The 113,351-nt window shown below is 73.4% G+C and carries 106 protein-coding genes and 2 pseudogenes (2 of these 108 running past the window's edge); 41 read left to right on the top strand and 67 right to left on the bottom strand.

The window, feature by feature from the left end; genetic code table 11:
* The 4 genes in view from ACTMTB_RS02470 to ACTMTB_RS02455 are tightly spaced (at most 29 nt apart) and all read left to right on the top strand, a layout consistent with a single transcriptional unit that may run on beyond the window.
* Positions 1–96, top strand: partial view of a hypothetical protein gene (locus ACTMTB_RS02470; RefSeq protein ID WP_441142286.1) — the final stretch only. 399 nt of this gene lie to the left of the window's left edge; 96 of the gene's 495 nt are visible here — the last part of the coding sequence; its start codon lies beyond the left edge, outside the window; it ends in the stop codon at positions 94–96.
* Entirely contained in the window at positions 89–706 is a 618-nt protein-coding gene (locus ACTMTB_RS02465; RefSeq protein WP_350797929.1) for a hypothetical protein, read from the top strand. The genes ACTMTB_RS02470 and ACTMTB_RS02465 overlap by 8 nt, the downstream gene beginning before the upstream one ends.
* Positions 703–1,323 carry a hypothetical protein gene (locus tag ACTMTB_RS02460; protein WP_441142285.1) on the top strand — a complete coding sequence of 207 codons (621 nt, stop codon included), beginning with the start codon at positions 703–705 and terminating at the stop codon, positions 1,321–1,323. The genes ACTMTB_RS02465 and ACTMTB_RS02460 overlap by 4 nt, the downstream gene beginning before the upstream one ends.
* Positions 1,324–1,352: 29 nt before the next feature.
* Positions 1,353–1,868 (top strand): SUKH-4 family immunity protein, encoded by a 516-nt coding sequence (locus tag ACTMTB_RS02455; RefSeq protein ID WP_358000267.1) that lies wholly within the window; start codon positions 1,353–1,355, stop codon positions 1,866–1,868.
* Here ACTMTB_RS02455 and ACTMTB_RS02450 read toward each other — a convergent pair.
* From ACTMTB_RS02450 to ACTMTB_RS02425, 6 genes are all read right to left on the bottom strand, one after another.
* Positions 1,852–2,700, bottom strand: coding sequence for a squalene--hopene cyclase (locus tag ACTMTB_RS02450; RefSeq protein WP_441142284.1), 849 nt, complete (start codon positions 2,698–2,700; stop codon positions 1,852–1,854). The genes ACTMTB_RS02455 and ACTMTB_RS02450 overlap by 17 nt on opposite strands.
* 85 nt (positions 2,701–2,785) lie before the next feature.
* A complete protein-coding gene (gene moeZ, locus ACTMTB_RS02445; RefSeq protein ID WP_358000654.1) occupies positions 2,786–4,036 on the bottom strand; it encodes an adenylyltransferase/sulfurtransferase MoeZ in 1,251 nt (416 codons plus the stop codon).
* 41 nt (positions 4,037–4,077) lie between these two features.
* Positions 4,078–4,923: a DUF3152 domain-containing protein gene (locus ACTMTB_RS02440; RefSeq protein WP_441142283.1), complete on the bottom strand. Its 846-nt coding sequence runs from the start codon at positions 4,921–4,923 to the stop codon at positions 4,078–4,080.
* An 83-nt stretch (positions 4,924–5,006) separates the two neighbouring features.
* Complete coding sequence (locus tag ACTMTB_RS02435) at positions 5,007–5,885, bottom strand: DUF3152 domain-containing protein (RefSeq protein WP_441142282.1); 879 nt, start codon at positions 5,883–5,885, stop codon at positions 5,007–5,009.
* A 5-nt stretch (positions 5,886–5,890) separates the two neighbouring features.
* Positions 5,891–6,865, bottom strand: a complete 975-nt coding sequence (locus ACTMTB_RS02430; RefSeq protein ID WP_441142281.1) for an alpha/beta fold hydrolase — start codon at positions 6,863–6,865, stop codon at positions 5,891–5,893.
* Positions 6,866–6,911: 46 nt separating this feature from the next.
* Positions 6,912–10,139 (bottom strand): hypothetical protein, encoded by a 3,228-nt coding sequence (locus tag ACTMTB_RS02425; protein WP_441142280.1) that lies wholly within the window; start codon positions 10,137–10,139, stop codon positions 6,912–6,914.
* Between the two features lie 150 nt (positions 10,140–10,289).
* Here ACTMTB_RS02425 and ACTMTB_RS02420 point away from each other — a divergent pair, with 150 nt between their 5' ends.
* Both ACTMTB_RS02420 and ACTMTB_RS02415 read left to right on the top strand, forming a co-directional pair.
* Positions 10,290–10,928, top strand: a complete 639-nt coding sequence (locus tag ACTMTB_RS02420; RefSeq protein WP_280837012.1) for a TetR/AcrR family transcriptional regulator — start codon at positions 10,290–10,292, stop codon at positions 10,926–10,928.
* Positions 10,929–10,993: 65 nt separating this feature from the next.
* Complete coding sequence (locus ACTMTB_RS02415) at positions 10,994–11,221, top strand: DUF3107 domain-containing protein (RefSeq protein WP_334449574.1); 228 nt, start codon at positions 10,994–10,996, stop codon at positions 11,219–11,221.
* A gap of 57 nt (positions 11,222–11,278) precedes the next feature.
* On the opposite strand, the gene ACTMTB_RS02410 is transcribed toward ACTMTB_RS02415, so the two are convergent.
* Positions 11,279–11,926 (bottom strand): ferritin-like fold-containing protein, encoded by a 648-nt coding sequence (locus ACTMTB_RS02410; protein ID WP_441142279.1) that lies wholly within the window; start codon positions 11,924–11,926, stop codon positions 11,279–11,281.
* A 291-nt stretch (positions 11,927–12,217) separates the two neighbouring features.
* On the opposite strand from ACTMTB_RS02410, the gene ACTMTB_RS02405 reads away from it, so the two are divergent.
* Positions 12,218–13,897, top strand: a complete 1,680-nt coding sequence (locus ACTMTB_RS02405; protein ID WP_441142278.1) for a DEAD/DEAH box helicase — start codon at positions 12,218–12,220, stop codon at positions 13,895–13,897.
* 250 nt (positions 13,898–14,147) lie between these two features.
* Positions 14,148–15,305, top strand: a complete 1,158-nt coding sequence (locus ACTMTB_RS02400; protein WP_441142277.1) for a class I SAM-dependent methyltransferase — start codon at positions 14,148–14,150, stop codon at positions 15,303–15,305.
* Positions 15,306–15,359: 54 nt separating this feature from the next.
* On the opposite strand, the gene ACTMTB_RS02395 is transcribed toward ACTMTB_RS02400, so the two are convergent.
* Positions 15,360–15,800, bottom strand: coding sequence for a hypothetical protein (locus ACTMTB_RS02395; protein WP_441142276.1), 441 nt, complete (start codon positions 15,798–15,800; stop codon positions 15,360–15,362).
* Positions 15,801–16,058: 258 nt separating this feature from the next.
* Here ACTMTB_RS02395 and ACTMTB_RS02390 point away from each other — a divergent pair, with 258 nt between their 5' ends.
* Positions 16,059–16,475 carry a helix-turn-helix domain-containing protein gene (locus ACTMTB_RS02390; RefSeq protein ID WP_154941761.1) on the top strand — a complete coding sequence of 139 codons (417 nt, stop codon included), beginning with the start codon at positions 16,059–16,061 and terminating at the stop codon, positions 16,473–16,475.
* Positions 16,476–16,506: 31 nt separating this feature from the next.
* On the opposite strand, the gene ACTMTB_RS02385 is transcribed toward ACTMTB_RS02390, so the two are convergent.
* The 10 genes from ACTMTB_RS02385 to ACTMTB_RS02340 form a co-directional block, all read right to left on the bottom strand.
* Positions 16,507–17,679: a hypothetical protein gene (locus ACTMTB_RS02385; protein WP_441142275.1), complete on the bottom strand. Its 1,173-nt coding sequence runs from the start codon at positions 17,677–17,679 to the stop codon at positions 16,507–16,509.
* Positions 17,672–17,899 carry a heavy-metal-associated domain-containing protein gene (locus ACTMTB_RS02380; protein WP_154941760.1) on the bottom strand — a complete coding sequence of 76 codons (228 nt, stop codon included), beginning with the start codon at positions 17,897–17,899 and terminating at the stop codon, positions 17,672–17,674. Before ACTMTB_RS02380 ends, ACTMTB_RS02385 begins: the two co-directional genes overlap by 8 nt.
* A 167-nt stretch (positions 17,900–18,066) precedes the next feature.
* Positions 18,067–20,187, bottom strand: a complete 2,121-nt coding sequence (locus tag ACTMTB_RS02375; RefSeq protein ID WP_441142274.1) for a DEAD/DEAH box helicase — start codon at positions 20,185–20,187, stop codon at positions 18,067–18,069.
* A 173-nt stretch (positions 20,188–20,360) separates the two neighbouring features.
* Positions 20,361–21,485 (bottom strand): branched-chain amino acid ABC transporter permease, encoded by a 1,125-nt coding sequence (locus tag ACTMTB_RS02370; RefSeq protein ID WP_357618148.1) that lies wholly within the window; start codon positions 21,483–21,485, stop codon positions 20,361–20,363.
* Positions 21,482–22,372, bottom strand: a complete 891-nt coding sequence (locus ACTMTB_RS02365) for a branched-chain amino acid ABC transporter permease (protein WP_441142273.1) — start codon at positions 22,370–22,372, stop codon at positions 21,482–21,484. Before ACTMTB_RS02365 ends, ACTMTB_RS02370 begins: the two co-directional genes overlap by 4 nt.
* A complete protein-coding gene (locus ACTMTB_RS02360; RefSeq protein WP_441142272.1) occupies positions 22,369–23,097 on the bottom strand; it encodes an ABC transporter ATP-binding protein in 729 nt (242 codons plus the stop codon). The genes ACTMTB_RS02365 and ACTMTB_RS02360 overlap by 4 nt, the downstream gene beginning before the upstream one ends.
* Positions 23,094–23,837, bottom strand: a complete 744-nt coding sequence (locus ACTMTB_RS02355; protein WP_088960181.1) for an ABC transporter ATP-binding protein — start codon at positions 23,835–23,837, stop codon at positions 23,094–23,096. Before ACTMTB_RS02355 ends, ACTMTB_RS02360 begins: the two co-directional genes overlap by 4 nt.
* A 3-nt stretch (positions 23,838–23,840) precedes the next feature.
* Positions 23,841–25,046 (bottom strand): substrate-binding domain-containing protein, encoded by a 1,206-nt coding sequence (locus ACTMTB_RS02350; protein ID WP_441142271.1) that lies wholly within the window; start codon positions 25,044–25,046, stop codon positions 23,841–23,843.
* Positions 25,047–25,301: 255 nt separating this feature from the next.
* Positions 25,302–25,595 (bottom strand): hypothetical protein, encoded by a 294-nt coding sequence (locus ACTMTB_RS02345; RefSeq protein WP_280837025.1) that lies wholly within the window; start codon positions 25,593–25,595, stop codon positions 25,302–25,304.
* A complete protein-coding gene (locus ACTMTB_RS02340) occupies positions 25,592–25,894 on the bottom strand; it encodes a DivIVA domain-containing protein (RefSeq protein WP_441142270.1) in 303 nt (100 codons plus the stop codon). The genes ACTMTB_RS02345 and ACTMTB_RS02340 overlap by 4 nt, the downstream gene beginning before the upstream one ends.
* 310 nt (positions 25,895–26,204) lie before the next feature.
* On the opposite strand from ACTMTB_RS02340, the gene ACTMTB_RS02335 reads away from it, so the two are divergent.
* A complete protein-coding gene (locus tag ACTMTB_RS02335; protein ID WP_334571240.1) occupies positions 26,205–26,435 on the top strand; it encodes a GntR family transcriptional regulator in 231 nt (76 codons plus the stop codon).
* 436 nt (positions 26,436–26,871) lie between these two features.
* Here ACTMTB_RS02335 and ACTMTB_RS02330 read toward each other — a convergent pair whose 3' ends face one another.
* Positions 26,872–28,008 (bottom strand): glycerophosphodiester phosphodiesterase, encoded by a 1,137-nt coding sequence (locus ACTMTB_RS02330; protein ID WP_441142269.1) that lies wholly within the window; start codon positions 28,006–28,008, stop codon positions 26,872–26,874.
* A 143-nt stretch (positions 28,009–28,151) separates the two neighbouring features.
* Here ACTMTB_RS02330 and ACTMTB_RS02325 point away from each other — a divergent pair, with 143 nt between their 5' ends.
* On the top strand, positions 28,152–29,486 hold the full coding sequence (locus ACTMTB_RS02325) for a TrkH family potassium uptake protein (protein ID WP_441142268.1): 1,335 nt from the start codon (positions 28,152–28,154) through the stop codon (positions 29,484–29,486).
* Positions 29,476–30,141 carry a potassium channel family protein gene (locus ACTMTB_RS02320; RefSeq protein ID WP_441142267.1) on the top strand — a complete coding sequence of 222 codons (666 nt, stop codon included), beginning with the start codon at positions 29,476–29,478 and terminating at the stop codon, positions 30,139–30,141. The genes ACTMTB_RS02325 and ACTMTB_RS02320 overlap by 11 nt, the downstream gene beginning before the upstream one ends.
* A 39-nt stretch (positions 30,142–30,180) precedes the next feature.
* Here ACTMTB_RS02320 and ACTMTB_RS02315 read toward each other — a convergent pair whose 3' ends face one another.
* The 7 genes from ACTMTB_RS02315 to ACTMTB_RS02285 form a co-directional block, all read right to left on the bottom strand.
* The gene (locus tag ACTMTB_RS02315; protein ID WP_441142266.1) at positions 30,181–31,827 is read right to left on the bottom strand and encodes a serine/threonine-protein kinase; all 1,647 of its coding nucleotides are present in this window, start codon (positions 31,825–31,827) and stop codon (positions 30,181–30,183) included.
* Positions 31,828–31,898: 71 nt separating this feature from the next.
* Positions 31,899–33,452, bottom strand: coding sequence for a fused MFS/spermidine synthase (locus tag ACTMTB_RS02310; RefSeq protein WP_441142265.1), 1,554 nt, complete (start codon positions 33,450–33,452; stop codon positions 31,899–31,901).
* Between the two features lie 36 nt (positions 33,453–33,488).
* Positions 33,489–34,502, bottom strand: a complete 1,014-nt coding sequence (locus ACTMTB_RS02305) for a coiled-coil domain-containing protein (protein ID WP_441142264.1) — start codon at positions 34,500–34,502, stop codon at positions 33,489–33,491.
* Positions 34,503–34,894: 392 nt separating this feature from the next.
* Positions 34,895–35,704, bottom strand: a complete 810-nt coding sequence (locus tag ACTMTB_RS02300; protein ID WP_441142263.1) for an inositol monophosphatase family protein — start codon at positions 35,702–35,704, stop codon at positions 34,895–34,897.
* On the bottom strand, positions 35,697–36,149 hold the full coding sequence (locus ACTMTB_RS02295; RefSeq protein WP_441142262.1) for a response regulator: 453 nt from the start codon (positions 36,147–36,149) through the stop codon (positions 35,697–35,699). The genes ACTMTB_RS02300 and ACTMTB_RS02295 overlap by 8 nt, the downstream gene beginning before the upstream one ends.
* Positions 36,146–37,927, bottom strand: coding sequence for a sensor histidine kinase (locus ACTMTB_RS02290; RefSeq protein WP_441142261.1), 1,782 nt, complete (start codon positions 37,925–37,927; stop codon positions 36,146–36,148). The genes ACTMTB_RS02295 and ACTMTB_RS02290 overlap by 4 nt, the downstream gene beginning before the upstream one ends.
* A complete protein-coding gene (locus ACTMTB_RS02285) occupies positions 37,924–39,141 on the bottom strand; it encodes a PP2C family protein-serine/threonine phosphatase (RefSeq protein ID WP_441142260.1) in 1,218 nt (405 codons plus the stop codon). Before ACTMTB_RS02285 ends, ACTMTB_RS02290 begins: the two co-directional genes overlap by 4 nt.
* Positions 39,142–39,411: 270 nt before the next feature.
* Here ACTMTB_RS02285 and ACTMTB_RS02280 point away from each other — a divergent pair, with 270 nt between their 5' ends.
* Positions 39,412–41,838 carry a M28 family peptidase gene (locus ACTMTB_RS02280; protein WP_441142259.1) on the top strand — a complete coding sequence of 809 codons (2,427 nt, stop codon included), beginning with the start codon at positions 39,412–39,414 and terminating at the stop codon, positions 41,836–41,838.
* An 83-nt stretch (positions 41,839–41,921) separates the two neighbouring features.
* Here ACTMTB_RS02280 and ACTMTB_RS02275 read toward each other — a convergent pair whose 3' ends face one another.
* Positions 41,922–43,085, bottom strand: a complete 1,164-nt coding sequence (locus ACTMTB_RS02275) for a PP2C family protein-serine/threonine phosphatase (RefSeq protein ID WP_441142258.1) — start codon at positions 43,083–43,085, stop codon at positions 41,922–41,924.
* Positions 43,086–43,168: 83 nt separating this feature from the next.
* Complete coding sequence (locus tag ACTMTB_RS02270) at positions 43,169–43,975, bottom strand: alpha/beta fold hydrolase (RefSeq protein WP_441142257.1); 807 nt, start codon at positions 43,973–43,975, stop codon at positions 43,169–43,171.
* A 379-nt stretch (positions 43,976–44,354) separates the two neighbouring features.
* Between ACTMTB_RS02270 and ACTMTB_RS02265 the strand changes: the two genes are divergently transcribed.
* Positions 44,355–45,686 (top strand): low temperature requirement protein A, encoded by a 1,332-nt coding sequence (locus ACTMTB_RS02265; protein ID WP_441142256.1) that lies wholly within the window; start codon positions 44,355–44,357, stop codon positions 45,684–45,686.
* A gap of 132 nt (positions 45,687–45,818) precedes the next feature.
* Here the strand turns inward: ACTMTB_RS02265 and ACTMTB_RS02260 are convergent, their stop codons facing one another.
* Positions 45,819–45,965 carry a hypothetical protein gene (locus ACTMTB_RS02260; protein WP_441142255.1) on the bottom strand — a complete coding sequence of 49 codons (147 nt, stop codon included), beginning with the start codon at positions 45,963–45,965 and terminating at the stop codon, positions 45,819–45,821.
* A complete protein-coding gene (locus ACTMTB_RS02255) occupies positions 45,962–46,225 on the bottom strand; it encodes a hypothetical protein (protein ID WP_441142254.1) in 264 nt (87 codons plus the stop codon). Before ACTMTB_RS02255 ends, ACTMTB_RS02260 begins: the two co-directional genes overlap by 4 nt.
* A 207-nt stretch (positions 46,226–46,432) precedes the next feature.
* Between ACTMTB_RS02255 and ACTMTB_RS02250 the strand changes: the two genes are divergently transcribed.
* The gene (locus ACTMTB_RS02250; RefSeq protein ID WP_441142253.1) at positions 46,433–47,767 is read left to right on the top strand and encodes a low temperature requirement protein A; all 1,335 of its coding nucleotides are present in this window, start codon (positions 46,433–46,435) and stop codon (positions 47,765–47,767) included.
* Positions 47,768–48,016: 249 nt separating this feature from the next.
* On the opposite strand, the gene ACTMTB_RS02245 is transcribed toward ACTMTB_RS02250, so the two are convergent.
* A complete protein-coding gene (locus ACTMTB_RS02245; protein WP_441142252.1) occupies positions 48,017–48,403 on the bottom strand; it encodes a hypothetical protein in 387 nt (128 codons plus the stop codon).
* A 200-nt stretch (positions 48,404–48,603) separates the two neighbouring features.
* Between ACTMTB_RS02245 and ACTMTB_RS02240 the strand changes: the two genes are divergently transcribed.
* On the top strand, positions 48,604–49,080 hold the full coding sequence (locus ACTMTB_RS02240; protein WP_441142251.1) for a hypothetical protein: 477 nt from the start codon (positions 48,604–48,606) through the stop codon (positions 49,078–49,080).
* Between the two features lie 453 nt (positions 49,081–49,533).
* Here ACTMTB_RS02240 and ACTMTB_RS02235 read toward each other — a convergent pair whose 3' ends face one another.
* The 3 genes from ACTMTB_RS02235 to ACTMTB_RS02225 all read right to left on the bottom strand — a co-directional run bounded on the left by ACTMTB_RS02235 (position 49,534) and on the right by ACTMTB_RS02225 (position 51,126).
* Positions 49,534–49,788 (bottom strand): Smr/MutS family protein, encoded by a 255-nt coding sequence (locus tag ACTMTB_RS02235; protein ID WP_030329768.1) that lies wholly within the window; start codon positions 49,786–49,788, stop codon positions 49,534–49,536.
* A 110-nt stretch (positions 49,789–49,898) separates the two neighbouring features.
* Positions 49,899–50,267, bottom strand: a complete 369-nt coding sequence (locus ACTMTB_RS02230; protein ID WP_280839389.1) for a tetratricopeptide repeat protein — start codon at positions 50,265–50,267, stop codon at positions 49,899–49,901.
* A gap of 88 nt (positions 50,268–50,355) precedes the next feature.
* Positions 50,356–51,126: an ROK family protein gene (locus tag ACTMTB_RS02225; protein ID WP_441142250.1), complete on the bottom strand. Its 771-nt coding sequence runs from the start codon at positions 51,124–51,126 to the stop codon at positions 50,356–50,358.
* 88 nt (positions 51,127–51,214) lie between these two features.
* Between ACTMTB_RS02225 and ACTMTB_RS02220 the strand changes: the two genes are divergently transcribed.
* The 3 genes from ACTMTB_RS02220 to ACTMTB_RS02210 are packed head-to-tail and all read left to right on the top strand — an operon-like array spanning position 51,215 to position 53,992.
* A complete protein-coding gene (locus tag ACTMTB_RS02220; RefSeq protein ID WP_441142249.1) occupies positions 51,215–52,852 on the top strand; it encodes an ABC-F family ATP-binding cassette domain-containing protein in 1,638 nt (545 codons plus the stop codon).
* Between the two features lie 38 nt (positions 52,853–52,890).
* Positions 52,891–53,208: a hypothetical protein gene (locus tag ACTMTB_RS02215; RefSeq protein ID WP_441142248.1), complete on the top strand. Its 318-nt coding sequence runs from the start codon at positions 52,891–52,893 to the stop codon at positions 53,206–53,208.
* A gap of 58 nt (positions 53,209–53,266) precedes the next feature.
* A complete protein-coding gene (locus ACTMTB_RS02210) occupies positions 53,267–53,992 on the top strand; it encodes a methyltransferase domain-containing protein (RefSeq protein WP_441142247.1) in 726 nt (241 codons plus the stop codon).
* 102 nt (positions 53,993–54,094) lie between these two features.
* Here the strand turns inward: ACTMTB_RS02210 and ACTMTB_RS02205 are convergent, their stop codons facing one another.
* A complete protein-coding gene (locus tag ACTMTB_RS02205; RefSeq protein ID WP_280839394.1) occupies positions 54,095–55,102 on the bottom strand; it encodes a LacI family DNA-binding transcriptional regulator in 1,008 nt (335 codons plus the stop codon).
* 141 nt (positions 55,103–55,243) lie between these two features.
* Here ACTMTB_RS02205 and arfA point away from each other — a divergent pair, with 141 nt between their 5' ends.
* The 7 genes from arfA (at position 55,244) to ACTMTB_RS02170 (ending at position 63,749) form a co-directional block, all read left to right on the top strand.
* Positions 55,244–56,755 carry an arabinosylfuranosidase ArfA gene (arfA, locus tag ACTMTB_RS02200; RefSeq protein ID WP_441142246.1) on the top strand — a complete coding sequence of 504 codons (1,512 nt, stop codon included), beginning with the start codon at positions 55,244–55,246 and terminating at the stop codon, positions 56,753–56,755.
* Positions 56,756–56,795: 40 nt separating this feature from the next.
* A complete protein-coding gene (locus ACTMTB_RS02195) occupies positions 56,796–58,124 on the top strand; it encodes an ABC transporter substrate-binding protein (protein WP_441142245.1) in 1,329 nt (442 codons plus the stop codon).
* A gap of 6 nt (positions 58,125–58,130) precedes the next feature.
* Positions 58,131–59,093 (top strand): carbohydrate ABC transporter permease, encoded by a 963-nt coding sequence (locus ACTMTB_RS02190; RefSeq protein WP_441142244.1) that lies wholly within the window; start codon positions 58,131–58,133, stop codon positions 59,091–59,093.
* Between the two features lie 10 nt (positions 59,094–59,103).
* Entirely contained in the window at positions 59,104–59,928 is an 825-nt protein-coding gene (locus ACTMTB_RS02185; protein WP_441142243.1) for a carbohydrate ABC transporter permease, read from the top strand.
* Positions 59,925–60,947, top strand: coding sequence for a glycoside hydrolase family 43 protein (locus ACTMTB_RS02180; protein ID WP_441142242.1), 1,023 nt, complete (start codon positions 59,925–59,927; stop codon positions 60,945–60,947). The genes ACTMTB_RS02185 and ACTMTB_RS02180 overlap by 4 nt, the downstream gene beginning before the upstream one ends.
* A 422-nt stretch (positions 60,948–61,369) precedes the next feature.
* Entirely contained in the window at positions 61,370–63,034 is a 1,665-nt protein-coding gene (locus ACTMTB_RS02175) for a glycoside hydrolase family 10 protein (RefSeq protein WP_441142241.1), read from the top strand.
* A gap of 175 nt (positions 63,035–63,209) precedes the next feature.
* Positions 63,210–63,749: a phospholipase gene (locus ACTMTB_RS02170; protein ID WP_441142240.1), complete on the top strand. Its 540-nt coding sequence runs from the start codon at positions 63,210–63,212 to the stop codon at positions 63,747–63,749.
* Positions 63,750–63,801: 52 nt separating this feature from the next.
* On the opposite strand, the gene ACTMTB_RS02165 is transcribed toward ACTMTB_RS02170, so the two are convergent.
* Positions 63,802–66,633: an ATP-binding protein gene (locus ACTMTB_RS02165; protein WP_441142239.1), complete on the bottom strand. Its 2,832-nt coding sequence runs from the start codon at positions 66,631–66,633 to the stop codon at positions 63,802–63,804.
* A 151-nt stretch (positions 66,634–66,784) separates the two neighbouring features.
* Positions 66,785–67,006 (bottom strand): FmdB family zinc ribbon protein, encoded by a 222-nt coding sequence (locus ACTMTB_RS02160; RefSeq protein ID WP_154941724.1) that lies wholly within the window; start codon positions 67,004–67,006, stop codon positions 66,785–66,787.
* A gap of 38 nt (positions 67,007–67,044) precedes the next feature.
* On the opposite strand from ACTMTB_RS02160, the gene ACTMTB_RS02155 reads away from it, so the two are divergent.
* From ACTMTB_RS02155 to ACTMTB_RS02145, 3 genes are all read left to right on the top strand, one after another.
* Entirely contained in the window at positions 67,045–68,610 is a 1,566-nt protein-coding gene (locus ACTMTB_RS02155) for a lytic murein transglycosylase (RefSeq protein ID WP_441142238.1), read from the top strand.
* Positions 68,611–68,682: 72 nt separating this feature from the next.
* Positions 68,683–69,699 carry a GNAT family N-acetyltransferase gene (locus ACTMTB_RS02150; RefSeq protein ID WP_441142615.1) on the top strand — a complete coding sequence of 339 codons (1,017 nt, stop codon included), beginning with the start codon at positions 68,683–68,685 and terminating at the stop codon, positions 69,697–69,699.
* A 97-nt stretch (positions 69,700–69,796) separates the two neighbouring features.
* Positions 69,797–73,069 (top strand): lamin tail domain-containing protein, encoded by a 3,273-nt coding sequence (locus tag ACTMTB_RS02145; RefSeq protein ID WP_441142237.1) that lies wholly within the window; start codon positions 69,797–69,799, stop codon positions 73,067–73,069.
* A gap of 55 nt (positions 73,070–73,124) precedes the next feature.
* On the opposite strand, the gene ACTMTB_RS02140 is transcribed toward ACTMTB_RS02145, so the two are convergent.
* The 6 genes from ACTMTB_RS02140 to ACTMTB_RS02115 all read right to left on the bottom strand — a co-directional run bounded on the left by ACTMTB_RS02140 (position 73,125) and on the right by ACTMTB_RS02115 (position 79,896).
* On the bottom strand, positions 73,125–73,715 hold the full coding sequence (locus ACTMTB_RS02140; RefSeq protein WP_441142236.1) for a helix-turn-helix transcriptional regulator: 591 nt from the start codon (positions 73,713–73,715) through the stop codon (positions 73,125–73,127).
* 505 nt (positions 73,716–74,220) lie between these two features.
* Positions 74,221–75,204, bottom strand: coding sequence for a porphobilinogen synthase (hemB, locus tag ACTMTB_RS02135; protein ID WP_280839407.1), 984 nt, complete (start codon positions 75,202–75,204; stop codon positions 74,221–74,223).
* Positions 75,205–75,216: 12 nt separating this feature from the next.
* Positions 75,217–76,797, bottom strand: coding sequence for a uroporphyrinogen-III synthase (locus ACTMTB_RS02130; RefSeq protein WP_441142235.1), 1,581 nt, complete (start codon positions 76,795–76,797; stop codon positions 75,217–75,219).
* The gene (gene hemC / locus ACTMTB_RS02125; RefSeq protein WP_441142234.1) at positions 76,794–77,762 is read right to left on the bottom strand and encodes a hydroxymethylbilane synthase; all 969 of its coding nucleotides are present in this window, start codon (positions 77,760–77,762) and stop codon (positions 76,794–76,796) included. The genes ACTMTB_RS02130 and hemC overlap by 4 nt, the downstream gene beginning before the upstream one ends.
* The gene (locus ACTMTB_RS02120) at positions 77,759–79,129 is read right to left on the bottom strand and encodes a glutamyl-tRNA reductase (protein WP_441142233.1); all 1,371 of its coding nucleotides are present in this window, start codon (positions 79,127–79,129) and stop codon (positions 77,759–77,761) included. The genes hemC and ACTMTB_RS02120 overlap by 4 nt, the downstream gene beginning before the upstream one ends.
* The gene (locus ACTMTB_RS02115) at positions 79,126–79,896 is read right to left on the bottom strand and encodes a redox-sensing transcriptional repressor Rex (RefSeq protein ID WP_441142232.1); all 771 of its coding nucleotides are present in this window, start codon (positions 79,894–79,896) and stop codon (positions 79,126–79,128) included. The genes ACTMTB_RS02120 and ACTMTB_RS02115 overlap by 4 nt, the downstream gene beginning before the upstream one ends.
* Before the next feature lie 433 nt (positions 79,897–80,329).
* On the opposite strand from ACTMTB_RS02115, the gene ACTMTB_RS02110 reads away from it, so the two are divergent.
* Both ACTMTB_RS02110 and ACTMTB_RS02105 read left to right on the top strand, forming a co-directional pair.
* Positions 80,330–81,616, top strand: a complete 1,287-nt coding sequence (locus ACTMTB_RS02110) for a sensor histidine kinase (protein WP_441142231.1) — start codon at positions 80,330–80,332, stop codon at positions 81,614–81,616.
* 36 nt (positions 81,617–81,652) lie between these two features.
* Positions 81,653–82,306, top strand: coding sequence for a response regulator (locus ACTMTB_RS02105; RefSeq protein WP_088960141.1), 654 nt, complete (start codon positions 81,653–81,655; stop codon positions 82,304–82,306).
* Positions 82,307–82,329: 23 nt separating this feature from the next.
* On the opposite strand, the gene ACTMTB_RS02100 is transcribed toward ACTMTB_RS02105, so the two are convergent.
* Genes ACTMTB_RS02100 through ACTMTB_RS02090 form a run of 3 tightly spaced genes read right to left on the bottom strand, consistent with a single transcriptional unit; the run spans position 82,330 to position 84,859 of the window.
* Positions 82,330–82,980 carry an HAD family hydrolase gene (locus ACTMTB_RS02100; RefSeq protein WP_441142230.1) on the bottom strand — a complete coding sequence of 217 codons (651 nt, stop codon included), beginning with the start codon at positions 82,978–82,980 and terminating at the stop codon, positions 82,330–82,332.
* A gap of 21 nt (positions 82,981–83,001) precedes the next feature.
* A complete protein-coding gene (locus tag ACTMTB_RS02095) occupies positions 83,002–83,256 on the bottom strand; it encodes a glutaredoxin family protein (protein WP_088960139.1) in 255 nt (84 codons plus the stop codon).
* A complete protein-coding gene (locus ACTMTB_RS02090) occupies positions 83,246–84,859 on the bottom strand; it encodes an AMP-binding protein (RefSeq protein WP_441142229.1) in 1,614 nt (537 codons plus the stop codon). Before ACTMTB_RS02090 ends, ACTMTB_RS02095 begins: the two co-directional genes overlap by 11 nt.
* A gap of 469 nt (positions 84,860–85,328) precedes the next feature.
* Here ACTMTB_RS02090 and ACTMTB_RS02085 point away from each other — a divergent pair, with 469 nt between their 5' ends.
* From ACTMTB_RS02085 to ACTMTB_RS02075, 3 genes are all read left to right on the top strand, one after another.
* On the top strand, positions 85,329–86,261 hold the full coding sequence (locus ACTMTB_RS02085) for an ECF subfamily RNA polymerase sigma factor, BldN family (protein ID WP_441142228.1): 933 nt from the start codon (positions 85,329–85,331) through the stop codon (positions 86,259–86,261).
* 232 nt (positions 86,262–86,493) lie between these two features.
* Entirely contained in the window at positions 86,494–87,366 is an 873-nt protein-coding gene (locus ACTMTB_RS02080; RefSeq protein WP_441142227.1) for a DUF5667 domain-containing protein, read from the top strand.
* A 104-nt stretch (positions 87,367–87,470) separates the two neighbouring features.
* Entirely contained in the window at positions 87,471–88,346 is an 876-nt protein-coding gene (locus ACTMTB_RS02075; protein WP_441142226.1) for an HAD family hydrolase, read from the top strand.
* A 114-nt stretch (positions 88,347–88,460) separates the two neighbouring features.
* On the opposite strand, the gene ACTMTB_RS02070 is transcribed toward ACTMTB_RS02075, so the two are convergent.
* The 11 genes and pseudogenes from ACTMTB_RS02070 to ACTMTB_RS02020 all read right to left on the bottom strand — a co-directional run bounded on the left by ACTMTB_RS02070 (position 88,461) and on the right by ACTMTB_RS02020 (position 99,118).
* The gene (locus ACTMTB_RS02070) at positions 88,461–89,348 is read right to left on the bottom strand and encodes a lysophospholipid acyltransferase family protein (RefSeq protein WP_441142613.1); all 888 of its coding nucleotides are present in this window, start codon (positions 89,346–89,348) and stop codon (positions 88,461–88,463) included.
* Between the two features lie 302 nt (positions 89,349–89,650).
* Positions 89,651–90,724, bottom strand: a complete 1,074-nt coding sequence (locus tag ACTMTB_RS02065) for an NAD-dependent epimerase/dehydratase family protein (RefSeq protein ID WP_334571303.1) — start codon at positions 90,722–90,724, stop codon at positions 89,651–89,653.
* A 120-nt stretch (positions 90,725–90,844) separates the two neighbouring features.
* The gene (locus ACTMTB_RS02060) at positions 90,845–90,946 is read right to left on the bottom strand and encodes a 30S ribosomal protein bS22 (protein WP_007465623.1); all 102 of its coding nucleotides are present in this window, start codon (positions 90,944–90,946) and stop codon (positions 90,845–90,847) included.
* Positions 90,947–91,165: 219 nt separating this feature from the next.
* Positions 91,166–91,375: a helix-turn-helix domain-containing protein gene (locus ACTMTB_RS02055; RefSeq protein WP_088960133.1), complete on the bottom strand. Its 210-nt coding sequence runs from the start codon at positions 91,373–91,375 to the stop codon at positions 91,166–91,168.
* Between the two features lie 256 nt (positions 91,376–91,631).
* Entirely contained in the window at positions 91,632–92,816 is a 1,185-nt protein-coding gene (locus ACTMTB_RS02050) for an ABC transporter permease (RefSeq protein WP_350799861.1), read from the bottom strand.
* Between the two features lie 203 nt (positions 92,817–93,019).
* A pseudogene (locus tag ACTMTB_RS02045) lies at positions 93,020–93,856 on the bottom strand (ABC transporter ATP-binding protein); the annotation flags it as partial.
* A gap of 31 nt (positions 93,857–93,887) precedes the next feature.
* Positions 93,888–95,231, bottom strand: coding sequence for an efflux RND transporter periplasmic adaptor subunit (locus ACTMTB_RS02040; protein WP_441142611.1), 1,344 nt, complete (start codon positions 95,229–95,231; stop codon positions 93,888–93,890).
* A gap of 129 nt (positions 95,232–95,360) precedes the next feature.
* The gene (locus ACTMTB_RS02035; protein WP_441142225.1) at positions 95,361–96,845 is read right to left on the bottom strand and encodes a hypothetical protein; all 1,485 of its coding nucleotides are present in this window, start codon (positions 96,843–96,845) and stop codon (positions 95,361–95,363) included.
* A 587-nt stretch (positions 96,846–97,432) separates the two neighbouring features.
* Positions 97,433–97,768 (bottom strand): YrdB family protein, encoded by a 336-nt coding sequence (locus ACTMTB_RS02030; RefSeq protein ID WP_441142224.1) that lies wholly within the window; start codon positions 97,766–97,768, stop codon positions 97,433–97,435.
* Positions 97,768–98,334 (bottom strand): TetR/AcrR family transcriptional regulator, encoded by a 567-nt coding sequence (locus ACTMTB_RS02025; RefSeq protein ID WP_441142223.1) that lies wholly within the window; start codon positions 98,332–98,334, stop codon positions 97,768–97,770. The genes ACTMTB_RS02030 and ACTMTB_RS02025 overlap by 1 nt, the downstream gene beginning before the upstream one ends.
* Positions 98,327–99,118 carry an alpha/beta fold hydrolase gene (locus tag ACTMTB_RS02020; RefSeq protein WP_441142222.1) on the bottom strand — a complete coding sequence of 264 codons (792 nt, stop codon included), beginning with the start codon at positions 99,116–99,118 and terminating at the stop codon, positions 98,327–98,329. The genes ACTMTB_RS02025 and ACTMTB_RS02020 overlap by 8 nt, the downstream gene beginning before the upstream one ends.
* A 78-nt stretch (positions 99,119–99,196) precedes the next feature.
* Between ACTMTB_RS02020 and ACTMTB_RS02015 the strand changes: the two are divergent.
* Positions 99,197–99,331: pseudogene (locus ACTMTB_RS02015) on the top strand (VOC family protein); the annotation flags it as partial.
* Position 99,332: 1 nt separating this feature from the next.
* On the opposite strand, the gene ACTMTB_RS02010 reads toward ACTMTB_RS02015, so the two are convergent.
* Positions 99,333–100,253 carry a proline dehydrogenase family protein gene (locus tag ACTMTB_RS02010; RefSeq protein WP_441142221.1) on the bottom strand — a complete coding sequence of 307 codons (921 nt, stop codon included), beginning with the start codon at positions 100,251–100,253 and terminating at the stop codon, positions 99,333–99,335.
* Positions 100,254–100,393: 140 nt separating this feature from the next.
* Between ACTMTB_RS02010 and ACTMTB_RS02005 the strand changes: the two genes are divergently transcribed.
* The 3 genes from ACTMTB_RS02005 to ACTMTB_RS01995 are packed head-to-tail and all read left to right on the top strand — an operon-like array spanning position 100,394 to position 102,435.
* Complete coding sequence (locus ACTMTB_RS02005) at positions 100,394–100,669, top strand: hypothetical protein (protein WP_441142220.1); 276 nt, start codon at positions 100,394–100,396, stop codon at positions 100,667–100,669.
* Between the two features lies 1 nt (position 100,670).
* Entirely contained in the window at positions 100,671–101,837 is a 1,167-nt protein-coding gene (locus tag ACTMTB_RS02000; RefSeq protein ID WP_280839427.1) for a glutathionylspermidine synthase family protein, read from the top strand.
* A gap of 19 nt (positions 101,838–101,856) precedes the next feature.
* Positions 101,857–102,435, top strand: a complete 579-nt coding sequence (locus ACTMTB_RS01995; RefSeq protein WP_357909693.1) for a CGNR zinc finger domain-containing protein — start codon at positions 101,857–101,859, stop codon at positions 102,433–102,435.
* 156 nt (positions 102,436–102,591) lie between these two features.
* Here the strand turns inward: ACTMTB_RS01995 and ACTMTB_RS01990 are convergent, their stop codons facing one another.
* Together ACTMTB_RS01990 and ACTMTB_RS01985 are read right to left on the bottom strand one after the other, a co-directional pair.
* Complete coding sequence (locus tag ACTMTB_RS01990) at positions 102,592–103,398, bottom strand: sugar phosphate isomerase/epimerase family protein (RefSeq protein WP_238450594.1); 807 nt, start codon at positions 103,396–103,398, stop codon at positions 102,592–102,594.
* A 76-nt stretch (positions 103,399–103,474) separates the two neighbouring features.
* Positions 103,475–104,419 (bottom strand): Ppx/GppA phosphatase family protein, encoded by a 945-nt coding sequence (locus tag ACTMTB_RS01985; protein ID WP_441142219.1) that lies wholly within the window; start codon positions 104,417–104,419, stop codon positions 103,475–103,477.
* A 74-nt stretch (positions 104,420–104,493) separates the two neighbouring features.
* On the opposite strand from ACTMTB_RS01985, the gene ACTMTB_RS01980 reads away from it, so the two are divergent.
* Positions 104,494–105,303, top strand: coding sequence for a hypothetical protein (locus ACTMTB_RS01980; protein ID WP_441142218.1), 810 nt, complete (start codon positions 104,494–104,496; stop codon positions 105,301–105,303).
* Between the two features lie 9 nt (positions 105,304–105,312).
* Here the strand turns inward: ACTMTB_RS01980 and rraA are convergent, their stop codons facing one another.
* Genes rraA through ACTMTB_RS01950 form a run of 6 tightly spaced genes read right to left on the bottom strand, consistent with a single transcriptional unit; the run spans position 105,313 to position 110,674 of the window.
* A complete protein-coding gene (rraA, locus tag ACTMTB_RS01975; RefSeq protein ID WP_441142217.1) occupies positions 105,313–105,795 on the bottom strand; it encodes a ribonuclease E activity regulator RraA in 483 nt (160 codons plus the stop codon).
* Positions 105,789–106,982, bottom strand: a complete 1,194-nt coding sequence (locus ACTMTB_RS01970; RefSeq protein ID WP_441142216.1) for an MFS transporter — start codon at positions 106,980–106,982, stop codon at positions 105,789–105,791. The genes rraA and ACTMTB_RS01970 overlap by 7 nt, the downstream gene beginning before the upstream one ends.
* Positions 106,983–107,032: 50 nt before the next feature.
* A complete protein-coding gene (locus tag ACTMTB_RS01965) occupies positions 107,033–107,425 on the bottom strand; it encodes a universal stress protein (RefSeq protein WP_210773628.1) in 393 nt (130 codons plus the stop codon).
* Positions 107,422–108,924 (bottom strand): tripartite tricarboxylate transporter permease, encoded by a 1,503-nt coding sequence (locus ACTMTB_RS01960; protein WP_441142215.1) that lies wholly within the window; start codon positions 108,922–108,924, stop codon positions 107,422–107,424. The genes ACTMTB_RS01965 and ACTMTB_RS01960 overlap by 4 nt, the downstream gene beginning before the upstream one ends.
* Positions 108,924–109,661, bottom strand: a complete 738-nt coding sequence (locus ACTMTB_RS01955; protein WP_441142214.1) for a tripartite tricarboxylate transporter TctB family protein — start codon at positions 109,659–109,661, stop codon at positions 108,924–108,926. The genes ACTMTB_RS01960 and ACTMTB_RS01955 overlap by 1 nt, the downstream gene beginning before the upstream one ends.
* A 5-nt stretch (positions 109,662–109,666) precedes the next feature.
* Positions 109,667–110,674: a Bug family tripartite tricarboxylate transporter substrate binding protein gene (locus tag ACTMTB_RS01950; RefSeq protein ID WP_441142213.1), complete on the bottom strand. Its 1,008-nt coding sequence runs from the start codon at positions 110,672–110,674 to the stop codon at positions 109,667–109,669.
* Positions 110,675–110,773: 99 nt separating this feature from the next.
* On the opposite strand from ACTMTB_RS01950, the gene ACTMTB_RS01945 reads away from it, so the two are divergent.
* Positions 110,774–112,468, top strand: coding sequence for an ATP-binding protein (locus tag ACTMTB_RS01945; RefSeq protein ID WP_441142212.1), 1,695 nt, complete (start codon positions 110,774–110,776; stop codon positions 112,466–112,468).
* On the top strand, positions 112,465–113,139 hold the full coding sequence (locus ACTMTB_RS01940) for a response regulator (protein ID WP_170285406.1): 675 nt from the start codon (positions 112,465–112,467) through the stop codon (positions 113,137–113,139). Before ACTMTB_RS01945 ends, ACTMTB_RS01940 begins: the two co-directional genes overlap by 4 nt.
* Before the next feature lie 4 nt (positions 113,140–113,143).
* Here ACTMTB_RS01940 and ACTMTB_RS01935 read toward each other — a convergent pair whose 3' ends face one another.
* Positions 113,144–113,351 carry the end of a response regulator transcription factor gene (locus ACTMTB_RS01935; protein ID WP_154941669.1) on the bottom strand. 476 nt of this gene lie beyond the right edge of the window, so only the last 208 of its 684 coding nucleotides appear in the window; its start codon lies off the right edge, out of view; the stop codon is at positions 113,144–113,146.

Genomic DNA, 113,351 nt, shown 5'->3' with positions numbered 1-113,351 from the left:
GCCTCCCTGCTGGAGATCCCGATCTTCAAGATGATCACCGGGATGATCGTCGACCAGCTGATCGGGCTGGCGGTGGACACGGTGCTCAATGGCTAGGAAGCGGACCAGCCCGCCCCGCCAGGCGCAGGCCAAGGGGGCTCGGATCGTCTCGGCGTACCTGGAGAACGCCGACGTGTTCCGCACCGCCAAGGCCGCCGGCACGAAGGTCGACGGGCCGGCCGTGCTGGTGCTGAAGAACCGTCCGGACTTCGACAAGCGGGACTTCGACCGCAAGGCGGGCGACCTGCGCCGGCTCGGCCAGGAGGGGCGGCTGAAGAAGGCGAAGCCGGACCGGGACAGCAACAAGGTCTACGACCCCCAGCAGCAGAAGAGCCGCACCCGCACCAACATCTACCGGGACCGGATGATCCGGGACCTCACCAAGGACGGCCGCCTCAAGGCGGACATGGGCACCCCGGAGACCAACAAGTACCTGGCCAACAAGACCGTGGTGGACCGGCTCTTCGCCGGCAAGGGGCCGATCACCGAGCGCGGCCAGGGCTACGACCCGGACCACATCCACGAGCTGCAAATGGACGGAACGGACACGTACGATAATCTCAGGCCGATGGACGCCTGGACCAACCGCGAACTCGGCAGGGAGATCTCCTTGGCGCTACGGGACGTCCCCGAGGGCACCCCGATCATCGTGCGGGTCATCGAGTGAGCGACCCCGACGTCCCCGCCGGCCTGGACCGGATCCGGGAGAAGCTCGCGCTGCTGCGGCGGCTGGAGGCCGAGCAGGGCTTCGGGGTGGTCATCGGCGAGCCGGCCCCGCTGGAGCCGCTGCCCGCGCTGCCCGGCGTGGCCGAGGTCTACCGCCTCTTCGGCCGGCTGGAGGGCGACAACTTCCGGTTCACGCCGCCGGAGGAGATCCTCAGCCCGGCGGCCTGGGCGGCCCGCACGGTGAACGAGAACGACCCGATGGGCAGTCCGCTGCCGGTCGGCCACGAGGTGGACAGCATCCCGCCCGGCCTGCGCGGCGACATCAAAGGCGGCGCTCCGATCTACCTGGACACCGAGGACCTCGACGTCTACTGGATGGAGCCGGACGCCTACGTCTTTCTCTACGAGCACCCGGACACCGAACCGGAGCTGACCGTCATCGCCCCGGACGTCGTCACGTTCTTCGACGAACACGTGCTCGGCCCCGGCTACCCGGCGCTCGTCGGGACCGTGCTCGGTCCGGGCGTGGCCGAGCGGCGGCTGCGCAAGGGGCCGCACACCGGCGAGTACGCCGACAACTGGCGACGCCTGCTGATCGCCGCCGGCCTGTCCTCCTGAATCCCCCGTCGACCCGCGGAAGGACCGTCATGGCAGCTGATCCCCGGTTCACGGCACTGTGGAGCGAGGACGAGCTCATCCCGTACCCGCGCGAGGCGTGGCTGGAGGGTGGGTTCAGCCCCGACCTGCTCCCCGCCGGTGATGAAATCCCGCTCGACGTGGCGGTCGTCTACACCGCCTTCCTCGAAGGCGACATCGAGCTGTACGACACCATCCAGCTCAGCACCGAGGACGGTTCGCTGGACGTCCGGCTGATCGTGGTGGGCGCGGTCGCCGACAACCCCGACCTGCTCTACGTGCTGGACCCGCGCAACGGCGAGATCCTCCAGTTCGACCTGGACCAGCAGGACATCCAGGGCGTCAACAGCAGCTTCCGTACCTTCGTCGAGTTCCTCTACCAGTTCGCGCTCTTCGTCGAGGCGGACGAGGGCAAGGCGGGCCGGGCCGAGCGGGCCGAGACGCTGCGGATGGTGCTGGAGAGCATCGACCCGGCCGCGTTCACCCCGGACGGCTGGTGGCCGCTGGTGATCAGCCAGTTGAAGTGACCGTCCGGCAGGCCCGGATCGCCCGCAGGGTGGTGTGCACGTCGAACTGGTGACCGTCGTCGCTGTCCCAGCCGCCGTCGCTGCGCTGGGTCTCGGCGAGCCGGCGGCGGGCCGAGACCAGCAGCCACTGCTCCTCGCCCACCTCGACCCGACGCAGCGTCGCGGCCAGCCAGGCGACGTCGGCCGGGGACATCTTCGGGATCCGCTCGGCCAGCACCGCCTGGATCCGCGCCGACTCGTAGTACATCTCCTGCCGGTGCAGCACGGCGGCGCTCAGCCAGCCGGCGGGCAGGAAGGACGGCCAGCCGCCGTCCGGGGCGAGCTGCGCGGCGACCGTGTGCGCCGCCGCCTGCACCACCCCGGCGTACGCGCCGCCGACGCGGTGGTCGAGCGGGCCGGCGGCGCGGGCGTCCAGGCCGGCCACGGTCAGCCAGAACCCGGCGTTGGCGGTGAGGTAGAACCGGGCCTCCGGATCGCCCGGCCGGGCCCACTCGGGGGCGAGGCCGGCCAGCGAGGGGTCCTCGTCCCAGCCGCCGTCGGGCAGTTGGCGGGCGGCGAGCCAGTCCAGCGCGTGCCGGGCCGCCGGGCGGCCGAGGGCGCCGAGGTCGTCCAGCTCGGCGAGGCGGAAGCAGGTCGCGTCGACGGAGCCGACGGCACCGTCCAGGACGGCCGGCCAGCCCCCGTCGGGCGTCTGCCCGGCCTCGGCGGCGTCGAGCAGCTCGACCGGCACCGGCGCGCCGGTGCGCAGCCGGGAGAGCCGCGCGCGGTCCACCGCGTCCCCGTGCGCCACGACGAAGCCGATAGCGGCGTCCATGTCCACCACGGCGGTCACGCTACCTGCGCAAAGGGGATCGCGCCTCGGGGAATCGGCCGAGGCCGGGGCGGGTGAGTGGCCCGCCGCCGGCCCCGGCCGTCGCTCAGTACGCGGGCAGCGAGGGATCGATCTGCTTGATCCAGGAGAGCACACCACCCTGGACGTGCACCGCGTCGCGGAACCCGGCCGCCTTGAGGGCGGCGAGCGCCTCGGCGGAGCGGACGCCGGACTTGCAGTGCAGCACGATCTGCCGGTCCTGCGGCAGCGTCGCCAGCGCCTCGCCGGAGATGATGTCGCCCTTGGGGATCAGCGTGGCGCCGGGGATGCGGACGATCTCGTACTCGGCGGGCTCGCGGACGTCGACCAGGAAGATGTCCTTGCCGGCGTCCTGCCACTCCTTGAGCTCCAGCGCGGTGATGGTGGCGTCGATGACCGCCTCCTGCGCCTCCTCGGAGACCGCGCCGCAGAAGTCCTCGTAGTCCTCCAGCAGGTCGGTGACCGTCGGGTTCTCGCCGCAGAGCACGCAGTTCGGGTCCTTGCGAACCTTGATCTTGCGGTACGACATCTCCAGGGCGTCGTAGACCATCAGCCGGCCGACCAGCGGCTCGCCGATGCCGGTGAGCAGCTTGATCGCCTCGTTGACCTGGATCGAACCGATCGACGCGCAGAGCACGCCGAGCACGCCGCCCTCGGCGCAGGACGGGACCATGCCGGGCGGCGGGGGCTCCGGGTAGAGGCAGCGGTAGCAGGGGCCGTGCTCGGCCCAGAACACCGACGCCTGGCCGTCGAAGCGGTAGATCGAGCCCCAGACGTACGGCTTGCCGAGCAGCACCGCCGCGTCGTTGACCATGTAGCGGGTCGCGAAGTTGTCGGTGCCGTCGACGATCAGGTCGTACTCGGCGAAGATCTCGCGGACGTTCTCCCGGTCCAGCGCGGTGTTGTGGATCCGCACGTTCACCAGCGGATTGATCTCGCGGATCGACGCCGCGGCGGACTCCGCCTTCGGGCGGCCGACGTCGGAGACGCCGTGGATGACCTGCCGCTGGAGGTTGGACTCGTCGACGGTGTCGAAGTCGATGATGCCGAGCGTGCCGACGCCGGCCGCGGCGAGGTACAGCAGGGCGGGTGAGCCGAGACCGCCGGCGCCGACACACAGCACCCGGGCGTTCTTCAGCCGCTTCTGTCCCGCGACCCCGACGTCCGGGATGATCAGGTGGCGCGAGTAGCGGCGGATCTCGTCAACGGTCAGCTCGGCGGCGGGCTCGACGAGCGGGGGCAGCGACACGGTGGACTCCCCGGGATCGGCTGGTGGCGAACCGCGCCATTGTCGCTCGCCGGGGGTCCGGTCGGCCATGAGCAGTGACACGTGGCCCGACATTCGGGAGCGGGAATAACTCAGGCACCGGGGACGAGCGCGCCCTCATGGCGCACCCCGTCGACGTACGGCCAGGCGTTGGCGACGCAGCCGTCCAGGCCGTACGTCTGCTGCTGCATGACCGGGGCCGGCGCGCCGGGGCCGGGGCAGGCCTGGTGCTCCTCGCCCAGTTCGTGGCCGATCTCGTGGTTGACCACGTACGTCCGGTAGACGGCCAGCGGGGCACCGTAGTCGGGCACCGCGTCCATCCAGCGGGCCAGGTTGATGATCACCTGACCGGGCAGCCGGCAGGAGGTGTACCCCTCGGTCATCAACCCGCCCTCGGCGCACATCCGCTCGGAGGTGGCCGGGCTGGCCAGGTAGACGGTGAAGTCGGCGGCGGCGGCCTCGGGCACCCGCTGCACCCGCAGTTCGCCCGAGGCGATCCAGCTGCGCCGGTCGGCGAGCGCCTCGTCCACGGTGTCGGCGAAGAGGTCGACGTCCTGCCCGGTGCCCTCCTCGACCGCCACCCGGTAGCGGCGCAGCGGGCCGTCGTACCCGCGCACCGGCGAGCGGCCGTCGGCGGCGGCGAAGCGACCGGAGCCGCTGGTCGGGTACGCGGCGGGCGCGGCGTCCTCGCTGGCGCCGAACCCGTGTGGCCGCGACAGCCCGGCGGACGCGGGGACGGACGGCCCGTCGTCGGCCCGGACGAGGGCGACGCCGGCCACGGTCGCGCCGAGCGCCACCAGGCCGAGCAGGGCGGCACGCCGCCGGCGGCGGCGCATCCGGACCAGCGCGGGTCGGGTGTCGCCAGCGGGTCGGGCGGGGGCGGCCTGGTCGGCCGGTTCCGGTTCGCCACCCTCGGCGAGCGGGGAGAACGGGGTCACCCGATCAGCATGCCAGACTAATCGGGCATATCAGCGCTTTTCCGGTCGGCAACGTGAGTATGTTTCAGATAGCGCGGCGGGGCTCAGACCGGACGGCCGGTGTACGGCCGCCCGTCGAGGTACGGCCACGGGTTGGCGGTGCAGCCGTCCAGGAAGAGCGACTGCTGCTGCATCACCGGCGCCGGCCGGCCCGGCCCCGGGCAGCGCTCGTGGCGGTGCCCCAACTGGTGGCCCACCTCGTGGTTGACCACGTAGGTGCGGTAGAGCGACAGCGGCACACCGGCCCGCACGAAGTGCGGCACCGAGGTCCGCCACCGGTCCAGGTTGATGATCACCTTCCCCGACGCCCGGCACGACGTGTACGGCCGGCCGCCCACCCGGATGTCCACTCCCCCGGCCCGGCACATCAGCCCCGCCGTGTTCGCCGTGGCCAGGTAGATCGTGAAGTCGTACGCCTCGCCCGCCGGCACCCGGCGCAGCCGCAGCCGCCCGCTGTCCACCCAGCTCCCGGGCCCGGCCAGCGCCGCCTGCGCCTCCTCGGAGAAGGCGTGCACGTCCTCACCGGAGCCGTTCTCCACCGCCACCCGGTACCGCTGCACCGGGCCACCCCGCCCCAGCACCGGACCGGCCCGGTCGTCGTACCCGAAACTGCCCCGCCCGGCGGACGGCACCGGGCCCGCGAGCTGGAGCAGCGGGGCCGGGCTGGTCGCGGACGGGCTCGGGGTGACCACCGGCAACGGCGACGGGGTGAGCGGCGCGGCGGTCGGCCGAGGGGCGGGCGTCCCGGCGGCGAGCGTCTCGGCGACGGCCCCGGGACGGCCGGCGGAGAGCGCCCCGCCCGCACCGACCACCACCGCGAGCATGGCCAGCAGCAGGACCGTCCAGCGACGGCCTCCGACGGGCGCGCGGCGGCCACGGGGGGTCGCACGCGCGCGGTGACCGTGGGGGAGGAACTCGGGCATCCGGGTCATCCTGCCATGTCGGAGCGCCTCCCGGCCTCCTCCGTTTCGGCGAGCAGGTGCAGCACCGCCCGCGCCACCGTGCGCGGCACCTCCACCTGCGCGACGTGGCCGACCCCTTCGAGCATCATCAGCCGGCTGTCCGGGATCGCCCGGGCCGCCTGCGGCGCCACCCGCACGTCCACCAGCTTGTCCTGCAGGCCGCCTACCACCAGCGTCGGGGCCTGCACGGACGCGGCGATCCGCCACATCGACCCCGCCCCCGGCAGGTACGAGCGCAGGAAGCTGGAGACCAGGCCGCGGAACGTCCGGACGTACGCGGCGGCGTAGTGCGCGGCCTCGTAGCGCACCCGGATCTCCTCCAGCGCCTCCTGCCGGCGCTGCTCGCTGAGCCGGCTCAGGTCGGCGAAGCACGCCTCCAGCACCTGCTGGGCCATCACCTCCGGGGCGAGCTGGGCCAACCGCCAGGCCGCCAGCCGCTCCCCGCGCGGGATGGCCAGCAGCGGCAGCATCCGCCCCTGCAACGAGCGGCGGAAGTCCAGGAACGGCAGCGCCGGGGAGACCAGCGTGAGGGTACGCACCAGCTCCGGCCGCAGCCCCGCCACGTGCACCGCGATCGCCCCGCCGAGGGAGTTGCCGAACAGGTGCACCGGCCCCCGGTCGGAGTGCTCGATCCAACGGACCACCCGCTCGGCGAAGGCCGGGATCGTGTAGCGCCGCCCCGGCTCGCTGCGCCCGAACCCGGGCAGGTCGATGGCCTGCCCGTCGAGCCGGTGGGCGAGCAGGCCGGCCAGGTCCGTCCAGTTCTGCGACGAGCCGCCCAGCCCGTGCACGTACAGCGCCGGCTCCGCGTCCGCACTCGTGGCCGGGGTGTCCCGGACGTAGGTGACCGTGCCGTCGAGGCGTACCTCCCGGCCCGGCCAGGGCGGCGGAACGTGGTGCGGGGGCAGCAGATGCTCGGGCCAGAGGGCGGCTCGCTTCATGCCTCCCAGTGTGCCCAGCACGACCTGCCGGCGAACACCGAGCCGCTCAGGCCAGCAACGCCTCCAGGCGCCGGTTGACGGCGGCCAGCGTCGCGCGGACCACCGCCTGCCGGGGGTCACCGGCGACCAGCGCGGAGCCGGCGAGCTGCTCGACCCAGCCGTCGCAGACCAGCAGGACCACCACCGTGGCCACCTCGCAGTTGCCGAACGGCACCACCGCGGCGTGCTCGACGAAGCACCGCCCGCGCTCGGCCGTGCCGTCGGCGCCCCGCAGCAGCTGGTCCACCGCCGCCGCGGCGGCGACCGCGCAGAGCCGCAGGACGTACCCGTCCACGGCCGGCCCGCTGGAGTGCCCGGCCGCCTGCTCGCCGCCGGCGAGCAGGCGTACCTCGACGGTGGCGTCGAGACCGAAGGTGCTCACCTGGACATGGTCGATCACCACCCGGGGCCCCGGCGCGCCGCCGGTGTCCAGCGGTCGGGAGGGGGCGCTCTCCGTCGTGGTCAGCTGCCCGCCGGAGTACGAGGTGCCGAGCGTGACCGGGCTGCCGGTGGCCGGCGGCGCGGAGGCCGAGCTCGCCTCCTCCACACTGGCCCGGCCCCGGTGCGCGGAGACCTGCCGGCGCCGGCGCGGCACCCCCTCGACCGTGCCCGGGTAGTCCTCCACCCGGCCGGGCGCGGGGGCCGCGGTGGCCGCCTCGGCCGCCGGGCGGGCCCCGGGCGGCTGGTCGGCGACGCCGCGCCCGGTGCCGGCGGGTGCGCGACCCTCACCCGACGGATCGGCCGAACGGGACCGCCTCGACGGGCCGGCCCCGGGCTCCTGCCGGCGCAGGTCGCCGGGGCGGGACTCCGCGTCGCGCGGCCGGGCCGGCGCCTCGCCGGGGCGCGGCTCGGGGGCACGGGTCTCGGGCGCGCGGGTCTCGGCGGAGCGGCGCCGCAACGGCGCCGGGGCGGGCGTCGTGCCGGGCAGGTTCTGCGGGGCCGCGGCCAGCCCCATCCGCTCCTGGAGCAGTCGGGCCACCATCCGGCTCACCTCGGCCGGGTCGGCCCCGTCGGCGAGGTCCAGCCGCAGGCTGTGCGCGCCGGCCGGGGTACGGCGCAACGCGGCGTCGCGCACGCCGGCCACCTCCCGCACGGCGTCGAGGATGGCGTTGACGTCGAAGCCCTCCGGCCGCTCCCGCAGCGGGGCGGGCTCGTCGTCGCGGCGCAGGTGGGTGGCGATGCGGGCGAGTTCGGGGGTCTCGGCGGGTGGCTCCACGGCTGGCGGCTCCGGCACAACGGGCACGTCCGGCTCGGCGGGGACGCGCTGCGGCAGCACCACCGCGCCGGGCTCCGGCGTCCCGTCCTCCACGGCCGGCTCGGCCGGAGGCGCCGGATCGGGTGCGGAGCGGCGGGCCGCGTAAGGGGGTGCGCTCGTCGGAGCGGGCGCGGAGGAGGGGCGGTCCAGGCGGCGTGGCCCGCTAGTGGCGGGATCCGGCGAGGCGCCGGGACCGGTGGGGGTCGGCGGGTGGCCGGGAAGCTCCGCCGGGGCGCTGGCGGTCTCCGCCGGCACGGACCGGAGCCGGAACGGCCGGTCGACCCGGTCGGTGGTCGGACTGCTGTCGGCGGCCGGCGCCCGGGCGGGGGCGGGGGGCGCGCTGTAGGGGGCGGCCGCGCCGGCCGGAGGAGCGCTCCGGGGCGCGGCGGCCGGCGGGGCGCTCCAGGGCGCGGCGGCCGGAGCCTCGGCCGGCGGCGCGGGGGTGGGCGTCGAGCCGTAGGACCCGGTGCTCGGTGCGGTCCGGTAGGAGCCGCTGGGCTCCGGCCGGCTGTACCACCCCGTGCCCGGCGCCGATCCGAATGACCCGGCGGCCGAGCCGGAGGGCTCGGTGCTCGGTGCCGAACCGTACGACCCGGCTGACGGCGCCGAACCGTAGGAACCGCTGGCCGGCGACGCACCGTAGGCCGTACCCGCCGGACGTTCGCCGTATGGCGCGGCGGCGGGCGGGGCACTGGCGGGCGCGGCCGCGGGCGGCGCGCTGGCGGGGGCGACGACCGGGGGCGCGCTGGCGGGCGCGGCGGCCGGCGGGGCGCTGCGGGGGGCGGCGGAGGGCGGCGCGGTGGCGGATCGGGAATCCGCCCATCCGGCGGCTGCGTCCACGGCGGACCGATCCGGGGCCGGCCGGTCGGTCGACGGTTCCCGTTCGGCCCGGGCCTCCCGCTCGGCGCGGGTCGGCTCGTACGGCCGGGGCTCCTCGGACCGCACCGGCTCGTAGGGGCGGGCGGGCTCGGCCCGGACCGGCTCGTACGGCCGCGCCGGCTCGGCGCGCACCGGCTCGTACGGCCGGTCGGGCTCGGCCGACCACTCCGGGGTCCGGTCGGACCGGGACCGGCGGCTCGTCGGCGGCTCGTCCTCGCGGGCCCACGGCGGCGCCCAGCCGCCGCCCCAGCTCGGCCGGTTCCAGCTCGGGCCGGACCAGTCCGGTTCGTCGGCGGGCCGGTGACCGGCGTAGGGCTGCTCGGCGTGCGGGTCCGGCTCGCCGCGCCCGGCGGCCGCCTCGTCGCCGCCGCGGGCCCCGGTCGACTCGTCGGCGGAGCCGGGGTGGGGACGGTCGGCCCGGGCGCGGGACACGTCGGGCGGGAACTGGTCGGCCTCGGCCCGGTCGGGCTGTCCCCGGTCCGGCCGGGGCGCGTGGAAACCCGGGGGGACCTCGAAGCCGGAGGCGGCGGTGCCGACCGGCGGGACCTGCACGGCCGGTGGCGCGGACGTGGGCAGGCCCCCGTCCGCCCAGCGGCTGAGTCGCGGCGGCTCCTCGGAGGAGTGCCGCGCGGCGGCGTCCGGGTCGGCCGATCCGGACTGCTGCTCGGGCGGGGGTGCCGGCCGCTGCGCCGGTACGACCAGTCGATCGCCGTCGGCGTCCCGCCGCAGGTCGGCGCCGAAGCGGGGGGCGTCGGCGGGCGGGGCGCTCACCGGGGAAGGTCGGCCGCGCGGCTCCTCGCCGGGGTGGCCGACGCCGTTGAGGTGGGCGCGTCCGTTACGCGGCGCGGGGTCGAGCTCGGGGTCGGTCAGCGGCGCCGGCAGGTCGCCGTGGCGCGGGGAGGAGGCGTCCCAGCCGGTTGCCGGGTCGGGCCGGTGCCAGGGGGCGACGGTGTCCCGGTACGCGGGGGCGTCGGCCCCGCCGGACCACCCGGTCGCCGGGGGTGCCCACCCGCTGACGGAACGGGCCAGGTCGTCCTGCTGACCCGTCCCGTCACCGTGCTCTCCCGGGGTGGCGGCACCGGGTTGCCCTGTTTCACTCACCGCGCGCTCCTTGGTCGCCCCCGCTGAGGCTACCGTGTGGTGACAGTGGCGATAAGTTACAGCGGCGGGCCAATTCCGGGACCGGGGAACATGCCCCAGACCGGTACGGGGTAAAAGTGCCGGCTCGTACGAAGAAACTCGGAGGTTCCCATGACCGCTGTGGGGAACGGTGCGCAGACCGCCGGCCGGCCCACCAGGCTGCCCCGCTCGGCGCGACGTAAGCAGCTGCTCGCGGCGGCGCAGGAGGTGTTCGTCGCGCAGGGTTACCACGCCGCCGCGATGGACGACATCGCCGAGCGGGCGGGGGTCTCCAAGCCGGTGCTCTACCAGCACTTTCCCGGCAAGATGGAGCTCTACCTGGCGCTGCTCGACACGCACTGTGACGCGATGGTCGCCAAGGTGCACGACGCGATGAGCGGTACCAGCGACAACAAGGAGCGGGTCCAGGCCTCCGTCCGCGCCTACTTCGACTTCGTCGATCACGAGAGCGAGGCGTTCCGTCTCGTCTTCGAGTCGGACCTGCGCAACGACCCGGCGGTGCGGCAGCGCGTCGAGCGGGTGGAGCAGGGCGCCATCGCGGCGATCACCGACACCATCATCTCGGACACCGGCGTCAGCCGGGCGCACGCCGAACTGCTCGCCTCCGGTCTGGTCGGGGCCGCCGAGACCGCCGCCCAGTTCTGGCTGGCCGGCGGTCGCCAGGTGCCCAAGGCGGAGGCGGAGGCGCTGGTCGCGGCGCTGTCCTGGCGTGGGATCGCGAGCTTCCCGCTGCAAGGTGAGTCAGCCTGAACATCCGGCCCCGAGATCGGATAGCCTTCCCATCGGCGGCTCTTTCGCCCACCTGAGGAGGCACAGTGGAGGTCAAGATCGGCGTGCAGTACGCGCCGCGCGAGCTGGTTCTGGAGAGCGCGCAGTCGCCGGCCGAGATCGAGCAGATCGTGACCGACGCCTTCGGCAAGGACGAGGGGACGCTGTCCCTGACCGACGAGAAGGGCCGGCGGGTCATCGTGCCGGTCAGCAAGGTCGCCTACGTCGAGATCGCCGAGGCGTCCCCGCGGGCGGTCGGGTTCACCGTCCGCTGATCCGGTCCGGCCACCGCGGCGGGTGCGCCCGCCGCGGGCCGGGCCCGACCGGGCGGATCAGTTGTTCAGCCCGACGGCGGCCATCCGGGCGGTGTGGTTGGCGGTGAGCCGGCGGAACGTCGCCTGCACGTCCCTGCCGTCCCGCGCGATCAGCGCGGTCAGCGCGCCCCGGTCCGCCGCCGCGACCCGGCCCGCCTGGGACAGCGCCTCACCCACCAGGCGCCGCGCCCACATGGAGAGCCGGTTCGCCACCCGGGGGTCGGTCTCGATCGCGGCCCGGATCTCGGCGGCGGCGAAGTCGGCGTACCGGGATTCGTGCAGCACGTCGCGCACCAGCCGCCGGTACGGCTCGTCCAGCCGGTCGGCGATCTCGCCGAGGAAGTCGTCGGTGATGGCGTCCCCGACGTACGCCTTCGTCACCGCCTCCAGCCAGTCCTTCGGTTCGGTGGAGTCGTGGTACGCCTGCAAGGGCTCCACGTACGGGGCCATCACGTCGTCAGGCGTCGCCCCGAGGGCGGTGAGCCAGTCCGAAAGGCGCCGGTAGTTGCCGATCTCTACGGCGGCCATCTCGCTCAGCGCGGCCCGGCGGCGCAGGTCGGGGGCGAGCCGGGCGTCGGCGGCCATCCGGTCGAAGGCGAGCAGTTCGCCGTAGGCGACCAGGCCGAGCAGGTCGACCACGGCCTCGGGTGTTGTCGGGGCGGACACGAGCGCAGGGTACCGCCCAAACCGCCACACCGAGCCCCCGGGACAGTGGCACAGGTCACAATTCGCACCCCCGGAGGAGACCCGGCCACCGCGCTCCGGGACGTGCGCAGGGCCGCTCGGGTAGTATGGAGCAGTTGCCGCGGGCGCCGATCTGATCGAAGTCCTGCCTGCGGCGCGCGTGCGGCCCGGTCCGGCTCGGCGAATCCGCCGCCGACCGCGTGGCCCGCGCCATACCGAACGCGCCCTGAGGACAAGACGGGGCGCACCACGAGAGGGCACCCCCAGATCCAGATGAGCGAACAGATTCTCGAAGAGCTGGGTGGCCACGAACTGGCCCCCACCGCCCCGGTCCGTCCGGAGGCTCCCACCTTCGCCGCGCTCGGTGCGCGGCCCGAGACCGTCGAGGCCCTGGCCGCGGCGGGCATCACCCGCGCCTTCGCGATCCAGGAGTACGCGATCCCGATCGCGCTGCGCGGCACCGACATGATCGGCCAGGCGCCGACCGGCACCGGCAAGACCCTCGGCTTCGGCGTACCGCTGCTGGAGCGGGTTTTCGCGCCGGGCGAGGGCAGCGACGGCGTGCCGCAGGCACTGGTCGTCGTCCCCACCCGCGAGCTGGGCATCCAGGTCGCCAAGGACCTCGCCGCCGCGGGCCGGACCCGGGGCATCCGGGTGCTGCCGATCTACGGCGGCGTGGCGTACGAGCCGCAGATCGACGCGCTGCGCAAGGGCGTGGAGATCCTGGTCGGCACGCCCGGCCGGCTGATGGACCTGCAGAAGCAGAAGCACCTGCGGCTCGACCGGGTGCGCGCGCTGGTCCTCGACGAGGCCGACCGGATGCTCGACCTGGGCTTCCTCGACGATGTCGAGAAGATCCTGGCGATGCTGCCGGAGGACCGGCAGACCATGCTCTTCTCGGCGACCATGCCGGATCCGATCGTCACGCTCTCCCGGCGCTTCCTGCGCCGTCCGATGACGATCCACGCCGGGCACACCGCCGAGACCGGCCCGTCGCCGCAGACCCAGCAGCTGGCCTACCGCACCCACTCGATGAACAAGGTCGAGATCGTGGCCCGGATCCTGCAGGCCGAGGGGCGCGGACTGACCATGATCTTCACCCGTACCAAGCGGGCCGCCGACCGGGTGGCCGAGGACCTCGACTTCCGCGGCTTCGCCGTGGCCGCCGTCCACGGCGACCTCGGCCAGGGCGCCCGTGAGCGGGCGCTGCGGGCGTTCCGGGCCGGGAAGATCGACACTCTGGTCGCCACCGACGTGGCGGCCCGGGGCATCGACGTCAGTGGCGTCACCCACGTCATCAACTACGACTGCCCCGAGGACCAGGACACCTACACCCACCGGATCGGTCGTACCGGCCGGGCCGGGGCCACGGGCGTCGCGGTGACCTTCGTCGACTGGGACGACATGCCCCGCTGGCGGATCATCGACAAGACGCTCGGCCTGGACATGCCGGAGCCGCCGGAGACGTACCACACCTCTCCGCACCTCTACACCGACCTCGGCATCTCCACCGAGATCACCGGCACCCTGCCGACCGCCGAGCGGACCCGCGCCGGGCTCTCCGCGGAGGTCGAGGAGGACCTGGGCGGCCGGCCGCGGCGCGGCGAGAGCGGCAGGGGCTCCCGGCGCGGCGACAGCCGTGGTGAGAGCCGGGGCGAGAGCCGGGGCCGGGGCGAGCGCCGACGCGGCGGTCACTCCGACGCCGGCACGCCGGACGCCGACGCGCCGGCCGACGCCGCCGCCGAGGAAGGCACCCGCACCCCCCGCCGCCGGCGTCGCCGCCGGGCCGGTGAGGCGGTCGCGGGCGAGTCGACCGCGGCGGTCGCCACCGACGCCGGCTCCCCGGAGCCGGCCGTGGCCGCCGCCGAGGGCGAGTCGTCGAAGCCGCGCCGTCGCCGGCGCCGCCGTGGCGGCTCCGGTGCCGGTACCCCGGCCGAGGCGATCGCCGACTGACCGCTGCGACACCCGACGTCCCCCGCACCGTTCACCGGTCCGGGGGACGTCCCTTTTCCGGTGCGGGCTCTCGGCCTTCTTGGGGCTCCTGACGTCGACCGCAGCGTTGCCGTCGAGGCAGCAGAGCAAAGGGTGCTCCAGTGTCGGTCGACGCGCCGGGGACCGGGGTCCGGCGCGGTGGACGAGCGACGCACGGCACCATGCGGTGGCCTGCCGACGGGCGGCCCGGACCAGGAAGGAAGATGGTGGAATGCCGGAACCGTTGGACGCCGCCCTGACCGAGGTCCGGGCCCTGCTGCTCGACCCCGCGTTGACCCGCGCGGTCGCCGCCGGTCGCCGCCGTGGGCAGCGCCCCTCGGTGGTCCGCGCCGAGCTGCGCCCGGTCGCGCTCAAGGCCGGCCCCCGGTTGCAGATCTCCACCTCCGACGGCGCCCGGCCGTACACCCGCAACGTGGCTCCGGGGGCGGAGGCCGGCGCGGCGGTCGACGCGCTGCTGGCCGAGCCGTTCGGCAACTGGCACGTGGAGACCGCTGACGCCACGCTCCAGCTCCGGGTGACCAAGTCCGGCGAGGCGCAGGTGCACCGGGCCGCGGCGAGCCGCCCGGAGGCCGAGCCGGGTGGTCACGACCGCGCCAAGGAGTACCTGCTCGACCCGGGCGACCCGATCTTCGCCGCGATCGGCGGTTCGGCCGCCAAGCGCCGCCAGGTCGACGCGTTCCTGCGCGCGCTCGCCGCCACGCTCCCCGACGAGCTGACCGGCCCGCTGCGGGTGGTGGACCTGGGCTGCGGCAACGCGTACCTGACCTTCGCCGCGCACCGCTACCTGACCCAGCGGGGCCTCGACGTCGAGCTGGTCGGCGTGGACGTCCGCGAGGACCAGCGGCGGCGCAACACCGAGCTGGCCGAGCGGCTCGGCTGGGCCGACCGGGTCTCCTTCGTGGCCGGCACCATCGCCGACGCGGTGGTCGAGCCCGCGCCCGACCTGGTGCTGGCGCTGCACGCCTGCGACACCGCCACCGACGAGGCGCTGGCCCGCGCGGTGCGCTGGGACGCCCGCTGGGTGCTCGCCGCCCCGTGCTGCCACCACGACATCGCCGCGCAGCTACGCGCGCACCCGGCTCCCGCGCCGTACGAGCTGCTGACCCGGCAGGGCATTCTGCGGGAACGCTTCGCCGACGTGCTCACCGACTCGCTGCGCGCCGGCCTGCTCCGGCTGCACGGCTACCGGGCCGAGGTGGTGGAGTTCGTCGACTCCCGGCACACCCCGCGCAACCTGCTGATCCGGGCCCGCCGTACCGGCACCGCGCCGACGCAGGCGCAGCGGGCCGAGTACCAGGACCTGGTCGACCAGTGGCGGATCACCCCGCGCCTGGAGACGCTACTGACCGAGGCCGGCCCGACAGCCTGAGACCGGGCTGGCCCGAACACCCGTCCGACCGCCCGAGGTCGGCGGCGGCGCGGGTCAGCGACGGCGATCGCCGCCCCGGTTCCGCCCCGACCGCTCGCCCCCCGGGGCCCGGTCGAACACCGAGGTCCGGTCCCGCGACGATCGCTCGTCCTCGCTCGATGCCGTGGGGAACGGGACGACCTTGCCCGACGTCTCGGCGTTGCCGGCCGCGGCGAAGGCGTTCCAGGAGATGTCGACCAGCAGCCGCTTCAACTCGGCGTGCCGGACGGCGGCGCTGTGCTGCAACGCCAGCCGGATGCCCAGCACCACGCCGACCAGGGTGGTGGTGATCGCGCCGGTGGCGGCCAGCACGTGCACGCCGGTGGCGTCGTCGCCGGTCAGCACCAGCACCAGCAGCCAGATCCAGAAGCCGAGGGCGAACACGCCGGCCTTGGCCACGAAGAACATACTGACCGCACCCGGGCGGTGCGGCACCGGAAGGACGGGGTCGGCCATGCTGCTCCTCATCGGTGCGCCGGACTCGTCAGCGCCACGTCGCTGGTGGCGCCGGCGCGTCGAGCTTAGTTGATATCTGACTATCGACGCTGGACACAGGACCGGCACAAATGCCGGGACGCGACCCCCACCGACGCCGAAGTCCGGTCGGCGGGACCCTCGGGGTCGATCGGTCGACTGCTCCGACGCCTTGTCGTACTACCCTGGGAGGGGCGCACCGAATCTGGGCTCCGGCCGGGAAGGGAAGACCCCGCAGGAATGGGTTCCGCAGAGGTATCACCGCAGATGGCCTTCGCACGCTTCGTGCGACGTGCCATCGACGACGCCCGCGACGAGCGGGGTTGGACGGTGAGCGACCTGGCGGCGCACACCGGGGTCGGCCGCTCCACCGTCTTCCGCTGGCTCGCCGGCGACTGGCAGGACTATCCCGAGCTGGCCAAGGTGCGCGGGTTCTGCGCCGCCCTCGACCTGCCCGTCGCGGCGGCGTTCCGGGCGCTCGGGCTGCCCGACGCCGGTCCCGCGCCGCGCCGCCGGGTCGACGACTCCCCCGTCGAGGCGGACGTGCGAGTCATCCTGGAGCGGCTGGCCGACCCGACCGTGCCGGCCGAGGAGAAGCACCACATCCGCGACCTGCTCCGCTACCTGGCCCGCCGCCCGGTCCGCCGAGCCGGCTGAGCGACCGGCCACCCGGCCGCCGTCGTCGTCGTCAGGGCACGGTGACGGTGAACTCGGCGGTGCGCACCACGCCGGCCACCTGGAAGTCCAGGTACATCCGGTAGCGGCCCGGCCCGGGGGCGGTCACCCAGAAGGTGACCGGGTCGCCCGCGGGCGTCGCCACCGGGTGCACGTGCAGGTAGCCCAGGTCCCCCTCGCGGAGGGCGACCAGGTGGCCGTACGCGCCGAGGTAGCGTTCCAGCGCGGCGGGGGCGCCACCGGCGCTGACGGTGAAGCGCAGCGGGAGGGCCTTGCCGACCGCCGGCGTGCCCTCGTACCCGACGGTGAAGCCGTCAACGGTCGTGGTGGTGGCCGGGGCGGGCAGCGGCCGAGGGGCGTAACCGCCGGGCGCGACCAGGTCCACCCCGAGGGTCGCCGCCGTCTGCCGGCCGTCGTCGGCGACCGCGGTGAAGTCGGCGTACGCCCGCCAGACGCCCGGCTGCCCGAGGGTCAGCGGTACGGACCAGGTGCCGTCGGGCGCCATCGTCGGGTGCAGGTGCTGGTAGCCGCTGAGGTCCCGGCGCACCACGACCAGGTGCATCGGCTTGTCGTGCACGACGGCGAACCGGGTGACCGGCCGGCGCCGCTCGTCGCGTACCTGGAAGCGGAACTCGCCGGCCCGGCCGACGCCGAACTCCACGGCCGACGGGGTGAGCGTGTAGCCGCCGGAGCTGACCGAGAGACCGCCCGCGCCGCTGTCGGCGGCCTGGTCGGTGCCGGCGCCGTGGTCGTGCGCGCCGGTGCCGGGGGCGTGGGTGTGGTCGGCGGTGGTCGCGGCGGCGCTCGTCGCCGAGGGCGTGCCCGGGCCGGGGTTGGCCCGGCCGAGGCCGAAGCCGAGCAGCACCGCGAGCACCAGCCCGCCGACGGTCAGCGCCAGCCGCAGGGTGCTCCGGTCCGCCCCCACCGGCGGCCCGCCGACCGCACCGGTCGGGAGTGCGTCGATCAGCTCAGCCCGCTCGTCGTCGGCCGGACGCACTCCGAACACCGGTGGACCCGCGTCGCCCACCGGGTGCGCGTCGGCCGGGCCGGACCGCCCGCCCTCGACCGGCTGCCCGTCGCGCACCGGCGGAAGCGCGTCGGCCGCCGGCTGGGCGTCGGTCACCCCGGAGCGCTCGCCGCCGGCGGACTCGGGCGGGACCGGCGGGGTGGGCGGGTGCTCAGGCACCGCCCACGGCCAGTTCGTACCCCGCCTCGTCCACGGCGGCCCGGACCGACGCCTCGGACAGCGGCGCGGTGCTGGTCACCGTCGCGGTACCGGCGGCCAGGTCGACCCGCACCTCGTCGACGCCGGGCAGCGCGGACAGCTCCTCGGTGACCGCGCGCACGCAGTGCTCGCAGGTCATCCCGGTGACGGCATAGGTGTGCGTGACGGTTCCCTCGGCCATGCGCCCACGGTACCGCCGACCCGGCTGCCGTCCGCCGTCCGGACGCCCAGCGTGGCGACGGTCGCAATCCATCCGAGCTGGGAACTTTCCGCCCGCACCCGCCGACGACCAGCGGGAACCGCGGCGACTGGGTGCGCCGGGTCGACCTGGCCGACCGCGGGGGCCCCTCAGCCGGCGACGGCGAGGGCGAGGGGGAGCACGCCCGGGGCACCGGCCCGGCGCAGCAGCCCGGCCACCATGGTCAGCGTCCAGCCGGAGTCGACCAGGTCGTCCACCAGCAGCACCGGCCCGTCCAGTCCGCCCAGCGCGTCGGCCAGCTCGTCCGGCACGGCGAACGCCCCGTGCAGCGCGCGTACCCGCTGGGCGCTGTTGCCGCGCGGCCCGCCGGCCCCGGCGGTGCCGGTCGGGACCACCTGGCCGAGCAGCGGCAGCCGGCCCACCGCGGCGATCCGCTCGGCCAGCGAGCCGACCAGCGCGGGGTGCGTGCGGGACCCGACGGCGACCACGGCGGCCGGGCGGCGCGGCCACGGGTCGTCACCGTGCGCCCACGCCTTGAGCACCTCCACCACCGCCGCCGCCACGTCGTCGGGGACCGGGCCGTCCGCCGCCTCCGGGCCGACCAGGCCGCGCAGCCGCCCACCCCAACCCAGGTCCGACAGGCGTCCCACGGCCCGCCCGGGCAGCGCCTGCTCGCCGGGGGGAATCCGCCCCTTGAGGGGTACGCCGACCGCGTCCAACCCGGTCGGCCAGAGCTTCTTCGGCGGGATCTCCACGCCGGGGCGGCCGAGGAAGGTCTGCGCGGCGGTCAACGCGGCGTCGGAGACCTCCGGCGTGAACAGGGGCGCGGCGCAGCGGTCACACCGCCCGCAGTCGCCCGCGCCGGCGTCGTCCAGGCACTCCCGCAGGTAGCGCATCCGGCAGCCGGAGGTGGTCACGTACTCCCGCATGGCCTGCTGCTCGGCGGTGCGCGCCTGGGCGACGCGGCGCAACCGGGCCTCGTCGTAGACCCAGGGCTCGCCGGTGGCCAGCCAGCCGCCGCGGACCCGGCGGACCGCGCCGTCCACGTCGAGCACCTTGAGCATCAGCTCCAGCCGGGCCCGGCGCAGGTCGACCATCGGTTCGAGGGCCTGGGTGGAGAGCGGCCGGTCGGTGTGCAGCGCGCCGAGCACCGCCCGGACCTGCTCCTCGGGCGGGAAGGCGAGCGAGGCGAAGTAGCGCCAGATGGCCGCGTCCTCGACACCCGGCAGCAGCAGCACCTCGGCGTGCTCCACGGCCCGGCCGGCCCGGCCGACCTGCTGGTAGTAGGCGATCGGCGAGGGCGGCGCGCCGAGGTGCACCACGAACCCGAGGTCCGGCTTGTCGAAGCCCATGCCCAGCGCGGAGGTGGCGACCAGCGCCTTGATCTTGTTGTCCAGCAGATCCTGCTCGGCGGCCCGCCGGTCGGCGTCGTCGGCCTGCCCGGTGTAGGAGGCCACCGACCAGCCGCGGGAGCGGAGGAACTCGGCCGTCTCCCCCGCCGCCGCCACGGTCAGGGTGTAGATGATCCCGGAGCCGGGGAGCCGGTCCAGGTGGTCGGCGAGCCAGGCCAGCCGGTGCGCCGGGCTGGGCAGGTCCAGGACGCCCAGCCGCAGCGACTCGCGGTCGAGGGTGCCGCGCAGCACCAGGGCGTCGCCCAGTTGCTCGGCGACGTCGGCGGTGACCCGCTCGTTGGCCGTGGCGGTGGTGGCGAGGACCGGGGTGCGCTCCGGCAGATTGCCGAGGAAGGTACGCAGCCGGCGGTAGTCGGGCCGGAAGTCGTGCCCCCAGTCGGAGACGCAGTGCGCCTCGTCCACCACCAGCAGCCCGGTGGTGGCGGCCAGCTTCGGCAGCACGGTGTCCCGGAAGTCCGGGTTGTTGAGCCGTTCCGGGCTGATCAGCAGCACGTCCACCGCGCCGGCGTGGATCTCGGCGGTGATCTCGTCCCACTCGTCCAGGTTGGCGGAGTTGATGGTGCGGGCCCGGATGCCCGCCCGGGCCGCCGACTCCACCTGGTTGCGCATCAGCGCCAGCAGCGGCGAGACGATCACGGTCGGCCCGTGCTCGCCGTGCTCCCGCAGCAGGGCGGTGGCCACGAAGTAGACCGCCGACTTGCCCCAGCCGGTGCGCTGGACGCACAGCACCCGGCGCCGGTCCACCACCAGCGCCTCGATCGCCCGCCACTGGTCCTCGCGGAGCCGGGCGTGCTCGCCGGCCAGCCGGCGCAGCACCGCCTCGGCCCGCTCCCGTACCGCCGCCCGATCCTGGCTCATCCGGCATTTCTACCAGGTGCCCGACCCACCCTCACTGGTCAGCGCTGCTGGGCGGCGGCCCGTCTGGCGGCAGGGAACCCCGTTGATCATGAAGTTATCGCCACCGCGCCCGGCGCGTCGCGGCAATAACTTCATGATCAACGGGGTCGAGACGGGGTCGAGACGGGGTGGGGTTAGTGGGGGCGGCGGGGGGTTAGGGCGGTGCGGAGGGGGGTTAGGCGGGAGGTGAGGCTGGCCAGGCCGCCGGGGAAGAAGTAGACGGCCAGGATGAAGACGGTGCCGAGGACGAACAGCGGCTGGCTCAGCGGGCGGCTGAGGACGGCCGGGAGGCTCTCCACGGCGTCGCTGGTGCCGAAGGCGGTGAGGCGGTGGTCCAGGTACATGTAGAGGATGCCGCCGAGCACCGGGCCCCAGCGGGTGCCGGGGCCGCCGAGCACCACCATCACCAGCAGCGACAGGGTCAGCTCCGACGAGGTGATGTGCGGCGAGGCGCCGCCGACGATCAGGCAGTAGACCACCCCGCCGCTCGCGGCGAGGCCGCCGGCCAGGGTGAACGCCACCAGCTTGAACCGGTACGGGTCGAGCCCGAGCACCCCGATCCGCCGCTCGTCGTCGCGCAGCCCGGCCAGCACCCGCCCGGTGGGCGAGCCGGAGACCCGGTGCACCACCAGGACCACCACCGCCAGGTACGCCAGCGCCAGCCAGTACAGGTTGACCGTGTTGGTCACCCCGACCAGGGCCGGCGGCAGCCCGGACACGTCCAGCGGCAGCCCCTCCTCACCACCGGTCCACCCGCCGAAGTCCCGGGCCACCAGGATCGCGCCGACCTGGGCGAAGGCGAGCGTCACCATGGCGAAGGCGATTCCGACGGTGCGCAGCGCGACCGCGCCGAGCAGCGCGGCCAGGGTCGTCGCCCCGGTGACGGCGAGCAGCGCCGCCTGCCACAGCGGCAGGCCGGCCCGGGTGACGAGGATGTCCGTGCCGTACACGCCGGCGGCGAAGTAGAGCGCGTGCCCGAACGAGAGCATCCCGGTACGGCCGAACAGCAGGTCGTAGCCGGCCGCCAGCCCGCCGAAGACCAGGCAGACGGCGAGCAGTTGCAGGGTGCCCGGCGAGTTCAGCGGCCCCTCGAAGATCCCCGGCAGGCTGACCGTCGAGTACGGCAGGATCGCCGCCACCGCCAGCGCCGCCAGCGGCAGCCACGGCCGTACGCCGTGCCAGCGGCGGCGTCCCGGAGTCAGCTCGTCGGGCACCGCCGCGGGCGGAGCCGGGACCTCGGGACTCTTGACCTCGGTCATGCCGTTGCCACCTTTCCGGCGAAGCCCTGCGGACGCAGCAGCAGCACCACGGCGAGCAGCCCGACCACGCAGATGTCGCCCAGTCCGGACTCGCCGTAGTAGTTGACGAACTGTTGCAGCAGCCCCACCGCGACCGCGGCGTACGCGGACCCGACCACCGAGCCCATCCCGCCGATCACCACCACGATGAACGCAAAGATCAGCAGCGAGCCGCCCTGACCGGGCGAGACGGTGCCGAAGTAGACGCTGCCGAGCGCGCCGGCCAGCGCGGCGGCGGCCCCGCCGATCGCGAAGACCAGGGTGAACGCCTTGCGGACGTCGATGCCGAGCGCGGTCACCATCTCCCGGTTCTCCACCCCGGCCCGGATCACCAGGCCGTAGCGGGTCCAGCGGAGGAAGGCGAGCAGCGCGCCGAGCACCAGCACCGCGGCGACGATCAGCAGCAGCCCGCCGTTGGGCACGTTCGCGCCGAAGATCGAGGTCACCTGACGGGTCCACTCGGGGCGCGGGAACGGGCGCGCGTCGGCGCCCCAGGTCGCCTGGAGCAGCGCCACCCCGGCCAGCGACAGGCCGACGGTGACCAGCACCTGCTCGATGGTCCGCGAGTAGAGCGGCCGGATCAGCACCAGTTCCACCAGCACCGCGACGAGGGCACCGGCGAGCACCCCGAAGACGACGGCCACCACGAAGCCGAACCCGTCGGAGCCGGCGCCGGGCAGGTTGCCCGCGGCCCACCAGGTCGCGTACGCGCCGACGCCGAGGAAGAGCCCGTGCGCGAAGTTGAGCACGTCGGCCAGGCCGAAGACCAGGGAGAGCCCGGAGGCCACCAGGAAGTAGAGCGCCGCCAGGCCGAGCCCGGTCAGCGCCAGCAGGATCACCGTGGTCACGAGTGCACCTCCGCCGAGCCGACCCCGAGCAGCGACTTGGTCAGTCCGGTCTCCAGCAGCAGTTCCTGGGCGTTGCCGGCCCAGGCCACCTTGCCGGCGGCGAGCACCACCGCGTCGCGGGCGAGCCGCCGGACCACGGCCAGGTTCTGCTCGACCAGCAGCACCGGCACGGACTCGGCCACCCGTTCCAGCACCTCGGCCACCTCGGTCACCACCTTCGGCGCCAACCCCTTGGTCGGCTCGTCGACCAGCAGCAGCCGGTTGTCGTTGAGCAGCACCCGGCCGATGGCGAGCATCTGCTGCTGCCCGCCGGAGAGCGAGCCGGCCCGTTGCCGTCCGCGCCGGTCCAGCTCCGGGAAGAGCGCGAAGACCTTGTCGTACGCGGGGGTGGTGCCCCGCCGCTCGGCCAGCCGCAGGTTCTCTGCGACGGTGAGGCCGGCGAAGACGCAGCGGTCCTCCGGCACGTAGCCGAGACCACCGCGGACCAGCCGGTGGGTGGGGCGGGCGAGCAGGCTCTGCGCGCCCATCCGGATGGCGCCCCGGACCTCGCCGCCCGGCGGCGTAAGGCCGACGATCGCGCGCAGCGTGGTGGTCTTGCCAACGCCGTTGCGCCCGAGCAGCACGGTGACGCCGGTCGGCGCGACCGTGAACGACACGCCCTGGAGGATGTGCAGCCCGGCGATCCGCACGGACAGGTCCTCCACACTGAGAACGGGCTCCGTCATAGCGACTCCCCCAGGTACGCCTCCTGGACGGTGGCGTTGGCCATCACCGTGTCCGGGGTGTCGCAGGCCAGCAGCGCGCCGTGGTGCATCACGGCGATCCGGTCGGCGAGTTCCAGGATCACGTCCATGTGGTGTTCGACCATCAGCACCGCCCGGCCGCTGTCGCCGGTCAGCGACTTGATCACCGCGACCAGCTCGGGCACGTCCTCGGCGCTGACGCCGGCCATCGGCTCGTCCAGCAGCATCACCCGGGGCTCCCCGGCGAGCAGCAGGGCGATCTCCAGCTTGCGCTTCTCGCCGTGGGCGAGGGTGCCGGCGAGCGCCGCGCCCCGGTGGTGCAGGCCGACGCGGTCGAGCGCCGCGTCGGCGGCGGCGGCCACCTCCCGGTCGGCCGCCGCCCGCCGCCACAGCTTCATCGAGCCCCCGCGGTACGCCTGCACCGCGAGCCGGACGTTCTCCCGGACGGTGAGCGAGCCGAAGACCGAGGACGCCTGGAAGGTGCGTCCCAGCCCGAGGCGGGCCCGCCGGTGCGGGGGGAGGGCGGTGACGTCCTCCCCGTCCAGCAGGATCCGACCCTCGGTGGGCCGGCGCAGGCCGGTGATCAGGTTGAACAGGGAGGTCTTGCCGGCGCCGTTCGGCCCGATCACGCCCAGGAACTCCCCGGGCGCCAGGTCGAGGTAGACGCTGTCGACGATGGCGACCTCTCCGATCCGCCAGGTCAGACCGCGGGTGGCGAGCACGGTTCAGCCCTTCATCTGGGTGACCGGCGGCGCGGTCTCGTCACCGGTCAGGCTCTTCTGGGCGGCGGCGGTGAACGCGGTGCCGCTGCCGGAGAGCTTGGCCTGGTACATCGGCTGGAGCAGCGCGTGGTCACCGGCGCGGATGGTCATCGACCCCTTCACCCCGTCGAACGTCCAGCCTTCGAGGGCCTTGACCATCTTCTCGACGTCGTCGCCACCCTCCTGCGCGGCGCGGACGACCATCTGCGCGGCGGCGAAGCCGTCCGGATGGAACAGGTCGATGGTCCCGCCGGGGATCTTCGCCTTGGCGGCCTTCGACGCCTCGGTGTCGCTGGCCCCGTCGAAGTAGTGCGACAGGAAGGAGATCTTGCTGCCGGCGGCGCCGAAGGTCGGCCAGGAGGCGCGGATGTCCAGGCCGGTGACGACCGTGGTCGAGCTCAACACGCCCTGCTGGTCGAGGGTCTGCCACATGGCCGGGGCGGTGGTGCCGGCCCAGGCGACGAAGAGCAGGTCCGGCTTGGCGGCCTTGATCTGGCTGGCGAACGGGGTGAACTCGGTGGCGCTGGCGGGGGCGCGGACGCTGCTGACGCTGGCCCCGGCCCCGCCGATGACGGCCTTCACGGCGGCCTCGTTGGCGTCGCCGAAGGCACCGTCCTGTGCGAAGACGACGACCTTCTTGCCGGCCGGGTCGCCGATGAACGACTTGGCCGTCACCACGTCCTGGTACGACTGCCGGCCGGAGCGGAACGTGTACTTGTTCGCGCCGGTGATCGCGTCGGTGGCGGCCGGGCCGGAGATGAACAGCACCTTGTTCTGGGCGGCGATCGGGGCGACCTGGAGCGCGACGCCGGACGCGGTGGAACCGGCGATGATCTTCGTACCCTTGCCGATCAGGTCCTTGGCGGCGGAGACCGCCTTGGCCGGGTCGCCGGCGTCGTCGACCTCGGTGAGCTCGATCTTGCGGTCACCGACCTTGCCGGTGCCCTTGGTGGCGTAGTCGAGGCCGGCCTTGAACCCCTCGATGTACTGCTTGCCGTAGCTGGCCAGCGCACCCGACTGGGAGTACACCAGGCCGACCTTGACCGGGGCGGCGGAGTCACCGCCACCCGAGGCGGTGTCCTGCGGGCTGCCGCAGGCCGTGGCGGCGAGCGCCGCGGCCATCATCGTGGCGGCGGAGAGGAACGCCCGCCGCGTGTGCCGGACCGTCATCGCGACTCCAGGTGAGGACAGGAAGCATGTTGTCGGCTCACGCTAGAAGTGACGTCACCCACGGGCTATGTGGCCCCGGCACACAAGTGATACGGACGGGGTGGCCGACCGTAACAATCGCCGGGCGGGTGAAGGTTACATCCCGCTTCGCGGTGGCTTGTACCGCCACCACCCGGCCCGCCCCTGTGTCGCGTCCCGCCATCGCCCCCGGCATCTCCGGCCGTTTCTCAGCCCACCGGTGGAACACCACGGGTGTCACCGCGGTCGTTCGGCACCCATGGTGTTCCACTCGCCAGTCGGCCGGAGTGGCGCGTTGCAGGCGCCGTCGTGGTCGGCCGGGCGCGGGCAGCGTCGGCCGCCGTCGAGCAACCGGTCGCAGAAGACCCAGTGGCGTACGCCCTGCGCGTCCTCGGCCGACACGGTGGTGCCACCGCCGTCCACTTCGGGCAGGAACCCGAGCGCCCGGGTGATCGCACGGGCGAGGCGCAGCGCCGCGGGCAGGTCGGCGGCGACCACTGGCAGGTGTACGACGAACCGCGCCGGACTCACCACCGCGCACCCGGGGTGAACCGGGACTGCCAACTCCGCAACGCCCGCTTGATCCGGACGTTCTCCTCCGTGGTCAGCGCCAGGTCCCGCCGAGCGTTGGCCAGCTCAGCGGCGACCCGATGGAGGAACGCGTGCACCTCGATCGGGTCGAGTCCGCGTCGTACCTGATGGAACTGCTGCTCGCGGATCTGTCCCGCGGTCAGCGGCCGGCACGACTCCGAGCGGTACCAGCCGGCGTTCGGCGGACGGTGCGGGTGGCGCCGCGGGGCGCGGCGGAACAGGGAGAGCACGTTGCGCATGAGCCACCTTCCGGTCGTCGCGTCATCGCGTCATCGCGGGTCGTCGCACTGGAAGGCGGCCCGGTCCGCCGATAGGGGACGCGGACCGGGCCGCCGGCCCCGCGACCGCAGCCCTCCTCGGCGGTACGACCCCGGAGCCAACCTTGGGTGTCCGCCCCCAGGGTTTGCCGAACCAACCGGAGCCGGACACCGAGCAACTTACGCCACTAAGTGGCGCGAGTCTAGCTCCCCGTGTCGGCGCGCCAACTTATTGCAGATGCTGGTGTAGGTCCGGCATGATCGGAGACGCCGAACCAACCGGAGTCTCACCATGCCCACAGCACAGCCCGAATTCCGGCGCATCGTCGACGACATCGCCGGGAAGATCAAGAACGGCGAACTCAAGCCGGGAGACAAGCTGCCGTCGACCAGCAAGCTCGCCGAGATGTACGGCGTCAGCAACAACACGGCCTACCGCGCGCTCGTCATCCTTCACGACCGCGAACTCATCATCGGCCAGCAGGGGCGCGGCACCTACGTGGCCGAGCGCCCAGCAAGCTAGCAGTTCAGGCGCTTTGGAACTGATGTCGTAGCCGACTCAGCCGGCGGGGCACTCCGCACCATCCCGCAAGATCGTGCTCATTCGCCTGGTAGTGGGCCGCTGCGGCCGAGCGACATCTACTTCTGACGTGGAGCGCAATCTCCGCCCGTCGCGGCACCCACCCCGACAGGGCTGATTCGTTCACGTCATCAGCTCTAAAGGGCCGCATGACACCACCCCACTCCCGACAGCGGCTGCGGCTCGGCCCAGGTCAACAGGCTCCGCTCGGAGCGCCCGGCCCACTCGGCTGCGTACCGCCGCCGACGAGAAGGGGGTGCCCGGCCGGACCGGACACCCCCTTTCCGCGTACCCGACGGGGAACCTTCGCCACCGCGAGCCTGGCCGGTGGGCGCGGCTCGCGGTGGCGCGGCGGTCGGGGTGGGGCAGCGAGCTGCGGTCAGCGCTCGGCGAGGCCGGCGCGGGCGGCGACCGCGGTGTCGGGCTGGTCGGCGAAGACGCCGTCCAGGCCGAGGCCGTAGAAGAGTTCGTACTCGGCGGTGATGTCGCCGCGGGCGTTCGGGTCGGCGCCGATCCGGAAGTCGGCCGGGAGGAACTGGTTCTCGGCGCGGAAGGTCCAGGCGTGCACCACCAGGCGCTCCCGGTGCGCGTCCCGGACGACAGTGGTCGGCGCGCGCAGCTTGCCGGTGGCGTCGCGGGGCACGATCAGGTTCTTGTTCAGGCCGACACCGTCGGCGTAGTCGGCGATCCACGCCAGCCCCGCCGGGGTGGCCAGGTCGGCGTAGGTGCGGGCGTCGCCGGCGGCGGTGAAGTCGTACGGGCGACCGGCGGCGTCCAGGAGCTGCACCAGCGGCACGTCGATCATCGCGTCCAGCTTGCGCAGGTTGGCGGTTTCGAAGGACTGGACGAAGACCGGGTCGTGCCGGTGGGTCAGCTTGTTCTTCCGCAGGACCGCGACCAGCGGCTCCTCCAGCGGCAGCCCGATGGCGGCGAAGTAGCTGGGGTGCTTGGTCTCCGGGTAGACGCCGACGGTGCGGCCCCGCTGGCGGCTCTCGGTGCGGGCCAGGTCGATGACCTCCTGGAACGTCGGCACCTCGAACCGGCCGTCGAAGGCGGTGTTCGCCACCCGGACCTGCGGCAGCCGCTCCTTGGCGCGCAGGGTCTTCAGCTCGGCGAGGGTGAAGTCCTCGGTGAACCAGCCGGTGACCGCGACCCCGTCGATGGTCTTGGTGGCCTTGCGTCCGGCGAACTCCGGCCGGGTCGACACGTCGGTCGTACCCGAGATCTCGTTCTCGTGCCGGGCGACCAGCACGCCGTCCTTCGTCGAGACCAGGTCCGGTTCGATGTAGTCGGCGCCCATCCGGATCGCCAGCCGGTAGGCCTCCAGGGTGTGCTCGGGGCGGTAGCCGCTCGCCCCGCGGTGGGCGATCACGATGGGCCGGTGGCTGGCCCGGTCCCGGCCGGCCTGGTCCGCGCGGTCGGCGTCGTCCTCGCGGGCCGACGCCGAGCCGGGGACCGCAACGGCCACCGCGAGCAGGGCGGCGGCCAGGCCGAAGGCGGAAAGGGTACGTCGCAACGCCGTCTCCTGTCGTCGATTGGTCGCCGCCCAGCAGACCGGTCCGGGCTGACCGCCAGTTGGTCGGCGGCTGACCGGCCGGTGAACCCTGCGGGATACGCCATTCACCGACCCGGAGATGCCCGGAACCGGAAGATTGTCTGGTGCGCCGGTTCCTTCGTCACCCCGTCCGGCTGGTGCCGTTCGGCTTCCTGGTGGCGATCGCGATCGGCACCGGCCTGCTGATGCTGCCCTGGGCGACCAGCGAGGAGCGCTACACCCCGCTGGTCACGGCGCTGTTCACCGCGACCTCCGCCGTGTCGGTCACCGGCATGGCCGTCAACGACACCCCGAACTACTGGAACGGGTTCGGGCTGGCGATGATCACCGTGCTCACCCAGATCGGCGGCCTGGGCATCCTCACCGGCGCGGCCCTGGTCAGCCTCGCGGTGTCCCGGCAGCTCGGGCTGCGCAACCGGCTGCTGGTGGCGGCCGAGACGGCCGAGTACGGCGTCGGCGACGTCGGTTGGCTGCTGGCGCGCATCGCCACCACGGTGGTGGTCACCGAGGCGCTGATGACCCTGGTCGTCAGCGGGCGGCTCTGGCTGGCCTACGGCTACCCGCCCGGCCGGGCGCTCTGGTCCGGCACCTTCCATTCGATCCAGGCCTTCAACAACGGCGGGTTCACGCTCTACTCCGACGGCCTGCTCGCCTTCTCCCGGGACCCCTGGGTGGCGCTGCCGCTGGGAATCGGCGCGATCATCGGTGGCCTCGGCTTTCCCGCCCTGTTCGAGGCGGCCCGGCGCTGGCGCCGCCCCGCCCGCTGGTCGGTCGCCACCAAGCTGACCATCTGGGGCAGCGTGGTGCTGGTGGCGGGCGGCTTCCTCGCCCTGCTGCTCGCCGAGTGGGGCAACCCCCGCACCATCGGCACGTACGACGCGCCCGGCAAGGTGCTCGCCGCGTTCACGCAGATCGCCCTCAGCCGCACCGGCGGCTTCGACGTGATCAACATCGAGTGGTTGAGCGAGGAGAGTTATCCCCTGCTCATCGCCCTGATGTTCATCGGCGGTGGCAGCGCCAGCACCGCCGGCGGCATCAAGGTCTCCACGTTCTTCCTGCTCGCCTTCGTGATCTGGGCGGAGTTGCGCGGCGAGCCCGATGTCGTGGTGGGCCGGCGGCGGGTGGTCGGTTCGAGCCAGCGGCAGGCGCTCACCGTGGCGCTGCTCAGCGTGGCGCTGGTGGTCATCGGCACGGTCGGACTGATCCTGATCACCGAAGGGGTCCGGTTCAACGAATCGCTCTTCGAGGTGACCTCGGCCTTCAGCACCACCGGCCTGTCGGTGGGGCTCACCCCGAACCTGCCCGAGCAGGGCCAGTACCTGCTGACCGTCCTGATGTACATCGGCCGGGTCGGGCCACTCACCCTCGGCTCGGCGATCGCGTTGAACACCCGGCGCCGGCTGTACCACTACCCGAAGGAGCAACCCATTGTCGGCTAGAGGAACGAGCGACGGCGCCATCGCCGTGATCGGGCTGGGCCGGTTCGGCTGCCACCTGGCCGGCGCGCTGACCCGGCTGGGCCACGAGGTGCTCGCCGTCGACCGGGACTCGGATCAGGTCCAGCGCTGGGCGCCGTACCTGGAACGGGTGGTGCAGGCGGACGCGACCGAGGAGGACGCGCTGCGCCAGCTGGGCCTGGCCGACTTCCGGCGGGTGGTGGTCGCGATCGGCGTGTCGCTGGAGGCGAGCGTGCTCACCGTCGTGGCGCTGACCGAGGTCGGCGTGCCGCAGATCTGGGCCCGGGCCACCTCGGACAAGCACGCGAGGATCCTCGCCTCGGTCGGTGCCCACCACGTGATCTTCCCCGAGGCGGAGACCGGGGAACGGGTGGCGCACCTGATCGTCAGCCGGATGCTCGACTTCATCGAGTTCGGCGACGACTTCGCCATCGCCAAGGTGCCGGTGCCGCCGTCGCTGGTCGGCCGGTCGCTGCGCGACCTGACCCCCGAGCGCTACGGCGTGCTGGTGGTCGGCGCGAAGCTCCCCGAGGAACGCTTCCGGTACGCCACCGCGGACACCGTGCTCAGCAAGGGCACCGTGCTGATCGTCGAAGGGACGATCGCTCAGGTGCAGCAATTCGCCAACCTCGGCTGACCGGTCACTTCCCCTTGCTCTTGCCCCCCTTCGTCGTCGCTACCGGCCGCCTTTTCCCTTGCTGTCACCCGACCCCTTGCCCTTGCCGGAGGTGCCGGACTTCGCCTTCGACGTGCCGGACCCACCGCTGCCCGAGGACTTGACCGTGGTCTTCGCCGGCGGCTTCTTCGTCGTCGCCTTCGGCGGCGCCTTCGTGGTCGGCGCGGTGGTCGGCGCGGTGGTCGGCATCGCCCCGGCCACCCCGGAGACCCGTACGCCGCAGGCGTTCTCACCGAGCTTGAACTCCAGCGGCAACGGGTTGCCGCCGGCGTACCGGCCGGACAGGGCGATCTTCTCGGAGGCCCCCGGCGCCAACGACTCCCGACCAGCGGCCGGGCCCACCCGGACCGTCCGGCCCTCCTGCCGCACGGTCGGGCCGGGCGCGGTGAGCGTCTGCTGGCCGGGGAAGGCGAAGCTCATCGTCCAGTCCCGCAGCTCGCGGGTACCGGTGTTGGTGAGGGTGAGCTGGGCGGCGAAGTCCTTGCCGGAGTCGCTGCGCAGCGCGTACTCGACCTCGCAGGGGCTCGGCTGCTCCAGGCCCATCCGCGCCTCGGTGGGCTGGTCGACGCCACCGCTGGCCGGGGTCTTCGAGGTCATCCCCCACATCGCCGCGGTGACCGCGACCAGGCCGGCGGCGGCCACCCCGGCCTCCACCCGACGCCGCCGGGTCGCCGCCCGGCGGCTGCGGGTCCGACCGGAGAAGGGCAGCGCGTCGGTGTCGGTCGACCAGGGCAGGATCGTGGTGCCGGCGCTGGCCAGCAGCGCCGGGTCGAGCGTGCCGGGCGCCGGGGAGACCGGCACGGCCGCGATCATCCCGGCCGCCTCGGCCAGGGTACGGGCCAGCTCGGCGGTGGTCGGCCGGTCCTCCGGCCGCTTGGCCAGGCAGCGGTGCGCCAGCTCGGCCACCTCGGCGGGCAGCCCCGGCACCTCCGGCATCGGCTCCGGGTCGTTGTACATGTGCGCGCGCAGCATCTCGGTGGTGGTGCTGGCCTCCCACGGCAGCCGACCGGTCAGCATCCGGTAGAGCAGCAGCCCGACGGCGTACACGTCGGTGGCCGGCGAGACCTGGCCGTTGTCCAGCCGCTCCGGCGCCAGGTAGGCGGGGGTGCCCAGCAGGGTGCCGTCCGGGCCCTTCTCGCTCTCCCCCACCAGCGCGGAGATGCCGAAGTCGACGACCTTCACCCCGTTCGGGGTCAGCATGACGTTGCCGGGGGTGACGTCCCGGTGGACCACGCCCCGGGCGTGCGCGGTGGCCAGCGCCGAGGTGACCTCGGCGGCGATGGTGACCGCCTCGCGCCAGGCCAACTTCCCGTCCCGGCCGAGCCGCACGGTCAGCGGGGCGCCGTCGACCAGCTCCATCACGACGTACGGCACGGTCAGGCCGACCTGCTCGGACTCGCCGTAGTCGTACACGTTGGTGATGTTGGGGTGGCAGAGCCGCGCGGCGGCCTGGGCCTCGACCCGGATCCGGTGCCGGAAGGCCCTGTCGCTGGCCAGCCGGGAAGCGAGCACCTTCACCGCGACCTGTCGACCCAGCACCTCGTCGTAGCCACGCCACACCACTGACATGCCGCCGGCGCCGAGCTGCTCGATCAACCGGTACCGCTCACCCAGCAGCTGCGCGCCGTTCCGGATTCCACCACCCATGGTCGGACGTGTTGCCCGGGAACGATCCCGCTACACCTCGCTGGTCGTAATCGGTCAGCGGATTCACCCGATCAGGCTGTCGCGAGCAGTTGGTCCACCGGCGCGTAGTCGTCGGTCAGGACCAGCGCGTCGTCGACGAAGGCGGCCAGCTCCCCGCCGGCCAGCAGGTCCGGCACCGGGTCGAGGCGGCCCAGCCGCTGGGTGAGCGCGTCCACCGGCAGCGGCGCGTCCGAGGCGACGATGAGGAAGTTGGAACCCTGCTGACCGGCGATCGCGGCGGCCGGGGCGACCAGCGCGACGTGCCGGAACTCGGCGGCGACCGTGGCCAGCTCGCTGCGGATGAAGCGGCCCGGCGGATAGTCGATGACGTTCTGGACGTACATCCCGCCGGGCCGGAGCACCCGGCGGACCTCGGCGGCCATCTCCCGGGTCGCCAGGTGCCAGGGCACCACCAGATGGCCGAAGGCGTCCCCGACCACGAAGTCGCGGCTGTCGGTGGGCTCGCCGCCGACCAGCATCCGGGCGTCACCCACCACCGCGCGCAGCCCCGGCCCCGGCCGTACGCCCAGCAGCCGCCGGTCCAGCTCGACCAGCTCACCGTCGATCTCGAAGACCACGTTGTCGGTGCCGGGCCGGGTGGCGCTCAGGTAGCGCGGCATGGTGAAGCCGCCCCCGCCCAGGTGCAGCGCGTCCAGCCGCCGCCCCGCCGGCGCAACCACGTCCGCCGCCGCGCCGATCCACCGCGTGTACGCGTACTCCAGGTAGGTGGGGTCGGCCAGGTCCACGTACGAGTGCTCGGCGGAGTTGAGGTAGAGCACCCGCCCACTGGCGCGGGACGGGTCGTCGGCCACCCGCGCGCAGTGGTACGCCGTCTCCACGTCGCACGGGTTCGGGGCGACCGCGCTGAGCCCCGCCCCGAGCAGTCCGAGCACCGCGAGGGTGGCCTTGGTCCGGGCCGCGCCGGGCAGCCCGCCGCCCTCCTGCCGGCGCAGGTGAAACCCGAGCGCGAGGCCGGTGACCCCGAGCAGCACCGCCAGTGCGATCAGGATGACCGTGCTGGGCAGCGCCGCCACCAGCACGAAGCCGGTGACCAGGGTGGCGGTGATGCCGCCCAGCGTGCCGATGCCGGAGAGCCGCCCGACCACCTGCCCGGTGCGGCGCAGGTCGGCCAGTTGGAGCTTCACCACCAGCGGGGTGACCGCCGCGAGCAGGGCCGCCGGGACGAAGACCGCGAGCGCGGTGAGCAGCAGGATGGCGCTGGCCGCGCCGCCGCGCAGCACCTCACCGGCGTACCGGACCACCGGCAGGGTGACCGCCGTGGCGATGCCGGCCAGCACCAGCGCCGGGGCCAGCAGGCCGCGTGGGTCCCGCCGGTCGGCCAGCCAACCGCCCGTCCACGCCCCGTACGCGATGGCGGCCAGCGCGATGCCGATCACCGAGCTGGTGACCTGGAGGGTCACCCCGACGTACGGGCCCACCAGGCGGAGCGAGACCGTCTCCAGCACCAGCACGGCACCGCTGGAGAGGAAGACCAGGAACGCGGCGAGCCCGTTGGGCAGCGCGCGGGCGGTGACCGGCGCGCCGGGTGCCGGGTTGACCACGACGTCGGACGATGAGCTGCTCACCGTCGCGATGGTACGCAGCGTTCCTGGCGCTCCGGGTCAGTACATCGAAAGATGAACATGGTTTGTGTGGTCGGCGGCCGGGCTGCCGGAGCCGCTGTACGACCGCCAACCCGTGTTCGGCATCCAGATCTGCCGGTACCAGATCACGTAGAGCACGCCGAGCCGGCTGGCGTTGTTCTTGAAGTAGTTGGCCAGGCTGTCGCCGTACGCCTTGTCCCCGCCGGTGGCCGTGCGGTCCTCGAACCCGCCGGTGGCGGCGGCGAAGTCGCAGGCCCGCCCCTTCGGGTGCTCACCGCCGCCGCCGCTGCGGAAGCAGGAGACGTACCGCTTGTACCCGGCGGCCTGGGCCTGCCGCAGGGCGTGCAGGGTGCGCGGGGTGATGCAGCCGTCGGTGGTCGGGTCGTTGGCCGAGCAGGACTCCGACGGCCAGGACCCGTCCGAGTCGCGCGGCGCCGGACTCGCCGACCGCGAGCTGCCGCTGAAGCCGGAACTCGTGCCGGAGCTGACCGTGGCGAGCGCCCGCTCGGCGTCCCGCTTCCGCTTGGCCAGCGCGGCGAGCTGCTTCTGCTGCTCGCGCACCTCGTTGTCGATGGCCGCCTTGGCCTGCGCGGCGGCCTGCTTGGCCTCGGTCAGCTCGCGCAGCCGCTTGGCGTCCCGCTGGCCCATCACGTCCAGTTCGGCGGCGCGTTGCAGCAGCGCCTGCGGGCTGGCGCTGTTGAGCAGCGCCGAGGCGGTGCTCAACCGACCCAGCCGGTACGACTGCGCGGCGACCTCGCCGACCTGGGCGTTCAGCCCGACCAGCCGCCCCTCGACCGTCCTCAGCTCGCCGGTCAGGGCGGCCTGGCGACGCTTGGAGTTGTCCAGCTTCGCCTTGGCCTCGATGTGGCCCTTGGCGGCGGCCTCCAACGCCTCACGGAGCTTGGTGGTGCCACCCTCGTTCGGCTCCGCGGCGGCCGGCGCGACGCCGGCGCCGAGCAGCAGCGCCACGACGGCGAGCAGCACGATCAGCGGCCGGCGGGCAGCCGGCCTGGTGAGGCTGGTCCTCGGCACGACAGTGTCCTTCCTCGGCCGCCAGGGGGACGGCGGCGCGGCGGCGGCCCCGCCGGGCTCCGAAAGGACGGGCCTGCGGGCGGCGACCGCCGGACACGATACCGGACCCAGGCCGGTTGACCAGGCCCGCGACCGCCGAGGGCATAGATCGTCGACGCAGCGTCCCGACGTGGTCGCGCAGCGCCGCGACAGCCCGGCCGACCTCGTCCGCACCGGCGTGATCCACTCCGTTCGCGGCGAGTCGCGGCATCCAGCAGCCCTGACAGCCCGACACGCCGCAAACCGCGCGCCTCCGTCCGAGGGATCGGCGTGATCCACTCCGATTGCGGCGTGTCGCGGCATCCAGCAGCCCCGACACGCCGACACGCCGCAAAGCGCGTCGGAGGGGTGGGTCAGCCGCCGAGGAGGGCGTTGCGGACCTCGTGCCAGGTCCGCTCGTCGGCCGCGACCAGCAGCCCCTTGTCGTCGTCGGCCGGGTGGTACTCGGCGCCGTCGAACCGGCGGGCCACCCCGCCGGCTTCCCGCACCAGCAGCACCCCGGGGGCGTGGTCCCAGGGCAGGGTCCGCCAGAAGAGCACGAACTGCTGGTCGCCGGTGAGCAGGTCGAGGTACTCCCGCCCGGCGCAGTGCTGCCCGACGAGCAGTTCGCCGATCCGCGCCCCGCCCGCCTCAGCGGTCCGCCGGGTCTCCGGCGGCAGGAACCGGGTCATCGCGGTGCCGCGCAACGCGCCGAGCGGCGGTACGCCGTCGGCGGTGCGCACCGGCCGGCCGTCGAGCAGGGTGCCCTCCCCGGCGACGGCCACCGCCAGCGTCTCCGCGAGCGGGTCGAGCACCCAGGCGGCGGCCAGCTCGCCGTCGGTGAGCAGCGCGACCATCAGCGCGAACGGGCGGCGGCCGGCGGCGAAGTTGCCGGTGCCGTCGACCGGGTCGACCACCCAGACGTCGCCGTCGCCGCGCAGGTGGCGCAGCAGGGACGGATCGTCGGCGACCGCCTCCTCGCCGACGACGACCGAACCGGGCCGCAGCCGGCGCAGCGCGGCGGAGATCTTCTCCTCCGCCCGCCGGTCGGCCACCGTGACCAGGTCACCGGGGGCCTTCTCGGCGACGTCGGCGTCGTCCAGCCGGCGGAACAGGGGCAGGACGACCTCGGCCGCGGTCTCCCGCAGCAGCTCGCCGACGTCGTCCCGCAGCCGGTCAGCCACGCGGCGGGAGCTTGACCACGCTGACGAAGAACTCGTCGATCTGCCGGACCACCGAGATGAAGCGCTCGAAGTCGACCGGCTTGGTCACGTAGGCGTTGGCGTGCAGCTGGTAGCTGCGCAGGATGTCCTCGTCGGCCTGGGAGGTGGTGAGCACCACGACCGGGATGCGGCGGAGCTGCTCGTCCTCCTTGATCTCCTCCAGCACCTCGCGGCCGTCCCGGCGGGGCAGGTTCAGGTCGAGCAGGATCAGGTCCGGCGCGATCGCGTCGCCGTACTGGCCCTCGCGGCGCAGGTAGGCCAGCGCCTCGGCGCCGTCGGAGACAACGGTGAGCCGGTTGCGCAGCTTGTGCTCCTCGAACGCCTCCTGGGTCATCAACACGTCACCCGGGTCGTCCTCGACCAGCAGGACCTCGATTGGGCTCTTGCCGTCCGCTGGCGCGGTCATCTCACCGTCTCCTTCATGCCACCCGTTGTACCGTGCTCCGGCGCCGCCTCGGGCGCGTCTGCGCCCGCCGGGCCGTCCGGCTGCCGGCCCACGGTCGGCGCGGAGGTCTCCGGCTCACCGTCGGCGTCGGCGTCGGCCGCCAGGGCCGGGTCGTCCCCGGCCGGTTCCGCGCCGGCCGGCTCCTCGCCGGTGACCGCCTCGGCCTCCGCCGCCGCCCGGGCCGCCTCGACGTCCTCGGGCAGCGCCGGCAGGGTGAAGCGGATCGCGGTGCCCTCGTCGGTGTCGGTGTCCACCCAGACCCGGCCACCGTGGTACTCCACGATCTTCTTGACGATCGCCAGGCCGATGCCGGTGCCGGGGTACGCGTCCTTGGCGTGCAGCCGCTGGAAGATCACGAAGATCTTGTCGGCGAACTCCGGCTCGATCCCGATGCCGTTGTCCTGGCAGGTGATCTCCCACTCGTCGTCGACGAGCCGGGCGGAGACGTGCACCTTCGGCGTGACGTCCGGGCGGCGGAACTTGATCGAGTTGCTGACGAGGTTGGCCAGCAGGTTGGTCAGCAGCGGTTCCTCGCCGCGGATCACCGGCATCTCGTCCCAGGTCAGCTCGGCGTCGGCGTACTGGCGGGCGGCCTCGGTCTGCCCGGCCACGTCGCCCATCACCTTGTCGAGGTCGACCTCGGTGAAGCCGGTGGTGAGCCGGCCGATCCGGGAGAAGGCCAGCAGGTCGTTGATCAGGCGCTGCATCCGCTGCGCGCCGTCGACGGCGAAGGCGATGTACTGGTCGGCCCGCTCGTCGAGCTGGCCGGCATAGCGGCGCTGGAGCAGCTGGCAGAAGCTCGCCACCTTGCGCAGCGGCTCCTGGAGGTCGTGCGAGGCCACGTACGCGAACTGCTCCAGGTCGCGGTTGGAGCGGGTCAGCTCCTCGGCCTGCTTCTGCAGCTGGCTGTTGACCCACTCGATGCTCTCGCGCGCCTCGCGCACCTCGGCGAGTTCCCGGGCGATCTTCTGCCGCATCGCGTCCACGTCGCCGGCGAGCTGTTGGAACTCCGGCGGGCCGGACCCGGCGATGCGGTGCTGGTAGTCGCCCTCGGCGACCTCCCGTATCTGCTCGGCCAGCCCGGTCAGCGGCTTGATCACCATCCGGTCCAGCGACAGCAGCAGCACCGAGCCGGCCACCGCCACCACCACCGCCGCGACGATCAGCAGGACCACCAGGATGTTGCTGCTCTGGTAGACCTTGTCCGCCGTGCGCTGCCGCTCGTCGAGGATCTCGGCCTGGAGCACGCCGGCCGAGGCGCGGATCTGCTCGAACTGCTGCCGTGCCTGGTCGGTGATGAGCGCCTGGGCGGCCGCCGTGCCGTCCCGCTCGGTCGTGGTGATCACCGGCTGGGCGACGGCGCTGCGCCAGTCGGCCGCCTGCTGCTCCACCACCGCCAACGCCCGCTGGATATCCGGATAGTCACCGATCAGCGCGTTCATCTTGCTGACGGTCTCCCGCTCCTGCCGGAGGCCGCTGTCGTACGGGGCGAGGTCGGCGCGGTCGGCGCTGACCGCGTACCCCCGGACGGCGGTCTCCTGGTCGAGCAGGGCGTTGAGCAGTTCCTGGCCCTGCACCCGCAGCGGGCCGGTCTTCACCAGCACCGCGTCCATGTTCTGCCGGGTCTTGGTGGCCAGCGCGGCCTCGGCCGCGGCGAGCCCGAGCAGCAGCACCACGACCACGGTGAGCAGCAGGCTCACCCGGCGGCGCAGCGTCCACTCGGGGCGGTACGAGTTCACCGGCCACCGCCGCGGGTGACCAGCAGCATGGCGACGTCGTCGGCGAGCGGACCACCGTTGATCTGCTCGGCCCGGCCGACCAGCCAGGCCGGCAGCTCGGCCAGCGGCACCGCCTGGTTGGCCGGCTCCTCCAGCAGGCCAACCAGCCCCGGCACGTCCAACCGGTCGTCGCCGTCGCCCACCCGTCCCTCGATCAGGCCGTCGGTGTACATCAACAGGGACCAGTCATCGGTGTCGAACTCCAGGTCGAACGCTACGGGTCGGCGAGGTCGTACCCCGAGGAGCAGGCCACCACGCGCCGGGACCGGCGCGACCTTGCCTCCGGAGAGCAGCAGCGGCGGCGGGTGCCCGGCCAGCCGGACGGTGGCCCGGTTGCCGGCCAGGTCCAGCCGGACCGTGGCGACGGTGGCGAAGATCTCCTGAAGGCGGCGCTCGCTCATCAGCACCTGTTCCAGGGCGGGCAGCACGTCGTCGTCGGCGACCCCGGCCAGGATCAGCGCCCGCCAGGCGACCCGCAGCTCGACGCCGAGCGCAGCCTCGTCCACACCGTGCCCGCAGACGTCGCCGACGATCAGGTCGACCCGGTCGGGCCGGGTCTGCACCACGTCGAAGAAGTCCCCGCCGATCAGGGCGGCGTGCCGGCCGGGACGGTAGAAGGTGTGCACCGACACCTCGTCGGTGCTCATCAGCGGCTGGGGCAGCAGGCCGCGCTCCAGGCGGGCGGACTCGGCCTGACGCAGCTCGACCTCGCGCAGCCGCCGGGCGTTCTCGTCGGCCCGCTTGCGTTCCACCGCGTAGCGCAGCGCGCGGGTCAGCAGGACGCCGTCGACCTGCCCCTTGACCAGGTAGTCCTGGGCGCCCTCGGCGACCGCGACGATGCCCAGGTGCTCGTCGGAACGGCCGGTCAGCACGCAGACCGCCGCGCCGCTGGACATCTCCAGCACCTTGCGCAGGCCGTCCAGGCCCTGGGCGTCGGGCAGCCCGAGGTCGAGCAGCACGCAGTCGACGCCGGCCACCCGCTGCCGGGCCTCGCTGAGGCTGGTGGCGACCAGCAGGTCGATCATCGAGTTGGTCTCGGCGAGCAGCTCACTCACCAGGAAGGCGTCGCCCTCGTCGTCCTCGACCAGCAGAACCCGCAGCCGCTCGCCGGGCGGCAGGTTGGGGTTCCGCCCGAGGCCCCCCTGCGGGTACGGCGCCACGGAGGGACCGGCCATGCCGGGCCCCCGGTGCGGCCGGGTCACCGCCGCGAGACGCGGGAGTTCGCTGGTGATGTCGGGCTCCTTCCGAGTGCCCCGCTGATCCTGTATTAGACAACGGTCGCACACAACATGGCCGTGTCGGCACGGGCGTACCCGGGCAAGGCCGTCACACGGACAGCGGTCGGGCGGGAAGGAGCGTTACGGGAGGCCCCGGGGTGTCGCGGCTCACCCCCGGCGCGGTGCAGGATGATCCTCACCCTTCGCCCCACCCCCGAGGAGCCCGCCGTGGGCGCACCCGCAGTTCCCGCCGCCGAGGAGTCCGCCGGGCGTACCCCCGTGGTCCGCGCCGCCGACCGGGCGCTCGCCCGGCCGCGCCGTAGGGCGCTCGCCGCCGTCGCCGCGCTGGTCGCGCTGCTCGCGGTCGGTGCCGCCGTCCTGGTCGACCTGCGCACGCCGGCGCCGCGTCCGGCGGACGCGCCGGCCGGCGAGTTCAGTGCCGCCCGGGCGTACCGGACGGTGCAGACCGTCGCGGCCCGCCCGCACGTCGCCGGCAGCCCGGCCAACGATCAGGTACGCGAGCACCTGGTCGGCGCGCTGCGCGGCCTCGGGCTGGAGACCGAGGTGCAGGACACCGTCGCTGACGAGGCGGGGCAGCTCAGCGGGGCCGCGGGCGGCGCCACCCTGGCCCGGGTACGCAACGTGGTGGCCCGGCTGCCCGGGACCGCCTCCACCGGACGGGTCTTCCTGGTGGCGCACTACGACTCGGTGCAGTCCGGGCCGGGCGGCAACGACGACGGGGCCGGGACCTCGACCATCCTGGAGGTCGCCCGGGCGCTGACCAACGGTCCCCGCCCGCGCAACGACATCGTCTTCGTGCTCACCGATGCCGAGGAGGCGTGCCTGTGCGGGGCGCAGGCGTTCGCGTCGAGCCACCCGCTGGCCGCGGACGGCGGGGTGGTGCTCAACCTGGAGGCGCGGGGCGCCACCGGTCCGGTGATCATGTTCGAGACCTCCCGGAACAACGCGCGGCTGGTCGACGTCTTCGGTCGCGCCGCCCCGCACCCGGTGGGCACCTCGTTCGCGGTGGAGATCTACCGGGCGCTGCCGAACGACACCGACTTCACCGCGTTCCTGGACGCCGACTTCGTCGGGTTGAACTCGGCGTACATCGACGGGGGCGCGATCTACCACACCCCGCTGGACACCCCGGCGGCGATGGACCGGGGCAGCCTCCAGCAGCACGGGGACAACGCCCTCGGGCTGGCCCGGGAGTTCGGCCGTGCCGACCTGACGGGCCTGCGCTCCGGCCACGACGCCACCTACTTCCCGGTCCCCGGCGGGCTGGTCCGCTACCCCGGCTGGCTGACCTGGCCGCTGGCCGCGCTGGCCGTGGCGGCGGTGCTGGCGCTGGCCTGGCTGGCCCGGCGACGGGGGCGGGTGACCACCGGCCGACTCGCCGCCGGCTTCGGGCTGACCCTGGTGCCCATCGTCGTGGCGCCGCTCGCCGCCCAGCTGCTCTGGGCCGCGATCACCGCGCTGCGTCCCGGCTACGCCGAGCTGCTCGACCCGTACCGGCCGACCTGGTACCGGCTGGCCGTGGTGGCGCTCGCCGCCGCGATCCTCGCCGCCTGGTACGCGCTGACCCGTCGCTGGGCCGGCCCGGCCGCGCTGGCGATCGGCGCGCTGGGCTGGCTGGCCCTGCTCGGGGTGCTGCTGGCCGCGCTGGTGCCCGGCGGGGCGTACCTGGCCACCCTGCCGGCCCTGGCCGGCGCGGCTGCCGGCCTGGTCGCCCTGGTCACCCGGATCGACGGTCCGTGGCCGGTGCTGGCGGTGACCCTGGCCGGCGCGGTCGCCGTGGTGATCCTGCTGCCGACGGTGGTGCTGCTCTTCCCGGCGCTGGGCATGGCGATGGGCGGGGTCGCGGCGCTCTTCGCGGTGCTGCTCGGCCTGGCCGCACTGCCGGTGGTGGATCTGCTGCACCCGGCCGCCGGCGGCCAGCGCGGGATGGTCGCGCTGCGCGCCCGCCGGCTGGGCGCGCTGCCGGCCGTCGCCGCCGGGCTCGCGGCGGTGGTGCTCGCCGGGGTCGGGCTGCGGGTGGACCGCTTCGACGCCGCGCATCCGGCGCCCACCCACCTGATGTACGCCCTGGACGCCGGCACCGGCCAGGCCCGGTGGCTCAGCCACGAGGAGGACCCGCAGCCCTGGACCGACGGCTACGTGGACGGGTCGGCGAAGGTCGAGGACTTCCCCGGTCTCGGTGACGGCGAGCTGCGCGCCGGGCCCGCCCCGGCGGCGAACCTGCCGGCACCGAAGCTGGAGGTCCTGGCCGACACCACCGTCGGCCGGCAGCGCACCCTGCGCCTGCGCCTGGTGCCCCAGCGGCCGGTCCGGCTGGCCACGTTGCATGTGGAGACCGCCGGGACGGGCGGCACGGGCATCGAGGCGGCGACGGTGGCCGGCCGGCCGGTGAAGATCGACAAGCGGCAGCCGGACGGCCGCTGGTGGGGCATCGTGTTCCACGCGCCACCGCCGGAGGGGATCGAGGTCACCCTCACCCTGGAGCCGCGCGGCGGCCAGGTGCTGCTGCGGGCGATGGACGCCAGCGACGGCCTCGACGGGCTGCCGGGCTTCCGGCCCCGCCCGGCGGACGTGGGCGTGGTCGGCTCGCACAGCTCGGAGATGCTGGCGGTGGCCCGCACGTATCCGTTGTAGCGGACGGGGCGGGGGCCGGGTGTGTCGGTCGGGCCCTGTGGAACTGATGTCACGAACGATTCAGGCAGCGCGCCGAGTCGCCGTCATCGTGGGGCGCTGATGGCCATGACGGCGGTGTCGTCGGTGAGCCCGGCGCCGAAGGTACCGAGCAGATCGGTGACCGCGGCGACGGCGTCGGCGGCGTTGGTGGGGGCGAGATCGGCGGCGAATCGGGCGAGGGCTGCGGTTCCGTAACGGCCGTCGGGGGTCCCGCTGCTGCCGGTACGGGCCTCGGTGAGTCCGTCGCTGTAGAGGAGCAACGTGTCGCCGGGGTTCGCTACGACGGTGGTGTTGGTGTATTGGGAGGTCGGGAAGGCCCCCACGATGCGGCCCTTCGTGCATTGGTAGTTGGCGGAACCGTCAGCCCGTAGCAGCAGTGGTTCGGGGTGTCCACCGCTGGCGATGACCGCGGTGAACCCGCCGACGGCCGGTGTGGGAGTGAGGATGCCGTAGACGACGGTGCAGTAGCGCGCGTCCTCGCGGTATTCCTGCCAGAGCACGGTGTTGAGGTTGTGCAGCGCGGCGGCGGGGTCGGGGGTGTAGACGGTTGCGGCCCGCAACGTGTAGCGGGCCAGAGCGGTGACGGCGGCCGCTTCGACGCCTTTGCCGCTGACGTCGCCGAGAAAGAATCCCCAGCGGCCGTCGGCGAGGGGGAACAGGTCGTAGAAGTCGCCGCCGACCTCGTCGGTGGAGGCCATCCGGTAGTACGCGGCGCTCTCCAGTCCGGGCGGGGTTTGCAGCACGGCGGGGAGCAGACTTCGTTGCAGTTTGCCGACGAGCTGCCGTAGCCGTTGGTCCTCGCGCTCCGCGGCTCTGCGGGCGTCGAGGAGCTCTCGTTCGTAGCTGCGACGTTCGCTGGCATCGAAGACGGCCGTGCGGATGAGTTGGGGTTGGCCTTCGCTGCCGGCCTTGACGACGGAGGTGACGAGGACCGGCATGCGGGAGCCGTCCTTGGTGCGAAGGTCCAGGGCGATGCCGCGGATCTCGCCCTGCATGGCCAGCATGGGTGCGAAGTGGGTTTCGTGATAGATGCGGCCCCCGCCGGTGAGCAGGTCGCTGAAGCGGCGCCGGCCGACGAGTTCCTCGCGGGTGTAGCCGAGCCATGCCAGCAGGGTGCTGTTGATCTTCGCAATGGTGCCGTCCAGGAGGGTGGACAGGTTCCCGCAGGGCGCATTCTCGTACAGGTCTTCGAGGTTGTCCTCGAGCAACGAAGGAAACCCCGCCTCGCTCGGCCGGGCGCTCCCGTCATCGCTCGGACCTTGGCCGGAAGGATCACGCCCGGCAGCGGCGGTCATCGGTAAGCGGCCCTGATGAACGACGTGATCGCTGCGGTCGTGGCCTCCGGCGCGCTCAACTGGGGGCAGTGCCCGGTCGCGTCCAGGGTGACCAGCCGACTTCCGGCGATCTGCGCGTGCACGAACGCGCCGACCTCAGGCGGCGCGATGGCGTCCTGGGCGCATTGCAGGATCAGGGTGGGCACCTTCACGGCGGCGAGGTCGGCACGGTTGTCGGACAGGAACGTGGCGCGGGCGAACACCTGCGCCATCGCGGGGTCCGTTCGGCAGAAACTTGCCGTCAACTCTTCACCCAGCTCCGGCCGCTCCGGATTGCCCATGATCAGGGGGGCCATGCTCGACGACCAGCCGAGGTAGTTGCTGTCGAGCGACTCGAGCAACTCGTCGATGTCATCGTGGGTGAAACCGCCTCGGTAGTCTCCGTCATCGATGTAGCACGGCGACGGGGTGACCAGGACGAGTGCGGAAAAAAGGTCCGGTTCGCGGTTTGCCGCGAGGACTCCGATGCTCGAACTGACCGAGTGTCCGACGAAGATCGGCTGCTGGAGGTCCAGATCCTGGCAGATGCTCAGCACGTCATCGGCGTAGCCGTCCAGGGAGGCGTACCGGTCGGCGTCCCAGGCCGCCGGGTCGGCCTTGCCCGATCCGACGTGATCGAACAGCACCACCTGGGCCCATTGTCCGATTTCGGCAGTAACGTGGCGCCACATGTGCTGGTCGCAGCCGAAGCCGTGCGCGAGCACGACGGTGGGACCGCCCTCGCGACCGGCCAACCTCACGTTGTTGCGGTTCCGCACACGCATTCACCTATCCTCCATCACCCGCACCGTGGGACCAAGTGCCCGCTCACCTGGGCAAACGCATTCGGGACGAGGGGGTCCAAGCGTCGGCGAGACGGCGACCGAGGACGTTCGGCGCCCACCGGAGCCCGGGGACGATCCGGGCCGGAGGCGTAGTCGATCAAAGCGGACAACCGCGCCCCTGACCTGCTGCTACGCCCGGCATGGATGGTCAACGACGTCACTGCTGGCTCCCGTTCGACCGCCTGGAAACAGCATGGTCTTGAACCAGGCGCGCCGCCGGGCTGAGGCTCGGCCGCCGACTGTTCGGCTCACGCGGTATCCGCCTCGGGCTGACGTGAATCACGCCCGGGCAGGGCACGCGCGCTGCAAGACTCGCTCAGTGGGTGGCTACCGGTGGTGGGAGCGGATGGGACCCGCCGTCGCGGTGGCCCCTGGCACCCGCGTGGACCGGTTTGAGGTCTTCTTCGACCTGGTCTTCGTCTTTTCGTTCTTCATCATCACCCGGGCCACCGCGGTGGACATCACCGGCGACAGCCTGCTGCACGGCATGCTGGTCCTCGCCGTGCTGTGGTGGGTCTGGGTGGTGCACACGGTGGTCGCGACCCGGGTCCGGCTCGGCGTGGGCTTCGTCCCGGCGCTGATGGTCGTCGCGATGGCCGCGCTGTTCTGCTTCGCGTTGTCCCTGCCGCAGGCGTTTGGTGACCCGGTGCGGTGGGCAGTCGGACCGGTGGTGCTCGCGGTGAGCTACGTGGTGCTCCGCGGCGTGCACCTGCTGCTGTACTGGCACGTCGCCGGAGAGAGTCCCGGCGAGCGCCGCCTGTTGCTGAAGTACTCCCCCGAGCTGGTGACGAGCACCCTCCTGCTGCTGGGTGCCGCGTTCATCCCGCCGTTGATCGACGACCCGGGGTGGGCCGACCTGGTGCGCGACGGGCTCTGGATCGCCGTCGTCCTGTTGCAGTACGGCGCCGGCCTGGTCGCCAACGCGTGGGGCTGGGTGCTGACCTCCGCCGAGCACTGGACCGAACGGTACGACTTCATCCTCATCATCGCCCTGGGCGAGTCGATCATCTCCGTCGGTATCGGCGGCAACCTGCTCGGTGAGCCGGTCACCTGGCGGGGCGTCACCGCCGCGGTGCTCGGCATCTTCTTCACCGCCGCCCTGTGGTGGACGCACTTCGACATGATCGCTCCGGCCGCCCGGATCGCGCAGCACGCGGCGCAGGGGCGCTTGCGGGTCGCCATGGCGCGGGATGTCTACGCGTACTGCCAGCTCGTCATGATCGGCGGGATCATGCTGTTCGCCCTCGGAGCAGAGGAGATCGTGGGGCAGATCGCGGACGGCTCGATCAACCTCGCCGAGCCGACGCACGGCCCGGGTGTGCCGCTGCTGTTCGGCGGGGTGATCTGCTACCTCTGCGGCGGGATGCTGTTCCAACTGCGCGCCCTCGGCACGCTCTCCTGGACCCGCGTCGGCACCGTGCTCGTACTCGCGGCCGCCATCCCCCTCGCCACACACCTCCCCGCAATGGCGGCGCTCAGCCTGCTGACGGCCATCTGCCTCGCGTTGGTGGCGATCGAGATGGTGGTCATGGCGGACGCCCGCCGAGCCCTGCACAAGGCGGTCTTCGAGGAGAAGACCACCTACGAGAAGCACGAGGCCGACTGGCGGGCCCGCTGGCACGAGGGAGCCCCGGACGAAAAACCCCGGTGAGAGGCCATGTCCCGACGTAGCCGGGTCTCCTACTTCCAGCGGAAATGTGCGAATCGGAGCAGACCAGCGCGTTGACCTGGGACTCACCGCCAGCTCAAGATCGCGGGAACAGATCGGGCACAACTCGGCCCGTCACCGGGCCACCGCCAGCCGAGCGCCAGATAGGGCCGCGTCGACCAGGTTCCGCGTCCGGTCGATCGCCTCCGGCCACTCCCCCGCGTACGTGTTCAAAGTGATGATCGGCGTCGCATGCCCCAGCGCCATCTGAACCGTCTTCACGCTCGCCCCGCCTGGATCAACAGCGTGGCGAAGTGGCGCAGACCGTGATAGCCGAACCCCTCCGGTACCCCGTCGACCGCTTCCACGGCCTTCTTCCATGGGTACGCCCACCCGGTTCGCTGGATCGGGTTGCCCCGGCCGCTCGTGAACAGCAACTTCGCCTTGCGAACCACCGGCTTGCGCGGGTTCGTCTCATCGAGAACCTCCACGTCGACCGGCGGGAAGAGTTCGATGTGCCGGACGAGGGCATCGGCGACCACCTGGCCGCACGCTGGTGGAACGGCACCTGGGGACGGCTCACCCGGCGTGACGCGTGGCTCGCTCTCGAGGTCGGTGGCACGTCGCGGCCAGGGCCCGCGACTCCGAGACGGGCAAGGTGCTGCGGTGGGAGTTCGATACGCGGTGTCGGCCTCGGGGCTGAGGCGAATCGCGCCCGGACAGGGGTTGCACGCTGCGACACTCGGGCGGTGGGTGGAAGGCGGTGGGCGGAGCGGCTGGGGCCGGCCGTCGCGGTGGCTCCCGGCGCCCGCGTTGACCGGTTCGAGATCTTCTTCGACCTGGTCTTCGTCTTCTCGTTCTTCATCATCACCCGGGCCACCGCGATGAACATCACCGCCGACAGCCTGCTGCACGCCATGCTGGTCCTCGCCGTGCTCTGGCGGGTCTGGGTGACGCACACCGTGGTCGCGACCCGGATCCGACTCGGCGTGGGCTTCGTCCCGGCGCTGATGGTCGTCGCGATGGCCGCGCTGTTCTGCTTCGCGTTGTCCCTGCCGCAGGCGTTTGGTGACCCGGTGCGGTGGGCAGTCGGACCGGTGGTGCTCGCGGTGAGCTACGTGGTGCTCCGCGGCGTGCACCTGCTGCTGTACTGGCACGTCGCCGGAGAGAGTCCCGGCGAGCGCCGCCTGTTGCTGAAGTACTCCCCCGAGCTGGTGACGAGCACCCTCCTGCTGCTGGGTGCCGCGCTGATCCCGCCGCAGATCGACGACCGGGGGCGGGCCGACCTGGTGCGCGACGGGCTCTGGATCGCCGTCGTCCTGTTGCAGTACGGCGCCCCCCTGGTCGCTGGCGCGTGGGGCTGGGTGTTGACCTCCGCCGAGCACTGGACCGAACGGTACGACTTCATCCTCATCATCGCCCTCGGCGAGTCGATCATCTCCGTCGGCGTCGGCGGCAACCTCCTCGGTGAGCCGGTCACCTGGCCGGCGGTAGCGGCGGCGGTGCTCGGCATCTTCTTCACCGCCGCCCTCTGGTGGACGCACTTCGACGTCATCGCTCCGGCCGCCCGGATCGCCCAGCACGCGGCGCAGGGCCTCGCCCGGGTCGCCATGGCGCGGGACGCCTACACGTACTGCCAGCTCGTCATGATCGGCGGGATCATCCTGTTCGCCCTCGGTGCCGAGGAGATCGTGCGGCAGGTCGCCGACCGCTCCATCAGCCTGACCGAGCCGACGCACGGCCCCGGCGTGCCGCTGCTGTTCGTCGGGGTGATCGTCTACCTCGTCGGCGGAATGCTGTTCCAACTGCGCACCCTCGGCACGCTCTCCTGGACCCGCGTCGGCACCGTGCTCGTACTCGCGGCCGCCATCCCCCTCGCCACACACCTCCCCGCACTGGCGGCCCTCGCCCTGCTCACGGCCATCTGCATCGGCTTGGTGGCGACCGAGATGGTGGTCATGGCGGACGCCCGCCAAGCCCTGCTCAGCGCCGTCTTCGAGGAGAAGACCACCTACGAGAAGCACGAGGCCGATTGGCGAGCCCGCTGGCACGAAGAAGAAGCCCCCGACGAGAAACCCCACTGAGGAGCCACGTCCCGAGGTGTGCGGGAGAAGCGGTCGGCCGTCTGCCGGCAATGCCGGGCTCCACTTGATCCGTTACACATCGACTTCACTCGAAGGGTGCCAGTTGGCCGGCTCTCTCCGGGCTCGGCTGTCACGGTGCGTAACTGGTGTGCCGCCTATCGCTGGGGCATGCGATCCTCGACGCTGGTCAAGACGCGCGATCAGCGGCAGATGAGTGCATCCGTGAATGCACGGTTGGAAACGCCAAGTTCAGAGCTGTCCTGGCAGACAAGCCTCCGCTTGGCTGATCACGAGTTCCCGAATCAGGAGCAGTTCGGTCTTACCCGAGCTGCGTTCAACGTTGCCCCACCGGTCCAGGCAGGAGATCACGTATGTCCATTGCGCACCATTCAGCGACACTGTTACCTCTTGATCGTCGTGAGGCCGATCGGTGGAGCCTGTTGTTTCAGGAGTCCAACCAGAGGTCTGGCGCCAGCCTTCTCGAAGAATCTGGACTCCGACCTCTACGAGACCGTGCGGGTCACCATTCTCGGCCTCGACGTTAACCACGTTGTCGAGGACGCGGCCGACGATCCGCCATTGCCGAGCGGGCATCCGGACTGCGCAGGTGCTCGGCTCAGCTGACTGATGGGGCATGCGCAGCATGGTGACCGACGGACGTCTGGTGGTCAACAACTCGGCGCCCCGCTGGGCCCCCTCCGCCGCCTCCCGCCCGCTCGGTCTTTGCACTGCGATGACCTGTCCGCGGCATGACAGGGCGCCTGGCACAGTCCGGAACTGATATCACGGCAGGCCCATAAGGGCAGAGCGACCGACTCGGGCTTAGCATGCTCGTCGTGCTCGAACTGTCGGACGACCTGTTGCGGCTGGAGCCCGCTCGGATCGTCTACCTTTCACCGCTGCGGTCAGGCCCAGCTGCCGGTACCTGGGCGATCACCGTACCGCTCGTGCCGTTCTCGGCGGCAGACCGTTTCGATCCTGCGACCTTCCGCCCCGGCACTGATGGACCCGAGATCATCAAGACGGCCATCGTCGGCGAGTTCATTGATCTGCCCGGCAACGACCTGGCCGCACTGACGGGCCGCACCTTCGACTTCCCGATCAACCCGCATGCCGGCTACATCGATGCGAGCATCTGCCTGGGTGGAGGGCATAATCCGGTCGACATCACCCGCATGGAGTTCGGTTCGGCCCGTTCGCTGTACATCGACGTCGTACTGCACGTCGCGTTCGACTTCACCCAGGAAGGCGTCGAGATCGCGAACAGGTCAGCGGTCTTTCACGCTAATTTCCATTTCGAGCAGCTCGACTGACCCCAACCGAGGAACGGCATGCCAGCCGTACTCAATTCGGCAGAAGCGGATGCCTGGCACACCAGCCGTCGTGGACAGTCGGCGTCACGGTCCGTATCCGGCATGCTCAAGGTCCGTGTAACCCATCAACTGAAGTCACCGTGTAACGCATCAAGCGGAGTACGACACGTGCTGAGGAGCACGGGATGGCAACCGATGGCAGCAGCCGATGCGCCGCATCGGCGGCCGGGACGAAGGGGTCAAGCTCCGTCGGCGCAACGGCGGACGGAAGCTTGGCGACCAGTGAGCCTCGGAATGATGATCAGACGCTGGCTAGTTCATCATGATCACAAGGCGCAGATCCGGAACACCGAGCGCGAGTAACGGCGGAAGATGCCGGAAACCGACGGAAGGCGTTTCGGCAGGTCAGGGGCTGCGTTCTGGGGAGGCGTGGAAGGTCGGGAAGCCGAGGCTTTACTTCCAGCGGAAGTGCACGAAGAGCCGGCCGAAGTTCTTCGAGTCCTTCTCGACCCGGTGGTAGAGCTGCTTGACGTCCTTCTGGTCGAGGAACCGCAGCACCCGCTTCTTGAGCTGCCCGGAGCCCTTGCCGGGGATGATCTCGACGAGGGTGGCCTTCTTCGCCACCGCCTCGTCCATGATCCCGCGCAGCGCCCGGTCGATGTCGTGGCCCTTGTTGAAGATCTCGTGCAGGTCCAGCTTCAGCTTCATGCCGCGCCCACCGCCAGGTCAGCTCCCATGCCGCAATCGTAGGCGGGCCGGCGGCCGGCCTGCGGACACGCGTCGGGGCGGCCCGGCAGGGCCGCCCCGAGGATCGTGCGTCAGCGACCGAGCCCGACCCGGGTCTCCACCCGGCGCAGCGCGGTCGCGTAGTCGTCGTTGGTCGAGTGCATCGCCGCGGCGATCCGCAGGTGCCGCAGCGCGTCCGCGTGCCGGTTCAGCCGCTCCAGCGTGCGGCCCAGCACGTGGTGCGCGTAGTGGTCGCTCGGGTCCCGCTCGACCAGCTCGCGCAGCTGCTCCTCGGCCCGGTTGAGCTGGGCCGACTGGAAGTACGCGCGGGCCAGCAGCTGGCGTACCGAGGAGTTGCCGGGCTCGGCCTCCACGATCGGCTCCAGCAGCCGGGCCGCTCCGGTCGGATCACCCGCTTCGAAGAACATGGTCGCCCGCCGGTACTCCGCGAGAAGATCCATCCCGACCCACCTCCTCCTGTCGAGCCGTCTCTCGTCCGACGCTGGCACAACACCGGCCGCGCCGCGAGTGTTCCTGGGCAGGAATCGCTCAGGGGGCCGGGTCGTACCGGCCGTCGACCAGCTCCCACGCCCGGACACCGCCCACGATTCCGGCCGTGTTCGGGACGACCACGACATCCTCGCCCATTCTGGCCAGTTGCTCCGGTCGGATCAGCCGGGAGTTACCCCCGCCCAGGTAGAGCCGGTCCCAGCGGAACACCGGGCGCAGCCCCTCCACCACCTGCCGGATCCGGCGGGACCAGAACGCGTCGCCGAGCCGGCGCCGCTCCGGCTCCCCGACGTACGTGTCGTAGGTGGTGCCCCAGCGCACCGGCGCGTGCGACAGCTCCAGGTGCGGGGCGAGCCGCCCGCCGTCGAACAGCGCGCTGCCCAGCCCGGTGCCGAGGGTCAGCACCAGCTCGCAGCCGGTACCGGCGACCACCCCGGCCCCGTGCACCTCGGCGTCGTTGAGCACCAGCGCCGGCGCCCCGAAGGCGTCGCCGAGCGCGCTGCGGACGTCGTACCCGGACCACTCGGCGACCAGGTCCGGGTCGACCCGGCTGCGCGGCCCGGAACGGGTCACGTAGTGCGGGGTGGCCACCACCACGCCGTGCCGGATCATGCCGGGCATCCCGACGGTCACCCGGTCCGCCGCGGGCAGCCGGGCGCCGAGTTCCACCAGCGTCTTGACGAAGAGTGCCGGCGGCAGGGGGTACGGCGTCGGCACCCGCAGCGGCCGGGCGCGCATCGTGCCGGCGCCATCCAGCACGCTCGCCTTGATCCCGCCACCGCCGCAGTCGATCGCCAGTGTGGTCACCACGGGAGTGAGTCTGCCTCGCGTCCCGGGGCCGCGTACTGCGGGTCGCCCGATCCGGCGGGCGCGGCGGCGACGGTACGCTCGGCTCCTCATGAGCGCCACGCTGATCGTCAAGGACCTCGCCGCCGGGCACGGTGACCGGCTGCTCTTCTCCGACCTGGAGCTGGTGGTCGCCCCCGGCGACGTGGTCGGGCTGGTCGGGGTCAACGGGGCCGGCAAATCCACCCTGCTGCGCACCCTGGCCGGGCTGCTGCCGGTGGAGCTGGGCAGCGTGTCGCTGAACCCGCCGACCGCCACCGTCGGCTACCTGCCGCAGGAGCCCGAGCGCCGGCCGGGCGAGGCCGTCCGCGACTTCCTGGCCCGGCGCACCGGGGTCACCGCGGCGCAGGCCGCGCTGGACGCGGCCACCGAGGCGCTGACCGCGGGCGGGCCCGGCGCGGACGACGCGTACGCGGACGCGCTGGAGCGCTGGCTCGGTCTCGGCGGCGCGGACCTGGAGGAGCGCGCGGAGCAGGTCGCCGCGGAGCTGGGGCTGACCGTCGACCTGGACCACCCGATGACCGCCCTCTCCGGCGGCCAGGCGGCCCGGGCCGGGCTGGCGTCGCTGCTGCTCAGCCGGTACGACGTCTTTCTGCTCGACGAGCCCACCAACGACCTGGACCTGGCCGGTCTGGAACGGCTGGAGCGGTTCGTCACCGGGTTGCGCGCCGGCACGGTGCTGGTCAGCCACGACCGTGAGTTCCTGACCCGGACGGTGACCCGGGTGCTGGAGCTGGACCTCATCCAGCAGCAGGTCCGGCACTTCGGCGGCGGGTACGCGGCGTACCTGGAGGAGCGGGAGGTGGCCCGCCGGCACGCCCGCGCCGACTACGAGGAATACGCCGACACCCGCGCGGCGCTGGAGGCCCGGGCCCGCACCCAGCGCGCCTGGATGGAGAAGGGCGTGAAGAACGCCCGGCGCAAGGCCACCGACAACGACAAGATCGGCCGCAAGTTCCGGGCCGAGGCGACCGAGAAGCAGGCGGCGAAGGCGAAGCAGACCGAGCGGCTGATCGAGCGCCTGGACGCGGTCGAGGAGCCGCGGCGGGAGTGGGAGCTGCGGATGGAGATCGCCGCCGCGCCCCGCGCCGGCGCGGTGGTGGCCTCGCTGCGCGGCGCCGTCGTCCGCCGGGGCGGCTTCACCCTCGGCCCGGTGGACCTCCAGATCGACTGGGCGGACCGGGTGGCGATCACCGGGGCGAACGGCTCCGGCAAGAGCACCCTGCTCGCCGCGCTGCTGGGCCGGCTGCCGCTGGACGCCGGGCACGCCGCGCTCGGCCCGGGCGTGGTGGTCGGCGAGGTCGACCAGGCCCGGGGGCTCTTCCTCGGCGACCAACCCCTGGTGGACGCGTTCGGTGCCGCCGTACCCGAGCTGACCCCGGCGGACGTGCGGACGCTGCTGGCCAAGTTCGGCCTGCGCGCGGAGCACGTGCTGCGGCCGGCGGCGACCCTCTCCCCCGGCGAGCGGACCCGGGCGGCGCTGGCGCTGTTGCAGGGGCGCGGGGTCAACCTGCTGGTGCTCGACGAGCCGACCAACCACCTGGACCTGCCGGCGATCGAGCAGCTGGAGTCGGCGCTGGCCAACTACCCGGGGACGCTGCTGCTGGTGACCCACGACCGGCGGATGCTGGACGCGGTGAGCGTCAACCGGCGGCTGCGGGTGGACGCCGGACGGATCGCCGAGGATTGATCCGTGCCGACCGGCGCGCGGCGGGTGAGAATGACCCCATGCTCAAGTGGGAGTACGCGCTGCTGGTGCGGCGACGTCAGGCGGCCACCAACGACACCGGCTGGGAGGTCGTCTTCGTCTGGTACGGCCCGGACGGCTCGATGGTCGACGTCACGCCGTACGGCGACACCGCGCTGGCCCACCTGAACCGGGCCGGCGACCAGGGCTGGGAGCTGGTGGCGATGAGCGAGGACCCGTCGCTGCCCGGCAACAACGAGCTGCACCGCTACCACCTCAAGCGGCCGAAGGCGAGCGCGGCGCCACGCCAGCGGGTGCGGGGCGGCGGCCGGTCCGCCCGGCGCACCATTTCCGGCTGAACCGGGCGGGCCACGCATACCGGGCGGCAATGCGGGTAACGGCCGGCGGGAGGTGGCCATGGTCGCGCTGGCTCAGACGCCGCCCTCGGCCGAGCGGCTGCGGGCGATCGACGGATTCCTCGCCGAGGCCTGGGCGGACCAGGTCCGCCACGACGAACGGCTGCGAGGGCTCGCCGTGGACGTGCGGTTCGACCGGGGGGTCGCCCACCTGACCGGTGCGGTGGCCGAGCCGGCCGAGCTGCGGATGGTCCGCGACCTGGTGGGCCGGCTGGCCGGGGTCTACGGCGTGTGGTGCCGGGTCGGCGTGGGCGGCCGGGAGCCGGTGGTGGTGGACCTGGGCTGCGGCGGCCAGAAGCAGTACCCGACCAACCTGGGGCTGGACATCTTCCCGGCATCGGGGGTGGACGCCGTGGCAGACCTGTCCGGCTCGCTGCCGCTGGCCGACGACTCGGTCGACGTCTTCTTCGCGGTGCACATCCTGGAGCACCTGATCGACTTCCTGCCGCTGGTGGACGAGTGTCACCGGGTACTGCGTCCGGGCGGCGTGCTGCACGTGATGAGCCCCTGGTGGGGGCACGTCAACGCGGTGGCCGACCCGACCCACGTACGCCTGCTCGACGTGCAGACGATCAAGGGCATCTGCGGGCAACGGCCGCCGGGCACCCCGCGCTGGTACCCCCTGCACGCCGGCTGCGACGGCGCCTCGATCTTCGCCGACCTCACCCCCCTCCCGGCCAGCGAGCCCCCACCCTCCCCCTCCCACCTGGCCCGCTTCTTCGCCTGACCCCCACCCCACGCCCGTTGATCATGAAGTTATTGCCGCGACACGCCGCCGGGGCGGGCAATAACCTCATGATCAACGAAGACCAGCGAGAGGTGGGGTGGGTCAGTGGGAGTCGGTGCTTTCGCGGGGGGTGAGGCGGTAGGGGGCGGTGAGGTCGCGGGGCGGGGTCTCGCGGTCGCCGTCGACGCGGGCGGCCAGCATCTCGACCGCGAGCCGGCCGATGCGCTCCTTGTCGGGGGCGATGGTGGTCAGCGTGGGCACGCTGAACCGGCCGTCCTCGATGTCGTCGAAGCCGGCCACCGCGACGTCCTCGGGCACCCGCAGGCCGGCCTCGTGCAGGGCGCGTAGGGCGCCGAGGGCGAGGGTGTCGTTGAAGCAGAAGACGGCGTCGGGGCGTACCCCGGTGGCGAGCAGGTGGCGGACGGCGGCGGCGCCGTCCGCGCGGTGCCAGGCCGGCGCGGGCGCCACCAGGGCCTCGTCGTAGGCGATGCCGGCGTCGGCGAGCGCGGCGGCGTAGCCGGCCAGGCGCAGCCGGGCGCTGGCGCCCTCGGGGGTGCGCTGCGACCCGACGGCGGCGATCCGGCGGCGGCCGAGGCCGACGAGGTGGGCGGTGATCTCCCGGGCAGCAGCCACGTTGTCGATGCCGACGTGGTCGGCCGGGCCGTGGTCCACCCGCTCGCCGAGCAGCACCATCGGCGTGCCGTCGAGGCCGGCGAGGTCCTCGGCGGTGAGCGCCAGCGGGCTGAGGATCAGACCGTCGATCATGTGGTCGCCGATGCCGGCGGCGGCGACCCGCTCGCGCTCGGCCCCACCGCCGGTCTGGTCGATCAGCACGGTCCACCCGCGTTCGGCGGCGGCGGTGACGACGTGCCGGGCCAGTTCCGCGAAGTACGGGATGTCCAGCTCCGGCACGGCCAGCGCGATCACGCCCGTACGCCCCTTGCGCAGGTTGCGGGCGGAGAGGTTGGGCCGGTAGTTCAGCTCGGCGATCGCCTCCTCGACCCGGGCCCGGGTGTCCGGCCGGACGTGCAGGTAGCCGTTGACCACGTTCGAGACCGTCTTGACCGACACGCCGGCCCGCTCGGCCACGTCCTTGAGCCTGTGTCGCACGATCTCATCCCTCCCCGGGGTCGTCGTCCCCGGACTCTATCGCGCGCCGCCCTCTTTACAACGTTGCTTACAACGTTGTAGAAACCTGTGGTACGGGGTGACGGCAGTCACCCCGGGTACGACAAGGAAAGGTGGCACCCCTTGCGCAACGCCCGGCTGACGATCGATCCGGCCTTCGCGATCGGCCCCGCTGACCGGCGGCTCTTCGGCTCTTTCGTCGAGCACATGGGGCGCTGCGTCTACGGCGGGGTCTACGAGCCCGGCCACCCCACCGCCGACTCGCGCGGCCTGCGCGGCGACGTGCTCTCGCTCACCCGCGAGCTGGGCGTCTCCGTGGTCCGCTACCCCGGCGGCAACTTCGTCTCCGGGTACCGCTGGGAGGACGGCGTCGGCCCGGTCGGCGACCGCCCGCGCCGGCTCGACCTGGCCTGGAAGACCATCGAGACCAACGCCTTCGGGCTGGACGAGTTCATGACCTGGGTCGCCGAGGCCGACGTCGAGCCGATGATGGCCGTCAACCTGGGCACCCGGGGCGTGCAGGAGGCCTGCGACCTGCTGGAGTACGCCAACCACCCGGGCGGTACCCAGCTGTCGGACCTGCGCCGCAAGCACGGCGCCGAGGAGCCGTACGGGGTGCGGCTCTGGTGCCTCGGCAACGAGCTGGACGGCCCGTGGCAGGTCGGCCACAAGACCGCCGACGAGTACGGCCGGCTCGCCGCCGAGACCGCCCGGGCGATGAAGATGATCGACCCCTCGATCAGCCTGGTCGCCTGCGGCAGCTCCAACCGGCGGATGCCCACCTACGCCTCCTGGGAGGCGACGGTGCTGGAGCACACCTACGAACACGTCGACTACATCTCCGCGCACACCTACTACGACCCGTCCGACGGCGACCAGGCCAGCATCCTGGCCTCGGCGGTGGACATGGACAACTTCATCCGCGAGGTGGTCGCCACCGCCGACCACGTGGCCGCCAAGCAGCGGCACCGGCGCAAGCTCAAGGTCTCCTTCGACGAGTGGAACGTCTGGTACGAGTCCCGGCTCAAGGCCGACCTGGACCGGCGCGGCTGGGTCGAGGCGCCCGCACTGATCGAGGACGACTTCACCGCGGTCGACGCGGTGGTCGTCGGTGACCTGCTGATCACCCTGCTCCGGCACGCCGACCGGGTCGGCGTCGCCTGCCAGGCGCAGCTGGCCAACGTGATCGCCCCGATCCGCACCCGCACCGGCGGGCCGGCCTGGCGGCAGAGCATCTTCCACCCGTTCGCCCTCACCGCCCGGTACGCCCGGGGCACGGTGCTGCGCACCGAGCCGGTCACGCCGGACTACGAGACGAAGCGGTTCGGCGCGGTGCCGGTGCTGGACACCGTGGCGGTGCACGACGAGGAGTCCGGCGAGCTGACCGTCTTCGCCGTCAACCGGGGCTCCGACGATCTCCCGCTCGACCTCGACCTGCGCGGCCTGCCCGGCCTGCGCGGAGTCGAGCACCTGAGTCTCGCCGCCGGGGACGACCCGGAGGCGATCAACACCGAGGCCGAGCCCGACCGGGTGACGCCTCGCGCACTGCCCACCCCCACCCCCGACGGCGGTCGCTGCACCGTACGCCTGCCGGCGGTTTCCTGGAACGTGCTGCGTTTCGCGTCGCGGCCCTGACCAGGGAATACTTCACCCCGTCCCCCAAGGAGAAACCCGCATGATGCAGAACGAAATGAGCCGGCGGCGGCTGCTCGGTCTCGGCGTGGGTCTCGGCGCGGCCGCGTCGCTGACCCTCGCCGGTTGCGGCGGCGGCAGCGCCAGCAAGTCGACCGCGACCGGCAACGGTGGCAAGGAGTACACCGGCCCCAAGGTCTCGCTGAACCTGTGGAACGGCTTCACCGGCGGTGACGGCGACATCTTCAAGAAGCTGGTCGAGCAGTTCAACGCCGAGCACCAGAACATCGCGATCGCGGTGAACACCTACCGGTGGGACGACTACTACAGCAAGCTCCCCGGTGCGGTCTCCAGCGGCTCGGGCCCGGACATCGCGGTCATGCACATGGACCAGCTGGCCACCTTCGCCGCCCGCGGCGTGATCACCGAGCTGGACGACGTGGCCAAGGCGCTGGAGCTCAGCGAGGGTGACTTCGCGCCGACCGTCTGGAAGGGCGGCCTCTACAACAACAAGCGGTACGGCATCCCGCTGGACATGCACCCGCTCGGCTTCTACTACAACAAGGCCGTGATGCAGAAGGCCGGCCTGGACCCGAACAAGCCGCCGACCACCCGTGACGAGTTCACCGCCGCGCTGACCGAGCTGAAGAAGTCCGGCGTGCAGGGCTTCTGGATCAGCCCGTTCCAGTTCACCGGCGGCATGACGTTCTACTCGCTGCTGCACCAGTGGGGCGGCACCCTCTTCGACGCCGAGGTCACCAAGGCCACCTTCAACTCCGACCCGGCGATCGAGGCGTGCACCTGGCTGGTGGACCTGATCAAGCAGGGGCACTCGCCGTCGAACGTCGGCCAGGACGGCGACTACCTCGCCCTCAAGAGCGGCAAGAACGCCTTCAACTTCAACGGCATCTGGCAGATCAACGACATCGCCAAGGACCCGAGCGCGCAGATCGGCGTCGCCGAGCTGCCGCAGATCGGCAGCCAGAAGGCCGCCTGGGCGAACTCGCACAACTTCACCATCGTCAAGCAGCGCAGCGCCGACAACAACAAGATCTCCGGCGCGAAGGTGTTCATCAACTGGCTCAGCGAGCACTCGCTGGACTGGGCGAAGGGCGGTCAGGTCCCGGCCCGCAAGGAGGTCCGGGAGGGTGCCGAGTTCAAGGCCATCCCGAACGTCGCCACCCTCGCCCCGGAGCTGGACTACGCGGCCTTCCCGCCGGCGGTTCCCGGGCTGGGCGAGGTGGTCACCACCTTCTACACCTCCTTCAACGAGGCCGTGCTGGGCAAGAAGTCGCCCAAGCAGGCCCTCGACGACGGCGCGGCCAAGGCGACCAAGCAGCTGGAGGACAACCGCAAGAAGTACGGGAGCTGATTTCCCGTGGCGGACGTGATCGAGGTCGGGGCGGCGCGCAAGGACGCGCCGCCCCCGGCGGGCGGGAAGAACCGCCGGGGCGCGACGGAGCGGGGCAGCCGCGCGACCCCGTACCTCTTCCTCGCGCCGTACCTGCTGCTCTTCCTGGCGTTCGGGCTGCTGCCGATCCTCTTCGGCGTCTGGCTGAGCGTCCACCAGTGGGACCTCCAACTGCCCAACCGGCCCTTCGTCGGGCTGGCCAACTACCGTGACCTCTTCGACAGCGAGTCGGCCATCTACGGCGACTGGTGGTCCAGCGTTCGGGCCACCGCGATCTTCACGGTCTTCTCGGTACCGCTGCTGGTGGTCGTACCGCTGGGGCTGGCGCTGCTGCTCAACCGGTCGTTCCCGGGGCGGACGTTCTTCCGGGCGCTCTACTTCGCGCCGTACGTGCTCGGGGTGGCGGTGATCGGCCTGCTCTGGCGCTTCCTGCTCGACGCCAACCTGGGCCTGGTCAACCGGCTGCTCGGCGCGGTCGGCCTGCCGTCGGACACCCCGTGGGTGACCGACGTGCCGTGGGCCTGGGTGTCGCTGGTCGGGGTCACCGTCTGGTGGACCTCCGGGTTCAACGCGGTGATCTACCTGGCCGGCCTGCAGGACATCTCGCCGGAGCTCTACGAGGCGGCGAGGATGGACGGGGCGAACGCCTGGGACCGGTTCCGCAACGTCACCCTGCCCGGGCTGCGCCCGGTCATGCTCTTCGTGCTGACCACCACGATCCTCGCCTCGGCGAACGTCTTCGGGCAGTCGTTCCTGATCACCCAGGGCGCCCCGGGCCAGCAGACCCGCACCGTGGTCTGGCGGATCGTGGACGAGGGGCTGCGGGACAACGACGCCGGCCGGGCCGCCGCGATGAGCATCGTCTTCGCGCTGGCGCTCACGGTGATCAGCATCGTCAACTTCCGGTTCTTCCGGTACCGGGAAGACTGAGGGGCCGACCATGACGACTCTCCGCCGCTTCACGCGCTACGCGGTCCTGGTGCTGCTGGCCCTGGTCTTCCTGACCCCGTTGCTCTGGATGGCGATCACCTCGGTGAAGACCTACGGCGACGCCCAGAAGATCCCGCCGAGCTTCGTGCCCCACCCGTTCTCCACCTACGGCTACGAGCAGATCCTCGGCAACACCTCGAACCCGGTGTTGCGCTGGTTCGTCAACAGCATGCTGGCGGCCACCCTGCACGCGCTGCTGGTGCTGGTCACCGCCTCGATGGCCGCGTATGCGCTGGCCCGGCTCCGGTTCCGCGGCCGGGCGGTCAGCTTCGCGCTGATCATCGGGACCCTGTTCATCCCGCCCACCTCGCTGATCATCCCGAACTTCGTGATCGCCGACCGGCTCGGCTGGCTGGACACCCTGACCGTGGTGATCGTGCCCGGCGCGGCCAGCGCGTTCGGGGTGTTCTTCCTGCGGCAGTTCTTCCTCAGCATCCCCGCCGAGCTGGAGGAGGCGGCGGTGCTGGACGGCGCCAACCACTGGCAGATCTTCACGCAGGTGCTGCTGCCGCTCTCCAAGCCGGCCCTGGCCACGCTGGCGGTGCTGTCGTTCCTCACCAACTGGAACGACTTCCTCTGGCCGATCTACGTCCTGTTCAGCCCGGAGCGGCTGACCCTGCCGGCGGGCCTGGGCCTGCTCCAGGGCGCCTATGTCAGCGACTACCCGGTGATCATGGCCGGGGCGGTGCTGGCCAGCGTGCCGGTGCTGATCCTCTTCGTGGCGGCCCAGCGGCACATCATCCAGGGCGTCTCGCGCAGCGGCCTGAAGGGATGAGCGCCGGGCACACCCGGCTACGCGGTGCGGCGGCGGTCCTCGCCGCCGCACTGCTCGTCGCCGGCTGCGGCGAGAACGGTGCGGACGACCCAACGAGTACGCGGAGCGACCCGAGCATGTTCACCAACCCCGTGGTACGCGCCGACGCCCCCGACCCGCAGGTGATGCGGGCCGGCGACGCCTGGTGGCTGTTCCACACCAACAGCGGCGGCCGCAACGTGCCGGTGCGGCGCTCGGCCGACCTGGTCGCCTGGAGCGAGGCCGAGGACGCCCTGCCCGAGCTGCCCGGCTGGGCGGACCCGGGAAAGACCTGGGCGCCGGAGGCGATCCAACTCGCCCCGGACCGGTTCCTGCTCTACTACACCGTCGCCGGGCGGGATTCCGGCCGGCAGTGCGTGGGGCGGGCGGTGGCCAGCAGTCCGCAGGGGCCGTACCGGGACGACTCGACCGAACCGTTCATCTGCCAGGCCGAGCTGGGCGGGGCGATCGACGCGAGCCCGTTCCGGGACACCGACGGCAGCCTATGGCTGCTCTGGAAGAACGACGGCAACGCGATCGGGGTGGACACCTGGCTCTGGTCGCAGCGCCTCTCGGACGACGGGCTGAAGCTCATCGGCGAGCCGACGAAGCTGCTGAAGCAGACCGAGCCGTGGGAGGGCACCCTGATCGAGGGTCCGTTCTTCCACCGCCACGACGGGCGGTTGTATCTCTTCTTCGCCGCCAACGCGTACGACCGGGCCACCTACGCCGAGGGCTACGCGGTCTGCGAGAGCCCGACCGGCCCCTGCGTGAAGGCCGCCGAGAACCCGATCCTGAAGACCAACCAGGTCGCCTCCGGCCCCGGCCACGCCTCGATGGTCGTCAAGGACGGCCGGACCTGGCTGGTCTACCACGCCTGGCCGCCCGGCCAGGAGGGCAGCACGGACCCCGGCCGCCAGGTCTGGCTCGACGAGGTCTCCTGGGAGAACGGCAAACCCGTCGTGAAGGGCCCCACCGCCACCCCCCAACCCCGCCCCTGACCCCCCACCCCGCCCACCCCCCGTGGGCGCACTTTCACGGAAGAGTGGCCAACTCGGCGTAGCAGAGCGCGGCGAGCAGGGCGACCACCCCGGCGATGGCGAACGAGCACGGACACCGCGTTCGCCCCTTCCTTGACCGCCCCCGTGGCGGCCGGTGACCGGCGATGCTACCCAGCACAGACCCTCGCCAATCACCACTTCACGGGCCGATCGGGCGCTGACCCCGCGTGTGGGGACCGTCACGGTTCGCACGGTGGCCGGCTTGGCCACCCCCGGCGAGTTTGCCGGTATCCGGACATCCAGGTCGGACCCTTGCGCGAAGCCCACCAGGTGTGAAAATTTCCTACCAGCGGTAGATAGCCGCTGGCGAATCTTGCCACGGACGCCGCGACAACCGGGAGCCCGACGAAGGGACACACCGCATGAAGGCAACTCGGCTCCGAGCCGCCGGGCTGGCCGTGGCACTGCTCGGCGCGCTGGTCGCCGGCTCGCCCGCGAGCGCCGCACCGGACACGGCGGCCACCGAACCCGCCACCACCGACTGCATCACCGACCCGACCACCCCGAAGCGCCAGTTCCGGGCCATGTGGATCGCGTCGGTCACCAACATCGACTGGCCCAGCAAGGCCTCGCAGACCGCCGCCGACCAGGTGGCCAAGCAGCAGGCCGAGTACCTGGCCTGGCTCGACCTGGCGCAGAAGCTCAACCACAACGCCGTCGTCGTCCAGGTACGGCCGACCGCCGACGCATTCTGGCCCTCGCCGTACGAGCCGTGGTCGGAGTACCTCACCGGGGTGCGCGGCCAGGACCCGGGCTGGGACCCGCTGAAGTTCCTCGTCACCGAGTCGCACAAGCGGAACCTGGAATTCCACGCCTGGTTCAACCCGTACCGGGTCTCCATGCCGGCCCCGGGCGGCGCCGGCGCGGACCTCACCAAGCTCGCGCCGAACCACCCGGCGCGGCAGCACCCGGAGTGGACCTTCGCCTACCCGCCGGCCGGCGTGGCCGGCAGCCGGCTCTACTACAACCCCGGCATCCCCGAGGTCCGCGAGTTCGTCCAGACCGCGATGATGGACGCGGTCAACCGGTACGACGTCGACGGCGTGCACTTCGACGACTACTTCTACCCGTACCCGAGCGGCACCCACCAGGTGCCGGACGACGCCACCTTCGCCGCCCACAACCGGGGCTTCACCGACAGGGCGGACTGGCGGCGGGACAACATCAACCTGCTGATCCAGGAGATGAACGCCAAGATCAAGGCGGTCAAGCCGTGGGTCAAGTTCGGGGTCAGCCCGTTCGGCATCTGGCGTAACAAGTCGGCCGACCCGCTGGGCTCGGACACCACCGGCAGCCAGTCGTACGACATCATCTCCGCCGACACCCGCACCTGGGTCAAGCAGGAGTGGATCGACTACGTGGTGCCGCAGCTCTACTGGTACATCGGCCAGTATCCGGCCGCCGACTACGCCCGGCTGGTGCCGTGGTGGGCCGAGACGGTACGCGGCACCCGGGTGCAGCTCTACATCGGCCAGGCCGACTACAAGAGCGGCGAACCGGTGTACGGGCCGTTCTGGCAGAACCCGCGCGAGCTGTCCGACCACCTGACGCTCAACCGGTCGTACCCGGAGGTGCTCGGCAACGTGCACTTCTCGGCCGTGCAGGTGCGGGCCAACCGGCTCGGCGCCACCGACATCTACGCCGGCGAGCACTACTCCCGGCCGGCGCTGGTGCCGGCGATGCCGCACCTGCCCGCCAAGCCGCTGCTGCCCCCGCTGGTCACCGGGGCGGAGCGGTCCGACGATGGGGTGCGGCTGAGCTGGCGGCAGCCGGCCGACGGCCAGGGCCCGTTCGGCGACGCCACCTCGTACGCGGTCTACCGCTTCGACTCCGGCGAGCGGGTCGACGCCTGCGGCTTCGCCGACGCGTCCCACCTGGTCGGCACCCTGCGCGCCGACGACGCCACCGCGGTGCAGTCCTTCGTGGACGCCACGGCGGAGCCGGGGCGGACGTACACGTACCACGTGACCGCGCTGGACCGGCTCTGGAACGAGAGCCTGCCCAGCCCGGCGCGGGTGGTGCGCTGACCCAGCCGCGAATGCCCCGGGCGGTGTTACCGCCCGGGGCATTCGTCTGTTTCATCGTCTGTCATCAATAGTACCCGCCGGTAACACCTCCACGTATGGGAATTGATCGAAACTGATGCGACCAACGGTGATCCACCGGTCACCGGTCGTAGGCCACCCCCGCGGAGGTACCCGAATGCCCAGACGACTTGCCACCCTCTTCGCCGCCGGCGCGTTCGCACTGCTCGCCCTGCTCGGCGTGAGCTCGCCCGCGTTCGCGGTGACTCCCCAGCAGAAGCTCTCGGTGCTCTCCAGCTGGACACAGACCAGCGCCACCAGCTACAACGCCTGGAACTCCGCCCGGCTGAACAAGGCCGCCTGGGCCGACTACGCCTTCGACTGGTCCACCGACTACTGCTCGTCGAGCCCGGACAACCCGCTCGGGTTCAACTTCACCCTCTCCTGCGCCCGGCACGACTTCGGCTACCGCAACTACAAGGCCATGGGCCAGTTCTCCGCCAACAAGTCCCGCCTCGACAGCGCCTTCTACGAGGACCTGAAGCGGGCCTGCGCCCCGTACAACGCCGTCGTCCGGCCGGCCTGCTACAGCCTGGCCTGGACCTACTACCAGGCGGTCAAGACCTTCGGCTCCGTGGCCGCCGTCCAGCAGTCCGACATCGACCGGGCCGCCCGGATGAAGGCCGACGCGGAGCGCCGCGCCGCCCTGCGCGGCTGATCCCGCCGCCGTCGACTCCGCCGGGCGTCCCAGACCGGGGCGCCCGGCGGTGTCAGGCCCGCTCCCGGCGGTCCAGCTCCTGCCGGCCCGGGCCACCCTGCCGGGGCGCGGCCGCCCCGGCGGTGCGGAACCGGATCGAGTCCGCCCCCAGGTCGGGGTGCTCCACCGCCAACGCCAGCGCCGCCGCCTCCTCCAGGCCCAGCTCGCTCCCCTCGCCGTACGCGGCGTCGAAGGCGGCGTCGCCGAGCACCCGGCGCAGCTCGGCCTGGCGCTCCAGCCAGTAGCTGCCGTAGATGGCCGGGGTGGCCCGCAGTTGCGCCCGGGTCGCCTGCGCCGCGCCGAAGAGCCGGGCGGCGGTGCCCAGCTCACCACCGGCGGCGCAGCGGACCGCCACCGCGTTGACCGTGTCGCAGGCCCGGCCGTGGTAGCCGTGGCTCATCCGGGACCGGAGCGCCACCAGCAGGTGCTCGTGCGCGGCGACCAGATCGCCCCGGGCCAGGGCGACCATGCCGAGCAGCATGTCCACCGACCGCCGGCCCCGCTCGACCGGCCGCGCCGCCTCCACCGGGCGGGCCGCGCCGAGCAGCTCCGCCGCCTCGTTCAGCGCGCCCCGCCGCCACAGCAGCTCGGCCAGGTTGTAGATGGCGAAGAGCGCGTCGCCGGTCACCTGCTGCTCGTGCGCCCAGTCGATCACCTCGCGGCAGACCCGCTCCGCCTCGGCGAACTGCCCCATGTCGATCAGCGGCGCGGCCCGCCCGGCCAGCACCCGGGCGAGCAGCCCGGCGTCACCGGCCTGCCGGGCCGCCGCCTCCGCCCGCTGCGAGTAGCGCAGCTCCTCGGCGAACTCGCCGTCCGCGCCGGCGTGCAGCGAGTGCAGGTGGTACGCCGCCGCCAGCTCCGCCTCCGGGATCACCTCGCCGGTCTCGGCGATCCGCCCGTAGAGCCGGAACAGCCAGAGCCGCGCCTCCCGGGACAGCCCCCGCTCCCGCCACCACTGGTCCAGCCCGCCGGCCAGCCGCAACCCGGCCCGGGCGCTGCCCCCGGTGGCGCACCAGCGCAGGGCGGCCCGCAGCTCACTGGCCAGCGGGTCGAGCGCGTACAACGAGAGGGTCACCGGTTGGCCGTCCGGGCCCAGGTGGGCGCTCTCCAGCGCGTGCGCCGACCAGGCGACGTGCCGGTCCCGCGCCGCCTGCTCCTCGCCGGCCTCCACCAGCCGGCGGGCCGCGTACGCCCGGATCGGATCGAGCATCCGGTACGTGCTGCCCGACGCGTGCGGCTCGGCCAGCAGCATCGACTTGTCCACCAGCACCGACAGCGGATCGAGCGGGTCGTCGTCGAGCAGCCACTCCACGGTGGACAGCTCCACCGGGCCGGCGAAGACCGCCAGCCAGCGCAGCAGCCGTGACGCGCGTGGCCCCAACGTCCGGTACGACCAGGTGACCGTCGCCTGCATGGTGAGGTGCCGCTCGGTGGCGGAACGCTGCACCGCCCGGTGCGCGGCCGACGGGGGCACGGCCCCGGCCGCCGCGGCGGCCAGGTCCACGGTGTCCTGCTGGTTGCCCATCCAGCCCCGGTCCGCCGGCAGCTCCGGCACGACCCGCCCGGCGTCCAGGGTGCCGAGCACGTCGTCGAGGCGGGCGGCGAGCTGCCCGGCGGAGAGCACCCGGAGCCGGGCGGCGGCCAGCTCGATCGCCAACGGGAGGCCGTCCAGCCGTCGCACCACCCGACGCAGGTCACCGGCCTCCGCCCAGTCCGGCGGCCGGCCGCCCCGGGCCGCCGCGGTCCGGTCCAGCAGCAGCGCCACCGCGTCGCTCTCGGTACGCCCCGGCTGCGGGTCCACCGAGAGCGGCGGGATCCGCCAGACCACCTCGCCGGGCAGGCCGAAGGACTCCCGGCTGGTGGCCAGCACCCGCACCTTGCTCCCGCCGGCGAGCAGCCGGGAGATCACCTCGGCGCAGGCCGCCGGCTGGGCGTCGCAGGTGTCCAGCACCACCAGCATCTGCCGGGCGGCGGCGTACTCGACCAGGGTGTCCAGCATCGGGCGGCCCGGCTCGGGGCGCAGCCCGAGCACCGCGGCGACCGCGAACGCCACCAGCCCCGGGTCGGTGACGGTGGCGATGTCGACGAACCACACGCCGTCCGGGTACGCCTCGACCATCCCGCCGGCCAGCTCGACGGCCATCCGGGTCTTGCCGGCGCCGCCGGCCCCGAGCACGGTGACCAGCCGGTGCCGGCGTACCAGCAGGTCGAGCTCCGCGCGCTCGGCCTCCCGGCCGATGAAGGAGGTGACCTGGGTGGGCAGGTTGTGCGGCACCGCGTCGGCGGTGCGCGGCCGGGGGAACTGCCGTTCCAGGCCGGGCGCGACGAGCTGGAAGAGCCGCTCCCGGTCGTCGAAGCCGCGCAGCCGGTGCAGGCCGAGGTCGAGCAGGGACGCGCCGGAGGGCAGCGGTTCGGCGTGCCGGGCGGTCGCCGCCGAGCAGAGCACCTGCCCGCCGTGGGCGGCGGCGGCCACCCGGGCGGCCCGGTGCACCTCAGGGCTGGCGTACTCGCCGTCGCGCGGCTCCGCGTAGCCGGTGTGCAGCCCCATCCGCACCCTGGGGGTGGCCTCCGGGGTGGGCCAGTCGTGGGTGGACAGCGCGCGTTGGGCGGTCAGGCAGGCGGTCAGCGCCGCCGCCGCGTCGGGAAAGGCGAGGAAGAACGAGTCGCCCTCGGTCAGCAGCTCCGCGCCGTCGGTGCCGGCGAGGGTGTCCCGGAGCAGCCGGCGATGCTCCCACAGCACGGGGCGGTAGCCCGACCCGAGCAGCTGGGCCAGCCGGGTCGAACCCTCGATGTCGGTGAACACGAAGGTCACCCACCCGCTCGGGAGGTGGATCCGTGGCGACATGCGTGGAACCTCCGCCCCTGACGTCGGCTTCATGCTGCCCTATGGTCGGGCCGTCACGCATCGTGAGAACGGCCGGGCGGCGTCCGCCCCAAGGTGCCATTGCCGCCGGTCAGCGGCAAGATCTGCCGCCGAACGGGCCGGTCGTGGCCGCTCAGCAGCAGCCGCCACCGCCGCAGCAGCCACCGGCCGGCGCCGGCGGAGCGCCGCCCACCGGTCCACCACCGCCCCGGCCGGTCACCGCGACGGTGGAGAGCAGCTTGACCGTGTCGGCGTGTCCCTGCGGGCAGGACGCCGGATCACCGGCCCGGGCCATCGGGCGGTTGACCTCGAAGGTGTCGCCGCAGGCGCGGCAGCGGAACTCGTACCGGGGCATGCTCCCAGCGTACGACCGGGCCTGACGGTCGCACCCGGATGGGTGATACTCGACGGGTGGCGAGCGGCGAGGAACCATCGACGGTGCGACCCCTGCGACCGGCGACGCCGCCCGACGGGCCGCTCGGCAGCTCCGGCGCCGCGCCGGACCCGACCCCGGTCCCCCGCCCCCGCCGCCCCTTCCTCGACCGGTCCACGGCCGAACCGTCGACCGCGGCCACCGCCGGCGGCGCGCCGGCCACTGTGGAGCTGACCGACGGTGGGGCGGCGCAAGCCGGGCCGGGGACGCACGGCACGGCGAAGGCGGACGCCGGGACGACCGACGTGGCGGAGGCCGGCGCGGCGGAGGCCGGCGTGGCGGAGGCCGGCGCGGCGGAGGCCGGCGCGGCGGAGGCCGGCGCGGCGGAGGCCGGCGCGGCGGAGGCCGGCGCGGCGGAGGCCGGCGTGAAGGCCGCCGACGCCGAGAAGGGCGACGCGGAGAAGGCCGGCACGAGCAAGGCCGGCGCGGACAAGACCAGCGCGGAGGCCGGCGACGGGAGCAGGGCCGGCGCGGAGGCCACCGCCACGCCCACCGACGCCCCGAAGAAGGAGCCGACGAAGGACGGTGCGGAGCCGGCGAAGGACGACGCCAAGGCCGGCGGCGAGCCGGGACGGCGTCGCCGGATGCCGTTCGCGCACGCCGTGCGGCTTCCGCCGCCCCGGCAGGCGGTTGTCGGCGCGGCCCGGGCCACCCGGGCCTGGTCCCGACGCCCGAGCGGCCGGCTGACCCTGCCCGGGGTGTTCCTCGTCGCGCTGGTCGCCGCCACGGCGGTGGTCGGCGCCGTGGTGGTCCCGTCGGCCGTCCGGTCGCCCAAGCCGGTGGCCGTGGACGCGACCGACGGCGCCGTGGTCGTACCCGCGCCGGGTGCGCTGCCCGGCGCGACCGCCGTGCCGATGCTGCCGGGCGGGACGGCGTTGCCCGGGCTGCCGCCCGCGACCGCGCTGCCCGGCGGCGTGCCGCCGACCGGGCCGGTCGCCCCGCCCGCCACCGGCCGCCCGGCCGACGCCCTGGCCGCCTGGGCCCAGACCACCGGCGCGCGGGTCGGCATCTCACCGGTGGCCATGCAGGCGTACGGCTACGCCGAGCTGGTGCTCGCCGAGACCAACCGCAGCTGCCAACTGAGCTGGACCACGCTCGCCGCGATCGGGTACGTCGAGTCGCGGCACGGGCAGGCAAACGGCGCCAGCCTCCAGTCGACCGGCCGGGCCGAACCGGAGATCATCGGCGACCCGCTCGACGGGCAGGGCGGCCGGTCCCGGATCACCGACACCGACCGGGGGCTCTTCGACCGGGACACCGTCTACGACCGGGCGATCGGGCCGATGCAGTTCATCCCGACCACCTGGCAGGAGATCGGCGTCGACGCCGACAACGACGGCCGCAAGGACCCGCACGACCTGGACGACGCGGCGCTCGCCGCCGCCCGGTACCTCTGCAAGGGCGGCCGGAACATGACCATCCCCGGCGACTGGTGGGGCGCCATCCTGTCCTACAACGATGTGCGCCGGTACGCCCAGGATGTCTTCGACAGGGCCAACCAGTACGGGGTGGCCAGCCGTACGTGACGTGATCGTTCGCATACATTGCCGGACCGGACACTTCCCCCCGGCAGCCGATGACGGCAAGCTAGACGGGTGATGGTGCGCGAGTGGGATCCCCGGACCGCGTCGTCCGACGAGGTCGCGTCCGTGCTGGACACGCTGAACGCGGTCCTGGCGGCGGATCTCCCGCAGGATCCGCCCTGGCGGGAGAGTTCCCTGCGGGAATACCTCTCCGAGGTGATGCCGGGTGAGCGGCGGATCTCCTGGGTCGCTCAGGCGGAGCCCGGGCCGGACGGCGGGCCCGGCCCGATCCTCGGCCACGTGCACGTGCTGCTGCTCGGCGACATCGGCGTGCTGGAGGTGCTGGTGCACCCCGACGTCCGGCGTACCGGGCTGGGTCGTGAGCTGGTCCTGCTCGCCGCCCGCCGGGTCTACCAGGAGGGCTTCCAGTCGATCGGCGTCGAGGTGGTCGGTGACACGCCGGCGATCGCCTTCTACGAGTCGCTCGGCTTCACCCGGGAGTACGTCGAGACCCGCAGCGTGCTCGACCTCGGCGCGGTGGACTGGCCGGCGCTGGCCGAGATGGCCACCGGGATCGGCGCCGGCTACCACCTGGAGTTCTGCCCGGGCGGCCCGCCGGACGACCTGATCGAGGCGTACGCGCGGGCCAAGGCCGAGGTGCGCGACGTCGACGACGGCGAGCTGCGCCCCAGCTCGTACGACCCGCAGCGGCTGCGGGACAGCCTGGACACGCTGCACCGGCGGGGCATGAAGCCGTACATCGTGCTGGCCCTGCACGAGCACAGCGGCGAGGTCGCCGGGCTGACCGAAGTGGTGGTGCCGGCGCAGCACCCCACCCGGGCCGACCAGTACGACACGATCGTGGTGCAGGACCACCGCGGCTACGGCATCGACCGGGCGATCAAGGCCCGGATGCTGCTGGAGCTGCGCTCGGCCGAGCCGACGCTGGCCGAGGTGCAGACCTGGAACGCCCAGGCCAACGAGGCGATGCTCAAGGTGAACGCCGAGCTGGGCTACCGCCCCGACCGGGAGTGGTGCGAATACAGCGTGGACGTCGCCGAGCTGGTGCACCGACTCGACGCCGCCCGCTGACCGCGAGTTCACCACACCGCCCCCCGCGGGGGATGGACGGCGGACAGCAACGACACTTAACGTGCGTTAGTTCCCGTCCACCCATCGTGGAGGCCTTATGCGCCCGCGCCGCAGATACGCCGCGCTCGCAACCGCCGCCGCCGTCACCCTTCCGGTCATCGGCGTCGCACCCACCGCGGCCATCGCCGCGCCCACCGACCTGTTCATCTCCGAGTACGTCGAAGGCTCGTCGAACAACAAGGCGATCGAGCTGTTCAACGGCACCGGCTCCCCGGTCGACCTCACCGCCGGCGGCTACCAGCTCCAGCTCTACTTCAACGGCTCGACCACGCCGACGAACGTCGCGCTGAGCGGCACCGTCGCCGCCGGCGACGCCTTCGTCTTCGCCGCCTCCTCGGCCGCCCCGGCGGTCCTCGCCCAGGCCGACCAGACCACCGGCGCGTCGCTGTTCAACGGGGACGACGCGATCGTGCTGCGCAAGGCCGGCGCGGTGCTCGACTCGATCGGCCAGGTCGGCGTCGACCCCGGTACCGAGTGGGGCAGCGGGCTGACCAGCACCGCCGACAACACGCTGCGGCGGCTGCCGTCGGTCTCCATCGGGGACACCGACCCGTCCGACGCGTTCGACCCGGCCGCCCAGTGGACGGGCCTGCCGACCGACACCTTCGACGGTCTGGGCGCGCACACCGTGGACGGCGGCGGCCCGGTGGACCAGCCGGCCACGCTGAACTGCGGCGGCGCGCTGACCCTGGAGGCCGGCGCGACCGCCACCCGCCAGGTCACCGCCACGGACGCGGACGACACGGTCACCGATCTCGCCGTCACCTCGGTGAACCCGACGCCGGCCACCGGCTCGATCAGCCGGACGGCCTTCACGCCGGCCACCGCCGGCGGCGGCACCGCCACCGCCACGGTCACCGTGACCGGCCTGCCCGCCGGGGCGTACGCGGTGACCCTGACCGCCACCGACGCCGAGGGCGGCACCGCCACCTGCACCCTGACCGTGCAGGCCACCACCGTGCTGGCGGTGGGCGAGGTGCAGGGCCCGACCCGGGACGACGAGAACGGCCACACGGACCGCTCCCCGCTCGCCCCGGCCAGCGGCAACGGCACCAGCTCCACGCTGTACGACGTGCGCGGCGTGATCACGCAGAAGTCGCTCACCCGCACCTCGGCCGGCGCCGACCAGTACGGCTTCTACCTGCAGAGCCGTACGGGCGCCGAGGACGGCGACCCGCTCACCTCCGACGGCCTCTTCGTCTTCACGGGCTCGTTCACCACGCTGATCGGCGGCTACGCGCCGACCGTCGGCGACGAGGTGGTGCTGCGTGGCCGGGTGTCGGAGTTCTTCAACCAGACCCAGCTTTCCGGCGCCTCGCTGGTGCGCAAGCTGGACTCCGGCCTGGACGTGAACACCGCCGTCGCGGTGGACGACGCGGTCCCGCCGGCCGAGGCGGCCGACGCGAATCGGTTCTGGGAGCGGCACGAGGGCACCCGGATGCGGGTCCGCTCGGGCAGCGGGGTGTCCGCCCCGCGCCACATCTTCGCCTCCACCGCCGACTCCGAGATCTACGTGGTGGACCGCGAGGACCCGATCATGAAGCGGACCGACCCGTACGCCCGGCGGGTGTTCCGGGACGCCCACCCGCTGGACGACATCCCGGGCACCCTCTTCGACAACGGCAACAACCAGCGCGTCCTGCTGGGCGCGGGCGGGGTCAAGGCCACGGCCGGCGGCTCGGCCACGCTGCTGCCGCCGGCCCGCACCTTCGACACCCTCGCCACGGACGCGTTCGGCGCGGTCTCCTACGGCTTCAGCAAGTTCACCGTGCAGCCGGAGACGCTCTCCCTCACCGCGGGCGCCGACCCGTCGGCGAACAACCCGCCGCAGCCGGCCGACCGCAACCGTGAGGTCGCCGTCTCGACCTACAACGTGGAGAACCTGTACGACTTCCGGGACGACCCGTTCGACGGCTGCGACTTCACCGGCAACCCTGGCTGCACCGGGGTCCGGCCGCCGTTCGACTACGTGCCGGCCGACGAGGCCGACTACCGGGAGCACCTGGCCGCGCTCGCCGACCAGATCCGCACCGACCTGCACTCCCCGGACCTGATCCTGGTGCAGGAGGCCGAGGACCAGGACATCTGCACGGTCTCCGGCACCGAGTTGGTCTGCGGCGACACCAACGACGCCGACGGCGCTCCGGACACCCTCCAGGACCTGGCGCTGACGATCGCGGCCGCCGGTGGCCCGGCCTACGTCGCCGCGTACGACCGGACCGGCGCGGACGCCCGGGGCATCACCTCCGCGTTCCTCTACCGCACCGACCGGCTCTCGCTGGCCGAGGCGACCGCCACCGACCCGCTGCTCGGCGCCACGCCGACGGTGGAGTACCGGTCGGCGGGGCTGCCGTCCAACGCGGACGTGCAGAACCCGAAGGCGCTCAACGCGCAGCTGCCCGCCGACACGGACACCTCGACGGGCAAGGACGGCGACAACGTCTTCACCCGCGCCCCCCAGCTGGGCAAGTTCGTGGTGAGGGCGACGCCGGACGGCTCGGAGTCCTACCTGCTGTACGCGCTGAGCAACCACTACTCGTCCGGCCCGGACACCAGGGTCGGGCAGCGGACCGAGCAGGCGACGTACGGTGCCGCGATCGTCACCGCGATCGAGGAGTCGGACCCGCACGCCCGGGTGGTCTACGGCGGCGACATGAACGTCTTCCCCCGCCCGGACGACCCGATCGCCACCGCGGCGAACCCGACCCCGTCGGACCAGCTCGCCCCGCTCTACGAGGCCGGCCTGCACAACCTCTGGGACGACCTGGTCGCGGACGTGCCGGCGGCGGCGTACTCGTACAACTTCAGCGGGCAGGCGCAGACGCTGGACAGCATCTTCGTCAACGACGCGCTCCACGCCGACCTGGTGCAGGTGCGGACGGCGCACGTCAACGCCGACTGGCCGTCCGACGTCAGCGGCGACGGGTCGCGTGGCGCCAGCGACCACGACCCGTCGGTCGCCCGGTTCCGCGCGCAGCCGTCGCTGCGGGTGGCCGACGCGTCGGTGGCCGAGGGCGACAAGGGTGACAGCACCCTGACCTTCCAGGTCACCGTCTCCCGCCCGCTGTCGGCGCCGACGACGCTCTGCGCCGCCGCGGTCGGCCTGACCGCCTCGGCCGGTTCGGACTTCGACCCGTACGTCGGCTGCCGGGTCCTGCCCGCCGGGCAGACCTCGCTGGCCTTCCCGGTGACCGTCCGGGGTGACCGGAAGGTCGAGGCGAACGAGAAGATCGCGTTCGCGGTCGCCGGCCCGCTGAACCTGCGGCTGGCCGATCCGCTGGCGGTGGGCACCATCACGAACGACGACTGAGGTTCCTGCTGTCCCGACGGCCCGTCGGCCAGGCCTGCGCCTGGCCGGCGGGCCGTCACCAGTCGGGGCGGATCCGGGGCGGGGGCGGGTCACCGCGGTACTTCGCCACCCGCACCTCCCACTGGCTGCGCCGACGCATGGCGTCCCGCACCGCCCGGTTGCGGTGGAAGGTCTCCGGGGGACGCGCCAGCCCGTAAATGTCGGCCCACCACTCGCCGGTCTCCGGGTCGAGAATGGTGTCCAGGTGGGAGGGGTAGCGCCGCTCCGCGCCGTCGCGGGTGTCCTCGCGGTCCCGCATCGGCTGGAGCACCCGGCCGAACTCGTCGACGACCGCGAGCCGGAAGCCGGCGGCCGCGATGATGCGACGTAGCAGGGCGACGCTCGGGATCAGCGTCCCCGCCTCGATCTTGCCGATGGTGCCGTGGTGCACCTCCGCCCAGCGGGCCAACTCCCGCTGGCTCGCGTCGGCACGACGCCGAACGGCGCGCACGATGCCGGCGGCCGGCCAGGGCAGGTCGAACGGCTTGCTGAGGAAGGTCGGCTGTCCGCCGCACCCCTCGGTATCGCCGCCGGGCCGGCCACCGGGCTGGTCGCCGTCGCCGTCGGCCTCCCCGACGGGCTGGTCGGTGGGGATCACCTCACTCATGGCGTCACCGTCGCGGCTGCCCGGACTCCGCCACCACCCCCGTTGCACTGTCCTGTGGACAACCGACGGCCCTGTGGAGAACCTCCGCTGCGCGCCGCACCGCGCTCAGTAGCGCTCGGTCACCGGACCCACCGGATCGTCGAGGACAACGGTGAGTGATGGCCGGCTGAGTCCTGCGGCAGACCCGCGTGAAGCCTCGACCGCAGGGCGGCCCCCTGAACAGCCCGAACCCCCCGCCTCACCCACACCCCCACCCCACCCCTCCCGGCGCTTTGCTCTGCTGCCCTATCGGCGACGGCGACCGAGTGTGTGCGTCGCCTCCAGGGCAGCAGAGCAAAGGGAAAGTGAGGGGTGAGCTGCCGGGGGGCGGAAGATACGGACAGTGATGACGCTGGCCCGGGGGAGGCGGCAACGACCGGCGAGAAAATGGGCGGCGTGCCGCAGCCGCCCAGCAGACGACGCGGACCACGGGATGTCGCGGACCAGGGGGATGACGCGCTGGCGGTCAGTAACGCTCGCGGAGCAGCTGGGCGGCCTCGACCGCCCAGTAGGTGAGGATGATCTGCGCGCCGGCCCGGCGGATCGAGGTGAGCGTCTCCAGGATCACCCGCTCCCGGTCGATCCAGCCGTTCGCGGCGGCCGCCTCGACCATCGCGTACTCGCCGGAGACCTGGTAGGCGGCGACCGGGACGTCCACCGCGGCCCGGACCGCCGCGACCACGTCGAGGTAGGGCAGTGCCGGCTTGACCATCACCATGTCGGCGCCCTCGGCGACGTCCAGCTCGACCTCGCGCAGCGACTCCCGCAGGTTGGCCGGGTCCTGCTGGTAGGTGCGGCGGTCGCCCTCCAGCGCCGACTCGACGGCGTCGCGGAACGGACCGTAGAAGGCCGAGGCGTACTTCACCGCGTACGCCAGCACCGCGACATCCTGGTGACCGGCGGCGTCGAGGGCCCGGCGGACCACGCCGACCTGGCCGTCCATCATCCCGGACGGCCCGACCACGCCGACCCCGGCGGCGGCCTGGGCCACCGCCATCTCGGCGTACGCGGCCAGGGTGGCGTCGTTGTCGACGCCGCCGTCCGGGGTGAGCAGCCCGCAGTGCCCGTGCGAGGTGAACTCGTCCAGGCAGAGGTCGCTCATCACCACGGTGGCGTCACCCACCTCGGAGACGACGTCCCGGATGGCCACGTTGAGGATGCCGTCCGGGTCGATGCCGCCGGAGCCGGTCGCGTCCCGCGACGCCGGCACCCCGAAGAGCATGATCCCGCCCACCCCGGCCTGGACCGCCTCGACGGCGGCCTTGCGCAGCGAGTCCCGGGAGTGCTGGAGCACCCCCGGGAGCGACGCGACGGCCCGTGGCTCGGTCAGCCCCTCCTTGACGAACATCGGCACGACCAGCTCGGCCGGGTCGACGCGGGTCTCGGAGACCAGCCGCCGCACGGCCGCGTTACGGCGCAGCCGGCGGGGCCGGATCTCGGGGTACGGCACGACAGCCTCCTGTCAGCGGAACCTCAGAGCGGTCGGCCCCTGCACCTTCGAGCCGCGGCGCTGCTTGGCCGGCATGGCGGCCAGCTTCTCGCGCAACTCGACGGCGTAGGCGGCGAGCGCCTCCACCAGGTCGGGCACCGAGGCGTGCGCAGGCTGCACGTCGACCCGCAGGCCGAACTCCGTCGCCGTCTCCGCCGTCTTGGGCCCGATAACTGCAACAACGGTACGCGCGTGCGGCTTCCCGGCGATACCGACCAGGTTCCGGACGGTGGAGGACGAGGTGAAGAGCACCGCGTCGAACCCGCCCGACTTGATCGCGTCCCGGATCTCGGCGGGCGGCGGGGCGGCCCGGACGGTCCGGTACGCGGTCACGTCGTCGACCTCCCAGCCGCGCTCGGTGAGCCCGGCGGCGAGCGTCTCGGTGGCGATGTCGGCGCGCGGCAGCAGCACCCGGCCCACCGGGTCGAGGATCTCGTCGTGCGGCGAGAACTCGGCCAGCAGCCCCTCGGAGGACTGCTCGCCGGACGGGACCAGCTCCGGCTGGATGCCGAAGGCGCGCACCGCGTCGGCGGTCGCCTCGCCGATGCAGGCGATCTTGACGCCGCCGAAGTGGCGGGCGTCCAGGCCGTGCTCGGCGAACTTCTCCCAGACCGCCCGGACGGCGTTGACCGAGGTGAAGATCACCCAGGCGTAGCGGCCGTCGACCAGGCCCTTGACCGCCCGCTCCATCTGGGCCGGGGTGCGCGGCGGCTCGACCGCGATCGTCGGCACCTCGCACGGGATCGCCCCGTACGCGCGCAGCCGGGCGCTCATCGCACCGGCCTGCTCCTTGGTGCGGGGCACCAGCACCTTCCAGCCGTACAGCGGCCGGTTCTCCCACCAGCTCAGCTTGTCGCGCTGGGCGACGCCCTCACCGACGGTGAGCACGACCCGGCCGGTGAAGCCGAGCGCCGCCGCGACGAAGGAGTCGACGGTCGACGTGGTGGTGTACTGCGTCTCGCCGGTGCCGTCGCCGGTCACCCCGACGCCGGTGGTGCCGTCCACCCCGGCGGCCAGCAGGCCGTCCCGGATGGCGGCGAGGTCGCCCGCGTCGACCGCGAGGGCCAGCGAGCCCCGGCCGACGGCCGCGGCCAGCGCGTCGAAGTCCAGCGTGCTGACGTCCTCGACGTCGGCGGCGGTGCGCACGCCCGGCAGCGGCACACCGGCGTACGTGGCGACACCCTCGGCCTGGCCGACCCCCGGGACCACCTCGAAGTGCGCGGCGGTACGCGCCACCGCCTGCACCTCCTTGACCACCGAGTCGTGGCCGAACGGGTCACCGGCGACCAGGTGCACCGCGTTCAGCCCGGAACGGGCGGCGGAGATGAGCACCTTGGCCACGTCGCCCGGCACACCCTCGGCGGGCGTGAACTGGGCGTCGGACCTGGCCTGGGCGCGGACGGCGTCGAGCAGCGACTCGGGGACCCCCCGGTCGTACACCACCTGGTCGGCGTCGACCAGGGCGTCGTGCGCCCGGCGGGTCAGCAGGCCCGGGTCGCCGGGGCCGGCCCCGACGAACGCGATCCGGCCTACGGGCTTACGGGTGCGGGTCATTCTGTGCTCCCAAATTGCTGGGTCCCCGGGCCGGTGTGTCCTTCGTGGCCGAGGATCGAGTCGGCGCCGAGTTCGAGGAGTTCGGCGGCGAGTGCCTTGCCGATCTCCGCCGCGTCGGCGGGCGTACCGGTGCGGGACAGCCGGAGGTCTCGGGTACCGTCCGGGCTGATCACCGCCCCGCGCAGGTAGATCTCATCACCGGCGTCGCCCTCGGCGAGTTCGGCGTAGGCGGCGACCGGAGCGGAGCATCCGGCCTCCAGGGTGGCCAGGAACGCCCGCTCCGCGGTGACCGCGGCCCGGGACGGTGCGTGGTCGAGCACCGCGAGCAGCTCGACCAGGTCCTGGTCGTCGGCCCGGCACTCCACCGCCAGCGCGCCCTGGGCGGGCGCAGGCAGCATCAGCATCGGGTCGAGCGTTTCGGTGATCACGTCGGTCCGGCCCAGCCGGGCCAGGCCGGCCCGGGCCAGGACGACGGCGTCGAGGTCGGCCTCCGGGCCGAGCACCCGCCGCAGGCGGCTGTCCACGTTGCCCCGGATCGGGGTGACCTCCAGCTGCAGCCCGAGGGCGTGCAGTTGGGCGATCCGGCGCAGCGCGCCGGTGCCGACCACGGCGCCCGGCGGCAGCTCGGCGAGGGTACGACCGCCCGTGGCGACCAGCGCGTCGCGCGGGTCCTGCCGGGGCGGCACCGCCGCGATGTGCAGCCCGGCCGCCGCGGCGGTGGGCAGGTCCTTGTACGAGTGCACCGCGAGGTCGATGACGCCGGCGGTCAGCGCGTCGCGCAGGGCGGAGACGAAGACTCCGACGCCGAGCCGGTGCACCGGGGCCGACGAGCGGTCACCGGCGGTGACCACCTCGACCAGCTCGACCTCGCGGCCGGTGGCCGCGGTCAGGGCCTCGGCGACGTGGCCGGACTGGGCCATCGCCAGGGCGCTGCCCCGGGTACCGAGGCGCAGGGGCGTGCTCATCGCTCACCTCCGGTGGGCGGGACGTCGACGACGTCGAAGGAGGGCCGGCCGTCGGCGTTCTCGACGACGTCGGGAACGGTGTCGACCGGCGAGGTCTGCGGCACCTGGAGGTCGAACAGCTCCCGCAGCAGGGCGGCGTACTGGTCGCCGCCGGGCTCGGCGGCGAGCTGGCGGACCCGCACGGTGGGCTGGTGCAGCAGCCGCTGCACCACCCGGTGCACCGTCCGGGCGACCTCGGCGCGCTGGTCGTCGTCGAGGTCGGGGCGGCGCTGGGCGAGCCGGCGCAGCTCGGCGGTGACCACGTCGTCGGCGCGGCCCCGCAGCGCGGCCACGGTGGGCGCCACGTCGGCCCCGCGCAGCCAGCTCAGGAACGACTCGACCTCGCCCGCGACGATCCGGGCGACCTCGGCGGCGTCGGCGGCGGCCGGACCGTCGGCGAGCAGCGCGGCCATCCGGTCGATGTCGATCACCTCGACGCCGGGCAGGTCGGCCACCCCGGGCTCGACGTCGCGCGGCACGGCCAGGTCGAGCAGGACCAGCGGGCCTCGCTCGGCGTCGCGGCGGGCCAGCGCCCGGGTGACCCGGTCGAGGGTGAGGACCGGTTCGGTGGCCGCGGTGGCGGCCACCACGATGTCCACCGTGGAGAGCGCGTCGACGAGCTCGGCCATCGGCACGGCGTTCGCCCCGTACGACTCGGCCAGGCGTACCGCCCGGTCGGCCCCGCGGTTGGTGACGGTGAGCGGCCCGGCGCCCAGCCGGGACAGCGTCGCCACGCCCAGCGCGCCCATCGCGCCCGCGCCGACCACCATGGCGGGGCGGCCGGAGAGGTCGCTGTCGAGGTGATCGGCGGCCAGGTCCAGCGCGGCGGTGACCACGCTCTGCCCGGCGCGGTCGATGTTCGTCTCGGCGTGCGCCCGCTTGCCCACCCGCAGCGCCTGCTGCATCAGCTCGTGCAGCAGCCGCCCGGCCGAGTCGGCCCCGGTCGCCCAGTGGTACGCGTCGCGCAGCTGGCCGAGGATCTGCGCCTCGCCGACCACCATCGAGTCGAGCCCGGCGGCGACCCGGAAGACGTGGTCGACGGCGGCGGCGTCGTAGTGCACGTAGAGGTGGCTGGCCAGCGCCGCCGGCGGGGCGCCGGCCTGCTCGGCGAGGACGGCGCAGATGTCGCCGAGGCCGCCGTGGAAACCGGACACGGCGGCGTAGACCTCCACCCGGTTGCAGGTGGAGACCAGCACCGCCTCGGCGACGTACGGCTGGGCGACCAGGCGGTCCAGCGTGCGGGTGAGGTCGGCGGGGGCGACCGCCAGCTGTTCCAGGGTGGCGACGGGGGCGGTGCGGTAGGACGCGCCGACGACGAGCAGTTTCACGTGCCGATCGCCTCCTGGGTGTCGGTGGCCGCGAGCCCGCCGGGCAGAGCGGTGAGGGCGGACCCGCCGGTGGCGGGGAGCGCGGTCAGCGACGCCTTGCGGTGCTCGTGGAAGGACAGGATCTGCAGCTCGATGGCGAGGTCGACCTTGCGCACGTCGACCCCCTCCGGCACCGAGAGTACGCACGGCGCGAAGTTCAGGATGCTCGTCACGCCGACGGCGACGAGCTGGTCGGCGACCGGCTGGGCGGCCGAGGCCGGGGTGGCGATCACGCCGATCGAGATCAACTCCTCGGCGGCCACCCGGGCCAGGTCGTCGACGTGCTGCACGACCAGGCCGTTGATCACCTCGCCGACCCGGGCGCGATCGGCATCCAAGAGGGCGGCGATCCGGAAGCCACGGCTGGCGAAGCCGTCGTAGCCGGCCAGGGCGTGACCGAGATTACCCACTCCGACCAGGGCGACGGCCCGGCACTGGGTGAGCCCGAGCACGTACTCGATCTGTTCGATCAGCAGCGTGACGTCGTAGCCGACACCCCGGGTGCCGTACGAGCCGAGGTGGGAGAGGTCCTTGCGGAGCTTGGCCGAGTTGACCCCGGCGGCGCCGGCCAGCCCCTCGCTGGAGACGGTCTCGTGACCGCTCTCGGCGAGGTTGTGCAGCGCGCGGAGGTACTCGGGGAGCCGCGCGACGGTCGCCTCCGGAAGATCCGGGAGCGCCGGTACGGCACCGGCGCGGCCGGGCGCGCCAGGGTGACGGTGCTGACTCATGAGACTCCGTGCGGTGCGATCCTCGGCCAGCTCCGGTGCCCGGCCATTTCGGGACCCCCGCTCGCGGCCGAGAGTGTCGGCCGTGCTAGCGGGGCGCGTCGGAACTACAGAGTAGGCGCTTGTGAAGACGTGCACAAATCGCGATCTTGCTGACTCGCGACGCCCCTCCACCAGGCCCTCCATTCCGCAAGATCGATCCGGCGGCCTTGGCCGGCGCCGCTCGGCGATTATTGCTCAATCCCGACTTCTCTGACCAATCACACAACGTGCGGCGGGCCCGTGGCGTACCCCTCACCTGCGCCGGAGCCGGTCCCACCCGGCGCGGCCGGCCGGGCCCGGCGTGCGGTGCCGGCCGGGGGTAGGGCCAACCCGACCCGGAACGGGGCAGCCCGCCGGATGGGCATTCCGGGCCTGGCGTCCCTAGCCTCGGAGCATGACCACCGCCACCGCGGTCACGCCGGTACCGAGCGTGAGCCGCCAGCTGATGCGCGACACCGGGTACGTCCTGCTCGGCCTCCCCCTGGCGCTGTTCGGCCTGGTGGTGCTGACGGCCGGCCTCGCGCTCGGCGTCGGGCTGGCGGTGCTGGTGGTGGGCGTGCCGATCATGACCGGCACGCTCTACACCGCGCGCGGCCTGGCCGACGTGGAGCGGCTGCGGCTGCCCACGGTGCTCCGGATGCCCCGGATCCGCCCCCGCTACCTGACCCCGCCACCGGCGGCCGGCCCCTGGCGGCGGATCTTCACCCCGATCCGGGACGGGCAGTCCTGGCTCGACCTGGCGCACGGCATCGCCCGGTCCGTAGTGGCGGTCGTCACGTTCGCCATCACCGTCGCCTGGTGGGTCGTCGCGCTCGCCGGCACCCTCTACCCCGCGTACGACTGGGCCCTCCCCTACGGCCCGGACGACCGCAGCCTGGCCGACCTGCTCGGTCTCGGCGACGGGCCGGTGGCCCGGATCGGCCTGAACACCGCGATCGGCCTGATCTTCCTGCTCACCCTGCCGATCGTGGTCCGCGGCTGCGCGCTGCTCCAGGCCGGCTTCGCGCGCGGCCTGCTCACCGGCGTGGCCGAGATGCGTGACCGGATCACCGTGCTGGAGGAGCAGAAGCGGGCGGCGGTGTCGGCCGAGGCGGCGGCGCTGCGCCGGCTGGAACGGGACATCCACGACGGCCCCCAGCAGCGACTGGTCCGGCTGGCGATGGACCTGAGCCGGGCCCGACAGCAGCTCGCCACCGACCCGCAGGCCGCCGCCCGCACCCTGGACGAGGCGATCGCCCAGACCCGGGACACCCTGGCCGAGCTGCGGGCGCTCTCCCGGGGCATCGCGCCGCCGGTGCTGGTCGACCGGGGCCTGCCCAGCGCGGTGGCCGCCCTGGCCGGCCGCAGCCTGGTGCCGGTCGACCTGACCCTCGACGACCGGCTGGGCAACCCGAAGGGCCGGCTCGACCCGCTGGTGGAGAGCACCGCCTACTTCGTGGTCGCCGAGGCGCTGACCAACGTGGCCAAGCACAGCGGCGCGACCGGCTGCGCGGTGACCGTGCAGCGCCACGACGACCAGCTCGACGTCACCGTCAGTGACGACGGGGCCGGCGGTGCGCACGTGGCGAAGGGACACGGCCTCGCCGGCATCGCCGACCGGGTACGCGCCGCCGGCGGCGTGCTCCGGGTGGACAGCCCGGTCGGCGGCCCGACCGTCGTACGGGCCGTGCTGCCGCTGTGACCCCGGCACCCGCCCGGACGTGGTAGACACCGCGACATGCGAGTACTGATCGCCGACGACGCCGTACTGCTCCGGGAGGGCCTGGTCCGGCTGCTCACCGAGCAGGGACACGAGGTGGTGGCCGCCGTCGGGGACGGTGAGGCGCTGGTGGAGGCGGTGGTGGCGCACCGGCCGGACGTCTCGATCGTGGACGTGCGGATGCCACCCACCCACACCGACGAAGGGCTGCGCGCGGCCGTCCGGGCCCGCGAGCTGGTCCCCCGTACGCCGATCCTGGTGCTCTCCCAGTACGTCGAGGTGTCGTACGCCGACGACCTGCTGTCCACCGCGGGCGGGGGCGGCGGCGGGATCGGCTACCTGCTCAAGGAGCGGGTGGCCGCGATCGACGAGTTCCTCGACGCGCTGGCCCGGGTGGCCGCCGGCGGCACCGTGCTCGACCCGGAGGTGGTCGGCCAACTGCTGGTCCGGCGCCGTCGGGACGACCCGCTGGGCGAGCTGACCCCGCGCGAGCGGGAGGTGCTGGCGCTGATGGCCGAGGGCCGTTCCAACGCCGCCATCGCGAAGTCCCTGGTGGTCACGGACGGCGCGGTGGAGAAGCACGTCCGCAACATCTTCACCAAGCTCCACCTGCCCCCGGACACCGACCACCACCGCCGGGTCCTGGCCGTCCTCGCCCACCTCCGCGCCTGACCCCACCGGCGGCGGGGCCAGGATCAGGGGAGGTGGGTGGCGAGGGTCACCGCTTCGGTGAGGGTGTCGGCGACGGGGTGGGGGGTGGCGCGCAGGGCGGCGGGGTCGGAGAGGCCGCCGGTGTAGAGGACGCAGCGGGCGCCGACGCTCTCGGCGGCGTGCGCGTCGTCGACCGAATCGCCGATCAGCACCACCGACTCGCCGGCCAGCCCCAGCTCGGCCAGGTGCTTCTCCAGCCACTCCGCCTTGTGGCCGCCGCCGACCGTGGCGCGCAGCCCGTCCACCCGGGCGAAGTGCGGGGTCAGGCCGTAGGTGTGCACGGTCGGCACCAGCTCGTCGTGGAACCACATCGACAGCAGCGACTGGCTGCCCGGCCAGGCGGCGATCGCCGCCGGCGCGTCGTCGGCCAGCGCGCAGCTGGTCAGCCCGGCCCGGTACGCGTCGTGGAAGATCCGGTCGAGCGCGCCGAACGCCTCCGCGTCGATCGCCCGCCCCAGCATCTCGGCGTAGTAGTCGACGATCGGCCGGCGGAACCGCACCCGGTGCTCGTCGACGGTCACCGACGGGCCGCCGGCGCTGGCGAAGGCCACGTTGGTGGCCTGCACCACCAGGCTGAGGTCGTTGAGCAGGGTGCCGTTCCAGTCCCACACCAGGTGGTCGCGCGCAGGGGTCATCGCAGCAGCCTAAGGGCCACCTCAGAGCTGCGGCGTGGTCAGGTCCCGCAGCAGCCGATCCTCCTCGACCCGCCAGTAGCCGTGCTCCTTGCCGTCGAGCAGCACCACCGGCAGCCGGTCCCCGTAGTCCCGCTCCAGCTCGACATCGCCGGTGACGTCCTTCTCCACCCACTTGTCGCCGGTGACCGCCACCACCCGGTCCAGCGCGGCCTTGGCGTCCTCGCAGAGGTGGCAGCCGGGCCGGGTGATCAGGGTGAGCCGGGCGTCACTGGACATCGGGGACCTCCGTGCGTCGGGGCCGGGGCGGCGTCGCCGGGGACGGCGCCGACCGCAGCTGGGTCTTGCGTACCTTCCCGATCACCGAGTACGGCAGTTCGTCGACGAACTCGACGGCGGTCGGGCACTTGAACCGGGCCAGGTTACGCGCGCAGTGGGCGAGCAGTTCCTCGCCGGTGACCGGACGCCCCGGCGCCGGCACCACGTACGCCCGCACAGTCTCACCCGTACGCGGGTGCGGCACACCCAGGACGGCCGAGCCGACCACCCCCGGGTGCGCCTCGAGCACCAGCTCGACCTCGCGCGGGTAGACGTTGAAGCCGTTGACCAGGATCAGCTCGCCCAGCCGGTCGACCAGGAAGAGGTCGCCGTCGTCGTCGGCGTAGGCGACGTCGCCGGTGGCCCACCAGCCGTCCGCGTCCGGGCCGCCCCGGCCGTCCGGCCAGTAGCCGGCGAACAGGTTCGCCCCGCGGACCACGATCTGGCCGGGGTCGGTGCCGGGCGCGGAGTCGGCGAGCCACGGTTCGTCGTCGGGGTCGTCGTCCGGCTCGGCGACGCCGTCGCGCCACAGGTCGGTCCCGTCGCCGCCGACCAGGCGCAGCTCGACGCCGGGCAGCGGCCGGCCGATCGAGCCGGGCTTCGGCTCGCCGCCGACCAGGGTGGTGGTGAGCACCGGCGCGGTCTCGGTCAGGCCGTACCCGACGTGCACCGGATGCCCGGTGACCTCGGTGAAGCGCGCCGCGGCGGCCGGGTCCAGCGGCGCCGCGCCGCAGACCGCGACCCGCACCGACGCCATCGCCGCGACGACCGCGTCGGCGTCCGCCGTGGACCAGGCCAGGAACATCGACGGTACGCCGACCAGCACGCTGACCCGGTGCCGGGCGATCTCGTCGAGCGCGCAGCCGGGGCCGAGCTCGTCGACCAGCACTCCGGTAGCGCCGTGGTGGATCACCGCGCCCAGCCCCGTGTTCAACCCGTACGCGTGGAACAGCGGCAGCGCGAGCAGCACGGTGTCCCCGGGCCCGACCACCGGCGGGGAGATCCGGCCCACCTGGTCCTGGTTGGCGGCCAGCGCCCGGTGCGGCAGCATCGCGCCCTTGGGCTGCCCCTCGGTGCCCGAGGTGTAGAGCAGCACCGCGAGGTCGCCGCTGGCTCGCGCCGGCGGTTCCCCCGCCTCCTCGGGCAGGGTGGTGTGCACGGCGGCGAGCGCCGGCAGCTCGAGACCGGCCACCCGGTCCCGGACGGCCTCGGTGCCGCAGAGCAGCGTCGCGCCGGAGTCGGCGAGCACGTGCCGCAGCTCGCGGGCGGTGAGGCCGGGGTTGACCGGCACCGCGACCAGCCCGGCGCGCAGCGTGGCGAGGTAGGCGACCACGAAGTCCGGCGTGTTCGGCAACGCGATCGCCACCCGCGCCGGCGGGTCGGTCGGCGCGGCCGGCCCGGCGGCGGCCAGGGCCCGGGCCACGGCGCTCACCCGGGCGTCCAGTTCGGACCAGGTCAGGGTCTGCTCGCGCCAGTGCAGCGCCGGTCGGTCGCCGTGGTCGGCGGCCGCCCGGCGAAGCCGGTCGGCGAGGTCGGGCGCGGAGCTGTCGGTGGCGTCCTGCACGGTCGCTGAGTCTGGCACAGCAGTCCCGGAGGGACCATGCTTGCGCCGGGGGCACGCCGCCCTTCCGGCGACACGCCGACACGCCGAAGGCGGTTCACTTCCGCTCCGACCTGGACTTTCCACTCGGGATCAAGGCGCGACGTGAAAGTCAACCGCACACGACGGACAACTGGTCCGCCATCTGTGCGACGGGGCGGGAAATACTTTGGCCCTGTGTAACGGACTTGCCACGCGCGGGTGACGTTGGCCCTATCATCACTCGGGTCGGCTCACCCCATTTGCCGTGAGTCGACACCCCTCAGCCCGAGGAGGCCCCCGTGCCTGTGAGCGCATTGGACCAGCACCTCAGGGGGATCTGCCGCACGTCGGCACACCCCTGTGCGACCCTGCCCGCCCGGGGCGGACCGGACGCTGCGGCGATCCGTCGCCGCACCGCCCGGCCGGCCGGCGCGCGGACCGGGGAGGCGCGGTGACCACCTTCGGCTATGCGGAGCGGCCCGCCGGCCTGACCGGCCCGACACCCCGCACGTCGCCCAACGAGCGGCTGGATCCGGGGCACGGCTCCGAGCGGCGCAACCGGCACAACGAGGCCCCGGCCCGGCCCGCCGTACCCGGTGGGAACGCGAAGTCGGCCGGCGGCCGGGTCGCGTCGCCGGCCCGCCCGACCATGCCGGCGCAGAGCCGGCGGGTCGGCGAGCCGCCGGCGGTGACCGACCCGTCCGGCGCCGAGACCGCCGTGCTGCCGGCCGTGCCCGCCGCCGACACCGCCGTGCTGCCCGCGGTGCCGGCGGCCACGACGCCGGCGACCGGGTTCCCCAGCCGGCCCGACCCGTCCGACCCGGCCACCGAGGTCTGGGCGCTGGTGGAGCGCGCGCAGGCCGGCGAGGCCGAGGCGTTCGGCCTGATCTACGACCGGTACGTCGACACCGTCTTCCGCTTCGTCTACTTCCGGGTCGGCAACCGCCAACTGGCCGAGGACCTCACCTCGGACACCTTCCTGCGGGCCCTCAAGCGGATCGGCAGCTTCACCTGGCAGGGCCGCGACCTCGGCGCCTGGCTGGTCACCATCGCCCGCAACCTGGTGGCGGACCACTTCAAGTCCGGCCGCTACCGGCTGGAGGTCACCACCGGCGACGTGCTCGACGCCGACCGGGAGGACCGGGGCCCGGAGGGCAGCCCCGAGGCGGCGGTGGTCGAGCACATCACCAACGTCGCGCTGCTCACCGCCGTCAAGCAGCTCAACCCGGAGCAGCAGGAGTGCATCGTGCTCCGCTTCCTCCAGGGTTTCTCAGTTGCCGAGACGGCCCGCGCGATGGGCAAGAACGAGGGCGCGATCAAGGCATTGCAATATCGCGCCGTCCGCGCCCTGGCCCGCCTGCTCCCGGACGGTTTCCAGCCCTGAGCCCCTGCGACGACGATCACTCTTCGTGATTTCGGCAGCGGCCGGCCCGTAACCCGTGCCCGTCGCGGACCGTTTCTCCGGGTGCGACCGGTGGTTGCCCCGGCGCCCCCGGACCACCCGGTCCGGAGCAGCGCGGCCGGCCAACACCTTCGTCCGTCGGTGTACGCCGCCGCCGGTCGCTGGGAACCACCGCGGCCGAGGCGGCCGTGACCAGCGAGAGGGGGTGCCTGCGGTGGACAGTGACCTCTTCTCCCGTCGTCGGGCCGCACGTTTCGCCCAGCTTGTCGACGAGGCGAACGGCGGCCGGCGTCACCATGTCCGGTCCCGTGCCGACGACCGGCTCACCGCCCTGGTGGCGGTCGGTCAGCGACTCGTCGCCGCGCGGCCGGACGTCGAGGTCGACGCGGAGTTCCGCGCCGGGCTCCGGGCCATGCTGGTGGCGACCGCGGAGCGGGAGGGCATGGGCGCGGCGACCGCGACCACACCCGCCCGCCCGACCGAGGTGACTTCGCGTGGCTCGCTGCTGGGCGCGGTGACCGCCCGCCAGATCCGCGCCCGGGGCGCCATCCTGGTCGGCATCGCCGCCGGCGCCGTCGCCGTGTCGGGCATCTCCGCCGCCAGCGAGGACGCGGTCCCCGGCGACGCGCTGTACGGCATGAAGCGCTCCACCGAACGCGCCCAGCTCGCCCTGACCAGCTCCGACCTCAGCCGGGGCCAGCTCTTCCTCGACTTCGCCCGTACCCGGCTGGACGAGGCCGGCATGCTCCGCGGCGACCTGGCCGGGTTCAGCGCGGTGCTGGACGACATGGACGCCGACACCCGCCAGGGCGTACGGCTGCTCACCACCGCCGCCGCCCACCGCTCCGACCCGGCCGGGCTGGATGCGGTGAACACCTTCGTGGCCGGGCAGCGCAAGGCGGTCGGTGGGCTGCTCGACGGGGCCAGCCGCGCCGAGCGGGACCGGACCCGCCGTTCGCTGGCCCTGCTGGACGCCATCCGCAAGCGCTCCGACGCGCTGCGCGCCGCCATCGCCTGCGGCCTGCCCGCGCCGGTCGGCAGCGACGCGCTCGGCCCCGCCCCGGCGACCTGCCCGAGCGACCGCTGAGCGGCAGAGCCGTTCACGCCACAGTTCCACCTTCGGACGGCCGTCCGTAACCGACCCCCGACTACGCTCAGGGGTGCAGCGGTCGTCGTACGGAGGGAGGTCGGATGGCCCGCACCCGCAAGGTCACGGTCAGCACCGACGTCCACGGGCACACCGCCGGCTGGGCCGACGCCGAGCTCGACCGGCCCGTCCCCGCTGAGCCGGACCCCACCGCCGCGGCCTTCTTCGACGTGGACAACACGATGATGCAGGGCGCCTCGATCTACTGGTTCGCCCGTGGGCTGGCCGCCCGCAAGTACTTCACCACCGGCGACCTGGCCCGGTTCGCCTGGCAGCAGGCCCGGTTCCGGCTGCTGGCCACCGAGAACGCCGTCGACATGTCGCAGGCCAAGGAGGCCGCCCTGGCCTTCATCGAGGGCTGGCGGGTGGACGAGATCGAGCGCCTCGCCGAGGAGATCTTCGACGAGCTGATGGCCCCGCGCATCTGGGCCGGTACCCGCCGGCTCGCTCAGCGGCACCTCGACGCCGGCGAGCGGGTGTGGCTGGTCAGTGCCGCCCCGGTGGAGATCGGCCGGGTGATCGCCACCCGACTCGGCCTGACCGGTGCGGTCGGCACGGTGGCCGAGGTGGTCGACGGCGCGTACACGGGGCGGCTGGTCGGCGACCTGATGCACGGGCCGGCCAAGGCGGAGGCGGTCGCCCAGCTCGCCGCGGTCGAGGGGCTGGACCTGACGCGCTGCGCCGCCTACAGCGACTCCGCCAACGACCTGCCGATGCTCACCGCCGTCGGGCGGGCGGTCGCGATCAACCCGGACGGGACGCTGCTGCGGCAGGCCCGCGAGCGGGGCTGGGAGGTGCGGGACTTCCGCACCGGGCGGCGGGCGGTCAAGATCGCCGTACCGTCCACCGCCGCCGCCGGCCTGCTCGCCGGCGCGGTCAGCGCCGGCCTGGCCCTGCACCGCCGCCGCCGCACCCCCTGACCCCACCACGAAGCGCCCACTCGTAGCGAGAAAGCGTGGCTATTCGCGGAGGAATAGCCACGCTTTCTCGGTACGTGCGCCTCGGCAGGAGGGGCGCGACGGTCGAGGGGTGGGTCAGGGGCCGAAGGGGTCGGGGCGGCGTTCCAGGAGGTTGTGCAGGGTCTGCTGGATCGTTTCGCGGACCTGGTCGGCGAGGTTGAACACGACCAGCGGGTCGTCGGCGGAGTCGGTGAGGTGCGCCGTCGGGATCGGCGGGCAGAACTCGATCAGCCACTTGCTCGGCAGCGGCACCATGCCCAGCGGCCCGAGCCACGGGAACGTCGGCGTGATCGGGAAGTACGGGAGCTTCAGCAGCCGGGCGAGCGGCTTGATGTCGGCGAGCATCGGGTAGATCTCCTCGCCGCCGACGATGGCGACCGGCACGATCGGGGTGCCGGTGCGCAGCGCCGCCGAGACGAAACCGCCCCGACCGAAGCGTTGCAGCTTGTAACGGTCGGAGTAGAGCTTGCCGATGCCCTTGAAGCCCTCGGGGAAGACGCCGACCAGTTCACCGTTGCCGAGCAGCCGCTCCGCGTCCGGGTTGCAGGCGACCGTGCCGCCGGTCTTGCGGGCGATCTCGGAGACCACCGGCATCCGGAACACCAGGTCGGCGCCGAGCAGCCGCAGGTAGCGGCGCGCCGGGTGCTGGTCGTGCAGGGCGGTGGCGAGGATCAGTGCGTCCAGGGCCACCGTGCCGGAGTGGTTGCCGACGACCAGGCCCGCCCCGTCGGCGGGCACGTTCTCCAGGCCGGAGACCTCGGTGCGGAACCAGTCCCGGTAGAGCAGGCGCAGCAGCGGGTGGAAGACCGAGTCGGTCAGGTCCGGGTCGAAACCGAACTCGTCGACCTCGTACTCGCCGGAGAGCCGCCGGCGCAGGAAGGCCAGGCCGGCGGCGACCTTGCGGTCCCAGTGATCCCCCGGCCGGTCCGGCACCGCCGCCCCGCCCGGCGGGTCCGCCGGCATCCGCCCGGCCTCGTCGCCCTGGGTGGCCCGGTCCCGCGCCCCGGTCGCCGGCTCGTCGGCCCTGGTGTTCAGCTCGTCGGTCCCGGCGTCCGGCTCGTTGCCGGTGGACGAGGTCGCGCCCGCCCGGGCGGACGGGACCCGCTCATCGGTGGCTGAGGTGTCCGGCTCGGCCAGGGCCGCCGGCTCCGGGGCGGCGGCGGCTGTGGTGCGCCGGTGCCCGTTGCTTCGCGCCGGCTGAACGTCCGGCCCGGCCACGGTCAGCGGTACGTCGTACCGGCCGTCGGGCCGCTCCTCGGACCGGCTCACGAGCGCTCCCGGACGGCCGACCGGACCTGGCGGATGCTCTCCAGCACGAGCTGCTCGGCGGTAGCCAGGGTGTTGCGGGTGAGCACCACGCCGCCGTGGTGGGCCCGGATGAAGTCGTCGAACGCGGCGGCGGTGGAGCGCGGGGTGAAGCCGTACTCCCGCTCCAGCCGGCTGGTGTCGACCACCCGGCCGTGCACGAAGAGGTCGACCTGGTCGAGGCCGTAGCGGCCGAAGCCGAGGTTGCGGGCGAGCGCGGCGGCCCCGGACAGGCCCGGCTCCAGCACCGGCACGGCGACCCGACCGGCCCGGCGGATCGCCTGGGAGAGCGAGAGCACCCCCGGCCCGGCGACGTTGTAGGTGCCCGGGTGCTCCTCGGCGATGGACCGGTGCAGCACCTCCAGGGCGTCGTCGAAGTGCACGAACTGCAACCGCGGGTCGCGCCCGAAGACGGTGGGCACCACCGGCTGGGAGAAGTAGCGGGTGAGCGTGGTGTCGGCGGTGGAGCCGATGAACGGCGCGAAGCGCAGCACGGTCGCGGTCACGTCGGGACGGCGGCGGCGGAAGCCGCGGACGTACCCCTCGATGTCGAGGATGTCGCGGCCGAAACCGCCGCGCGGCACCTCGCGCGGCTCGGTCTCCTCGGTGAAGACCGCCGGGTCGCGGAAGGACGCGCCGTACGCGGCCGTGGAGGAGCGGACCACCAGCTTGCGCAGCCGCGGCGCCCGCTGGCAGGCGGCGAGCAGCTGCATGGTGCCGATGACGTTCTGCTCTTTCATCGCCGCCCGGCCGCCGTGCTGGGGGTCGGGCGAGCTGACCAGGGCGAGGTGCACCACGGCGTCGACGTCCAGGTCGACGAGGAGCCCGCCGAGCGAGCCGAGGTCGAGCCGGACCCGCTCGACCCGGTCGAGCAGGTCGGTGAACTCGGGGCCGGGGGTGGCCGGGTCGACGCCGATGACCCGCTCGATGCGCGGGTCGGCGGCGAGCCGGGCGGCGACGTGCGCGCCGAGATAGCGGCCGACCCCGGTCACGACGACGACCCCCGGAGCACCTGAGGTGCCACCGGGGGTCATCTCGTACGCCCTGACCGGCAGACGGGACCGAGCCGGGACGTCCGCGGCCTGATCACCTGAGCCTCCGAGGGTCGACAGTTGGCAAGTGGTGCCGGAAGCCGGGCCGTGGCCCGGCCCCGGTCACTTACCGAGACGGCGACGCTGGACGCGGGTCTTGCGCAGCAGCTTGCGGTGCTTCTTCTTAGCCATGCGCTTGCGGCGCTTCTTGACCACCGAGCCCATACGACAGCCTTTCAATGCAAACGTGCGGGGCGGACGAGCGGCGCCACGTCGGTGGCGCCGGTGACCGCTTGCGGACAACGGACCGGACCAGCCTGGTGGCGTCGGGGCTCACCGGCGAGGGTCACGATCGGCTCCAGGGTAGCCGGAGTGCGTCAGCAGGACCAACGCGCCCCCGTCGATGCCCGTTACGTCGCAGTCGGCGCACCGCCCGGCGACGGGTCAGGCGGTTTCCTGAAACGCGCCCCGGAGATAGTCGTGCACCGCGTGCTCCGGCACCCGGAACGACCGGCCGACCCGGACCGCGGTGAGTTCACCGCTGTGCACCAGGCGGTAGACCGTCATCTTGGACACCCGCATGACCGACGCCACCTCGGCGACGGTGAGGAACTTGACATCCGACAGCCGACCGTCGGACTGCGACCCGGCCATGGCTCACCCGACCCATCCCATGCCCGGCGCGTACCGAGCGACCGGAGCTTCCGTCCGGGCCGGCAACGCGCGTGTTACCAGTACGGTAGCGGGGCCGCTGTGACCGGCGCGATCCCTTCGTACAACTGATCATGCGCCGACCGTCGTTCACCCGACCGTGACCTGCCGTTTCGCCCCCGCCTGCGCTCAGCGTCCCGTTCCCGGGACCGGTGGCGGGCACCCGTCGCGCGAGGCCCGCGCCGCCGACCGGGTGGGCTCACTCGGCGCGCAGCGCGACCACCGGGTCGAGCCGGCCGGCCCGCTGCGCCGGCACCACCCCGAAGACGATGCCCACCGCCGCCGACACCCCGAACGCCAGCGCCAGCGACCACCAGGTGATCGCGGCCGGGATCGGCGACAAGGCGTCCACCAGCAGCGCGGTGCCCACGCCGAGCGCCATCCCGGTCAGCCCGCCGATCGCGGTGAGCAGCACCGCCTCCAGCAGGAACTGCACCCCGATGTCGCGGGGGCGCGCGCCGACGGCCTTGCGCAGGCCGATCTCCCGGGTCCGTTCGCGCACCGAGACCAGCATGATGTTGGAGACGCCCACCCCGCCGACGAGCAGCGAGATGCCGGCGATGGCGGCGAGCACGCCGGTGAGCACCCCGAGGATGTCGCCGAGCACGCCGAGGATCTGCTGCTGGGTGACCGCGCTGAACTCGGTGTCCGGGTGCCGGCGGGACAGCTCGGCGACGATCCGGTCGCCCAGCTCGCCGATCCGCTCCCGGTCCGGGGCCTTGACCGCGATGCCGTCCACCCGCTGGGTGCCCCAGAGTCGCTGGGCCGCGGTGACCGGCACGTGCACCTCGTCGTCCCGGTCGACGCCGAGGCTCTGCCCGAGCGGCGCGAACACCCCGATCACCCGGAACCGGACGCCGGCGAGCGCGACCTGCTGGCCGAGCGGATCCCGGTCGGGAAAGAGCGCGCGGGCCACCGAGTCGCCGAGCACCGCCACCCGGCGGCTGGTGTCCACGTCCGCGCCGGTCAGGTAGCGGCCCCGGGCCAGCGAGCGGGTGAAGACCGTCGGGGTGGTCTCCAGCACTCCCTGCACGGTCGTGAAGTCGGAGCGGTTGCCGGCGCGGGCCGTCGCGCCGGAGGCGATGGTGACCGCGACCCGGCTGGGGTCGCCGACCACCCGGGAGACCGCGTCGACGTCGGAGAGGGTCAGCGGGGAGACCACTGGCGCGGTGCCCACGTCGATCCGGCCGGGGACCACCAGCAGCAGGTTGGAGCCGAGCCCTTCGACCTGCTGTTCGACCTTCTGCTTCGTACCGGTGCCGATGGCGACCAGCAGCACCACGGACGCCACCCCGATGATCACGCCGAGCATGGTCAGCGCGCTGCGCATCCGGTTGGCCCGCAGCGCGTCCAGCGCCACCCGCCACGCCTCGGCGAGCCTCACGACGCCCCGCCGGCCCGCTCGTCGCCCGCCCGGCCCGTCCCGGCCGCGTCCACTCCGGAGGTGCCCCGGGCCGCAGCGTCCGCCCCGGGTCGCGGTCCGGCCGCAGGGTCCGCGTCCGGTCCCGGCCGGTCGGCGGCGTCCACCTCGGATCCCGGTCCAGCCCCTTCGGGGGTACGCCGGTCGCCCGCCGGATCGCGCGGAAGGCGTCCGGTGGCTCCGGCGGCGCCGCCGGAGCCACCGGACGGGTGCCCCGGGCCGCTTCCGGACGCGGACCGGGGCTCCGCGCTGGGAGCGGCCACCAGTGTGTCAGGTGCCGCCACGGGCCCGGACGCCGGTCGATCATGAACGGTCGAGACGCTGTCCGACACCACCACCCCGTCGCGCATCGCGATCCGCCGCCGGGCCCGGGCCGCCACCTCGTTGTCGTGGGTCACCATCACCAGCGCCACCCCGGACTCGGCGTTGAGCTGCTCCAGCAGGGCCAGCACCGCCTGGCCGGTCACCGTGTCCAGGTTGCCGGTCGGCTCGTCGGCGAGCAGCACCGTCGGATCGGTGACCAACGCCCGGGCGATCGCCACCCGCTGCTGCTCGCCACCGGAGAGCTGGTTGGGGCGGTGGTCCAGCCGGTGCCCCAGGCCGACCCGGCCGAGCATCGCGGCCGCCCGCGCGCGCCGCTGCCGGGCCCCGACGCCGCGGTAGACCAGCGGCAGCGCCACGTTGTCCACCGCCGACGTCCGCGGCAGCAGGTGGAACGCCTGGAAGACGAAGCCGATGGTCTCGTTGCGCAGGGTGGCCAGCTCCGGCGCGGAGAGGGCGCCGACGTCCCGACCGCCGATCACCAGCCGACCGCCGGTGGGCTGGTCCAGCCCGCCGAGCAGGTGCATCAGGGTCGACTTGCCGGAGCCGGACGGCCCGACCACGGCCACGTAGTCCCCCGGCGCCACGGTCAGCGAGACGCCGCGCAGCGCCGGCACGGAGACACCGTCGAGCTGGTACGTCCGGGAGACGTCCACCGCCTCGATCGCCGCCGGACCGCTCACGGCCTTTCCCCCGTCGGCTCACTCCGCGCGCTCACCGGACTTCCTGGCCGTCCTGGACCTGGTCGGTGCCGCGCACCACGACGCGGTCGCCGGCCTGCACCCCGTCGAGGATCTGCACCAGGTCCTGCCCCTGGACGCCCACCGTCACCTGCGCCCGGTCCGCCCGGCCGTCGCGGACCAGCCAGACGGCGTCCCGGCCGTCGGCGGAGAAGACCGCCGATGCGGGGACGGTGACCGCGTCGGCGGCCTCGCGTACCCGCAGGTGCACCACGGCGTTCATGCCGGGGCGGGGCGCCGGTGCGACCTCGCCCTCGCCGAGCCGGCCCGCGCCGAGCGCGAGCCGCACCCGGTAGGTGACCCCGCCCCGGGCGGAGCTGGTGGGCAGCACGTCGACCGAGCGGACCGTGGCGTCGTAGCTGGCGCCGGTGACCGCGTCCAGTTCGACGTCGGCGACCAGGCCGGGGCGGACCAGCAGCACGTCGGTCTCGTCGACCTCGGCGAGCAGGCCGAGCGCGCCGGTGTCCACGATGGTCAGCACGGGCGTGCCGGCGGTGACCCGGCCGCCGGCGACCACCGCGTCGTCCACGCCCGGCGGCGGCCCGGCGCGGGACGGGGAGAGCGCCGACGGGTCGATCCCGGCGGGCACCTGCCCGCCGCCGAGCAGGGCGGACAGGTCGCTGCCGCCGCCGGCCGGGGCGCCGCCGGGCTGCACGACTCCCCCGATCGGGGCGCGCAGGGTCAGCGCGTCGACGGTCGCCTTCGCCAGGTCGTACGCCTGCCGGGCCTGGAGCCGTTGCGCGGCCGACAGCGCGCCGACCGCCGAGTTGAGACCGGCTACCCCCCGCTGCACCGAGCGGACGGCCTGGTCGGCGGTACGCGCCGCGGCGGCGTACTGCTGCTGGGCGGAGGTCACCTGGGCGAGCAGCGCGTCCCGTACCTTCTGGTCGGCTATCTTCCCGGCGGCGTCCCGGGCGGCGTCGAACGCCTCGTCGGCGGCCTTGTCGGTGCCGCGACGGCGGGTGCCCAGGTCGCTCACGCCGGCGCCCCGGCCGGCCCGTTCGGCGGCCCGGAGGGCGTCGCGGGCCTGCCGGAGGCGCTCCTGGGCGGACGGGGAACTGATCACGGCGAGCACCTGACCGCGCCTGACCCGCTGGCCGGGCTGGACCCGCAGACTGCTGACGGTGCCGTCGGCGGGTGCGGTGAGGGTGGCCGCGGCGCGGGCGGTCACGGTGGCCGGAGCGTCGATCACCTCGGCGACGGCGGCCCGGCTGGCCGGGGCCAGCGCCACGGCGGACTCGTCGTCCCCGCAGGAGGCGGCGGTGGTGCCGGTGAGGACGACGACGGTGAGCAGGGCGGTGAGCAGGCGGGGCCGCATGGCTACGGGGGGCCGCGGCGAATCGGGGCGGCGCACGGGCCAACCTTAGCCCGGCGTCGATACGACGCCGAGCGGCGCGATCGGCCTATCGGGCGGACCGCGTCCACCCGGCGACGGGTCCGCCCGCTGTCATCGGACGGTCGCCCGGACGTAGGCGACGCACTCGTCGTGCAGGGCCGTCCACGGGTCGCCGAGGACCTGCTCGGACGCGTCGTCCAGCGACCGCCGGTCGTGCACCACGGCCCGGAAGAAGTCGAGCACCTGCTGCTCGCCGTACCGGTCGACGAGGTGGCGGACGGCCAGGTAGCCGACGCCGTAGCTGCCGCCGACCCGATCGGCCGGAGCGGCGTCGGCCGGGGTCAGGGCGTCCAGCCGGCCGTTCCACCCGCTGGCGACGAGCTGCCCGGCCTCGTCCAGCCCCTCGTAGCGGCTCACCGGTGCCCCGTCGGCACCGGCGTACTCGGCCAGCCCCTCCACCAGCCACCAGGTCTGCTTGCCCGGGTAGCCCCGTGCGGGGAGCGAGGCGGCGTGGGTCAGCTCGTGCCGCAGCAGCTCACCGGTGGCGGTGGCGGTCAGCCCGTCGGCGTTGAGCACCACCTCGTGGTGGCCGCCGCCGACGGTGACCGCGTACCCGGCGGTCCACTTCGGTCGGCCGCCGCCGTACCAGCGTCGCCACTCGGGGCCGCCGGCGTAGAAGATCCGGTAGCGGTCCGGCGGTGGACCGGCGACCGCGTACCGGTCGGCGACCGTCGCCGCGGACTCGGCCTCGGCGAGCAGGCTGGGCAGCTTCCCGCGCAGCGCCGGGGTGGTGGCCACCATGGTGCGCGGGCCGACGGCGACGACCAGGTCGCTGACCTCCCAGGGTCGGACCCCGGCCTGCGCCGAGCGGGACTCCTCGACGGCGACCAGCAGCGGTGCGCCGCCGGTCTCCCGCCAGCGGGTGCCGATCAGGACCGGGCTGGGCGCGCAGTCCGGCACGAGGAAGCAGTACCGGAAGGTCACCAGTTGCCGCCACTGCCCCGACTGCCCGGCGACCGGGGTGGGCAGCCCGGACGGCTCGGCCCGCCACACCGTCACCCGGAGCGCGCGCAGTGCGGCGAAGCGGCGGCCCAGGTCGGCGCGGGCGGCGGGGTCCGCAACGGCGAGGAAGCCGCGCCGGTCCCCGCCGAGCAGGGCGTCGGCCTGCCGGGCGAGCTGGGCGGAGAGCTGGTCGCCTACCCGGCGGGCAGCCGCCGTGGCTGGGTCGGGCGTGCGGGCGGCGGGGCGGTCCACCGTGGCGCGGTCGGCGGTGCGGTCGGCGGTGCGGTCGACCAGGCCGGCCAGCAGCGCCGCCGGCACCCCGCAGCCCACCATCGCCAGCACCACCGCGAACGCAGCCCAGAGCGGCCAGCGGCGGCGTGAGCGTGGCTCGCCCACCCCGGCGGTTGGACGCGACTCGTCCACTCCATCGGCCGGGCGCGGCTCGTCGATCCCGTCAGCCGGGCGCGACTCGTCGCCATCGGCCGCGCGCGACTCGTCCACCCCGTCGGTGCGGCGCGGCTCTCCCATCCCGTCGGTCGGGCGCGACTCGTCCACCCCGTCGGTGAGGCGCGGCTCGTCATGCCCGTCGGTCACCGGCGAAGGGTACGACCAATCGGGGCGATCCGGCCAGAGCCGCCCGCGCGTCGGCAGCATGCCGGCGGGCCTGCATACGCGGTACGAACCTTCTGCCGCAGGACGGTGGCCTGCACGGACGGTGACCGGCGCGGGGTCGGAAGGGGGTGACTACTCACCTATCGAGCTGATGACGTGAACGACTCACGGAACGCCGACCCCGGTGGCGGTGGCGACGGACGTCGTCTCTGCCGTCCGGACGAGACGGGCCGTCACCGCCGGCCGCCGGACGACAGCCACGCGGGCGTCAGGGGTGGCCCGAATCGTTCACGACATCAGATCGAAAGGGCGCGACCACCGCAGGTGGGATGCCGGGGACGGGCCCACCACGAAAGCCACCACCCGTGGACGGGCCGCCCACGGGAGCCACCACCAGCGGTCGCCGTCAGCGGGTCACCCCGACAGGCGCCGGCTCGGGCCCGCCAGCAGCCACCACAGGAGGCGGGACAATGAGCCACCGACAAGCGCCGGGATCGCCCCGCCAGCAGACACCAGCGGGAGGGAGGACCACGAGCTACCCGGCGGCCCGAGCAGGCGACCGGGACCGGTCAGGCCGGGTGACCGCCGCGGCTGAGCAGGGCCCGGTCCACGGCCCACAGGGCGACCAGACCCACCGCGAGCAACGGGTGCCCGGCGAGGGCGAGCAACACGCCGGCGGCGAGGAAGCAGGCCGCCTGGACGGCGTACCTGGCCGGCGGGGCGAGCCGGACCCGGGCCCGGGGCGAGCAGAAGCTGCCCCAGACCAGCGCGATCAGCAGCGGTGCGCCGAGCCCGGCGAGCAGTCGGACGGCCAGGCCCGCGTTGAGGGTGAAGCCCCACCAGCCGGCGGCGACGAGCATCGCCACCTCCACCAGGAAGGCGATCGTCAGCAGCGCGGCCCTCATCAGGACCTCCAGTCCCGGTACGCGGTGTCCAACGCGGCCACCAGCTGGTCGAAGGACCGGTCGAGGCCTCGGGGCAGGCCGAAGCCACCGGCCGCCTCCAGGGTGATGAAGCCATGGACGGCGCTGCGGAACAGGCGTGCGGCGTCGACCGCGGCGTCACCGGTCAGGCCGTACCCGCGCAGGATCGCGTAGACGGTGTCGAGGGCCCGCCGGCCGGCGGCGACGTGCTCGGGGTCGGTCGGGTCGGGCACCCGCTGCGCCGCCGGGTAGCGGCCGGGGTGCCGGCGGGCGTAGTCGCGCCAGGCGGTGGCGACCGCCCGCAGCCCGTCCGCCCCGGCGCGCCCGGCGGCGGCCGAGGCCATCGCGTCGGCGAGTTCGTCGACGGCCAGCGCGGCCAGCTTCTGGCTCAACGCGTCGGCGCCCTTGACGTGCTTGTAGAGGCTGGGCAGCGCGACGCCGAGCCGGCCGGCGAGCGCGGCCAGGGTCAGCCGCTCGTAACCGACCTCGTCGGCGAGGCGGGCCGCCTCGCGGACCACCGTCGACGGGGTGAGCCCGGCCCTAGGCACGCGTGGTCACCGCCAGGAACTCGACGAGCTGGGCAGCCGTGGCCGCCGGCTGGTCGGCGTGCGGGTAGTGGCCGGAATCGGCGATCATGCGGGCTTCGGCGGTGACGAAGAGGCGGCGGGCGGACCGGGCCTCGCCCCCCGGGTCGGCGAAGTCGGGGTCCTTCGCGCCCATCAGCACCAGCACCGGCTGCCGCACGTCGGCCGCCCGGGCCGTCCAGTGCGGGGCGACCGGCGCGACCACACCGCGGACCGCCGCCATCCGGCCGCGCAGGCCGGCGACCAACTCCTTGCGGTACGCGGCGTCGTCGGCGGGCCGGCCACAGGGAAAGAGCGTCCGGTGGAACATGCCGAACAGCCGGGGACTGCGCAGCACCGCCGCCTGGGCCAGCCGCATCGCCGGGTTGGGCCTGGGCTGGGCGACGAACGCGCCGATCTGCACGATGCCGTTGACCTGCTCGGGCGCGTCCCCGGCGGCGAAGACGACGGCCGCCGCGCTGGACGAGCTGCCGACCAGGGTGGCCGGGCCGCCGAGGGTACGCACCACGGCCAGCAGGTCCGAGCCGACCTCGGCCGGGGCGTACGACGGCCAGTGGGCGCTGGAGTCGCCGTGCCCCCGGACGTCCACCGAGGCCACCCGGTAGCCGGCCGCGACCAGCAGCGGGATCAGGTGGCGGAAGGATCGCCGGTTCTCCCCCATGCCGTGCGCGAGGACCACCAGCGGCCCCTCGCCGTGCACCTCGTACGCGATGGTGCCGCCGTCCCGCTCCACCTGGCTAATACTCATAGCCACAAAGCTATGTGCATTAGCCAAATCTGTCAACGCGGACTTGACCTGAAGTCCTCCGGGCCGGCCGAAGCGGACCTGGTCACGAGACTGGAACGGGCCGGCGGGACGAGAGTCTCCGCCGGCCCGTACAGGGACCGCTGGGGGGTGACGGTGGCCGATCCGGACGGCTACCGGCTGGTGCTGAGCACCCGGGGATGGTCGAACGCCTGAGTCACTTCTTGGAGACCAGGGCCCGGCCGAAGAACATCAGGTTCGCGGGGCGCTCGGCGAGCCGGCGCATCAGGTAGCCGTACCAGTCCTCGCCGTAGGGCAGGTAGGTCCGCACGGTGTAGCCCTCGCCGACCAGCCGGGCCTGCTCCTCCGGCCGGATGCCGTACAGCATCTGGAACTCGAAGCGGTCCGGGCCGCGGTCGAACCAGCGGGCCCGGTCCTCGCCGATGGCGATCAGGCGCGGGTCGTGGGTGGCCAGCATCGGGTAGCCGTCCCCGGACATGAGCACGTTCAGGCAGCGGACGTACGACTTGTCCACCTCACGGGCCGACTGGTACGCCACCGACTCGGGCTCCTTGTACGCGCCCTTGCAGAGCCGTACCCGGGACCCGGCGCCGGCCAGTTCGCGGCAGTCCGACTCGGTCCGCCGCAGGTACGCCTGGAGCACCGCGCCGGTGGCCGGGAAGTCCTTGCGCAGCCTGGCCAGGACGCTCAGGGTCGAGTCAGTGGTGGTGTGGTCCTCCATGTCGAGGGTGACCGTGGTGCCCGCCTCGTCGGCCGCCAGGCAGATGGCCCGCGCGTTGTCGTACGAGAGCTGCTCGTCGAACTTCTGGCCCAGGGCGGAGAGCTTCACGCTGACCTCGGCGGGCGGGGTGAGCCCGGCGCTGGAGAGCAGCTTCAGCAGCTTGAGGTACTCGTCGCGGGTCGCGTTGGCCTGCTCGGGAGTGACGGTGTCCTCGCCGAGGTTGTCGATGGTGACCGCGAGGCCGTCGGCGACGAGTTCGCGGGTTGCGCGCAACGCGTCGTCGGTGCCGGCGCCGGCGACGAACCGGCGGACGACGTCCCGGGTGAACGGGGCCGTCGCGATGAGCCGCTCGACCTGGGATGACCGGGAGGCGGCGAGGATGACGGAACGGAGCATGAGCCGAGCGTAACGCCCGTGCACCGCGCTCCGTCGGGGGGCGGCCGAGCCGCCGCGACGCCTCGTGACAGGCGTCCCAATGGCATCACGAGCACCGCCGGGGGGCGACGGAAGTGGCGTCGATCAGCTACAACGATGCCGTGGATGGACACCCCCGCCGCCGGCTCCGGTCGGCCTCCGTGCAGCTGGGCGCGCTCACCGCCCTGGCGCTCGCCCTCTCCGGCTGCAACATGACCTCCGACGACGATGACGACGACTGCGCCCTGGGTCCGACCGGCGGCGGGGACACGATCGCGCTGGCGATGCGGGTACCGGCGGTCACCACCGGCACCGCCGGCGCCGAGCCCCGGCCGGTCGCCGCGGCCCTGCCCGAGCGCGGCGGCTTCGGCACCCACCTCGCCTCCTGCGGGGGCTGAGGTGCGACGCGAGGCGGCCACCCCCCGCCCGGACTGGGACGCCACCATCCGCGAGCAGGGCCTGGTGTACGTCGACACCGAGCTGCCCGACGGCGGGACCATGTCGTACTGGGACGAGACGGCGGCGTACGCCTTCGACCTGGCCGAGGTGCTACGGCTGGAGGAGGCCACCGAGGAGCTGCACCGGATGTCGGTCGCCGCGGCCGAGCACGTCGTCGCCCGCGGCCGGTACGCCGAGTTCGGCATCCCGGCCTGGGCCGCCGAGGCCGTCGCCCGGTCGCTGCGCGAACGACCGCCGACCCTCTACGGCCGCTTCGACCTCGCCTACGACGGCAGCTGGCCACCGAAGCTGCTGGAGTACAACGCCGACACCCCCACCGCGCTGGTCGAGGCGAGCATCATCCAGTGGTACTGGCTGGAGCAGACGCACCCGGACGCCGACCAGTGGAACAGCCTGCACGAGCGGCTGGTGGGCGCCTGGGCCAAGATCGGCGCCGGCCTGCACGACCGGCGGGTGCACGTGACCTGGTCGAACGAGGAGGAGTCGGGCGAGGACCAGATCACCGCCGGGTACCTGGCCGAGACCGCCCGCCAGGCCGGGCTGGACGTGACGCTGCTGCCGATCCAGCACGTCGGCTGGGACGGCCGGCGCTTCGTCGACGCCGACGACCGACCGCTGACGACCTGCTTCAAGCTCTACCCGTGGGAGTGGATGCTGGCCGAGCCGTACGGGCCGGCGGCGCTGGAGCCGGGCACCCCGACCACCTGGATCGAGCCGGCCTGGAAGCTGCTGCTGTCCAACAAGGCGCTGCTCGCCGTGCTCTGGGAGCTGTACCCGGGGCACGAGTACCTGCTGCCGGCGTACCTGGACTCGCCGCGCGGGATGCCCGAGTACGTGGCGAAGCCGCTGCTGGGCCGGGAGGGGGCCGCGGTGCGGATCGTCACCGGCGACACCGAGATCACCAATCCGGGCGACTACGGCGACGAGGGCTTCTGCTACCAGGAGTTCCGGGCGCTGCCGGACTTCGCCGGCAACCGTACGGTGCTGGGAAGCTGGATCGTCGACGGCGAGTCGGCCGGCGTCGGCCTGCGGGAGAGCGAGAGTCTCATCACTGACGGCTACGCGCGGTTCCTGCCGCACTACATCGACGCGCCGCGCGCCCCGTGAGTCGTCTACCGTTGGTGTCGTGAACTTCGACGCGTACGCCCGGACCGGCGTTGACCTCGTCAACGCCCGCCTGGACGACCTCGACGACCTGCGGGCCCTCTTCCCGGACGACAACGCGTGGATGCGCGACGAGGTCGCCGAACGGGACCTGGTGATCTTCCGGCGGGCGCAGAAGCGCCTCCGCGACGTGTTCGAGTTCGGCACCTCGGGGCGGGACGTCCAGGCGGTGGCCGAGCTGAACGCCCTGCTGGAGGCTTTTCCCGTGCAGCCGCGAATTTCCGGGCACGACTCCAGCGACTGGCACATGCACGTGACCAGCCGGGGCGCGTCGGTCAGCGCGGAATACCTGGCCGGCGCGGTCTGGGGCTTGTCGGTCTGGCTCTGCGAGTACGGCAGCGCCCGGTTCGGGGTCTGCGCGGACGAGCGCTGCGGCAACGTCTACCTGGACACCTCGTCCAACTGCTGCCGCCGGTTCTGCTCGGAGCGCTGCGCCACCCGCTCCCACGTGGCCGCCCACCGCGCCCGCAAGCGCGCCGCGGTCGGCGAGCAGCAGCTCCCCGTCCCCGCCCAGGCCGACTCCCTCACCCCCGTCCCCTGACCCACCCGACCGCGGCGCTCGCGCGGTCGGGCGGTCGCGCGATCGGGCGGTCGCGCGATCGGGCGCTCGCGCGGTCGATCATGAAGTTGTTGCCCCGACACGCCGAGGCGGAGGGCAACAACTTCATGATCGACGGGGAGAGAGACCCCCCGGAGGTCAGGCGTCTACCGGGGAGGGGGCGGTGAGGTGGGCGCGGGCGAAGGCGAGGGCCTCGCGGAGGTCGGCCTCGCGGTCGGCGCGGCTCTTCGCGCCCCGGGTGGTGACCTCGACGGCCACCGAGCCGGTGAAGCCCCGGCCGGCCAGTGAGCGCAGCAGCTCGGCGCAGGGCTGGCTGCCGCGCCCGGGCACCAGATGCTCGTCGCGCCCCTCGCCGGTGCCGTCGCCGAGGTGCACGTGCGCCAGCCGGTCGCCCATCCGGTCGGCCATCGCCAGCGAGTCGGTGTGCGAGGCGGCGCAGTGCGACAGGTCGAGGGTGTACGAGGCGTACCCGGCCTCGGTCGGGTCCCAGCCGGGCACGTACGGCACGAACTGCCGGCCGGCCATCCGCACCGGATACATGTTCTCCACCGGGAAGCGCAGGTCCGGGTACTCGCCGGCGATCGCGTCGAGCCCCTCGGCGAAGTTGCGGGCGTAGTCCCGCTGCCAGGTGAACGGCGGGTGCACCACCACCACCGGCGCGCCCAGGGTGGCGGCCAGCTCGGCCGAGCGGCGCAGCCGCTCCCAGGGGTCGGGGCTCCACACCCGCTGGGTCACCAGCAGGCACGGCGCGTGCACCGACAGGACCGGCACGCCGTAGTGCTCGGAGAGGCCGCGCAGCGCGCCGGCGTCCTGGCTCACGGCGTCGGTCCAGACCATCACCTCGACGCCGTCGTAGCCGAGCGCCGCGGCAAGCTGGAACGCCGCCGCGGTCCGCTCAGGGAAGACCGAGGAACTGGACAGGAGCACGGGGACGCGGGAAGTCACACCCCTCAGGGTAGCCCGACCGGTCGCCACGCTTCAGGACGAGCGGCGTCAAATGGCGCAGAACGACCGACGCGGATCACATCGGCTCCAGCTGATCCAGCCGGCGGAGGATGACGCCCTCCCGCAGCGCCCACGGGCAGATGTCCAGCGCCGGGACGTCCACGCGACGCATCACCGCCTCGGCCACCACCGCACCGCCGAGCAGTTGGTGCGCCCGCCCCGTGCTGACCCCCTCCAGCTCGGCGAGCTGGGCCGGTGGGATGTGCCGGATGAAGCCGAGCACCTGCTGCAGCCCGGTGCGGGTGAGGCTGCGCCGGGCCCAGAGCCCGGCCGCGGACGGCGCCGCGCCCGCCAGCCGGGCCAGCATCCGGAAGGTCTTGGAGGTGGCGACGGGACGCTCCCAGCCCACCCCGGCGAGCTTCTCCACCACCGGGTCGAGCAGCCCGTCGACGTACTCCCGCAGCTCCTCCACGGCCTCGGCGGACGGCGGCACCTGCCCGGTCGGGTCCACCCGCAGCCGCTCCCGGCTCAACCGCCCGGCCCCCAGCGGCAGGGAGACCGCGACGTCCGGGTCCTCGTCGATGCCGGCCGCCAGTTCCAGCGAGCCGCCGCCGATGTCCATCACCAGCAGCCGCCCCGCCGACCAGCCGAACCACCGTCGCACCGCCAGGAAGGTCATCCGCGCCTCGTCGGCGCCGGAGAGCACCTCCAGCCGTACGCCGGTCTCGTCGCGGACCCGGGCCAGCACCTCGGCGGCGTTGGTGGCGTCGCGCACCGCGGAGGTGGCGAAGGCGAGCAGGTCGTCGGCGGCCATCCCGGCGGCGGCGGTACGCGCCATGCCGACCGCCTTGACCAGCCCGTCGGCGCCCTCCTCGGTCAACGCCCCGTCCGGGCCGATCTGTTCGGCCAGCCGGAGCACCACCTTCTCCGAGTGCGCCGGCCAGGGGTGCGCCCCATGGTGGGCGTCGACCACCAGCAGGTGCACCGTGTTGGAACCGACGTCGAGGACACCCAGTCGCATGCTGTCGACCCTAGGGCCAACACGTTTCCGCGGCTCGCCGGCCGGCCCCGGTCACCCCGCGTACGCTGGTCCGGGTGACGAGCCAGGTGGAAGTGCACGTACTGGTTGACGATCCGGGCGACCCGCGCAGCCGTGAGGTGGAGCTGGACTTCCCCCGCGAGTGGATCGAGTTCGTCGACCCGGCCGACGAGCGGCACCTCGTCCGCGCCGACCTGACCTGGCTGTTGTCCCGCTGGACGTGCGTCTTCGGCAAGGGCTGCCACGGCATCATCGCCGGCCGGGCCACCGACGGCTGCTGCTCGCACGGCGCGTTCTTCACCGACGGCGACGACGAGAAGCGGGTCCGGGCGGCGGTCAAGCGACTCACCCCGCAGACCTGGCAGCACTTCCGCCGGGGCGTCAAGAACTGGACCGCGGACGACACGATCGACGGCAAGAACCCGGCCCGGCGCACCGCCACCCGGGACGTGGACGCGCCGTGCGTGTTCCTCAACGACGCCGACTTCCCCGGCGGTGGCGGCTGTGCCCTGCACGGTCAGGCGCTGCGCGACGGGGTACACCCGCTGGAATACAAGCCGGACGTCTGCTGGCAGCTGCCGATCCGCCGCGAGCAGGACTGGACCAAGCGACCCGACAACACCAAGGTGCTGGTCTCCACGCTGACCGAGTTCGACCGGCGGGGCTGGGGCGCGGGCGGGCACGACCTGGACTGGTGGTGCACCTCGTCCACCGACGCGCACGTCGGCACCGAGCCGATGTACGTCTCGTACGGCCCGGAGCTGACCGCACTGATCGGCGCGCCCGCGTACGCGAAGCTGGCGGAGCTGTGCGGGGCGCGGCTGCGCCAGGGCCAGGTCGCCCCGCACCCGGCCAGCGAGGGCTGACCGCCGAGCCTACTCCCGCGCGTGGGCCGGCAGCACGACCACGCCGTCGTCGTCGCTGTGCACCTCGGCTCCGGGCGTGAAGACGCAGTTGCCGAACGACACCGGCACGTCCCGCTCGCCGGCCCCCGCCTTCGCGCTCTTGCGCGGGTTGGCGCCGAGCGCCTTGATCCCGATCGGCAGGGCGGCCAGCGCGGTGACGTCCCGGACCGCGCCGTTGATCACCACCCCCGCCCAGCCGTTCGCCGCCGCGGTGCCGGCGATCAGGTCGCCCATCAGGGCGGTGTGCACCGATCCGCCGCCGTCCACCACCAGCACCCGGCCCTCCCCCGGCTCGGCGACGATCGACTTGAGCAGGGCGTTGTCCTCGAAGCAGCGCACCGTGACGGCCGGCCCGGCGAAGGCGCGGGCGGCGCCGAACTGGCGTAGCTGGGTGTCGCAGGAGCCGAGCACGTCGCCGTACCGGTCGTAGAGGTCGGCGGTCGGAGTCAGCATGGTTCTTCCCTCTCTGGTCGGGGTGTCGGATCGGGGGGTGGGCCCTGGTGCAGTCCGGTCGCGGCGAGGGCCGCGCCGGCCAGGCCGGCGGCGGTGCAGGCGAGCACGCCGGCCGCCCCGGCGCCGGCGGCGAGCGCGCCGGCGGCGCTCGGGATGACGACCTGACCGAGCCGGTTGCCGGTGAGGCGCAGGGACATTGCCCGGCCGCGCAACCCGGGCGGGGCGGACTCGGCCAGGAACGACATGGTCAGCGGTTGCCCGGCCCCCAGGCCCAGGCCGGAGACCGTGACCACCACCACCATCGCCCAGAGCGGCAGGGGCGGCAGCAGCAGCCCGACACCGGCGGCGGAGAGGGCGACGGTGCCGACCAGCAGCCGGCGCCGGCCGACGGCGGCGACCAGCCGGCCCAGCAGCAGCCGCGAGGCCATCGACGCGACCGCCCGCAACCCCAGCAGTACGCCGATGGAGCCGGCGGCGATGCCCCGCTCGGCACCGAGGGCGGGCAGGTAGACCAGGGTGATGTCGACCGCCGCCAGGACGACGCAGCTGACCGCGAGGGCGCGCACCAGTCCGGGCTGGCGGAGCAGGCCGGCCAGTCCGCCGGCGGCCGGACCCGCCGCCTGCCGGTGGTGCGCCGAGGGGCGGAGGAACGCGGCAGCGACCAGCAGTGGCAGGGTGAGCGCCGTGGCGCCGAGGAAGATCGCCCCGGTGTCCGGGATCGGGCGGTCCCCGCCGAAGACCACGATCAGGCCGGGTCCCAACGCCTGGCCGAGCGAGGCGGCGAAGGTGTAGTAGCCGAAGGCCGCGTCGTACCGGTCCGCCGCGGTGCGGTTGGCGACCAACGCCTGCTGGCCCACCACCGCGCAGAGGTGGCCGGTGCCGAGCACCATGCTGGCCACGACCAGGCCGGCGACCGAGTCGGCGAAGAGCACGAAGCAGGCGCCGGCGGCGGCGAGCAGGCCCGACCCGGCCAGCACGATGCGGCGTTCGCCGAACCGGTCGACCGCGTGGCCGGAGGGAACCGCCAGCACCAGCGGCACGACGGCGAAGCTGGCCCCGAGCACGCCGAGCCAGGCCGCCGGCACGTCCAGGTCCAGCGCCCGGTACGCCGACGCCGGGCGCAGCATGAAGGTGACCGCCTGCACCACGATGGTGTGCGCGAGCAGCAGGCCCGTCTGGGTACGCACGGGGACCCCGGTCAGCCCGGGATCCCCGTGCCCGACGCGGGACATCCCACTCAGTCGGCCTTCACGGCGAGCACCGGACAGGGCACCCGGAGCAGGATCTCCTGCGCGGTCGACCCCATGATCAGCTTGCCCACCGGGGTGCGGTGCCGGATGCCGATCACCACCAGCGAGATCTCCTCCGCCTCGGCGATCTCGGCGATCTCCTCGGCCGCGTCCCGGCCCCGCACCAGCTGCCGGACGGTGTGCGGCACCCCGTCCGCGGTCAGCTCGCGGACCACCCGGGCCAGGTCGCCCTCCTGGGCGAAGCGCGGGTCGACGTAGGCGTCGCCGCGCGAGGTGTTCACCACCAGCACCGGCTCGTCGCGGAACCGGGCCTGCTCGACGGCGGCCCGCAGGGCCGCCTCACCCAGGGCCGAGGGGACGTACCCCACCAGCACGGTCATCGGGTCACCAGCCTTTCCCGAACTCCTCGGACGACGAAGCGGCCGAGCACCGGCCAGAGCAGCACCACCAGGACCACGGCGTAGATCGTCCAGGAGACCCAGCCGCCGAGCAGGCCGTGCAGCTCGCCGCCGGAGAGCTGCAACGCCCGCCGGCCCTGGAGCTCGGCGCGCGGGCCGAGGATCACCCCGACGATCAGCGGCAGGATCGGCAGCCCGAAACGCCGCATGCCGAACCCGAGCAGGCCGAGGGTGAGCAGCAGGAACAGGTCGAACGGCTGGGCGTTGACGGCGTACGCGCCCATCGAGGCGAAGAAGAGGATCCCGGCGTAGAGGTACGGGCGGGGAATCCGCAGCAGCCGCGCCCAGGCGGGCGCGAGCGGCAGGTTCAGCACCAGCAGCAGCAGGTTGCCCACGAAGAGGCTGGCGATCAGCGTCCAGACCAGACCGGACTCCCGCTCGAAGAGCAGCGGGCCGGGCTGGATGCCGTACTGCTGGAAGGCGGCCAGCATCACCGCGGCGGTGGCGTTGGTGGGGATGCCGATCGCCAGCATCGGCACCAGCGTGCCGGCGGCGGAGGCGTTGTTGGCCGCCTCCGGGCCGGCGACGCCCTCGATCGCGCCCCGGCCGAACTCCTCCGGGTGCTTCGTGAGCTTCCTCTCCGTCGTGTACGAGAGGAACGTCGGGATCTCCGCGCCGCCCGCCGGGAGCGCCCCGAACGGGAACCCGTACGCGGTGCCGCGCAGCCACGGCTTCCAGGACCGCTTCCAGTCCTGCTTCCCCATCCACGGCCGCCCGACCGGGATCACCTCGGCGGCGCGGCGGCGCAGGTGCGCGGCGATCCAGAGGGCCTCACCGACGGCGAAGATGCCGACCGCCACCACGACCACGTCGATGCCGTCGGCGAGCTGCGGGATGCCGAAGGTGAGCCGCTGCTGACCGGTCTGGTCGATCCCGACCACGCCGATCACCAGGCCGATCAGCAGGGAAGCGAAGCCGCGTACCCGGGAGGCGCCGAGCACCGCGGTGACCGCCACGAACGACAGCAGCATCAGCGCGAAGTAGTCCGGCGCGCCGAGGCTGATCGCGAACTGCACCACCGGCGGGGTCACCAGCACCAGCAGCAGGGTGGCGATGGTGCCGGCGACGAACGAGCCGATCGCGGCGGTGGCCAGCGCCTGCGCCGCGCGTCCCGCCTTCGCCATCTTGTTGCCCTCGATCGCGGTCACCACGGAGGACGACTCGCCGGGGGTGTTCAGCAGGATCGAGGTGGTCGAGCCGCCGTACATGCCGCCGTAGAAGATGCCGGCGAACATGATGAACGCCTGGGTGGGCTCCATCCCGTAGGTGACCGGCAGCAGCAGCGCCACCGTCATCGCCGGACCGATGCCGGGCAGCACGCCCACGGCGGTGCCGATGGTCACCCCGAGCAGCGCGATCAGCAGGTTCATCGGGGTCACCACGTTGGCGAACCCGTCGAGCAGGTTTCCGAGGTTGTCCATCACAGGATCCCTTGCAGCACGCCCGCGGGCAGGTTCACGCCGAGCCCGATGGCGAACGTGTAGAAGGTGATCAACGACAGCGCGACGGCGATCAGCAGGTTGCGCACGTGGTGCCGGTTGCCCAGCGCGTAGGCCGAGCCCCAGAAGAGCAGCGTCCCGCTGATCACCCAACCGAGCCGGTCGATGAGCACGGCGTTGACCAGGAAGGCGCCGATCAGCAGCAGTACCGTCCGCCAGTCGATCGGGGTGGTCAGGTCGACGTCCTCGCCGGCCTCCGGCTCACCGCTGCCGCCGCGGGCCACGTCCACCGCGTAGATCGCGGCGACGATCAGCAGCAGCACACCGAGCAGGATCGGCACGGGCTTCGGGCCGATCGGGTCGGCGGTGCTGATCGCGTGCCCGGTGCGGGCCGCGTCGACGATGACCAGCCCGCCGACCAGCGCCAGGAACGCGCAGACGGCGTACTGCGCCCGGTCCGGCTTCCCGGTCCGGGCCGCACCGTCGGCCGGGTTCGCGGCGGCGGGCGCGTCGTCGGCCGCGGCGGGCCGCGCCACCGCCGGCAGGTCCGGCGTACGCTCCGCGGCCGGCGGGACCGCCTCGGCCCCCGCCGCGGGGGTCGCCGGATCGGCGGCCCCCGCGGTCGGCTGCGCCGGGATCGGCGGTACGGCGGGGATGATCCCCTCGCCCGCCGCCGGGCGGGGCGGCGGGTCGCCGCCCCGGTCCGGTGAGGTCGTCATGCCGCTCATGCCAACCCGAGCTGCTTGAGCAGGTCCGCCACCGACTTGTCCTGCTCGGTGAGGAAGGTGGCGAACTGGTCTCCGGTGACGAAGGCGTCGGTCCAGCCCCGCTTGGCCAGCTCGGCCTTCCACTCGTCGGACTCGTGCATCTTCGTCAGCGCGTCGATCCAGACCTTCTTGTCGGCGTCGCTGATGCCGGGCGGCGCGACGATGCCCCGCCAGTTGGTGAAGACCAGGTCGATGCCGGCGGACTTGAGCGTCGGCACGTCCTTGAGCGCGTCGATCGGCGCCTCGCTGGTGACTGCGAGGACCCGGATCTGGCCGGCCTCGACCTGGTCGAGGAACTCGCCGAAGCCGCTGGCGCCGAAGGCCACCTTGCCGCCGAGCACGGCCGGCAGCAGCTCGCCGCCGCCGTCGTACGAGACGAAGTTGACCTGGCGCGGGTCGATGCCGACGGTCTTGGCGAGCTGCATCGGCAGCAGGTGGTCCGGGCCACCGGGGGACGAGCCACCGCCGACCGCGATGCCCTTGGGGTTGGCCTTCCAGGCCGCGACGAGGTCGCCGATCGTCTTGTACGGCGAGTCCTTCGGCACCACGATGGCGCCGGCCTCCTCGATCAGCTTCGCCAGCGGGGTGGTCTGGGTCAGCGTCGCCGACGACTTGGAGGTGTACGAGGCACCGACCACGCCCAGCCCCATCTGCATGGCGAGCTTGCCGTTGCCCTTCTCGTTCACCGTGCGCTGGAGGCCCACGGTGCCGCCCGCGCCGGGCAGGTTGAAGACCTGCACGCCGGTGGCGATCTTGGCGTCCTCCATCACCTTGGCCGCGGTACGGGCGGTGGTGTCGTACCCGCCGCCGGGGGTGTTCGGCACCATGATCCGAAGTCCGGTGGCCGGTTTGCCGTCGCCGCCGGACCCACCCTCGTTCTTGTCCGCGGTGGCCCCGCAGGCGCCCAGCGCCAGCGCCGTGGCGGCGGCGACGCCCATGACCAGGAGTTTTCTCCGAGTTGCCATCATGTTTCTCTTCCGTTTCGAAGGAGTCCGGCGGCAAGATGATGACCCCCGGGCAGATCCCCCGTCTGCCTTCTGTCACCAGCGGAAATTGAGGTCTTTGTGGTCGCGGTCACGCCCCGCCGTACCTTGGCCGGGCAGTTGCTCGTGCTCCAGCTCGCGATCATCGTGGTCGTGCTGGTGGCGGTGGCCGCCGTCTCGCTGGCCCAGTCCGCGGCGACCTTCAACCGGGTGGAGGGGCGGCGGGTGGCCGCCCTCGGCGAGGAGCTCGCCGGCAGCCCGCTGCTGCGCGACCGGCTCAACCAGCCGGCACCGGCGGAGCTGGTCGCCCCGCTGGTGCAGAACGCGCTGAACCGGTCCGGGGTGACCTCGGTGACCGTGGCCGACGCCCGGGGTCGGGTGGTCAGCTCCACCGACCCGACGCTGGTGGGGAGCCCGCTCGTGCTCGGCGATCCCGACGTGGCGCGGGGCCGGGCCTGGTCCGGCGAGCTGGAGGTCGGCGGCTCCCGGGAGCTGGTGGCCCAGGTGCCGGTGCTCGGGGCCCGTGAGTACAACCTCGGGCGGCACCTCGGCGTGGTGATGATCGGCGAGGCCGCGCCGACCTGGTCCGAACGGCTGGTCGGCGCCTCGTCGTACCTCTTCACCTACCTCGGCATCGCCAGCCTGCTCGGCGTGGCCGGGTCGTGGCTGCTGGCCCGGCGGATCAAGCGGCAGACCCTTGGCCTGGAGCCGCGGGAGATCGCCGGCCTGGCCGAGCACCGGGAGGCGCTGTTGCACGGCATCGCCGAGGGGGTGATCGCGCTGGACCCGCAGCAGCGGATCACCCTGGTGAACGCGGTCGGCCGGCGGCTGCTCGACCTGCCCGAGGACTGCCTGGGCCGCAGCCTCGCCGACCTGAGGATCTCCGGCCGGTTGCGGGACGTGCTGGCCGGCGCCGACAGCGACCCGGAGGCCCGGGACGAGGTGGTCGTGCGCGGCGGCCGGGTGCTGGTGATGAACCGGATGACGGTGACCAAGGACGGCCGCCGGCTCGGCTCGGTGACCACCCTGCGCGACCGCACCGAGCTGGCTCGGCTGGAGCAGGAGATCGGTTCGTTCCGCAGCACCACCGAGCTGCTGCGCGCCCAGACCCACGAGTTCGCCAACCAGCTGCACACCATCTCGGGGCTGATCCAGATCGGTGAGCACGACGAGGTGGTCCGGTACGTCGACGCGCTGAGCAGGCACCGGGCCTCGCTCGACCTCACCGTCACCAGCCGGATCCACGACACCGCGGTGGCGGCGCTGCTGATGGCGAAGTCGGCGCTCGCCGCCGAGCGCCGGGTGGAGCTGCGGATCTCCGAGCGGACCGGCCTGGACCGGCTGGAGCCGGCGGTCGCCGCGGACGTCGCGACGGTGCTGGGCAACCTGGTCGACAACGCCGTCGAGGCGGTGGCCGGCGGCCGGGAGGGTCCGACGCCGTCGGCATCCGGCGCTTCGAACGACGCCGGGCCGGGTGGCGGCGACGTGCCGGACCGGCCGGCCTGGGTGGAGGTCGAGCTGCGTCGGGACGCCTCCTCGGTGGAGATCGTGGTCCGCGACTCCGGCCCGGGGATCGCCCCGCAGCTGGCCCAGGAGGTCTTCACCCACGGCTTCACCACGAAGGCGGCCCGGGGCGGCGAGCGGGGCATCGGGTTGGCACTCACCCGGCTGGTCTGTCACCGTCGCGGCGGCGAGGTGGCGGTGACGAACACCGAGGAGGGCGCGATGTTCACGGCCCGGATGTCGGTGACCGGCACTCTGGAGGGGGTCCGGTGATCGACGTACTGGTGGTCGACGACGACTTCATGGTGGCCCGGATCCACCGGGGCTTCGTCGAGCGGATCGACGGCTTCCGGGTGGTGGGCACGGCCAGCACCGGCGAACAGGCGATCGCCGCCGTCGACGAGCTCCGCCCCGACCTGGTGCTGCTCGACCTCTACCTGCCGGACATGTTCGGCCTGGACGTGGTGACCCGGCTGCGGGCCGCCCGGCACGACTGCGACGTGCTGGTGATCAGCGCGGCCCGGGAGGCCGAGGCGGTACGTCGGGCGGTCCGCTACGGCGCGGTCAACTACCTGCTCAAGCCGTTCGGCTTCGACGAGCTGCGGACCCGGCTGGAGCAGTACGCCGCCCGGCGCAACGCGCTGCGCGCCACGGTGGTGAGCGACCAGGCCGACGTCGACCGGGTGCTGTCCCGCAGCGGCGCGCACATCGCCACCTCGAAGCTGCCCCGGGGCCTCAGCGCCGAGACCGCCGAGCTGGTCGAACGCACCCTGCGGGGACACTCGGGGACGTTCTCCGCCGCCGAGTGCGCCAACGCGGTGGGCATCTCCCGGGTCAGCGCCCGCCGTTACCTGGAGCACTTCGCCGACACCGGGCGGGCGGAGGTCAACCTCCGGTACGGCTCCGCCGGCCGCCCGGAGCGTCGCTACGGTTGGGTCTCCTGACGGCCTACGGTTCGAACTTGTAGCCGAGGCCGCGCACGGTGACGATGAACCGCGGCGCGGACGGCTCCGGCTCGACCTTCGAGCGCAGCCGCTTGACGTGCACGTCCAGCGTCTTGGTGTCGCCGACGTAGTCGGCGCCCCAGACCCGGTCGATGAGCTGCCCCCGGGTGAGCACCCGGCCGGCGTTGCGCAGCAGCAGCTCCAGCAGCTCG

Source organism: Micromonospora sp. L32, from assembly GCF_052068055.1.
Lineage (GTDB): Bacteria > Actinomycetota > Actinomycetes > Mycobacteriales > Micromonosporaceae > Micromonospora > Micromonospora purpureochromogenes.
The sequence above is the reverse complement of the archived record's forward strand: the minus strand, read 5'-3'. Positions and strand labels throughout refer to the sequence as shown.

Coding starts and splice junctions, on each gene's coding strand:
- ACTMTB_RS02055 (WP_088960133.1), bottom strand. CDS start 91,375: ATGGCCGGGTCGCAGTCCGACGGTCGGCTGTCGGATGTCAAGTTCCTC.
- ACTMTB_RS02315 (WP_441142266.1), bottom strand. CDS start 31,827: ATGGGTGGTGGAATCCGGAACGGCGCGCAGCTGCTGGGTGAGCGGTAC.
- ACTMTB_RS02070 (WP_441142613.1), bottom strand. CDS start 89,348: ATGCCGGCGGACCCGCCGGGCGGGGCGGCGGTGCCGGACCGGCCGGGG.
- ACTMTB_RS02210 (WP_441142247.1), top strand. CDS start 53,267: ATGGTCGCGCTGGCTCAGACGCCGCCCTCGGCCGAGCGGCTGCGGGCG.
- ACTMTB_RS02195 (WP_441142245.1), top strand. CDS start 56,796: ATGATGCAGAACGAAATGAGCCGGCGGCGGCTGCTCGGTCTCGGCGTG.
- ACTMTB_RS02405 (WP_441142278.1), top strand. CDS start 12,218: ATGAGCGAACAGATTCTCGAAGAGCTGGGTGGCCACGAACTGGCCCCC.
- ACTMTB_RS02215 (WP_441142248.1), top strand. CDS start 52,891: ATGCTCAAGTGGGAGTACGCGCTGCTGGTGCGGCGACGTCAGGCGGCC.
- ACTMTB_RS02465 (WP_350797929.1), top strand. CDS start 89: ATGGCTAGGAAGCGGACCAGCCCGCCCCGCCAGGCGCAGGCCAAGGGG.
- ACTMTB_RS02110 (WP_441142231.1), top strand. CDS start 80,330: ATGACCACCGCCACCGCGGTCACGCCGGTACCGAGCGTGAGCCGCCAG.
- ACTMTB_RS02040 (WP_441142611.1), bottom strand. CDS start 95,231: ATGCGGCCCCGCCTGCTCACCGCCCTGCTCACCGTCGTCGTCCTCACC.
- ACTMTB_RS02060 (WP_007465623.1), bottom strand. CDS start 90,946: ATGGGCTCGGTGGTCAAGAAGCGCCGCAAGCGCATGGCTAAGAAGAAG.
- ACTMTB_RS02095 (WP_088960139.1), bottom strand. CDS start 83,256: ATGTCCAGTGACGCCCGGCTCACCCTGATCACCCGGCCCGGCTGCCAC.
- ACTMTB_RS01950 (WP_441142213.1), bottom strand. CDS start 110,674: ATGGCAACTCGGAGAAAACTCCTGGTCATGGGCGTCGCCGCCGCCACG.
- ACTMTB_RS02170 (WP_441142240.1), top strand. CDS start 63,210: ATGCCCAGACGACTTGCCACCCTCTTCGCCGCCGGCGCGTTCGCACTG.
- rraA (WP_441142217.1), bottom strand. CDS start 105,795: ATGCTGACTCCGACCGCCGACCTCTACGACCGGTACGGCGACGTGCTC.
- ACTMTB_RS02455 (WP_358000267.1), top strand. CDS start 1,353: ATGGCAGCTGATCCCCGGTTCACGGCACTGTGGAGCGAGGACGAGCTC.
- ACTMTB_RS02030 (WP_441142224.1), bottom strand. CDS start 97,768: ATGAGGGCCGCGCTGCTGACGATCGCCTTCCTGGTGGAGGTGGCGATG.
- ACTMTB_RS02295 (WP_441142262.1), bottom strand. CDS start 36,149: ATGACCGCGCCAGCGGACGGCAAGAGCCCAATCGAGGTCCTGCTGGTC.
- ACTMTB_RS01985 (WP_441142219.1), bottom strand. CDS start 104,419: ATGCGACTGGGTGTCCTCGACGTCGGTTCCAACACGGTGCACCTGCTG.
- ACTMTB_RS02380 (WP_154941760.1), bottom strand. CDS start 17,899: ATGGCCGAGGGAACCGTCACGCACACCTATGCCGTCACCGGGATGACC.
- ACTMTB_RS01955 (WP_441142214.1), bottom strand. CDS start 109,661: ATGACGACCTCACCGGACCGGGGCGGCGACCCGCCGCCCCGCCCGGCG.
- ACTMTB_RS01960 (WP_441142215.1), bottom strand. CDS start 108,924: ATGGACAACCTCGGAAACCTGCTCGACGGGTTCGCCAACGTGGTGACC.
- ACTMTB_RS02155 (WP_441142238.1), top strand. CDS start 67,045: ATGGGTGATACTCGACGGGTGGCGAGCGGCGAGGAACCATCGACGGTG.
- ACTMTB_RS02220 (WP_441142249.1), top strand. CDS start 51,215: ATGAGCGCCACGCTGATCGTCAAGGACCTCGCCGCCGGGCACGGTGAC.
- ACTMTB_RS02235 (WP_030329768.1), bottom strand. CDS start 49,788: ATGAAGCTGAAGCTGGACCTGCACGAGATCTTCAACAAGGGCCACGAC.
- moeZ (WP_358000654.1), bottom strand. CDS start 4,036: ATGGCCGACCGGACCCCCGGCGAGCGACAATGGCGCGGTTCGCCACCA.
- ACTMTB_RS02375 (WP_441142274.1), bottom strand. CDS start 20,187: ATGAGCCAGGATCGGGCGGCGGTACGGGAGCGGGCCGAGGCGGTGCTG.
- ACTMTB_RS02145 (WP_441142237.1), top strand. CDS start 69,797: ATGCGCCCGCGCCGCAGATACGCCGCGCTCGCAACCGCCGCCGCCGTC.
- ACTMTB_RS02230 (WP_280839389.1), bottom strand. CDS start 50,267: ATGGATCTTCTCGCGGAGTACCGGCGGGCGACCATGTTCTTCGAAGCG.
- ACTMTB_RS01965 (WP_210773628.1), bottom strand. CDS start 107,425: ATGACCGTGCTGGTGGGGTACGTCCCCTCGGCCCTGGGTGAGGCGGCC.
- hemC (WP_441142234.1), bottom strand. CDS start 77,762: ATGAGCACGCCCCTGCGCCTCGGTACCCGGGGCAGCGCCCTGGCGATG.
- ACTMTB_RS02400 (WP_441142277.1), top strand. CDS start 14,148: ATGCCGGAACCGTTGGACGCCGCCCTGACCGAGGTCCGGGCCCTGCTG.
- ACTMTB_RS02335 (WP_334571240.1), top strand. CDS start 26,205: ATGCCCACAGCACAGCCCGAATTCCGGCGCATCGTCGACGACATCGCC.
- ACTMTB_RS02130 (WP_441142235.1), bottom strand. CDS start 76,797: ATGACCCGCACCCGTAAGCCCGTAGGCCGGATCGCGTTCGTCGGGGCC.
- ACTMTB_RS02160 (WP_154941724.1), bottom strand. CDS start 67,006: ATGCCCCGGTACGAGTTCCGCTGCCGCGCCTGCGGCGACACCTTCGAG.
- ACTMTB_RS02185 (WP_441142243.1), top strand. CDS start 59,104: ATGACGACTCTCCGCCGCTTCACGCGCTACGCGGTCCTGGTGCTGCTG.
- ACTMTB_RS02020 (WP_441142222.1), bottom strand. CDS start 99,118: ATGAGTATTAGCCAGGTGGAGCGGGACGGCGGCACCATCGCGTACGAG.
- ACTMTB_RS02075 (WP_441142226.1), top strand. CDS start 87,471: ATGGCCCGCACCCGCAAGGTCACGGTCAGCACCGACGTCCACGGGCAC.
- ACTMTB_RS02370 (WP_357618148.1), bottom strand. CDS start 21,485: ATGACCGAGGTCAAGAGTCCCGAGGTCCCGGCTCCGCCCGCGGCGGTG.
- ACTMTB_RS02175 (WP_441142241.1), top strand. CDS start 61,370: ATGAAGGCAACTCGGCTCCGAGCCGCCGGGCTGGCCGTGGCACTGCTC.
- ACTMTB_RS02420 (WP_280837012.1), top strand. CDS start 10,290: ATGACCGCTGTGGGGAACGGTGCGCAGACCGCCGGCCGGCCCACCAGG.
- ACTMTB_RS02180 (WP_441142242.1), top strand. CDS start 59,925: ATGAGCGCCGGGCACACCCGGCTACGCGGTGCGGCGGCGGTCCTCGCC.
- ACTMTB_RS02100 (WP_441142230.1), bottom strand. CDS start 82,980: ATGACCCCTGCGCGCGACCACCTGGTGTGGGACTGGAACGGCACCCTG.
- ACTMTB_RS02010 (WP_441142221.1), bottom strand. CDS start 100,253: ATGCTCCGTTCCGTCATCCTCGCCGCCTCCCGGTCATCCCAGGTCGAG.
- ACTMTB_RS02115 (WP_441142232.1), bottom strand. CDS start 79,896: ATGAGTCAGCACCGTCACCCTGGCGCGCCCGGCCGCGCCGGTGCCGTA.
- ACTMTB_RS02395 (WP_441142276.1), bottom strand. CDS start 15,800: ATGGCCGACCCCGTCCTTCCGGTGCCGCACCGCCCGGGTGCGGTCAGT.
- ACTMTB_RS02150 (WP_441142615.1), top strand. CDS start 68,683: ATGGTGCGCGAGTGGGATCCCCGGACCGCGTCGTCCGACGAGGTCGCG.
- ACTMTB_RS02390 (WP_154941761.1), top strand. CDS start 16,059: ATGGGTTCCGCAGAGGTATCACCGCAGATGGCCTTCGCACGCTTCGTG.
- ACTMTB_RS02340 (WP_441142270.1), bottom strand. CDS start 25,894: ATGCGCAACGTGCTCTCCCTGTTCCGCCGCGCCCCGCGGCGCCACCCG.
- ACTMTB_RS02360 (WP_441142272.1), bottom strand. CDS start 23,097: ATGACGGAGCCCGTTCTCAGTGTGGAGGACCTGTCCGTGCGGATCGCC.
- ACTMTB_RS02245 (WP_441142252.1), bottom strand. CDS start 48,403: ATGCCCCATCAGTCAGCTGAGCCGAGCACCTGCGCAGTCCGGATGCCC.
- ACTMTB_RS02140 (WP_441142236.1), bottom strand. CDS start 73,715: ATGAGTGAGGTGATCCCCACCGACCAGCCCGTCGGGGAGGCCGACGGC.
- ACTMTB_RS02430 (WP_441142281.1), bottom strand. CDS start 6,865: ATGAAGCGAGCCGCCCTCTGGCCCGAGCATCTGCTGCCCCCGCACCAC.
- ACTMTB_RS02270 (WP_441142257.1), bottom strand. CDS start 43,975: ATGCGTGTGCGGAACCGCAACAACGTGAGGTTGGCCGGTCGCGAGGGC.
- ACTMTB_RS02105 (WP_088960141.1), top strand. CDS start 81,653: ATGCGAGTACTGATCGCCGACGACGCCGTACTGCTCCGGGAGGGCCTG.
- ACTMTB_RS02435 (WP_441142282.1), bottom strand. CDS start 5,885: ATGCCCGAGTTCCTCCCCCACGGTCACCGCGCGCGTGCGACCCCCCGT.
- ACTMTB_RS02165 (WP_441142239.1), bottom strand. CDS start 66,633: ATGTCGCCACGGATCCACCTCCCGAGCGGGTGGGTGACCTTCGTGTTC.
- ACTMTB_RS02285 (WP_441142260.1), bottom strand. CDS start 39,141: ATGGCCGGTCCCTCCGTGGCGCCGTACCCGCAGGGGGGCCTCGGGCGG.
- ACTMTB_RS02350 (WP_441142271.1), bottom strand. CDS start 25,046: ATGACGGTCCGGCACACGCGGCGGGCGTTCCTCTCCGCCGCCACGATG.
- ACTMTB_RS02065 (WP_334571303.1), bottom strand. CDS start 90,724: ATGACCCCCGGTGGCACCTCAGGTGCTCCGGGGGTCGTCGTCGTGACC.